The 112,819-nt window shown below is 63.3% G+C and carries 116 protein-coding genes and 1 tRNA gene (1 of these 117 cut by a window edge); 43 read left to right on the top strand and 74 right to left on the bottom strand.

What is annotated here, in order from left to right; genetic code table 11:
* Positions 1–1,599: glycoside hydrolase family 3 N-terminal domain-containing protein (locus AC5RV1_RS04650; RefSeq protein WP_493993725.1), on the bottom strand; the 1,599-nt coding region annotated here is incomplete at its 3' end.
* Positions 1,600–1,703: 104 nt separating this feature from the next.
* Here AC5RV1_RS04650 and AC5RV1_RS04655 point away from each other — a divergent pair.
* A complete protein-coding gene (locus tag AC5RV1_RS04655; RefSeq protein ID WP_493993726.1) occupies positions 1,704–2,855 on the top strand; it encodes a glutamate--cysteine ligase in 1,152 nt (383 codons plus the stop codon).
* A 77-nt stretch (positions 2,856–2,932) separates the two neighbouring features.
* Here the strand turns inward: AC5RV1_RS04655 and tsaD are convergent, their stop codons facing one another.
* From tsaD to AC5RV1_RS04685, 6 genes are read right to left on the bottom strand one after another with little or no spacing between them, the layout of a single operon-like run.
* On the bottom strand, positions 2,933–4,021 hold the full coding sequence (gene tsaD / locus AC5RV1_RS04660; RefSeq protein ID WP_493993727.1) for a tRNA (adenosine(37)-N6)-threonylcarbamoyltransferase complex transferase subunit TsaD: 1,089 nt from the start codon (positions 4,019–4,021) through the stop codon (positions 2,933–2,935).
* A complete protein-coding gene (rimI, locus tag AC5RV1_RS04665) occupies positions 4,018–4,497 on the bottom strand; it encodes a ribosomal protein S18-alanine N-acetyltransferase (protein ID WP_493947187.1) in 480 nt (159 codons plus the stop codon). Before rimI ends, tsaD begins: the two co-directional genes overlap by 4 nt.
* A 44-nt stretch (positions 4,498–4,541) precedes the next feature.
* On the bottom strand, positions 4,542–5,213 hold the full coding sequence (tsaB, locus tag AC5RV1_RS04670) for a tRNA (adenosine(37)-N6)-threonylcarbamoyltransferase complex dimerization subunit type 1 TsaB (RefSeq protein ID WP_493946748.1): 672 nt from the start codon (positions 5,211–5,213) through the stop codon (positions 4,542–4,544).
* The gene (gene tsaE, locus AC5RV1_RS04675) at positions 5,213–5,845 is read right to left on the bottom strand and encodes a tRNA (adenosine(37)-N6)-threonylcarbamoyltransferase complex ATPase subunit type 1 TsaE (protein ID WP_493993728.1); all 633 of its coding nucleotides are present in this window, start codon (positions 5,843–5,845) and stop codon (positions 5,213–5,215) included. Before tsaE ends, tsaB begins: the two co-directional genes overlap by 1 nt.
* A complete protein-coding gene (gene alr, locus AC5RV1_RS04680; RefSeq protein ID WP_493993729.1) occupies positions 5,842–7,065 on the bottom strand; it encodes an alanine racemase in 1,224 nt (407 codons plus the stop codon). Before alr ends, tsaE begins: the two co-directional genes overlap by 4 nt.
* 37 nt (positions 7,066–7,102) lie before the next feature.
* On the bottom strand, positions 7,103–8,194 hold the full coding sequence (locus AC5RV1_RS04685) for a carbohydrate kinase family protein (protein WP_493993730.1): 1,092 nt from the start codon (positions 8,192–8,194) through the stop codon (positions 7,103–7,105).
* Between the two features lie 82 nt (positions 8,195–8,276).
* Between AC5RV1_RS04685 and AC5RV1_RS04690 the strand changes: the two genes are divergently transcribed.
* From AC5RV1_RS04690 to AC5RV1_RS04705, 4 genes are all read left to right on the top strand, one after another.
* A complete protein-coding gene (locus AC5RV1_RS04690) occupies positions 8,277–9,686 on the top strand; it encodes a family 4 glycosyl hydrolase (RefSeq protein ID WP_493993731.1) in 1,410 nt (469 codons plus the stop codon).
* A gap of 76 nt (positions 9,687–9,762) precedes the next feature.
* A complete protein-coding gene (gene mshA / locus AC5RV1_RS04695; protein WP_493947188.1) occupies positions 9,763–11,025 on the top strand; it encodes a D-inositol-3-phosphate glycosyltransferase in 1,263 nt (420 codons plus the stop codon).
* A gap of 47 nt (positions 11,026–11,072) precedes the next feature.
* Positions 11,073–12,749 (top strand): formate--tetrahydrofolate ligase, encoded by a 1,677-nt coding sequence (locus AC5RV1_RS04700; protein WP_493993732.1) that lies wholly within the window; start codon positions 11,073–11,075, stop codon positions 12,747–12,749.
* A gap of 524 nt (positions 12,750–13,273) precedes the next feature.
* Positions 13,274–13,891 (top strand): endonuclease domain-containing protein, encoded by a 618-nt coding sequence (locus AC5RV1_RS04705; protein ID WP_493993733.1) that lies wholly within the window; start codon positions 13,274–13,276, stop codon positions 13,889–13,891.
* 132 nt (positions 13,892–14,023) lie between these two features.
* Here AC5RV1_RS04705 and AC5RV1_RS04710 read toward each other — a convergent pair whose 3' ends face one another.
* The 8 genes from AC5RV1_RS04710 to glmS all read right to left on the bottom strand — a co-directional run bounded on the left by AC5RV1_RS04710 (position 14,024) and on the right by glmS (position 26,893).
* A complete protein-coding gene (locus AC5RV1_RS04710) occupies positions 14,024–15,109 on the bottom strand; it encodes an inositol-3-phosphate synthase (protein WP_493993734.1) in 1,086 nt (361 codons plus the stop codon).
* A 163-nt stretch (positions 15,110–15,272) separates the two neighbouring features.
* Positions 15,273–16,313: an L-glyceraldehyde 3-phosphate reductase gene (gene mgrA, locus AC5RV1_RS04715; protein WP_493993735.1), complete on the bottom strand. Its 1,041-nt coding sequence runs from the start codon at positions 16,311–16,313 to the stop codon at positions 15,273–15,275.
* Positions 16,314–16,413: 100 nt separating this feature from the next.
* Positions 16,414–18,183 (bottom strand): malto-oligosyltrehalose trehalohydrolase, encoded by a 1,770-nt coding sequence (treZ, locus tag AC5RV1_RS04720; protein ID WP_493993736.1) that lies wholly within the window; start codon positions 18,181–18,183, stop codon positions 16,414–16,416.
* Entirely contained in the window at positions 18,180–20,507 is a 2,328-nt protein-coding gene (treY, locus tag AC5RV1_RS04725; RefSeq protein WP_493993737.1) for a malto-oligosyltrehalose synthase, read from the bottom strand. The genes treZ and treY overlap by 4 nt, the downstream gene beginning before the upstream one ends.
* Positions 20,504–22,759: a glycogen debranching protein GlgX gene (glgX, locus tag AC5RV1_RS04730; protein ID WP_493946758.1), complete on the bottom strand. Its 2,256-nt coding sequence runs from the start codon at positions 22,757–22,759 to the stop codon at positions 20,504–20,506. Before glgX ends, treY begins: the two co-directional genes overlap by 4 nt.
* Positions 22,760–22,825: 66 nt before the next feature.
* Positions 22,826–24,421: an NAD(P)H-hydrate epimerase gene (locus tag AC5RV1_RS04735; RefSeq protein ID WP_493993738.1), complete on the bottom strand. Its 1,596-nt coding sequence runs from the start codon at positions 24,419–24,421 to the stop codon at positions 22,826–22,828.
* Positions 24,422–24,453: 32 nt separating this feature from the next.
* Entirely contained in the window at positions 24,454–24,801 is a 348-nt protein-coding gene (locus tag AC5RV1_RS04740; protein WP_013601780.1) for a holo-ACP synthase, read from the bottom strand.
* A 205-nt stretch (positions 24,802–25,006) separates the two neighbouring features.
* Positions 25,007–26,893 (bottom strand): glutamine--fructose-6-phosphate transaminase (isomerizing), encoded by a 1,887-nt coding sequence (gene glmS, locus AC5RV1_RS04745; protein ID WP_493993739.1) that lies wholly within the window; start codon positions 26,891–26,893, stop codon positions 25,007–25,009.
* 134 nt (positions 26,894–27,027) lie between these two features.
* Here glmS and coaA point away from each other — a divergent pair, with 134 nt between their 5' ends.
* The 3 genes from coaA to mscL are packed head-to-tail and all read left to right on the top strand — an operon-like array spanning position 27,028 to position 29,311.
* Complete coding sequence (gene coaA / locus AC5RV1_RS04750; protein ID WP_493993740.1) at positions 27,028–27,993, top strand: type I pantothenate kinase; 966 nt, start codon at positions 27,028–27,030, stop codon at positions 27,991–27,993.
* 5 nt (positions 27,994–27,998) lie between these two features.
* A complete protein-coding gene (locus AC5RV1_RS04755) occupies positions 27,999–28,883 on the top strand; it encodes a M15 family metallopeptidase (protein ID WP_493993741.1) in 885 nt (294 codons plus the stop codon).
* Between the two features lie 23 nt (positions 28,884–28,906).
* Positions 28,907–29,311 carry a large conductance mechanosensitive channel protein MscL gene (gene mscL / locus AC5RV1_RS04760; protein ID WP_493993742.1) on the top strand — a complete coding sequence of 135 codons (405 nt, stop codon included), beginning with the start codon at positions 28,907–28,909 and terminating at the stop codon, positions 29,309–29,311.
* Positions 29,312–29,374: 63 nt separating this feature from the next.
* Here mscL and glmM read toward each other — a convergent pair whose 3' ends face one another.
* Complete coding sequence (glmM, locus tag AC5RV1_RS04765; RefSeq protein ID WP_493993743.1) at positions 29,375–30,736, bottom strand: phosphoglucosamine mutase; 1,362 nt, start codon at positions 30,734–30,736, stop codon at positions 29,375–29,377.
* A 183-nt stretch (positions 30,737–30,919) separates the two neighbouring features.
* Between glmM and AC5RV1_RS04770 the strand changes: the two genes are divergently transcribed.
* From AC5RV1_RS04770 to AC5RV1_RS04780, 3 genes are all read left to right on the top strand, one after another.
* A complete protein-coding gene (locus AC5RV1_RS04770) occupies positions 30,920–32,158 on the top strand; it encodes a bifunctional glycosyltransferase family 2/GtrA family protein (RefSeq protein ID WP_493993744.1) in 1,239 nt (412 codons plus the stop codon).
* A gap of 80 nt (positions 32,159–32,238) precedes the next feature.
* The gene (locus AC5RV1_RS04775; RefSeq protein ID WP_493993745.1) at positions 32,239–34,044 is read left to right on the top strand and encodes an ArnT family glycosyltransferase; all 1,806 of its coding nucleotides are present in this window, start codon (positions 32,239–32,241) and stop codon (positions 34,042–34,044) included.
* Positions 34,007–35,962, top strand: a complete 1,956-nt coding sequence (locus AC5RV1_RS04780) for an ArnT family glycosyltransferase (protein ID WP_493993746.1) — start codon at positions 34,007–34,009, stop codon at positions 35,960–35,962. The genes AC5RV1_RS04775 and AC5RV1_RS04780 overlap by 38 nt, the downstream gene beginning before the upstream one ends.
* A 63-nt stretch (positions 35,963–36,025) precedes the next feature.
* On the opposite strand, the gene rpsI is transcribed toward AC5RV1_RS04780, so the two are convergent.
* Together rpsI and rplM are read right to left on the bottom strand one after the other, a co-directional pair.
* Entirely contained in the window at positions 36,026–36,532 is a 507-nt protein-coding gene (gene rpsI, locus AC5RV1_RS04785; protein WP_050684362.1) for a 30S ribosomal protein S9, read from the bottom strand.
* A 38-nt stretch (positions 36,533–36,570) separates the two neighbouring features.
* The gene (rplM, locus tag AC5RV1_RS04790) at positions 36,571–37,014 is read right to left on the bottom strand and encodes a 50S ribosomal protein L13 (RefSeq protein WP_015937805.1); all 444 of its coding nucleotides are present in this window, start codon (positions 37,012–37,014) and stop codon (positions 36,571–36,573) included.
* Positions 37,015–37,308: 294 nt separating this feature from the next.
* On the opposite strand from rplM, the gene AC5RV1_RS04795 reads away from it, so the two are divergent.
* The 20 genes from AC5RV1_RS04795 (at position 37,309) to AC5RV1_RS04890 (ending at position 53,497) form a co-directional block, all read left to right on the top strand.
* Entirely contained in the window at positions 37,309–37,974 is a 666-nt protein-coding gene (locus AC5RV1_RS04795) for a prepilin peptidase (RefSeq protein ID WP_493993747.1), read from the top strand.
* Positions 37,975–38,249: 275 nt separating this feature from the next.
* Positions 38,250–38,450 carry a Flp family type IVb pilin gene (locus AC5RV1_RS04800; RefSeq protein ID WP_493993748.1) on the top strand — a complete coding sequence of 67 codons (201 nt, stop codon included), beginning with the start codon at positions 38,250–38,252 and terminating at the stop codon, positions 38,448–38,450.
* A gap of 29 nt (positions 38,451–38,479) precedes the next feature.
* A complete protein-coding gene (locus AC5RV1_RS04805) occupies positions 38,480–38,680 on the top strand; it encodes a Flp family type IVb pilin (RefSeq protein ID WP_493993749.1) in 201 nt (66 codons plus the stop codon).
* 85 nt (positions 38,681–38,765) lie between these two features.
* Positions 38,766–39,164: a TadE/TadG family type IV pilus assembly protein gene (locus AC5RV1_RS04810; protein WP_493993750.1), complete on the top strand. Its 399-nt coding sequence runs from the start codon at positions 38,766–38,768 to the stop codon at positions 39,162–39,164.
* Positions 39,152–40,156: a TadE/TadG family type IV pilus assembly protein gene (locus AC5RV1_RS04815; protein WP_493993751.1), complete on the top strand. Its 1,005-nt coding sequence runs from the start codon at positions 39,152–39,154 to the stop codon at positions 40,154–40,156. The genes AC5RV1_RS04810 and AC5RV1_RS04815 overlap by 13 nt, the downstream gene beginning before the upstream one ends.
* 20 nt (positions 40,157–40,176) lie before the next feature.
* Entirely contained in the window at positions 40,177–40,941 is a 765-nt protein-coding gene (gene cpaB, locus AC5RV1_RS04820) for a Flp pilus assembly protein CpaB (RefSeq protein WP_493993752.1), read from the top strand.
* Entirely contained in the window at positions 40,938–42,137 is a 1,200-nt protein-coding gene (locus AC5RV1_RS04825; RefSeq protein WP_493993753.1) for a CpaE/TadZ family protein, read from the top strand. Before cpaB (AC5RV1_RS04820) ends, AC5RV1_RS04825 begins: the two co-directional genes overlap by 4 nt.
* Positions 42,134–43,594, top strand: a complete 1,461-nt coding sequence (locus tag AC5RV1_RS04830; RefSeq protein WP_493993754.1) for a TadA family conjugal transfer-associated ATPase — start codon at positions 42,134–42,136, stop codon at positions 43,592–43,594. Before AC5RV1_RS04825 ends, AC5RV1_RS04830 begins: the two co-directional genes overlap by 4 nt.
* Entirely contained in the window at positions 43,594–44,547 is a 954-nt protein-coding gene (locus AC5RV1_RS04835; RefSeq protein WP_493993755.1) for a type II secretion system F family protein, read from the top strand. The genes AC5RV1_RS04830 and AC5RV1_RS04835 overlap by 1 nt, the downstream gene beginning before the upstream one ends.
* Positions 44,548–44,557: 10 nt before the next feature.
* Entirely contained in the window at positions 44,558–45,430 is an 873-nt protein-coding gene (locus AC5RV1_RS04840) for a type II secretion system F family protein (protein ID WP_493993756.1), read from the top strand.
* An 8-nt stretch (positions 45,431–45,438) separates the two neighbouring features.
* Positions 45,439–45,651: a Flp family type IVb pilin gene (locus AC5RV1_RS04845; protein WP_493993757.1), complete on the top strand. Its 213-nt coding sequence runs from the start codon at positions 45,439–45,441 to the stop codon at positions 45,649–45,651.
* A gap of 264 nt (positions 45,652–45,915) precedes the next feature.
* On the top strand, positions 45,916–46,125 hold the full coding sequence (locus AC5RV1_RS04850) for a Flp family type IVb pilin (RefSeq protein ID WP_493993758.1): 210 nt from the start codon (positions 45,916–45,918) through the stop codon (positions 46,123–46,125).
* A 91-nt stretch (positions 46,126–46,216) separates the two neighbouring features.
* Complete coding sequence (locus tag AC5RV1_RS04855; RefSeq protein ID WP_493993759.1) at positions 46,217–46,591, top strand: TadE/TadG family type IV pilus assembly protein; 375 nt, start codon at positions 46,217–46,219, stop codon at positions 46,589–46,591.
* Positions 46,579–47,619 (top strand): pilus assembly protein TadG-related protein, encoded by a 1,041-nt coding sequence (locus tag AC5RV1_RS04860; RefSeq protein ID WP_493993760.1) that lies wholly within the window; start codon positions 46,579–46,581, stop codon positions 47,617–47,619. Before AC5RV1_RS04855 ends, AC5RV1_RS04860 begins: the two co-directional genes overlap by 13 nt.
* Positions 47,620–47,658: 39 nt before the next feature.
* The gene (cpaB, locus tag AC5RV1_RS04865; RefSeq protein WP_493993761.1) at positions 47,659–48,408 is read left to right on the top strand and encodes a Flp pilus assembly protein CpaB; all 750 of its coding nucleotides are present in this window, start codon (positions 47,659–47,661) and stop codon (positions 48,406–48,408) included.
* Complete coding sequence (locus AC5RV1_RS04870; protein WP_493993762.1) at positions 48,405–49,601, top strand: CpaE/TadZ family protein; 1,197 nt, start codon at positions 48,405–48,407, stop codon at positions 49,599–49,601. Before cpaB (AC5RV1_RS04865) ends, AC5RV1_RS04870 begins: the two co-directional genes overlap by 4 nt.
* The gene (locus tag AC5RV1_RS04875; protein WP_493993763.1) at positions 49,601–51,103 is read left to right on the top strand and encodes a TadA family conjugal transfer-associated ATPase; all 1,503 of its coding nucleotides are present in this window, start codon (positions 49,601–49,603) and stop codon (positions 51,101–51,103) included. Before AC5RV1_RS04870 ends, AC5RV1_RS04875 begins: the two co-directional genes overlap by 1 nt.
* An 11-nt stretch (positions 51,104–51,114) precedes the next feature.
* A complete protein-coding gene (locus AC5RV1_RS04880) occupies positions 51,115–52,047 on the top strand; it encodes a type II secretion system F family protein (protein ID WP_493993764.1) in 933 nt (310 codons plus the stop codon).
* 7 nt (positions 52,048–52,054) lie between these two features.
* Positions 52,055–52,939: a type II secretion system F family protein gene (locus AC5RV1_RS04885; protein ID WP_493993765.1), complete on the top strand. Its 885-nt coding sequence runs from the start codon at positions 52,055–52,057 to the stop codon at positions 52,937–52,939.
* A gap of 93 nt (positions 52,940–53,032) precedes the next feature.
* Positions 53,033–53,497 carry an Hpt domain-containing protein gene (locus AC5RV1_RS04890; protein ID WP_493993766.1) on the top strand — a complete coding sequence of 155 codons (465 nt, stop codon included), beginning with the start codon at positions 53,033–53,035 and terminating at the stop codon, positions 53,495–53,497.
* 32 nt (positions 53,498–53,529) lie between these two features.
* On the opposite strand, the gene AC5RV1_RS04895 is transcribed toward AC5RV1_RS04890, so the two are convergent.
* Positions 53,530–54,324: a response regulator transcription factor gene (locus AC5RV1_RS04895; RefSeq protein ID WP_493993767.1), complete on the bottom strand. Its 795-nt coding sequence runs from the start codon at positions 54,322–54,324 to the stop codon at positions 53,530–53,532.
* 264 nt (positions 54,325–54,588) lie between these two features.
* Between AC5RV1_RS04895 and AC5RV1_RS04900 the strand changes: the two genes are divergently transcribed.
* The gene (locus AC5RV1_RS04900; protein WP_493993768.1) at positions 54,589–56,256 is read left to right on the top strand and encodes an ATP-binding protein; all 1,668 of its coding nucleotides are present in this window, start codon (positions 54,589–54,591) and stop codon (positions 56,254–56,256) included.
* Between the two features lie 12 nt (positions 56,257–56,268).
* Here AC5RV1_RS04900 and AC5RV1_RS04905 read toward each other — a convergent pair whose 3' ends face one another.
* The 31 genes from AC5RV1_RS04905 to rpsJ all read right to left on the bottom strand — a co-directional run bounded on the left by AC5RV1_RS04905 (position 56,269) and on the right by rpsJ (position 74,947).
* Positions 56,269–57,159, bottom strand: a complete 891-nt coding sequence (locus tag AC5RV1_RS04905) for a tRNA pseudouridine synthase A (protein WP_493993769.1) — start codon at positions 57,157–57,159, stop codon at positions 56,269–56,271.
* Positions 57,160–57,191: 32 nt separating this feature from the next.
* Positions 57,192–57,788 (bottom strand): 50S ribosomal protein L17, encoded by a 597-nt coding sequence (gene rplQ, locus AC5RV1_RS04910; protein ID WP_493993770.1) that lies wholly within the window; start codon positions 57,786–57,788, stop codon positions 57,192–57,194.
* A gap of 72 nt (positions 57,789–57,860) precedes the next feature.
* The gene (locus AC5RV1_RS04915; protein WP_013601812.1) at positions 57,861–58,871 is read right to left on the bottom strand and encodes a DNA-directed RNA polymerase subunit alpha; all 1,011 of its coding nucleotides are present in this window, start codon (positions 58,869–58,871) and stop codon (positions 57,861–57,863) included.
* A 131-nt stretch (positions 58,872–59,002) separates the two neighbouring features.
* Entirely contained in the window at positions 59,003–59,404 is a 402-nt protein-coding gene (rpsK, locus tag AC5RV1_RS04920) for a 30S ribosomal protein S11 (RefSeq protein WP_018769149.1), read from the bottom strand.
* Between the two features lie 54 nt (positions 59,405–59,458).
* On the bottom strand, positions 59,459–59,833 hold the full coding sequence (rpsM, locus tag AC5RV1_RS04925) for a 30S ribosomal protein S13 (RefSeq protein ID WP_003803743.1): 375 nt from the start codon (positions 59,831–59,833) through the stop codon (positions 59,459–59,461).
* Positions 59,834–60,015: 182 nt separating this feature from the next.
* A complete protein-coding gene (gene rpmJ / locus AC5RV1_RS04930; RefSeq protein ID WP_009358722.1) occupies positions 60,016–60,129 on the bottom strand; it encodes a 50S ribosomal protein L36 in 114 nt (37 codons plus the stop codon).
* Positions 60,130–60,199: 70 nt separating this feature from the next.
* The gene (gene infA / locus AC5RV1_RS04935; RefSeq protein WP_009358723.1) at positions 60,200–60,421 is read right to left on the bottom strand and encodes a translation initiation factor IF-1; all 222 of its coding nucleotides are present in this window, start codon (positions 60,419–60,421) and stop codon (positions 60,200–60,202) included.
* 172 nt (positions 60,422–60,593) lie between these two features.
* Entirely contained in the window at positions 60,594–61,529 is a 936-nt protein-coding gene (locus AC5RV1_RS04940) for a P1 family peptidase (RefSeq protein WP_493993771.1), read from the bottom strand.
* 102 nt (positions 61,530–61,631) lie between these two features.
* Positions 61,632–62,459: a type I methionyl aminopeptidase gene (gene map, locus AC5RV1_RS04945; RefSeq protein WP_493993772.1), complete on the bottom strand. Its 828-nt coding sequence runs from the start codon at positions 62,457–62,459 to the stop codon at positions 61,632–61,634.
* A 70-nt stretch (positions 62,460–62,529) separates the two neighbouring features.
* Positions 62,530–63,099: an adenylate kinase gene (locus tag AC5RV1_RS04950; protein WP_205484239.1), complete on the bottom strand. Its 570-nt coding sequence runs from the start codon at positions 63,097–63,099 to the stop codon at positions 62,530–62,532.
* Positions 63,100–63,104: 5 nt separating this feature from the next.
* The gene (secY, locus tag AC5RV1_RS04955) at positions 63,105–64,415 is read right to left on the bottom strand and encodes a preprotein translocase subunit SecY (protein ID WP_163161911.1); all 1,311 of its coding nucleotides are present in this window, start codon (positions 64,413–64,415) and stop codon (positions 63,105–63,107) included.
* 216 nt (positions 64,416–64,631) lie between these two features.
* Complete coding sequence (gene rplO / locus AC5RV1_RS04960) at positions 64,632–65,123, bottom strand: 50S ribosomal protein L15 (protein ID WP_493993773.1); 492 nt, start codon at positions 65,121–65,123, stop codon at positions 64,632–64,634.
* On the bottom strand, positions 65,124–65,330 hold the full coding sequence (rpmD, locus tag AC5RV1_RS04965; RefSeq protein ID WP_163161907.1) for a 50S ribosomal protein L30: 207 nt from the start codon (positions 65,328–65,330) through the stop codon (positions 65,124–65,126).
* 2 nt (positions 65,331–65,332) lie between these two features.
* Positions 65,333–66,055, bottom strand: a complete 723-nt coding sequence (gene rpsE, locus AC5RV1_RS04970; RefSeq protein ID WP_163161905.1) for a 30S ribosomal protein S5 — start codon at positions 66,053–66,055, stop codon at positions 65,333–65,335.
* A complete protein-coding gene (gene rplR, locus AC5RV1_RS04975; RefSeq protein ID WP_163161903.1) occupies positions 66,052–66,435 on the bottom strand; it encodes a 50S ribosomal protein L18 in 384 nt (127 codons plus the stop codon). Before rplR ends, rpsE begins: the two co-directional genes overlap by 4 nt.
* A 2-nt stretch (positions 66,436–66,437) precedes the next feature.
* Positions 66,438–66,974, bottom strand: a complete 537-nt coding sequence (gene rplF / locus AC5RV1_RS04980; protein WP_050054319.1) for a 50S ribosomal protein L6 — start codon at positions 66,972–66,974, stop codon at positions 66,438–66,440.
* A gap of 18 nt (positions 66,975–66,992) precedes the next feature.
* Positions 66,993–67,391, bottom strand: coding sequence for a 30S ribosomal protein S8 (gene rpsH, locus AC5RV1_RS04985; protein ID WP_050054318.1), 399 nt, complete (start codon positions 67,389–67,391; stop codon positions 66,993–66,995).
* A gap of 94 nt (positions 67,392–67,485) precedes the next feature.
* Positions 67,486–68,067, bottom strand: coding sequence for a 50S ribosomal protein L5 (rplE, locus tag AC5RV1_RS04990; RefSeq protein ID WP_066277862.1), 582 nt, complete (start codon positions 68,065–68,067; stop codon positions 67,486–67,488).
* The gene (gene rplX, locus AC5RV1_RS04995) at positions 68,067–68,426 is read right to left on the bottom strand and encodes a 50S ribosomal protein L24 (protein WP_056626626.1); all 360 of its coding nucleotides are present in this window, start codon (positions 68,424–68,426) and stop codon (positions 68,067–68,069) included. The genes rplE and rplX overlap by 1 nt, the downstream gene beginning before the upstream one ends.
* A gap of 3 nt (positions 68,427–68,429) precedes the next feature.
* Positions 68,430–68,798, bottom strand: coding sequence for a 50S ribosomal protein L14 (rplN, locus tag AC5RV1_RS05000; RefSeq protein ID WP_009358299.1), 369 nt, complete (start codon positions 68,796–68,798; stop codon positions 68,430–68,432).
* Between the two features lie 790 nt (positions 68,799–69,588).
* Positions 69,589–69,894, bottom strand: a complete 306-nt coding sequence (rpsQ, locus tag AC5RV1_RS05005) for a 30S ribosomal protein S17 (protein WP_104042537.1) — start codon at positions 69,892–69,894, stop codon at positions 69,589–69,591.
* A complete protein-coding gene (rpmC, locus tag AC5RV1_RS05010; RefSeq protein WP_163161897.1) occupies positions 69,891–70,220 on the bottom strand; it encodes a 50S ribosomal protein L29 in 330 nt (109 codons plus the stop codon). Before rpmC ends, rpsQ begins: the two co-directional genes overlap by 4 nt.
* A 2-nt stretch (positions 70,221–70,222) precedes the next feature.
* On the bottom strand, positions 70,223–70,639 hold the full coding sequence (gene rplP / locus AC5RV1_RS05015; protein ID WP_013601829.1) for a 50S ribosomal protein L16: 417 nt from the start codon (positions 70,637–70,639) through the stop codon (positions 70,223–70,225).
* Positions 70,640–71,473: a 30S ribosomal protein S3 gene (rpsC, locus tag AC5RV1_RS05020; RefSeq protein WP_493946794.1), complete on the bottom strand. Its 834-nt coding sequence runs from the start codon at positions 71,471–71,473 to the stop codon at positions 70,640–70,642.
* The gene (rplV, locus tag AC5RV1_RS05025; RefSeq protein WP_009358304.1) at positions 71,474–71,839 is read right to left on the bottom strand and encodes a 50S ribosomal protein L22; all 366 of its coding nucleotides are present in this window, start codon (positions 71,837–71,839) and stop codon (positions 71,474–71,476) included. It abuts the gene before it with no gap.
* 38 nt (positions 71,840–71,877) lie between these two features.
* Positions 71,878–72,159: a 30S ribosomal protein S19 gene (gene rpsS, locus AC5RV1_RS05030; protein WP_018773666.1), complete on the bottom strand. Its 282-nt coding sequence runs from the start codon at positions 72,157–72,159 to the stop codon at positions 71,878–71,880.
* Positions 72,160–72,171: 12 nt separating this feature from the next.
* The gene (gene rplB, locus AC5RV1_RS05035; RefSeq protein WP_043454598.1) at positions 72,172–73,011 is read right to left on the bottom strand and encodes a 50S ribosomal protein L2; all 840 of its coding nucleotides are present in this window, start codon (positions 73,009–73,011) and stop codon (positions 72,172–72,174) included.
* Between the two features lie 29 nt (positions 73,012–73,040).
* Positions 73,041–73,346 carry a 50S ribosomal protein L23 gene (gene rplW / locus AC5RV1_RS05040; RefSeq protein ID WP_011692807.1) on the bottom strand — a complete coding sequence of 102 codons (306 nt, stop codon included), beginning with the start codon at positions 73,344–73,346 and terminating at the stop codon, positions 73,041–73,043.
* Positions 73,343–73,966: a 50S ribosomal protein L4 gene (gene rplD, locus AC5RV1_RS05045; protein WP_493946795.1), complete on the bottom strand. Its 624-nt coding sequence runs from the start codon at positions 73,964–73,966 to the stop codon at positions 73,343–73,345. Before rplD ends, rplW begins: the two co-directional genes overlap by 4 nt.
* Before the next feature lie 4 nt (positions 73,967–73,970).
* Positions 73,971–74,621 (bottom strand): 50S ribosomal protein L3, encoded by a 651-nt coding sequence (gene rplC / locus AC5RV1_RS05050; RefSeq protein ID WP_493993774.1) that lies wholly within the window; start codon positions 74,619–74,621, stop codon positions 73,971–73,973.
* A 17-nt stretch (positions 74,622–74,638) separates the two neighbouring features.
* Positions 74,639–74,947, bottom strand: coding sequence for a 30S ribosomal protein S10 (gene rpsJ / locus AC5RV1_RS05055; RefSeq protein ID WP_003803825.1), 309 nt, complete (start codon positions 74,945–74,947; stop codon positions 74,639–74,641).
* Between the two features lie 401 nt (positions 74,948–75,348).
* On the opposite strand from rpsJ, the gene AC5RV1_RS05060 reads away from it, so the two are divergent.
* Positions 75,349–76,785 carry a GH1 family beta-glucosidase gene (locus tag AC5RV1_RS05060; RefSeq protein WP_493946796.1) on the top strand — a complete coding sequence of 479 codons (1,437 nt, stop codon included), beginning with the start codon at positions 75,349–75,351 and terminating at the stop codon, positions 76,783–76,785.
* A gap of 10 nt (positions 76,786–76,795) precedes the next feature.
* Here the strand turns inward: AC5RV1_RS05060 and AC5RV1_RS05065 are convergent, their stop codons facing one another.
* The 8 genes from AC5RV1_RS05065 to AC5RV1_RS05100 all read right to left on the bottom strand — a co-directional run bounded on the left by AC5RV1_RS05065 (position 76,796) and on the right by AC5RV1_RS05100 (position 90,251).
* Complete coding sequence (locus AC5RV1_RS05065) at positions 76,796–77,020, bottom strand: hypothetical protein (RefSeq protein ID WP_163161109.1); 225 nt, start codon at positions 77,018–77,020, stop codon at positions 76,796–76,798.
* Positions 77,021–77,023: 3 nt separating this feature from the next.
* Positions 77,024–78,214, bottom strand: coding sequence for an elongation factor Tu (tuf, locus tag AC5RV1_RS05070; protein WP_163161890.1), 1,191 nt, complete (start codon positions 78,212–78,214; stop codon positions 77,024–77,026).
* A 264-nt stretch (positions 78,215–78,478) separates the two neighbouring features.
* Complete coding sequence (gene fusA / locus AC5RV1_RS05075) at positions 78,479–80,593, bottom strand: elongation factor G (RefSeq protein WP_493946797.1); 2,115 nt, start codon at positions 80,591–80,593, stop codon at positions 78,479–78,481.
* 69 nt (positions 80,594–80,662) lie between these two features.
* On the bottom strand, positions 80,663–81,133 hold the full coding sequence (gene rpsG, locus AC5RV1_RS05080; RefSeq protein ID WP_124091059.1) for a 30S ribosomal protein S7: 471 nt from the start codon (positions 81,131–81,133) through the stop codon (positions 80,663–80,665).
* Between the two features lies 1 nt (position 81,134).
* Positions 81,135–81,509 carry a 30S ribosomal protein S12 gene (gene rpsL, locus AC5RV1_RS05085; RefSeq protein WP_018773658.1) on the bottom strand — a complete coding sequence of 125 codons (375 nt, stop codon included), beginning with the start codon at positions 81,507–81,509 and terminating at the stop codon, positions 81,135–81,137.
* A 411-nt stretch (positions 81,510–81,920) separates the two neighbouring features.
* Positions 81,921–85,820 (bottom strand): DNA-directed RNA polymerase subunit beta', encoded by a 3,900-nt coding sequence (locus AC5RV1_RS05090; protein WP_163161886.1) that lies wholly within the window; start codon positions 85,818–85,820, stop codon positions 81,921–81,923.
* Positions 85,821–85,925: 105 nt separating this feature from the next.
* Positions 85,926–89,435 carry a DNA-directed RNA polymerase subunit beta gene (gene rpoB, locus AC5RV1_RS05095; protein WP_091415051.1) on the bottom strand — a complete coding sequence of 1,170 codons (3,510 nt, stop codon included), beginning with the start codon at positions 89,433–89,435 and terminating at the stop codon, positions 85,926–85,928.
* 303 nt (positions 89,436–89,738) lie between these two features.
* The gene (locus AC5RV1_RS05100; protein ID WP_493993775.1) at positions 89,739–90,251 is read right to left on the bottom strand and encodes a hypothetical protein; all 513 of its coding nucleotides are present in this window, start codon (positions 90,249–90,251) and stop codon (positions 89,739–89,741) included.
* Between the two features lie 246 nt (positions 90,252–90,497).
* Between AC5RV1_RS05100 and AC5RV1_RS05105 the strand changes: the two genes are divergently transcribed.
* Both AC5RV1_RS05105 and AC5RV1_RS05110 read left to right on the top strand, forming a co-directional pair.
* Positions 90,498–91,697: an acetyl-CoA C-acetyltransferase gene (locus AC5RV1_RS05105; RefSeq protein ID WP_493993776.1), complete on the top strand. Its 1,200-nt coding sequence runs from the start codon at positions 90,498–90,500 to the stop codon at positions 91,695–91,697.
* Positions 91,697–92,194: an aminoacyl-tRNA deacylase gene (locus AC5RV1_RS05110; RefSeq protein ID WP_493946800.1), complete on the top strand. Its 498-nt coding sequence runs from the start codon at positions 91,697–91,699 to the stop codon at positions 92,192–92,194. The genes AC5RV1_RS05105 and AC5RV1_RS05110 overlap by 1 nt, the downstream gene beginning before the upstream one ends.
* A gap of 72 nt (positions 92,195–92,266) precedes the next feature.
* Here AC5RV1_RS05110 and rplL read toward each other — a convergent pair whose 3' ends face one another.
* From rplL to AC5RV1_RS05155, 9 genes are all read right to left on the bottom strand, one after another.
* Positions 92,267–92,641: a 50S ribosomal protein L7/L12 gene (gene rplL, locus AC5RV1_RS05115; protein WP_066277893.1), complete on the bottom strand. Its 375-nt coding sequence runs from the start codon at positions 92,639–92,641 to the stop codon at positions 92,267–92,269.
* A gap of 77 nt (positions 92,642–92,718) precedes the next feature.
* Entirely contained in the window at positions 92,719–93,303 is a 585-nt protein-coding gene (rplJ, locus tag AC5RV1_RS05120; protein WP_493946801.1) for a 50S ribosomal protein L10, read from the bottom strand.
* Positions 93,304–93,600: 297 nt separating this feature from the next.
* A complete protein-coding gene (locus AC5RV1_RS05125; RefSeq protein WP_493946802.1) occupies positions 93,601–94,719 on the bottom strand; it encodes a GNAT family N-acetyltransferase in 1,119 nt (372 codons plus the stop codon).
* 7 nt (positions 94,720–94,726) lie between these two features.
* A complete protein-coding gene (locus AC5RV1_RS05130) occupies positions 94,727–95,860 on the bottom strand; it encodes a GNAT family N-acetyltransferase (protein ID WP_493993777.1) in 1,134 nt (377 codons plus the stop codon).
* Positions 95,861–95,991: 131 nt separating this feature from the next.
* The gene (rplA, locus tag AC5RV1_RS05135; protein WP_102975123.1) at positions 95,992–96,699 is read right to left on the bottom strand and encodes a 50S ribosomal protein L1; all 708 of its coding nucleotides are present in this window, start codon (positions 96,697–96,699) and stop codon (positions 95,992–95,994) included.
* A 198-nt stretch (positions 96,700–96,897) separates the two neighbouring features.
* Positions 96,898–97,329, bottom strand: a complete 432-nt coding sequence (rplK, locus tag AC5RV1_RS05140) for a 50S ribosomal protein L11 (protein ID WP_003803853.1) — start codon at positions 97,327–97,329, stop codon at positions 96,898–96,900.
* Positions 97,330–97,458: 129 nt separating this feature from the next.
* Positions 97,459–98,262 carry a transcription termination/antitermination protein NusG gene (gene nusG, locus AC5RV1_RS05145; RefSeq protein WP_461172077.1) on the bottom strand — a complete coding sequence of 268 codons (804 nt, stop codon included), beginning with the start codon at positions 98,260–98,262 and terminating at the stop codon, positions 97,459–97,461.
* A 114-nt stretch (positions 98,263–98,376) separates the two neighbouring features.
* A complete protein-coding gene (secE, locus tag AC5RV1_RS05150; RefSeq protein ID WP_493946804.1) occupies positions 98,377–98,661 on the bottom strand; it encodes a preprotein translocase subunit SecE in 285 nt (94 codons plus the stop codon).
* An 82-nt stretch (positions 98,662–98,743) separates the two neighbouring features.
* Positions 98,744–98,816 (bottom strand) — tRNA-Trp (locus tag AC5RV1_RS05155).
* A gap of 278 nt (positions 98,817–99,094) precedes the next feature.
* Between AC5RV1_RS05155 and AC5RV1_RS05160 the strand changes: the two genes are divergently transcribed.
* The gene (locus tag AC5RV1_RS05160) at positions 99,095–100,312 is read left to right on the top strand and encodes a pyridoxal phosphate-dependent aminotransferase (RefSeq protein WP_493993778.1); all 1,218 of its coding nucleotides are present in this window, start codon (positions 99,095–99,097) and stop codon (positions 100,310–100,312) included.
* A gap of 172 nt (positions 100,313–100,484) precedes the next feature.
* On the opposite strand, the gene AC5RV1_RS05165 is transcribed toward AC5RV1_RS05160, so the two are convergent.
* Both AC5RV1_RS05165 and AC5RV1_RS05170 read right to left on the bottom strand, forming a co-directional pair.
* Positions 100,485–101,174: a LuxR C-terminal-related transcriptional regulator gene (locus AC5RV1_RS05165; protein ID WP_493946806.1), complete on the bottom strand. Its 690-nt coding sequence runs from the start codon at positions 101,172–101,174 to the stop codon at positions 100,485–100,487.
* Positions 101,171–102,589, bottom strand: a complete 1,419-nt coding sequence (locus tag AC5RV1_RS05170) for an ATP-binding protein (RefSeq protein ID WP_493993779.1) — start codon at positions 102,587–102,589, stop codon at positions 101,171–101,173. Before AC5RV1_RS05170 ends, AC5RV1_RS05165 begins: the two co-directional genes overlap by 4 nt.
* A 124-nt stretch (positions 102,590–102,713) precedes the next feature.
* On the opposite strand from AC5RV1_RS05170, the gene AC5RV1_RS05175 reads away from it, so the two are divergent.
* The 5 genes from AC5RV1_RS05175 to AC5RV1_RS05195 all read left to right on the top strand — a co-directional run bounded on the left by AC5RV1_RS05175 (position 102,714) and on the right by AC5RV1_RS05195 (position 106,887).
* Positions 102,714–104,312 (top strand): PspC domain-containing protein, encoded by a 1,599-nt coding sequence (locus AC5RV1_RS05175; protein ID WP_493993780.1) that lies wholly within the window; start codon positions 102,714–102,716, stop codon positions 104,310–104,312.
* A gap of 1 nt (position 104,313) precedes the next feature.
* Positions 104,314–104,598 carry a hypothetical protein gene (locus AC5RV1_RS05180; protein WP_493993781.1) on the top strand — a complete coding sequence of 95 codons (285 nt, stop codon included), beginning with the start codon at positions 104,314–104,316 and terminating at the stop codon, positions 104,596–104,598.
* A gap of 3 nt (positions 104,599–104,601) precedes the next feature.
* Positions 104,602–104,859 carry a PspC domain-containing protein gene (locus AC5RV1_RS05185; RefSeq protein ID WP_163161859.1) on the top strand — a complete coding sequence of 86 codons (258 nt, stop codon included), beginning with the start codon at positions 104,602–104,604 and terminating at the stop codon, positions 104,857–104,859.
* A gap of 186 nt (positions 104,860–105,045) precedes the next feature.
* Positions 105,046–106,071 carry an ATP-dependent 6-phosphofructokinase gene (locus AC5RV1_RS05190; protein WP_493946811.1) on the top strand — a complete coding sequence of 342 codons (1,026 nt, stop codon included), beginning with the start codon at positions 105,046–105,048 and terminating at the stop codon, positions 106,069–106,071.
* A gap of 99 nt (positions 106,072–106,170) precedes the next feature.
* Positions 106,171–106,887: a GNAT family N-acetyltransferase gene (locus AC5RV1_RS05195; RefSeq protein WP_493946812.1), complete on the top strand. Its 717-nt coding sequence runs from the start codon at positions 106,171–106,173 to the stop codon at positions 106,885–106,887.
* Between the two features lie 74 nt (positions 106,888–106,961).
* Here AC5RV1_RS05195 and AC5RV1_RS05200 read toward each other — a convergent pair whose 3' ends face one another.
* From AC5RV1_RS05200 to AC5RV1_RS05220, 5 genes are all read right to left on the bottom strand, one after another.
* Complete coding sequence (locus tag AC5RV1_RS05200; protein ID WP_493946813.1) at positions 106,962–107,396, bottom strand: ankyrin repeat domain-containing protein; 435 nt, start codon at positions 107,394–107,396, stop codon at positions 106,962–106,964.
* On the bottom strand, positions 107,396–108,478 hold the full coding sequence (gene ygfZ, locus AC5RV1_RS05205; protein ID WP_493993782.1) for a CAF17-like 4Fe-4S cluster assembly/insertion protein YgfZ: 1,083 nt from the start codon (positions 108,476–108,478) through the stop codon (positions 107,396–107,398). The genes AC5RV1_RS05200 and ygfZ overlap by 1 nt, the downstream gene beginning before the upstream one ends.
* A gap of 22 nt (positions 108,479–108,500) precedes the next feature.
* Positions 108,501–109,241, bottom strand: coding sequence for a flavodoxin family protein (locus AC5RV1_RS05210; RefSeq protein ID WP_493946815.1), 741 nt, complete (start codon positions 109,239–109,241; stop codon positions 108,501–108,503).
* A gap of 39 nt (positions 109,242–109,280) precedes the next feature.
* Positions 109,281–109,889 carry a nitrobindin family protein gene (locus AC5RV1_RS05215; RefSeq protein WP_493946816.1) on the bottom strand — a complete coding sequence of 203 codons (609 nt, stop codon included), beginning with the start codon at positions 109,887–109,889 and terminating at the stop codon, positions 109,281–109,283.
* Positions 109,890–110,058: 169 nt separating this feature from the next.
* Complete coding sequence (locus AC5RV1_RS05220; protein WP_493946817.1) at positions 110,059–110,826, bottom strand: permease; 768 nt, start codon at positions 110,824–110,826, stop codon at positions 110,059–110,061.
* 335 nt (positions 110,827–111,161) lie between these two features.
* On the opposite strand from AC5RV1_RS05220, the gene AC5RV1_RS05225 reads away from it, so the two are divergent.
* Positions 111,162–111,860 (top strand): winged helix-turn-helix transcriptional regulator, encoded by a 699-nt coding sequence (locus tag AC5RV1_RS05225; RefSeq protein WP_163161846.1) that lies wholly within the window; start codon positions 111,162–111,164, stop codon positions 111,858–111,860.
* Positions 111,861–111,909: 49 nt separating this feature from the next.
* On the top strand, positions 111,910–112,819 hold the 5' portion of the coding sequence (mshD, locus tag AC5RV1_RS05230) for a mycothiol synthase (protein WP_493946818.1). It continues 59 nt past the right edge of the window; only the first 910 of its 969 coding nucleotides appear in the window; the start codon lies at positions 111,910–111,912; its stop codon lies beyond the right edge, outside the window.

The following is a 112,819-nucleotide window of genomic DNA, read 5'->3' on the forward strand; positions in this document are numbered from 1 at the left end:
CTTCACCGGCGCCGCGGAGTGCTGCAGCGGCCAGGGCGCGTCGAGGGCGACGGCGATGTCGCCGCCTGCGGGCCGTCCCCCGAACGGGATGAGGCTGACCAGGGGTCCGGAGCCGACGGCGAGCCCGTTTCGCGCTGCAGCATCTGCGAAACGTGCCCGGTCCGCCGGGCTGCCGCCTGTGACCCGGACGGCACCGGATGCAAGGGGTCCACCGCAGTGCCCGGAGAGCACGGTGACGGCGGCGGCGGATACCTTGGCGGCGAGCGCGGCCCCGCTGCCGGCCGGGGCGCCGGTTGGGGTGCCGGTGCCCGCTGCTGCCCGCGCTTGCCAGGTCATCATGGTCGCCACCCGCAGTGCCGCTTCGTCCAGGCGGGCGGGTGGCAGGCTGCCGGTGGTGACAGCATTAACAATCGCGGCATGGGCCTGCCCAACGTCGGCCGGCATCAGCAGCAGGTCGGCACCCGCGGCAAGGGCCATCACGGCGGCGGACCCGGCCGGGTACTGCTTGTGCACGGCTCCCATGTTCAGGGCGTCTGTCACCGCCACCCCCTTGAAGCCGAGTCCCCGCAACGCGGAGTACGTGGGTTGGGAGAGCGACGCCGGCACTCCGGGTGCCAGGGCGGGCACGGCGATGTGGCCGGTCATCACCATCGGCGCTCCAGCGGCGATGGCGGCCTGGAACGGTTTCCAGTCCCGGGCGGCCAGTTCCGCCACGGTGGCCGGCTGCGTGGGAAGGTTCAGGTGCGAATCAGTGGTCACGGACCCATGCCCGGGGAAGTGCTTGACGGCGGGAAGGACGCCTGCCGCCAGCATTCCCTGTGTGAATGCCACTCCAAGGCTGGACGCCGCATCGGGGTTTCCGGACATGGACCGGGCACCGATGGTGGGGTCCGCCGGCCCGATGGTCACATCGGTGTCCGGGGCAAAATCGGTGTTGAAACCAAGCGGCACCAACTCTGCGGCCAACCCCTGGCCGGCCTCCTTGGCAAGGGGTACGCTGCCTGCGGCGCCGTAGCTCATCGGCGACGGCCACTCCGTCAGCGGCGCATTCAGGCGCGCCACTATCCCGCCCTCCTGGTCCACGCCGATCATCCCGGGCCAGGGCCTGCCGTCCGCCGTTGCCGCCTGTGCGAGCCGCTTGTTGATGGCGGCCATGGCCGGCAGGTCCACTTTGCCCTGCGGGTCCAGCGGCACGTTGTCGCCCATGATGATGGCCCCGGCGAGGTGCAGGCGTTCGATGACGGCGGCATGGGCGCCTGCATCAGTCCCGGTGAAGAACGGAAGGAGGACCTGCCCGGCCTTCTGTTCCGGCGACATTGCCGCGACGGCAGCGGCTGCGGCGTCCTGGTCCCGCTGCTGGGGGCCCCACCCCAGCGGCCGGGACCCGGGATCGGCAGTTACGGAAGGTGAGGGGGAGGCGGTGGCGGGTGCCGGCGTCGTACTTGGTGATACGGAAGGTGCGGCGGACGTGGAGGGTGACTGCGACCGGACAGGCGCCGGGGCGGCGGTACAGGATGCCAAGGCTACCGCCGCGGATGCTGCGGCCAGGACGGGGAAGGATTTGTGAAAACTGTCACGCAGGTGTTGGAACGGGGCCATCAATACGATGCTACCCCTGCACTAGACTTGAAACACCCGTCCGCCTGCCAGCAGCAGCCTGTGAGCGGCGTGCGCCAGCAGTAAACCGGACAGTGAGGATACGTGTGAAGATTGACTTCGCTTCTTCGAGGCAATCAACCCTCGGTGTTGAATGGGAGCTCGCGCTGGTGGACGGCCGGACCGGCGAGCTCGCCTCCGTTGCCAACGAGGTACTGCGCGGCGTGGCCTCCCGCCACCCGGAACTCAATGAAGATGACGAGCACCCGCACATCAAGCAGGAACTGCTGCTGAATACCGTGGAGCTGGTCACCGGCATCTGCGAGACTGCCGCGGAGGCGAAAGAGGACCTCACCCGGTCCCTCGCTGCCGTCCGGGAAATCACCGATCCGATGGGTGTGGAGCTGTTCTGCGCCGGAAGCCACCCGTTCAGTCCGCCGCAGCTGCAGCCGGTGACAGACAAGGCCCGCTACGCAAAACTTATTGACCGCACCCAGTGGTGGGGCCGCCAGATGGTCATCTACGGCGTGCATGTCCACGTGGGGCTGGACCGCCGCGAGAAGGCGCTTCCCGTGCTGGACGGGCTGGTCAACTACTTCCCGCACTTCCAGGCGCTCTCGGCATCGAGCCCTTTCTGGGGTGGCGAGGACACCGGCTACGCATCTCAGCGGGCCCTGATGTTCCAGCAGCTGCCCACGGCCGGCCTCCCCTTCCAGTTCAGCTCCTGGGAGGAATACGAGTCCTATGTGCAGGACATGTTCACCACCGGCGTGATCGACACCCTCTCGGAAATCCGGTGGGACATCCGGCCCGTGCCGAACCTTGGCACCATCGAAATGCGCATCTGTGACGGCCTGGCCACGCTGGAGGAAGTCGGTGCCATCGCTGCCCTCACCCAGTGCCTGGTGGACGAGTTCTCCACCACCTTGGACAACGGCGGAGCCATCCCCACCATGCCGCCGTGGCACGTCCAGGAGAACAAGTGGCGGGCCGCACGGTACGGCATGGACGCCATCATCATCCTGGACGCCGCAGGCAAGGAGCAGCTGGTCACCGACCACCTGCTGGAGACCCTCAACCGGCTGGAGCCCGTCGCCGCCAAGCTGGGCTGCCCGGACGAGCTGGCCGACGTCGAAAAGATCATCCGCCGGGGTGCCGGCTACCAGCGCCAGCGCCGGGTAGCCGAGGAGCACGGCGGCGACCTCCAGGCCGTGGTCCTGGACCTGGTCAAGCAGATGCGGAACGGTCCCACCGCCTGATCTCCATTGCGTTGACCTATCAGTTTTGGTCCCCAAACGCGTGTTTTAAGAACCAAAACTGATAGGTCAAGTGAAGTTCAGGCGGGGAGCGACACCGCTGTGACCGGCAGGGAGGAATCCGGGGCGAAGCGGATTCCGCTCGGCCCAACCCCCGCCATCACCAATTGCGCTCCCAGCGCCGCGACCATGGCGCCGTTGTCGGTGCAGAGGTCCAGGGGCGGAACGTGGAGCCTGATTCCGGCGGAAGCGCAGCGCTGGCCCGTCAGCTCGCGCAGGCGTGAGTTTGCCGCCACCCCGCCGCCGAGCAGCACGTCCTTGATGCCGTGCTCCCGGCAGGCCAGCACGGCCTTGGAGGAGATGATGTCCACCACGGCTTCCTGGAACGCGGCCGCGATATCGGCCACCGGAACCTCCTGCCCGCGTGCCTCGAACTGTTCAACGCACCGGGCCACGGCGGTCTTGAGCCCGCTGAAGGACCAGTCGTAGCGGTGCGGGCCCGGTTCCTCGGATGTTCCCATGTACTTGGGCTGGCTGAGGCCGCGGGGGAAGCGGATGGACTTGGCGTTGCCGGTGCGGGCCACCTTGTCGATGGCCGGTCCGCCTGGGTAACCCAGCCCGAGGATTCGGGCCACCTTGTCGTAGGCTTCACCGGCGGCGTCGTCGATGGTGGAACCGAGGAGGACTACGTCGTCGGTGATGCTGTTGATTTTCAGGATCTCGGTGTGCCCGCCGGACACCAGCAGGGCGCCGAGGTTTTCGGGCAGCTGCGGCGCCTGCCCTTCCTTCCCGTCCAGCAGCCCCACGCCCACGTGCGCGACGAGGTGGTTGATGGCATACAACGGTTTGCCGGTGGCCACGGCCAGAGCCTTCGCGGCGCAGACCCCCACCATGAGGGCGCCGGCCAGGCCGGGGCCGGAGGTGACGGCGATCGCGTCCACGTCGTCCAGGGCCACGCCGGCATCGGACAGCGCCTGCTCGAGGGTGGGCACAAAGGCGTCAAGGTGCGCGCGTGAAGCGATCTCCGGGATGACCCCGCCGAACCGGACATGTTCATCCATCGACGAGGACACCGTGTTGGTCAGGAGGGCGGTCCCCCGGACTATGCCAACCCCGGTCTCGTCACAGGACGATTCGATGCCCAGCACTAGTGGCTGCGAGCGGTTCATGGCTGGCCTGCTTCCGTTGACGTGGCGTCTCCCGTTCCTTCGCCGGCTTCACCGTTGAGCTGGAGCCGCATGATGAGGGCGTCCACGCCGTCGCGGTAGTAGCGGGGCCGGACATGGATCTGTTCAAAGCCGAAGCGCCGGTAGAGCTGCTGGGCACGGGGATTGTCGGCACGGACCTCCAGCAGGAGATCCGCCGCGTGCCTGCGGCGCGCCTCCTCAATGAGCCGGGTCAGCAGCGTAGTGCCAATGCCGCGGCCCTCGTATTCAGGCACGACGGCGATGGTCTGCACGTCGGCGATGGGTTCAATGCACATCAACCCGGCGTAGCCCACGATGCCGGTGCTGCTCTCCGCCACCAGATATTGGCGGGTCTCCGGCTGGGACAGCTCGTCATAGAACATCTGCAGGGGCCACGCATCCACCGGGAAAAGCCGTTGTTCCAGGACGCTGACGGCGATCACGTCCTCGGCGGTCATTCCACGTACGGAGACGCCATGGCTGCTGATGTCCGGGGCGGTGCTCACAGTGCCCTCTTCCTGGGTCCGGGGACCTGTGCATCGGATTCGCGGAGATACAAGGGGGTGGAGTCGAGGAGCTCGTCACCGGCCGCGAGCCGGGCCAGCGCGAACTGGCCCAGGTACAGGGCATCCGGCTGTTCCGCTGCGAACTCCGGGTCCGCCTTCAGGGTGTCTGCGTAAAGCCCGGCGCCAGCGCCGTAGGCGGGCAGGTCCGGAAGGTCCGCGGCGAAGCCAACATGCGGACCGTCCTCCAGCACGGGAAGCCGGCCTTCGGGAAGGCGGTAGCGCGCCCAGTAGACCTCTTTGCGCCGCGCGTCCGTTACCACCAGGAATTCGGGGGCGGCGGCGGTGGATTCGGCGACTTCCAAAGCAACGGCGTCCAGGCTCATCAGCCCGTGGAGGGGCTTGCCCCAGACGAAGGACAGGGTGCGTGCGGTGGCGATTCCCGACCGCAGCCCGGTGAACGGGCCAGGGCCCACGCCTACCACCAGGGCATCAATATCGCTGCCGCTGACACCGGCATCGGCCAGGAGCTGTTCGATCCCCGGGGCGAGCACCTCGGCGTGGCTGCGGGTGTCCTCGGTGGAGAAGCTGGCCACCACGCCCTCCAGTGCGTCGTCTGAAACCAGTGCCGCGCTGGCCACGGCAGAGGTGTCGATGGCGAGGATTAGCATCACGCTTTCCCTTCAAAGGTTGCGACGGGTTCGGGAACAGCCGGCCAGCGGGGACCGTAACCGCGCATCACAATGGTCCGGGGCTCGTCCGTGTCCTCGTCCCCGAAATCCAGCATGCCGCCGTCGGTGGCGCCGGGAGCATCGGCTGTGGCACCAAGGCCGCCAGTGCCCAACCCCATGGCACGGTGCAGGTCGATCTCCAACCGGCTCTCGCTCAGGTGCTCCACCCGGTCATGGCCCCACTCCACCACGGTCACGGAGGAGTCGAGGGTGTTCTCGAGGTCGATGTCGTCTATCTCTGCTGCCGACCCCAGGCGGTACGCATCCACGTGCACCAGGTCCGGGCCGCCGGGACGCGGTCCGTCGGGCAGGTTGGGGTGGATGCGGACCAGGACGAACGTGGGGGAAATGATCCCGGCGCGGACGCCCAGCCCCTCCCCCAAACCTTGGGTGAAGGTGGTTTTCCCGGCACCCAGCTCGCCGGAGAGCACCAGCAGGTCCCCGGCTTCGAGGACCGACGCAAGGCGTGCGGCAAGCGCATGGGTCTGGTCCGCCGTCGTCGCGGTTAACGCCTTTTCCCAGTTGGGACGAACCCTGCCGGTGTCCCCTAACTCCGCGGAGGGCGCGTTCATGCGGCACCCTCTGCTCTGTGAACGACGGCGGCCGGAGCCTGTTCGTTGATAAAGCGGCGGGGCACGCGTGGGCTGATCCTGGTGACGATCTCGTAATTGATGGTGCCGGCCGCGCGTGCCCAGTCGTCGGCAGTGGGCCCGCCGTCGGTGCCGTCGCCGAACAGCTCGGCTTCGGCACCCAGCAGGCCGGCGCCGGCAGGGCCGGTGTCGCCGAGGTCGATGACCATCTGGTCCATGGCGATCCTCCCCACCACTGGGTAGGTTTTACCGGCCACCCGGACGGGACCGCCCGTAGCGACGCGGGGCACTCCGTCGGCGTAGCCCACCGGGATCAGGCCCAGGGTGCTGGGGCCGCTGGTGTGGTAGCGGAGACCGTAGGAGACGCCTTGCCCGTCCGGCACTTCCTTGCACTGGGAAACGAGGGTCCGCAGCGTCATGGCCGGGCGTAGTCCCAGCTCGGCCGACGTCTGCCCGTCAAAGGGCGACAGTCCGTAAATCCCCAGGCCCACGCGGACAAGGTCGAAGTGGGTGTCGGGCCGGGACAGGGTGGCCGGCGTATTCGCGAGGTGCCGGACCTCCGGGTCCACGCCGGCGTCCTCGGCAACGGCGAGCACTTCGCGGAACGCCGCGAGCTGCTGGTCGGTCTCGGGCCGCTCCGGTTCGTCAGCGACGGCAAGGTGCGAGAAGATGCCCACCACGCGCAGCAGGCCCTGGTCCTGGTATTCCATGGCTTCGCCCACCAGGTTGTCCCAGGTATCAAGCGTGGCACCGTTGCGTCCCAGCCCGGTGTCCACCTTCAGATGGACGCGGGCGGGGCGTTCCTGCTCCCGGGCAGCAGCAACAATGCGCTCAAGCTCCCAGCCGGAGCAGCCAATGTCGACGCCGGCAGCCACCGCCGCGCCAAAGTTGCTTTCCGTGGTGTGCAGCCAGGCGAGCATTGGAGCATCAATCCCGGCGGCACGCAGGGCCAGGGCCTCGGAGATGTGGGCAACCCCGAGCCACGATGCGCCTGCTTCAAGGGCAGCCCTGGCCACCGGAACCGCGCCGTGGCCGTAGGCGTCGGCCTTAACAACGGCCATGACTTTTGCCGGGGAAGCTGCTGCCGCCAGCCGGCGGACGTTGTGCCGGATGGCATCAAGGTCAATCACGGCGGACCGTTCGTGGCGGGGGTCCTGCACGGGGGCAGCGTCGAAATCACCGGTTGTAGCGGGGTAAGTCACCTTAGTGATTCTAGTGCTGGCGCTTCGGGCCGAATAATCACGCGTCAGAGAGGTGTGCGATGGTGGCCGCTGCGCGGCGCTGGGCGGCCAGCGGAACGTCCTGGACGATGTCCGCCAGGAACGAGAAGCGCCGCAGCCACTGGCTGGTCTGCCTTTCGGGCCTGGCGTTGGCACGTTTCCACCAGTCGGCGATGTCCCCCCAGCCCGGGGCGGCAAGGGAACCTCCCACTTCCTGCACCGCGAGCGAGGCACAGAGGTTGGCGAAACGCAGCCTGTTCCCCAGCGGCCAGCCGGCCAGGCTCCCCACGATGAATGCGGCGTCGAAACAGTCTCCTGCGCCCGTTGGATCGAAAGCCTTGACGGGCAATGAGGGCACCCACTCCTCCTCGCCCGTTTCCGAGTCGACCGCCATGGCGCCCTGTGGCCCGAGGGTCACCACCGCAACCGGCACCCGGTCTGCCAGCGCGTAGAGGGCAGTCCAGGGATCGTCCTTGCCCGTGAATGCCATGGCCTCGCGCTGGTTGGGCAGGAACGCGTGGAAGTACTGCAGGTTGTCCAGCCGGACCGGCGCCCAGACGCCGCTGGGATCCCAGCCAACGTCCCCGAACAGCTTCACGCCCGCCTTGTGCGCCGCCATGGCCCAGGGCTCCACTTCCAGGCCCACTTCAGCGATGCCGGCGAGCGCGGGAGGCGGGTCCCCGATGAGCTCCGACGCCGTCACCGGTGCAGCATGGCCGTGGGTCACCAGGGACCGGTCCTTGTCCACGCACAGGGAGACCGTCACCGGCGAATGCCAGCCCGGAATCTTCCGCGACAGGCTGAGGTCCACGTGCTCCTGGCCGGACAGGATCTTCCAGTTGAAATCCCCGTAGCCGTCATCGCCGAAGGCCGCCGCCAGGCCGGTGCGCAGGCCCAGCCGTGCCGCGGCGATTGCCTGGTTTGCCACCCCGCCCGGGCAGCTGCCCATGCCGTCGCTCCAGATTTCAGTACCCGGTTCCGGCCCGTGCGGCAGGCCGGTGAAAATGATGTCCTGGAACACCGTTCCGGCCAGCAGCACGTCGAATCCGAGGTCCGACGGCGCGCGGACGGCAGCCAGGGGGTCAAACGGGCGTGCGGGAATCGCCTCCATGTGCCGCACACTACGCCCTGCCACAGACATACGGTAGGGGCGGCCGTAGGTGCTGCGGACACCCACGCCTAGACTGCTGATTATGCGGCTTCTGATCGTCGGTGGTGGGGGTTTCCGGGTTCCGTTGATCTACCGGGCGCTGGCCTCGGGGCCCTTCACCGGTGTGGCCACCGAACTGGTGCTGTTCGACGTCGACCTTTCCCGCCTTGCCGCCATGGCAGCGGTCCTGCGCAGCATGCCGTCAGGGCAGGGCCCCCGCCTGCCGGTCCATCCCACCACCAACCTCCCGGAGGCCCTGGCGGGAACGGAGATGGTGTTTGCCGCCATCCGCCCCGGCGGCACCGCTGGACGGGTGGCTGACGAAAAAGTGGCGCAGGACCTGGGCCTGCTCGGCCAGGAGACAACGGGGGCCGGCGGCATCTCCTACGCCCTCCGGACCATCCCGCACATGCTGGGGCTGGCGCGCCTCATGAAGGAACACTGCCCCGACGCGTGGCTGATCAACTTCACCAATCCGGCCGGCATGGTCACCGAGGCGCTCCTGCCGGTGCTCGGCAGGCGCGTCATCGGGATCTGCGACTCCGCGGGCGGCCTGGTGCACCGCGCGGCGCGCGCCGCCGGCGTCACGCTGCCGGAAGGAACGCTCGACGGCGTGGGCTACTACGGTCTGAACCACCTGGGCTGGCTGTACCGGCTGGAGTCCGGCGGACGGGACGTCCTTCCTGCACTGCTGTCCGATCCCGCTGCCCTTCAGTCCTTCGAAGAGGGCCGGCTGTTTCCCCAGCCCTTCCTTGCCCGCCTCGGCGCCCTTCCCAACGAGTACCTGTATTACTACTACCAGCAGGACGCTGCCCGGGAAGCGATGCGTGCCATGCCTGAAACCCGGGGGGAATCCATCCACAGCCAGCAGCAGGAGCTGTACCCGAGGCTCGCCGCGGCCGGCGGTAAGGCTTTCACCCTGTGGGAGGCTGCGCGCAGGTCCCGCGAGGAGGGCTACCTGGCCGAGGCCCGCGGGAAGGGTGAGCGCCGCAACGAGGACGACCTCGCCGGCGGCGGCTATGAGCGGGTGGCGCTGGGGGCCATGCGCGCTGTATCGGGTTCCGGGGATGCGCAGCTGATCCTGAACACATCCAACACTTTGCCTGCGGACAGCGCCGAGCCGGCCCCCGCTCAGCCGGCCGCCCCCAAAGCTGCCATTCCCGGGCTGCCGGCCGACGCCGTCGTCGAGATTCCCTGCACGGTAACAGCCGACGGCGCGCTGCCGCTTGCCCAGCAGGCCCCCCCGCCGGAACAACTCCAGCTGCTCCGCCAAGTGAAAAACGTGGAGCGGCTGGCCGTGCGGGCTGCCACGGAGGGCGACCGCGACGCCGCGCTGCAGGCCTTCGCGCAGCATCCCCTGGTGGGGTCGGAAGAACTCGGTGCTGAGCTGCTCGCCGGCTACGAGCAGGCGTTTCCAGCCCTGGGGAAGATGTGGCGGGGCGGTACGCGTTGACACAGGAGTAGTGTTTTATCGAATGCCAGCACTCACCCGGCGCGTCAACCTGCGCCGGGAGCCGGAAGGAGGTCCCGTGGCACCGGTCCGCAGGGTGGCTTTACTGTCACTCCACACCTCCCCCATGGAGCAGCCGGGTTCCGGTGATGCCGGCGGCATGAACGTGTATATCCGGGAACTGGCCTCCGCCCTGGCGGAGGCCGGCGTGGAAGTGGAGATCTTCACGCGTGCCACCTCCGCCGGCCAGCCCGCCGTCGAGCACCCCGATCCCGGCGTATGCGTCCACAACGTCCTTGCCGGCCCCACCAGGAAGATCCCCAAGGAGGAGCTTCCCGGCCTTCTCCACAGCATGGTGGAAGAGATCGAGCAGATCCGGCAGCGCCAGCCGCACGGCCGCTACGACGTCATCCATTCGCACTATTGGGTCTCCGGGATCGCGGGCCTGGAGCTTTCCGGGCTTTGGGGCGTGCCGTTGGTGCACACCATGCACACCATGGCCAAGGTCAAGAACCTGCTGCTTGAATCCGGCGAACAGCCTGAACCGCGGCGGCGCGAGCTGGGTGAGCACCGCATCGTGGACGGCGCAGCCCGGCTGATTGCCAACACCAGCGCGGAGGCGGCCGAGCTGGTGTCGCACTACGGGGCGTCGTACGACCGGATAGATATTGCCCCGCCCGGAGTCGACCTCAGTACTTTCACTCCTGCCTTCCGGGCCAGGTCGCGGACTGAGCGGGGCATCGCTCCCGAGACTTTCCACCTGGTTTTCGCGGGCCGGATCCAGCGGCTGAAGGGACCACAGATCCTGGTGAAGGCCGCAGCCCTGCTTCGGCACCGGCGTCCCGACATCAACCTGCGGCTCACCATCCTCGGTTCGTTGAGCGGGAACAAGGAATTCAACCTCCGGCGGCTGGTTGCGGAGGCGGAGATGGACGACGTCGTCACGCAGCTTCCGCCGGTCAAGGCACCTGAGCTGGCGGCCTGGTTTCGTGCGGCCGATGTGGTGGTGATGCCCTCCTACAGCGAGTCCTTCGGGCTGGTGGCGCTTGAAGCCCAGGCCTGCGGCACCCCTGTGGTGGCAACGCGGGTCGGTGGCCTGTCGCGGGCCATTTTCGACGGCAGGACAGGACTCTTGGTGGACGGCCACCACGCCTCGGACTGGGCGGATGCGCTGGAGGCGCTGTACGACGACCCTACTACCCGCGAAGACATGGGGCGGGCAGCCGCCATCCGCGCCCAGAACTCGGGATGGCAGCGCACGGCGGCCATCACGCTCGAGAGCTACCACGCCGCCGTCGACCACCATGCAAAGCAACCCCTGACGACGGTTCCCGCCCCCTGACACCCCATCCGCTCCAGCTGCCCTATCCGCTCCAGCAAAGGACAAAGATGTCTGCTACCCCGAGTGACCTCGAGATCGCCCGTGCGGCACGGATCCTGCCCATCGAGGAGATCGCGGCGGCCGCGGGAATCAACACGGAGGCGGTGGAACTGTACGGGCGGTACAAGGCGAAAATCGACCCCGCGCGGCTGGACGCGCCGCCACCCCAAGGCAAGGTGGTGCTGGTCTCAGCCATGTCCCCCACCCCGGCTGGTGAGGGAAAGTCCACCACGACGGTAGGGCTTGCCGATTCCCTGGCACGGGCGGGGCACCGGGTGATGATCGCCCTTCGGGAGCCCTCCCTTGGGCCGGTCCTGGGCATGAAGGGCGGGGCCACCGGCGGCGGGTACTCGCAGGTGCTGCCGATGGACGAGATCAACCTGCACTTCACCGGGGATTTCCACGCCGTGACATCGGCGAACAACGCCCTGATGGCACTGGTGGACAACCACATCTACCAGGGCAACGAACTCAACATCGACCCCCGGCGCCTGACCTTCAAACGGGTTCTGGACGTGAACGACCGGGCACTGCGCGAGGTGGTCATCGGACTGGGCGGGCCTACGCAGGGAGTCCCCCGGCAGGACGGGTTCGACATCACGGTCGCGTCTGAGATCATGGCAGTTTTCTGTTTGGCCACTGATTTGGCGGACCTCCGCGGACGCCTGGGCCGGATCACCTTCGGCTATACCTTTGACCGTTCGCCGGTGACCGTGGCCCACCTCGGCGTTCAGGGTGCGCTGACGCTGCTGCTGAAGGAAGCCATCAAGCCGAACCTGGTGCAGACCATCGCCGGCACCCCTGCCCTGGTCCACGGCGGTCCCTTCGCCAACATCGCGCACGGCTGCAATTCACTGATTGCCACCCAGACGGCCCGGCGGCTGGCGGACATTGTGGTCACCGAGGCAGGCTTCGGCGCCGATCTGGGGGCCGAGAAATTCATGGACATCAAGGCACGCATCGGCAGCCTGGCGCCCTCCGCCGTTGTGGTCGTGGCAACGGTGCGCGCGTTGAAGATGCAGGGCGGGGTGGCCAAGGACCAGCTGACAACCCCTAATGTGGCCGCCTTGGAGGCGGGGGTGCCCAACTTGCGCCGGCACATCCGGAACGTGGAGAAGTTCGGGGTGCCACCGGTGGTGGCCATCAACAGGTTTGGCTCCGACTCTGCCGAGGAACTCGATTGGCTGCTGGCGTGGTGCTCTGCGGAGGGAGTTCCGGCCGCGGTCGCCGATGTGTGGGGGCGCGGCGGCGGTGGCGACGGCGGGGACGAACTTGCCGCCCTGGTGGCGAAGGCACTGGCCGGACCGAACGACTTCCGGCACCTCTACCCGCTGGAGCTCCCCGTGGAGGACAAGATCCGGACCATCGCGCAGGAAATTTATGGTGCGGACGGGGTGGATTTTTCCGTGCCGGCCCTGAAACGGCTGGCCGACATCGAGCGGAACGGCTGGGGCGGCCTCCCTGTATGCATGGCCAAGACGCAGTACTCGTTCACTGACGACGCCTCCCGTCTCGGGGCGCCGAAGGGGTTCATTATCCACGTGCGCGACCTCCTGCCCAAGACCGGGGCGGGCTTTATCGTGGCGCTCACCGGAGCGGTGATGACCATGCCCGGATTGCCCGCCGCCCCGGCCGCGATGCGCATGGACGTGGATGACGCCGGCAACCCAGTGGGTCTCGCCTAATCAAACGCCCCACCACCTCCCGCACCCAATTCCACAACGCCCCATCACCTCCCGCGGCCATTTCCCAAACGCCCCATCACCTCCCGCACCTAATTTCACAAGGCCCCATCACCTCCCGCACGGCGCAGACTGACTGTGGAAAACTTCTGCAGGGGCATGGTCTTTTGGGTCACAATGCCAACATGCCCAAGCCCCTTGATCTGCCCCAGCCATTGGCCAGTGCCCCTTTCACCTTCACCTCGGCACTGGCCTTGGGCGTACCGGCCAGCAGGCTTCGCGGTCGTGACGTGGTCCATGTGAGCAGGGGGTTGTACCGCCCCTCGGATTGGAGCTTTGAGCTGGAAGCAGCGGCACGTGCGCTCTCCCAGGCATCACCAGGTGCCTGGATTTCCCACGTCACTGCCGCGCGTCTGCATTGTCTGCTGTTGCCGCCCTGGCTATCGGACTCAACGGAACTACATCTCAGCAAGCCCAAGCAGTTGCCGCAAGTGCGCCGGAGAGGCGTAACCGCACATAACGTCATAGTGAGGGAAGACGAGACTGAGTCGGTGGACGGCATCCGGATCAGCACGCGTTCGCGATCGTGGCTCGACCTGACCCGACGGCTATCGCTGGTTGAGTTGGTCTGCCTTGGAGATCAGCTCATTCGTATCCCTCGACCGGAGTTTGAGGGCAGATCGGAGCCCTTCGACACCTTGGACGGGCTCCGCACCCTGGTTGGGCGACACCCCAACCTTCAGGGCATTGTCCGTGCGCGGCAGGCACTTGAACTGATGCGGGTTGGGGCTGATTCCGCACCTGAAACCATGCTGCGGCTAGCCATGGCAGACGGCAACTTACCGGAACCGGACCTCCAGATTGTGCTTCGGCCGGACGACGCAGCCTCCCCTACTGCCGACCTTGGTTACCGGCACCGGCGTATCGCAATCCAGTACGACGGCGGGCATCACCTTCTTGATGCCCAGCAATTTAGCGACCGACGGCGGGACAAGGCCTTCGAATCGGCCGGTTGGACAGTTCTGGTAGTCACAAAGGACGACGCCGCAGACGGTTTCGATCGAGCCATAATGTCGATAAAGCGGCACCTTCGTACGGCACTGATGGATCATCCCTACGCGGCCGGTTTTGTCGGTACTGGGTGAAGTAAGCCGGCAGAGTCTGCGGGAGGTGATGGGGCGTCGCGGAAAAACCTGCGGGAAGTGATGGAGCGTCTTAACGGCAAGCGCTCCCCCACCCGAAGGTGAGGGAGCGCATAAGAAGCCGAAGAGCGGTGTTTAGCGCTCGAGGTCTCCGCGGATGAAGGCTTCCACCTTTTCGCGGGCGAGGTCGTCGTTGAACTGCTCCGGCGGGGACTTCATGAAGTAGCTCGATGCAGAGAGCAGCGGGCCGCCGATGCCGCGGTCCAGGCCGATCTTGGCGGCGCGGATGGCGTCGATGATCACGCCGGCCGAGTTGGGTGAATCCCAGACTTCCAGCTTGTACTCGAGCGAAACGGGGGCGTCGCCAAAGTTGCGGCCTTCGAGGCGGACGAAGGCCCACTTGCGGTCATCGAGCCACTGGACGTAGTCGGACGGGCCAATGTGGACGTCTTTGGCGGCCAGCTCAGCTTCGACGTTGGACGTGACGGCCTGGGTCTTGGAGATCTTCTTGGACTCCAGGCGGTCGCGCTCCAGCATGTTCTTGAAGTCCATGTTGCCGCCGACGTTCAGCTGGTACGTGCGGTCCAGGGTGACGCCGCGGTCCTCGAAGAGCTTGGCCATAACGCGGTGCGTGATGGTGGCACCGATCTGGCTCTTGATGTCGTCGCCCACGATCGGCACGCCGGCGGCGGCGAACTTGTCAGCCCACGCCTTGGTACCTGCGATGAATACCGGCAGGGCGTTGACGAAGGCAACCCCGGCGTCGATGGCGCACTGGGCATAGAACTCGGCAGCTTCCTGCGAACCAACCGGGAGGTAGCACACCATGACATCAACCTTGGCGTCCTTGAGTGCCTGGACAACGTCTACAGGCTCTTCGTTGGACTGCTCGATGGTCTCGAGGTAGTACTTGCCGAGCCCGTCGAGGGTGTGGCCGCGCTGGACGGTTACGCCGGTGGGCGGTACGTCGGCGATCTTGATGGTGTTGTTTTCGCTGGCCAGGATCGCATCGGCAAGGTCAACGCCAACCTTCTTGCCATCTACGTCGAACGCGGCGACGAACTCAACGTCACCTACGTGGTACTGGCCGAACTCGACGTGCATCAGGCCCGGGATCGTGGCCTTGGGGTCTGCGTCCTTGTAGTAGTGGACGCCCTGGACCAGCGAAGCGGCACAGTTTCCTACGCCGACAATTGCAACACGAATCGGATGTGAAGACACGGAACTCCTTTGAGGACAAACGTCAGCCGGCCGGGATCCGCTGCGACTAAAGTACGACGGCGGCCGGCAGGCTCGGCGCCGCGCGGCGCCTTCTCATAGTACCCAACAGAGCGGGACAAGGGCTTGTTCCCCTGTCCCACTCCCTGGGATGACGGCAAAGAAACTAGGCGGGCTGCTTCCAGAGGTTGATGTCCGATTCCACGGCGAATTCGTCGATGGCGTTCAGCTCATCCTCGGTGAACTCGAGGTTGTTGATGGCGGACAATGTGTCCTCCAACTGGCGGACGCTCGAGGCCCCGATCAGTGCGGATGTGACAGGCGAACCCTTCGGCTGGTCCCGCAGGATCCAGGCGACGGCCATTTGCGCCAAGGACTGCCCGCGGCCCTCGGCGATGCCGTGGAGTCCACGGATCCGGTGCAGCTTTTCGTCCGTGATGGCGTCCTCGGACAGGAACCGGGCCTTGGCTGCACGCGAATCAGCAGGAACACCGTTGAGGTAGCGGTCGGTGAGCATGCCCTGGGCCAGCGGCGAGAAGGCGATGGAACCTGCCCCCACCTGGTCGAGTGCCTCATAGAGATTCGGCGAACCGTTTTCGGTCCACCGGTTGAGCATGGAGTAGCTGGGCTGGTGGATGAGCAGCGGCGTCCCGAGGTCCTTCAGGATACGGGCCGCTTCCAGGGTCTGCTCCGGCGTGTAGGAAGAGATGCCGGCATAGAGCGCCTTGCCCGAACGCACTGCGTAGTCCAGGGCCCCCATGGTTTCTTCCAGCGGGGTCTCGGGGTCCGGCCGGTGGCTGTAGAAGATATCCACGTAGTCCAGTCCCATCCGCTGCAGCGACTGGTCCAGGCTGGAGATCAGGTACTTGCGGGAGCCCCATTCACCATAGGGGCCGGGCCACATGTAGTAGCCGGCCTTCGTGGAAATGACGAGTTCGTCCCGGTAGGGCTTGAAGTCGTCCTTGAGGTGACGGCCGAAGTTGGTTTCGGCGGAGCCGTCCGGCGGGCCGTAGTTGTTGGCGAGGTCGAAGTGGTTGACGCCCAGGTCGAAGGCACGGCGAAGGATGGCGCGCTGTTCGTCAAAACGCTTGTCGTCGCCGAAGTTGTGCCACAGGCCGAGCGAGATCGCCGGAAGTTTTAGGCCGCTGCGACCAACGCGGCGGTAGGGCATGGTGTCGTAGCGGTTTTCCGCCGCGGAATAAGTCATACGTTCCATCCTGCCAGTTGTGACCGGCACTACAGATGATGGCCGTAAAGTTACGCCGCAGGCTGACACAGCCCGCGGCGTAACTCTCCAGCCGACATAGTCAGGATTTCAGGATTGCGGCACTCCAGGGCGCCAGGGCTAGGGCTTCGCCGTCAAGGCCGGTTCCCTCATCCGTCGCCAGCAGGACCGACCCCGAAACGTCCTCCAACCGGACCTTGGCATCCGAGAGGTTCAGCAGCACCTCAACGCTGCCGCGGCGAAAACGCAGCCAGCCCGCGTCGTCGTCGAACGTCACGTCCGTCTCCCCGAAGCCAAGCCCGGCGAGCTCGGTGTGTTCCCGGCGCAGCGCCGTCAGGGAGCGGTAGAGCTCCAGAAGCCGGGCGTGGTCGCCGCCGGCGGCTTCGTCCCAGTTCAGCTTGGACCGGCGGAAGGTCTCCGGATCCTGGGGATCGGGCACGACGGCGGGGTCCCACCCCATGCGCTCAAACTCCTTGATCCGGCCCTCGGCAGTGGCCTTGCCCAGCTCCGGTTCCGGATGCGAGGTGAAGAACTGCCATGGGGTGCTCGCTGCAAACTCCTCCCCCATAAACAGCATGGGCGTAAACGGCGACGTCAGGGTCAGCACGGCTGCCACCGCCAGCTGCCCGTAGGACAACGACTGCGAAAGCCTGTCCCCCGTGGCCCGGTTGCCGATTTGGTCGTGGTTCTGGTTGCACACCACCAGGGCGGCCGGGTGGGCCAGGGCGGCATTAATGGGCCGGCCATGGTGGCGTCCGCGGAAGCTGGAGTAGCTGCCGTCGTGCAGGAAGCCGTCCTTGAGGACCTTTGCCAACACGGCCAGGGACTGGAAGTCCTCGTAGTACCCGGTGGTCTCGCCGCTGACGCTCACGTGGACGGCGTGGTGGAAGTCATCGCTCCACTGCCCGGCGAGCCCGTAGCCATTGGCGTCCCGGGGGTACAGCAGGCGCGGGTTGTTGAGGTCCGACTCGGCAATGAGCGTTTTGGGCAGCCCGGTCTCAGCCGAGACGGCATCGCCCAAGGCACCGAACTCCTCCAGGATGTGCACGGCACGCTCATCGCGCAGCGCGTGCACGGCGTCCAGCCGCAACCCGTCCACGTGATAATCCCGGAGCCAGAGCGCGGCGTTGTCCAGGATGTACTCCCGCACCACATCCGAACCGGGGCCGTCCAGGTTGACCGAGTCGCCCCAGGTGTTGGCGTCCCCCTGCTTCAGGTACGGACCGAACTTGGGCAGGTAGTTGCCGCTCGGGCCGAGGTGGTTGTACACCACGTCCTGGATGACGCCCAGGCCCGCGGCGTGGGCTGCGTCCACAAAGCGCTGGTAGGCCGCCGGCCCGCCGTAACCCTCGTGGACCGCGTACCACTGAACGCCGTCGTAGCCCCAGTTGTGGGTGCCGTTGAAGCCGTTAACCGGCAGCAGTTCCACGAAGTCGACGCCGAGGTCCGCCAGGTAGCCCAGCTTTCCGGCTGCGGCGTCCAAGGTGCCCTCCAGGGTGAAGGTGCCGACGTGGAGTTCGTAGATAACCGAACCCTGAAGCTCCTTGCCCTTCCAGGCACTGTCCTGCCAGGCATACGCGGCGGGGTCGAACGTCCGGGAAAGCTGGTGAACACCCTCGGGCAGGCGCCGCGACCGCGGATCGGGCAGCGGGTGGCCGTCCCCGTCCAGCAGGTAGCCGTAGTCCACATCGCCGTCCCCTGGAGCATCGGGGGCAGTCCACCAGCCCTCCGAGCCCGGCGCCGTTTCCTTTTTCAGCATGGGATACTGCCGGCCGTTGGCCACCAGGATCACCGAACTGGCATCGGGAGCCCAGACATCGAAGCGCTCGGGCCCACCATTAACGAGGGTCATGCCTTTTCTCCATCCACCGGTACGAGCAAAGCCACCGGGTAGGTACCCAGGACGTCAGCCAGTGAAACGGCGCCCGGCCCGTACCCGGCACCGGTGAGTTCGTCCCGCACAGGGACAGGGAGTTCGACGGCGGTGTCCCGCCATCCGCCGTCGGCCGCCAGTCCCGCCGGAAGCCGGGTGGCCAGTGTCATGGCTCCGGGAGTCCCGTCCGCCCCGCGCTGGAACGCGAGCAGGTGTTCTACCGCGGCGCCGGAGGCGGCAACCGGAGTGTAGCCCTGGAACAGTTCCGGCCGGTCGCGGCGGAGCCGAAGCGCCCGGGAGGTGACCAGGAGCTTGCTGCTTTCTGTGCCCGCAGCAGGCAACTGACCGGCGTCGAGCTTTGCCAACTCCTGCTGGCGGAGCTCAAAGTCCACCGGCCGCCGGTTGTCGGGATCCGTCAAGGACCTTTCCCAGAACTCGCTGCCCTGGTAGACGTCCGGGACGCCGGGCATGGTCAGCTGGACCAGCTTGGCGGACACGGAGTTAGACGCGGCGTAGGCGTCAATTTGTGCCACGAAGTCCTCCACCACCTTGGTGACGCGCTGGTCGTCGAACGCAGCGTCCACTGCCGCCTTGACGGAGGACTCGAACTCTTCGTCCGGGTCCGTCCACGTGGTGGAGTTGCCGGCCTCGCGGGCTGCCTTTTCCGCGTAGCCCTGGAGCCGCTCCCTGCTCGCCGGCCAGGCGCCGATGATGGCCTGCCAGAGCAGGTTCTCGTAGGGCCCGTCCGGAATCGGGGCAAGCTCGCGAAGAGTGTTCAGCGTAGCCGTCCACTCCTGCGGCAGTTCGGCAATGACCGAGATTCGGGCCCGGGCATCCTCGCTGCGCTTGGTGTCGTGCGTGGACATGGTGGTCATCGACAGCGGAAGTTCCTCCTGCCGCCGACGCATCCGGTGGTGGAACTCCTCCGGAGAGACGGCGAACTCCGTCGGTTCGGCTCCCACCTCCGTCAGCGTGCCAAGCCGGGTGTAGCGGTAGAACGCCGTGTCCTCCACACCCTTGGCCATCACCATGCCGGAGGTCTGCTGGAAGCGCACCGCGATCGGGTTTGCAGGGTCGAGGAGCAGCGGCAGCAGCGTGCCGACGGCAACCTCCAGCTCGGGCCGGTGCGCCGCCGCAGATTCACAGGCTTCCTTGAGGATGCCGGCGCCCGTGGGCAGGTACGTCCGGTACACCGGGAATGCTGCGATGATTTCCGCGATGGCATCAGCGGCCTGTTCCACGGAAAGCCCGTAGGAATCCGGAACCAGGCGCGCCAGGCGCAGCACCTCGGAGCGCAGGATGCCGTCCGCGATCATCCGCTTGGTGCCACGGATCATCCCGGCGTAGTCAGCGGGAACCGCAGAGCCCCGCAGCTTGGCGTCCAGGTCATCAAGGGCCTGCTCGCCTGCGGGATCAACAAAGACCCGATCCACGTCAGCCAGTGCGTCATAGCCGGTAGTGCCCTCGGTGGCGAAGTCCTGGGGCAGGGCTTCGCCCGGCTCCAGGATCTTTTCCACCAGGACGTAGGCTCCGCCGCTGAGGTCCTTCAGCCAGCGCAGGTAGCCGGCAGGATCCGCCAGGCCGTCCGGGTGGTCAACCCGGAGCCCGTCCACGAGTCCCTCACGGAACCAGCGGCCAACTTCGGCATGGGCTTCCTCGAAGACGTGCGGGGTCTCCACCCGGATCCCGGCCAGCGTGGTAACGGCGAAGAAGCGCCGGTAGTTCAGCTCAGCGTCGGCGCGGCGCCAGTCGATCAGCTCGTAGTGCTGGCGGCTGTGGACCTCCTGGGGGGTGTCGCCGTCGGAATACGTTCCTTCGGCGATCGGGAACCGGTGGTCGTAGTAGCGGAGTTCGCCGTCCTTGACCTCCAGCTTGTCCAGGTCCTCACCGGAGCCGAGCATGGGCAGCCGGATTTTTCCGCCGGCCAGTTCCCATTCGACGTCAAAGGCTTCGGCGTAGGGCGAGCCCTGCCCTTCCTTCAGCAGGGACCACCACCACGGGTTCTGGGCCGGCGTGGCAACGCCCACGTGGTTGGGCACGATGTCCACGAGGACACCCATGCCGTGCTCGCGGGCTGCCTTGGACAGGGCCAGCAGGCCTTCCGGGCCACCCCGGTCCGGATCCACGGCGGAGGGGTCGGTCACGTCATAGCCGTGATCCGAGCCCTGCTCCGCCGTCAGGATGGGGGAAAGGTAGATCCAGTCGACGCCCAGGTCCTTCAGGTACGGGACCTTGTCCGCGGCGTCAAACAGCGTGAAGCTGCGCCGGATCTGCAAACGGTAGGTGGATGCCGGGACCCTCACTTCTCGGTCGCCTTCCGCTCCCCAATCTTCGTGGTTTTCCCTGGCTCAGCCACCATGGGGGTGCTGAGGGATTCGGTCTCGCTGGTGGAGGTCTGCGTGAGCGCAGCGAGGGAAGCAGCGACCGAGTGGTCGGGCTCAACTTCCTCGACGGTGTGGGCGCGCAGGACCACCAGGGACTTGGCCTCGACGGGCAGCGCTTCCCCTGCAGAGACGGGCTCTGTGTCTGCGTTCTGCCCGGCGGTGTCGATGATGACGTCCCAGGCGGGTGCGAACTCATCCGAGGGCAGGGTGAACTTCACGGTGTCGTCATGGGCGTTGAAGTACAGCAGGAAATTGACGTCGGTGATCCTGCGGCCGCGGGTGTCCTTGCCCTGGATGCCGTCGCCGTTCAGGAAGACGCCCACGGACCGGCCAAAGCCGCTGTCCCAGGCTTCCGGCTTCATGATCTCGCCGTCCGGGTCAAGCCATACGATGTCCGGCAGGCGTTCGCCTTCGCCCCGCAGAACGGGCCGTCCATCGAAGAACCGGCTGCGGCGGAAGGTGGGGTGCTTGGCGCGGAGTGCGTTAACCGCTGCCGTGAACTCGATCAGCGGCTGGTCAATGCTTTCCCAGTCGATCCAAGTCAGTTCGGAGTCCTGGCAGTACCCGTTGTTGTTGCCCTGCTGGGTGCGTCCCATCTCGTCGCCGTGCAGGAGCATGGGCACGCCCTGGGAGAGGAGCAGGGAGGCGATGAAGTTCCGCTGCTGGCGGGCCCGCAACGAAAGGACCTCGGGATCGTCGGTGGGGCCCTCGACGCCGCAGTTCCAGGACCGGTTGTGGGATTCGCCGTCGTTGTTGCCCTCGCCGTTGGCCTCGTTGTGCTTCTCGTTGTAGGACACCAGGTCCGCGAGGGTGAAGCCGTCGTGCGCAGTGACGAAGTTGATGGACGCCACGGGACGGCGGCCGGAGTGCTCGTACAGGTCCGCGGAACCCGTAATGCGGGAGGCGAATTCGCCGAGGGTGGCGGGTTCGCCGCGCCAGAAGTCGCGGACGGTGTCACGGTACTTGCCGTTCCACTCCGTCCACTGCGGCGGGAAGTTGCCCACCTGGTAGCCGCCGGGGCCGACGTCCCAAGGCTCGGCGATGAGCTTGACCTGAGAGACAACCGGGTCCTGCTGAATGAGTTCGAAGAAGGTGGACAGCTTGTCCACGTCGTAGAACTCACGGGCAAGGGTTGAGGCGAGGTCGAAGCGGAAGCCGTCCACGTGCATCTCGGTGACCCAGTAGCGCAGGGAGTCCATCAGCAGCTGCAGGGAGTGGGGCTGGCGGACGTTCAGGGAGTTTCCGGTGCCGGTGTAGTCCATGTAGTGCTTCTCGTCGCCCTCCATCAACCGGTAATAGGCGGCGTTGTCGATGCCCTTGAAGGACAGTGTGGGGCCCAGGTGGTTGCCTTCAGCGGTGTGGTTGTACACCACGTCCAGGATGACCTCGATGCCGGCTTTGTGCAGTGAACGGACCATCGCCTTGAAGTCCTGGACCTGCTGGCCGGTGTCACCCGTGGAGCTGTAGGTGTTTTGCGGCGCGAAGAAGCCAATGGTGTTGTAACCCCAGTAGTTGTTCAGGCCCTTGTCCTCCAGGGTGCCGTCGTTAACGAACTGGTGCACGGGCATCAGCTCGATGGCGGTAACGCCCAGCTTCTGCAGGTGTGAGATCACGGCTGGGTGCGCCACGCCGGCGTACGTCCCGCGCTGCTCCTCGGGAATCTCCGGGTGCAGTTGGGTGAGGCCCTTGACGTGGGCTTCGTAGATGACCGACTGGTGGTAGGGAATCCGCAGGTTCTGGTCGCCGTCCCAGTCGAAGAACGGGTTGATGACCACGCCCATCATCATGTGGCTGGCGGAATCCTCGTTGTTGATGGAGTCCGGATCGCCCAGGTTGTACGTAAACAGCGATGGGTCCCAGTCCACTTGGCCGTGGACGGCCTTGGCATAAGGATCCAGCAGGAGCTTGTTGGGGTTAAAACGGTTGCCGGAAGCAGGATCGTAAGGGCCGTGGACACGGTAGCCGTACTTCTGGCCGGGCTGGACCTGCGGGATGTAGCAGTGCCAGACGTAGCCGTCCACCTCGTCAAGCTGGTAGCGGGTCTCCACGCCGTCGTCGTCAAAGAGGCAGAGTTCAACTTTTTCGGCGCGTTCGCTGAACAGGGCAAAGTTGGTGCCGGTTCCGTTGAACGTGGCGCCAAGGGGATAAGCCGATCCAGGCCAGACTTCCATAATGCTCCTCTTTGTGATTCGGCAGCCGAAGGGCATGAGCCCCCTACTGCCGGTGCGAACTAATGCCTACCGTAACGGCTGGGTGTGACTATTACGTTTCCGGACCCCAGAGTTACTAAGCGTGCTTACTTTACCCCAAACATGCGGTAAGGCGTCGGCGATTCCGCCCGCAGCGATCGGCCCGCCGAAGCAGGCGTCCGACGCCGCCCTCCCGGCGCGGCCATGCAGCGCGGCTCCCAGCGCGGCCATGACAGCCCACCGTACCTCCTCTTTTACGCCTAACTTCTGGAAGAGCCCGACGTCGGGACCCGCCTGGGCGAGCAGCGCACCGATGACGCCCGCCAGCACGTCGCCGCTGCCGGCAGTGGCGAGCCAGGGCGTTCCGTCCGCCTGGCTGTAGACGTCCCCGGAGGGTGCGGCCACCAGAGTGGTGGCGCCTTTGAGCAGGACGGTGGCTCCGGTCAGCTTTGCAGCTTGGCAGACGGCGCCGAGGGTTCCGGCTTCCACTGCAGCGCGGTCCACCTCAACTCCCAATCGCTTCAGCAGCGCGGCGAGCTCGCCAGCGTGAGGGGTCAGCACCACATTCGGGGCGAGCGCATCGGGAAGGGCGGGAAGCGCACCGGCATCCGCCACCACAGGCAATCCGGACTCCACGGCGTCACGGGCGCGCTGCAGCTGTTCGTGGTCTTCGGGTCCCATACCGGAGCCCACCAGCCACGCCTGGACCCTGTTTTCAGCCACGGTGCCGGTACTGCACACCACTTCCGGGCAGGACTGCCGGATCAGGTCCGCGACCGCGGGCGGCCCGAGATAGCGCACCATACCGACTCCCGCAGCAAGTGCACCGCGGCATGCCAGGACGGCTGCGCCGGGATAATGTGCGGATCCCGCAACCACTCCCAGGACTCCGCGGGAGTACTTGTGGGCACGGCGGGCAGGATTGGGAAGGAAGCCTGCGATGTCTGCATCCTCGAGCCGCCGCAGGATGCTGCGTTCAAAATTGTCCTCGATGCCAATAGGCACCACTTCTACCCTGCCGGCATAATCTGCGCCGGGATCCGCCAGCAGGCCCGCCTTCGCCGCCCCGAAAGTCACCGTCACATCCGCAGGCAGGACCGGTCCGGACACCTCCCCGGTATCAGCGTCCACACCGCTGGGCAGGTCGCACGCCACCACTAAACCGGGGGCGATGTGTCCATCCCGGGCATCGGCGATGGCCTGGACCAGGTTTGCCGCACTCCCCCACAGCCCGCCTTTCGCACCGGTACCCAACACGGCATCGATCACGACACCGGTGCGCGCCGTCTCTGCGGCAACTTCGCCAAGTGCTGCGTCCGTGAGGTGGCGCACCCGTCCGCCGGCACCTTCAAAAGCAGCCAGGGCCTGGGGATGTGCCGAATCTGCGGTGAGCACCGCCGTCGTACGCATGCCCCTGGCGGTGAGGAAGGCCGCGGCGTAGAGCCCGTCCCCACCGTTGTTGCCCTTGCCGGTGAGCACCACAAGGCTGGAGCCGTAGATCCGGCGGCCGCGGGACTGGTGTTCCCTGACGATGGTGTTGGCCAGCCCATGGGCTGCGCGCTGCATGAGGACGTTTCCCAGGCCGGCAGCCAGAAGGGGCTCCTCGGCGTCCCGGACTTGGGTTCCGGTGTAGGCGCTGATCACGTTTGTCGGTGGCGCGGCGGGCCGGTTCCGGTTCAGCCTTCGGCCAGGACCGTAGCCGTGGCAATGCCGCCGTCGTGGCTGATCGAGAGATGCCAGCGCTTGACGCCCTTGGCCTCGGCGACCGCCAGCACCGTGCCCTTGACCTGGACGGTGGGTCCGTTGTGATCCAGGCCGATCCAGCAGTCCTGCCAGTTCATGCCAGCGGGCGCACCGAGGACCTTGGCCACAGCTTCCTTCGCGGCGAACCTCGCGGCCAGCGAGCGGGTGTTCAGCTCCCGCTCCGCAGGGACGAACAGCCTGTCCCGGAGGCCGGGGGTGCGCTCAAGCTGGCGGCCGAACCGCTCGATGTCTACAACGTCTACGCCTATGCCAACAATCATGCGGCCATTCTACGGTGACACTCCTGGGCTCCCGCGCCGCAGCGCGCTCGACAGGAATGCGTGGTTATTGGGCTCTCAGCTTAATGGCTGCCCTGTAATTCCGGGGGCTCCTGCCGCTGAGGCCAGCAAAAGTCGCGCGAACTGGTCCAAAAAAGCTGAAGCCCCGGGCTCTCTGCCCGGGGCTTCAGCTGTAGATCAGAACCTGCTACTCGACCGTGACGCTCTTGGCGAGGTTGCGGGGCTGGTCCACGTCGTAGCCCTTGGCTGCGGCGAGTTCCGCGGCGAAGATCTGCAGCGGGACGGTGGTCAGCAACGGCATCAGCAGAGTTGGGGTTTCGGGGACGTAGAAGACGTGCTCGGCGTAGGCCTTGACCGCTTCGTCGCCTTCCTCGGCGATGACCAGGGTGCGGGCGCCGCGGGCGCGGACTTCCTGGATGTTGGACACGACCTTGGCGTGCAGCGAGTCGCGGCCGCGCGGGGACGGGACCACCACGAACACCGGCTGGCCTTCATCGATCAGGGCGATGGGGCCGTGCTTGAGCTCGCCGGCGGCGAAGCCCTCGGCGTGGATGTACGCGATTTCCTTCAGCTTCAGCGCGCCCTCGAGGGCCACCGGGTAACCTACGTGGCGGCCCAGGAACAGCACCGACTTCTCGTCAGCCATGGACCGGGCGAGCTCGCGCAACGGCCCTGCGTTGTCCAGGATCTTCTGGATCTTCGCGGGGATTTTGTTCAGGTCCGCGAGGACGTCCTTGATCTGGCCGGAGAAGATGTTCCCGCGCAGCTGTGCCAGATACAGGCCCAGCAGGTACGCGGCGGTGATCTGCGCCAGGAACGCCTTGGTGGAGGCCACAGCAATTTCCGGGCCCGCGTGTGTGTACAGCACGGCGTCGGATTCACGCGGGATGGTGGAGCCATTGGTGTTGCAGATCGAGATGGTCTTCGCGCCCTGCTCGCGGGCGTACCGGACGGCCATCAGAGTGTCCATGGTCTCGCCTGACTGGCTGATCGAGACCACCAGGGTGTTCTCGTCCAGGATCGGATCGCGGTAGCGGAACTCATGCGCGAGCTCCACCTCGGTGGGGATCCGGCACCAGTTCTCGATCGCGTACTTCGCCACGGTGCCGGCGTATGCGGCGGTACCGCAGGCCAGCACGATGATCTTATTGACCTGCTTCAGCCGTTCAACATCGATCCGCAGCTCATCAAGGGTCAGCTTGCCGTTGATGTCCGACCGGCCCAGCAGGGTCTGCGCCACGGCGTCGGGCTGGTCATGGATTTCCTTCTCCATGAACGAGCTGAAACCGCCCTTTTCCGCCGAGGCGGGGTCCCAGTCCACGTGGTATTCCTTGCCCTCGGCCGGGTTGCCGTAAAAGTCCGTGATCTCCACCGTGTCCGCGGTGATCGTCACGATCTGGTCCTGGCCCAGCTCCACGGCGCGGCGGGTGTAGTCGATGAACCCGGACACGTCCGAACCCAGGAAGTTTTCGCCCTCGCCCAGGCCCACCACCAGGGGCGAGTTGCGGCGGGCGGCGACGACGACGTCGGGCTGGTCAGCGTGGACCGCCAGCAAGGTGAAAGCGCCCTCCAGGCGCTGGCAGGCCAGCTCCATCGCGCGGGTCAGGCCGCCGTCGGAGGTGTCCCCGCCCAGCTTGTTCCGGAAGATATCCCCCAGCAGCGCCGCGGCCACCTCGGTGTCCGTCTCGGACAGGAACGTTACGCCCTTATCCAGCAGCTCAAGCTTCAGCTCGGCGAAGTTTTCGATGATGCCGTTGTGGATCACGGCGAGTTTGCCGTCATCTGCCAGGTGCGGGTGCGCGTTCCGGTCCGTCGGACCACCATGGGTCGCCCAGCGCGTGTGGCCGATCCCGGTGACGGTTTCCGGCAGCGGACGGGCCTCCAGCTCGGCGATCAGGTTGCTCAGCTTCCCCGACTTCTTACGGGACTCAATCAAACCCTGGGACACCACAGCGACCCCTGCGGAGTCATAGCCCCGGTACTCCAGGCGCCGCAGTCCCTCCAGGACAACATCCAGCGCACTGTGATTCCCGCCGTTACCAGAACGGCCCACATATCCTACGATTCCACACATAGGCTCAAGACTATCGGCAGGGGTGCCTCGGACTTAAACCAAGCGCTGCCGGGAGCCGCCTCTGTTGCATGCTCGCGGGTGTGAGTGCGCGCCCGCATTTCGCTCTCGGCCGGGCTGGGGGCAGAATCTCTAAAGTGACTGTGCAACGCAATGACGCGAACGGCGAAGGCGTCTCCCCGTTCGTTGAGCTGGACCGGCAGACCTGGTCCCGGCTCGCCGATGAGATGGAACAACCTCTTAATCAGGAGGATATCGACCGTCTCCGCGGCCTTGGCGACCCCCTGGACATCAAGGAGGTCCGGGAGGTTTACCTTCCGCTCTCCCGGCTCCTGCACCTGTATGTTGAGGCCGCCGGCCAGCTTCACGCGGCCACCACCACCTTCCTGGGCGAGCAAACCCAGCGCACTCCGTTTGTCATCGGCGTGGCGGGCTCGGTCGCCGTCGGCAAGTCCACCATCGCCCGCGTTCTCCGCGAAATGCTGCGCCGCTGGCCTGGCACCCCCAATGTGGAACTCATCACCACTGACGGTTTCCTGTACCCCCTGGCTGAACTGAAGCGCCGGCAACTGCTGGAGCGGAAGGGCTTTCCGGAGTCCTACGACCGCCGGGCGCTGCTGCGCTTTGTGAGCGAAATCAAGAGCGGCGCTGAGGAAGTTCGAGCTCCCTGGTATTCCCACGTCACCTACGACATCGTTCCGGGCAAGGAAGTGGTGGTCCGCCGCCCCGACGTGCTGATCGTGGAAGGGCTTAACGTCCTGGCACCGGCACGGCCGCGGCATGACGGCCGGCAGGGGCTGGCCCTGAGCGATTTCTTCGACTTCTCCATCTACGTGGATGCAAAGACTTCCTATATTGAGGAATGGTACGTGGACAGGTTCCGCAAGCTCCGCACCACGGCGTTCGCGCAGCCGGAGTCCTACTTCCACCGCTACGCAGCCCTCTCCGACGAGGAGGCGGAGAGCACTGCCCGGGATATCTGGAAGCGGATCAATGAGCCCAACCTGGAGGAAAACGTCCTCCCCACACGCGGCCGCGCCCAGCTGGTGCTGACCAAAGAAGCGGACCATTCGATCCGCCGCATGCTCCTTCGGAAGGTTTAGCACAGGTGTGCTACCAGTGCACTCCGTCTGAAGCTTCCGGGCAGACGGCGACCAGCCGGCGCACCTTCGCCCGCTTCCTAGCGGCCGGGGCAGGACTCACTGTCCTGGCTGCCTGCACGCCGGAGGCACCCGGGGCGGCGGCGCCGTCGTCCGGCACGCCTTCTGCTTCACCTTCGCTGTCTCCGTCGTCCTCCGCATCCCCCATTCCGACGCCGGAACCCACGACGGCGGCTCCCCCGCCTCCGGAACCGTCCCCGACGCCGTCGCCCTCCTCGGCTTTGCCGCGGCAGTTCTCCCTCACCGACCCTGCCAGCCCCTGGCTGGTGGTCAACAAGCACCGGCCGCTGATCCCGGCAGATTATGTCCCGGCTGACCTGGTACGGCCGGCCGTGGGCATGACCGTCTCCGGCGAGGCGGCCCTGCTGAACAGTACGACGGCGGCCGCGGCCGAGGCGATGTTCGCGGCGGCCGCGGGGGACGGGGTGGCCATGGTGCTGGCAAGCGGGTACCGCTCCTACGGCACACAGGTGGCCACCTACAACGGCTATGTTGCCTCGCGCGGCCAGGCCGACGCCGACACGGCAAGCGCCCGGCCCGGATACTCGGAGCACCAGACCGGCTGGGCCTTTGACATCGCCGACGGCGGGGGTGTGTGCGGTTTCCAACCGTGCTTCGCGGACCAGCCTGCGGCCATATGGGCGAAGGCGAACGGACACCGGTTCGGGTTCGTGGTGCGCTACCCGTGGATGTTCCACCCGATCACGGGGTACTACTACGAGCCGTGGCACCTGCGCTACATTGGCGTGGACGCCGCGACCGACATGGCTGCGCGTGGTATTTTCACGCTGGAGGAGTACTTCGGCGTGGGGGCGGCGCCGGGGTATCCCTAATGCGATGCGCTAGCTTGGTTCCTATGCTGACTGGATTCAAGAATTTCATTATGAAGGGCAATGTTGTTGACCTTGCCGTCGCCGTCGTTATTGGAACCGCCTTTGGCGCGGTAGTGACGGCCCTTGTGAATAAGGTACTCATGCCTTTCATTGCCGGGCTGACAGGTTCGCCGAACTTCGACAGCTTCGCAAAAGTGAACTTCAACGGCAACTTCATCGAGTTTGGCGTGCTGCTGACTGCCATCGTGAATTTCCTGCTGGTTTCCGCGGCGATTTACTTCGTTGTGGTGATGCCGATGAACCTCATGATCGAGCGCCGCAACCGCAGGCTGGGAATCGGCCAGGACGTGAAAAAGGAGTCTGCAGAGGATCCGCAGATCGCGCTGCTGACCGAGATCCGGGACGCGCTGACAAGCCGCACCCCCTGACGCGTTGAATAACGCCAGCGGCCCGTCTCCTTATGGAGGCGGGCCGCTTTGCTGTTAAGGGACCTATTCGGAGATGAGTTCCAAAGCGAGCTCTGCCCGGACCACCTGGGCAAGGTGTTCGGCAATGGACTGGGCGGTCTCTTCGTCGGCAGCCTCAACCATCACGCGCACCACAGGCTCAGTACCGGAGGGGCGGAGCAGGACGCGGCCGGTATCGCCCAGCGCGGCTTCCGCGGACGCCACAGCCTGAGCGAGGACCTCGTTCCTCTTCACTCCGGCGCGCTCCACACCCTTGACGTTGATGAGGACCTGGGGAAGCTTGGTCATCACCGTGGCGAGTTCCTTGAGCGGCTTTCCGGTCAGGGCAATCTGGGCTGCGAGCTGCAGTCCGGTGAGCACGCCGTCCCCGGTAGTGGCGTGGTCGGCGAAAATTACGTGGCCGGACTGTTCTCCGCCCAGGTTGAAGCCGCCGTCGCGCATTTCCTCGAGGACGTAGCGGTCCCCCACTGCGGTTTCGCGGATGCTGATGCCCGCTTCGCGGAGCGCGATCTTCAATCCGAGGTTGCTCATAACAGTTGCCACCAGGACATCGTCCCTGAGCTTGCCTGACGCCTTCAGCGCCACGGCGAGGATGGCCATGATCTGGTCGCCATCCACTTCGTTGCCCTCGTGGTCCACGGCGAGGCAGCGATCTGCGTCGCCGTCGTGGGCGATTCCCAGGTTGGCGCCGTACTTGACGACGGCCTCCTTCAGGGGACCCAGGTGGGTGGAGCCGACGCCGTCGTTGATGTTGTGGCCGTCCGGGTCAGCACCGATCACAATGACGTTCGCGCCGGCGTCCTTGAAGACCTGGGGCGAGCAACCGCTGGCAGCACCGTGGGCGCAGTCCAGAACCACCGTGAGTCCGTCCAGCCGGTGCGGCAGGGTCTGGAGGAGGTGGACGATGTAGCGGTCCTCCGCGTCCGAGAAGCGCTGGATTCGTCCCACATCGGCGCCGACCGGGCGCACTGCCTCCTTGGACATCTGCGCCTCGATGGCGTCCTCCACCTCGTCCGGGAGCTTCTGGCCGCCGCGGGCGAAGAACTTGATGCCGTTGTCGGGCGCAGGGTTGTGGGAGGCTGAGATCATGACGCCGAAGTCAGCGTCCAGGTCCGCCACGAGATAGGCCGCCGCCGGAGTGGGGAGGACGCCGGCGTCGTAAACGTCAATGCCGGAGCTCGAGAGTCCGGCCTCCACCGCCGCGGCAATGAATTCACCGCTTGCCCGCGGATCGCGGGCTACGACGGCGCGCGGCCGGGACCCGTTGGATTTGCGGTCATGGCCGAGTACGACGGCGGCCGCCTGGGCCAGCTGCATAGCGAGCTCCGCAGTCAACAGACCGTTCGCCAGCCCCCGGACACCATCAGTTCCAAATAATCTAGACACCGGTCAAGTCTAGAGGATGGGGCGGGCGACACCTGCGTAGGTGGCTTATCCTCACCGCTTCTACTTGCTGAGTACCTGCCTTTGAGCAGGGGCAATTACTGGGACTACTTGGTTCTTTTCGCCGTTACCTGTCTTTGCTGAAAAGCCTCGTCATCCGCATTTTGCCGCCCGTACGATCCATGCATGACACCTAGCTATGGGGGCTTGGCGCTCGAAATTGTTGTACCGGTCTACAACGAAGAAGCGGTACTCGAAACCAGCATCATAAGGCTCGCCGAATATCTGACGCACGAAATGCCGTCGACGTGGAAAATCACCATCGCCGATAATGCAAGCACCGATCGGACTCCGGTGATTGCCGCTCGCCTTAGCGAGCACATGCCGAACGTTGAATATCGCCGTCTTGAGGTTAAGGGCCGCGGACTCGCGCTAAGAGATGCTTGGGGCGCTTCAGATGCGAAAGTCCTCGCCTATCTGGACGTCGATCTTTCCACCGATCTTGCAGCGTTACCACCGCTGGTTGCGCCCTTACTTTCGGGACACTCCGACATTTCCATAGGCACGCGACTGGGCCAAAGCTCGCGCGTGAGTAGAGGTCCGAAGCGGGAATTCATATCCAGGTCTTATAACTTCCTGCTCCGGCGGACCATGCAAGTGCGCTTTTCGGATGCTCAGTGCGGGTTTAAGGCAATTCGGGCCGATGTTGCCAAACGGCTTCTCCCCCATGTGGAGGATAATGGCTGGTTTTTCGACACCGAACTGCTGATCATTGCCGAGCGTTCCGGACTCCGTATTCACGAAATCCCGGTCGACTGGGTGGATGATCCTGACAGCCGGGTGGACATCAAACAGACTGCTATCGACGACCTTCGCGGTATGGCTCGCGTTGCTGGTTCTTTGGTCAAGGGCGTGATTCCCGTTCAGGCGATTTACGCCGAACTGGGACGTCGCCCCATTGTGCCCGTGGACCGACCCAGCTTCTTTGGCCAGGTGCTGCGCTTTGGCGTTGTTGGCGTAGTTTCGACGCTGGCTTTCGCACTTCTATATCTCGTTTTCCAAGCTCGGTTCGGCTCTCAAGAGGCAAACTTCTTAGCCCTGCTGCTAACTGCTGTTGGCAACACGGCTGCGAACCGGCGATTCACGTTCGGCATCAGCGGCACCGAGAAGCTGTTCACGCACCAGTTCCAAGGCTTGATCGTCTTTCTCCTGGCCTGGAGCATGACCTCCTCTTCGTTGTTGCTGCTGCACAGCTTGCAGCCCGAGGCGGCACCTAGGACAGAACTTTTGGTTCTGACCGCTGCGAACGTTCTCGCCACGCTGATGCGGTTTGTCCTGCTGCGGCTCTGGGTCTTCCGGGTGCGGCGGAACCGCGAAATGTCTGCAGTGTTGGCTCTGCGTCCCGCAGGGGAGCCGGTGCGGTGAGCGTGGCCGAGGCGAGCCGGGCAGCGGCTCCTGTAAAAGACGGTGCTCTTCGCAATGCCGTGACGTGGGAAAGGACCGGCTTGGCCGTCCTACTAACCGCTACCACTGCATCGTTCCTTTGGGGGCTGGACCGCAACGGCTGGGCCAATCCCTACTACTCAGCGGCCGCGCAAGCCGGATCCCAAGACTGGAAGTCATTTTTCTTTGGATCCTTCGAATGGGGCAACCTTATTACTATCGACAAGACGCCTCTGAGCACTTGGGTATCGTCTTTATCTGTTCGGCTCTTTGGCCTTAACAGCTGGTCGCTTCTTATACCACAAGCAGCCATGGGGATCGCAACAACATACCTCGTCTATCGGCTACTCTTGCGTGCTTTTGGAGCCGCTCCTGCCTTACTAGGTGGTTCTATCTACGCTGCCACCCCGGTCGTTTTCTTGATGTCGAGGTTCAACAACCCGGACCCGTTGATGGGTCTCTTGATGGTCGCCGCGGTCTACCTCACCGTAGAAGCATCAAGAAACGGACGTTTACGTGCATTTGCACTTGCTGGCATATTGCTTGGACTAGCCTTTATGGCCAAACAGGCGCAGGCACTAATAGTTGTGCCTGCCCTGTCTCTTGCCGTGATTACGCTAGGTACAGGCAACATGGGAGCCCGAGTTAAACGCCTCTCAACTGCCGCTGTATCGCTTATCGCTACCGGCTCCGCCTGGCTACTAGCAGTAGAAATCACGCCTGCTTCCGAACGGCCGTACATAGGTGGATCTTGGACCAACAGCGCTCTCGAGCTAACCTTCGACTACAACGGACTCGGCCGTTTCATTCAAGTACCCATCACCGTCACCGGCGACAGGCCTCAATCCAGCAACGACGAATTGGCGCCGTATAATGGCGGGCTATCACGAATGTTCGATGGTAACTTCGCCCCTGAAATAGCCTGGCTTCTTTTCCCGTCCATAGGACTAGTCATTGTGCTTATGGCACTAAACCGCACCCTGTCGCTCAACCAGCACCAAAAGATCATTACGGCTATCGCTGTTGTGTGGTTTGCAACGGCACTCCTAATCCTTTGCTTCATGGGAACGGCGATTCATACTTATTACACCTATTCGCTTGCAACTCCCATCGCTCTTGTACTTCCGATTGGTCTCTATGTCATGTGGCAACGGCGGAACAGGCCGATTCTCAGGCTGACGGGAGCAGTCTTGATCGGTGCCACCGCATACATGACGATTAGGATATTCAACTACAGCGATGAATGGCCCTTATGGTTCCGCGTGATAGTGACTGTCAGTGGAACCGCCGCGGTAGCCGGCTGGATGTGGAGCAAATCATCGGTTGCGAAGCGCGCCACGCTTGCAATTGTGGCTTGCACTCTTTTGATTGGTCCGGTGGGCGCTAACAGTTACACCTTGTCGATCCCACAGAAAGGCACAAACCCGCAGTCTGGTCCCATCGCCAATGATCCCAGAGCAATATCACGAAATTTAGAGCGTGTTAGGACCGGGAATCCAGCCTGGGCACTCCAAACGGCGTACGGCGCAGCACCTGCGGAAGCCTACTTGGATCTAATGCGCGAAACGGCAGGCTCCCAAGATTGGGCCGCAGCGACCTACCCCGCGCAGAACGCAGCTCTATACCAACTGGAATCTGGGCGCCCGGTAATTCCGCTAGGTGGCTGGCTCGGGACCGACCCCGCACCGACGCTGGGCAAATTCAAAGAACTAGTACGCGAGCACAGGATTGGCTACTTCATCTGGCAGCAGGATCTGCTGGACCGAGGGGAACTTAGTCAGGAAACAATCGACATATCGGGTTGGGTCGCGGAAAACTTCGAGGAGCGGAATGTTGACGGTGTCAGATTCTACGATCTACGGGGATAGCCCGGTCAAGGCTGCCTTCTTCCAGCTGGTCAAGTCGACCAACGAGACTGCAAGGTTCAGGGTCCGTTTTCTGTGGCGGGGCAGCGCAGCTGACCCGCCATGGGAGAGGCCAGCACTGCTGTTCCTCTTGCTTGCTAACACAGTTCTCTATAGCTGGAACCTAAGTGCAAACGGTTGGGCGAATTACTTCTACTCGGCAGCTGTCCAGTCTGGAACTATGGATGCCCAGGCATTCTTTTTCGGTTCCTCAGACTGGGGTAACTCGATTACGGTTGATAAACCCCCATTGAGTCTGTGGCTGATGGGGGTTTCAGTCAGGCTATTTGGTTTTAGTCCAGCAGGGATGCTCCTCCCGCAGGTCGCATTGGGCGTGGGCACGACGCTGCTGATCTATCTCATCCTCAAACACTGCGTTTCGGGTATTGCTGCGCTGCTGGCTTCCATGGTCTTTTTCACTACCCCCATAGTCACTTTGATGTCGCGTTACAATAACCCCGATCCACTCATGCTGTTCTTGATGACGGGGGCGGCATGGTTCGTGGTAAAAAGCATCTGCACCGGCCGCGGCCGGTGGTTCATTGTTGCGGGCGGTTTTCTCGGGCTAGCGTTCATGACGAAACAACTTCAAGGGTTGCTCTGTGTACCGGCTTGCGGTATGGCCTATCTGTTTCTAGGCCCGACAAGCTGGGCGTTGAGACTTCGAACAACAATCGCAGCAATTGGAGCACTAGTCGTTTCTGGTGGGTTGTGGATGACTATCGTTGATTCAATTCCCGCAGAAAGTAGACCATATGTCGGAGGGTCGCCCTCTGACAGCGTATGGGAGTTAACAGTCGGCTACAACGGCATTGGCCGGATTCTGGGCGGCGCGGAAGTGCCGAAAACGATGGCTGTTCCGAGCCATTACACCACGGCGGACAGCGATGCCGGGCTCCTGAGGTTGCTCAACGCCAATTACAATCAGGAAGCATCTTGGCTGCTCTTCGGAACTCTATTGGCAGCAGTCGTCCTCGTCACTCGCTGGAAAAAACTGCCGAAGACGGCCGGGTTCCGTACGCTGGTGGTTATCTCAGTGGGATGGTTGGTGACGGCATACGTACTGTTGAGCTTCATGGGCGATCAAATCCATACGTACTACACTGCGGCGCTGGCGCCACCTCTCGCTTTGACTGTAGGAATGTTTACCGATGAGCTCATTCGAAACTCCACAGAGAAAATGGTTCGTCTAGTCGGATCCGTAGTGGCGTTGAGCATGTTGATTACGTCTTGGCTCATCTTAGGGGGCCTTACTGAGTGGCCCATTTGGCTGCCAGGGGTGATCCTGGTTTTAGGCATCCTTGGCCTATCGGCCTTAGCGATCAAGCCCCCCACGATCAAAGTTGAACTGGTCGCTGCCTGCCTACTCCTCGTGTCAGTCTTGTGCGGACCGGTGATGACTTCGGTCCATAACGTGACCGTAGCGTTCAGCGGTTCCAATCCGTGGTCGGGAGTCCCTTCCAAAAACCCTGCTGCCATCAGCCACATGCTGGAAGCAATGCAAACCAACGAACTCACGTGGGGACACGACATCGCGTTCGGAAGAGACCCTGATTGGCAAGTAATCGACGCCCTAAAAGAAACCACTTGTACATGGGCAGCGGCCAGCTATGCCAGCCAGACAGCGGCGCGTCTTCAACTTGAATCGAATCGCCCTGTCATGCCATTAGGCGGCTTTGCAGGCCTAGACCCGTCACCCACAGTGGAGGAATTTGCGGCCAGAGTTTCAGAAGGAGAGATATGCTACTTCATTCAACAAGAAGCCTTCGTTGCAGTTCAAGAAACGAACTCAGAAAGTGCGGCAATATCGAGGTGGGTCCACAACAATTTCTCTTCGGAAAGGCTCGGTAGCACGACCGTCTATTTATTAAAGAGGGAATAAAAGTTCAGCAGTCGCAAAAAGCCCGTCCCGCCAATGGCGGGACGGGCTTCTGTGTAAGCGGATTTAGCGCTTGGAGTACTGCTGAGCCTTACGGGCCTTCTTGAGGCCAGCCTTCTTACGCTCGATGACGCGGGCGTCACGTGAGAGGTAGCCGGCCTTCTTCAGGGTGGCGCGGTTGTTCTCGACGTCGATCTCGTTCAGCGAACGGGCGATGCCGAGGCGCAAGGCACCGGCCTGGCCGGAAATGCCACCGCCGTGGATACGGGCGATAACGTCGTAGGCACCTTCGAGATCCAGGATCTTGAAGGGCTCGTTGACGTCCTGCTGGTGCAGCTTGTTCGGGAAGTAGTTGTCCAGCGCGCGGCCGTTGATGGTCCACTTGCCGGAGCCGGGAACAACGCGAACGCGTGCAACGGCTTCCTTGCGGCGACCAACAGCTGCGCCGGCAACGGTCAGTGCCGGGCGCTCCTTCTTCGGCGCAGCGGCGTCAGCAGCTGAGCTTTCAGAGGTGTAGCTGGTCAGGGTTTCCTCAGCCTCAACGGCTTCGGTGGTCTCTTCGTTCTGAGCCACGATTCTCCTTGTATAGATAAGTTGTTTGGTGGCCAGGACTACTGGGCGACCTGGGTGATTTCGAAAGTCTTGGGCTGCTGGGCGGCGTGCGGGTGCTCAGCACCGCGGTACACCTTCAGCTTGCCCAGCTGCTGGGCAGCGAGGGAGTTCTTGGGGAGCATGCCCTTGATGGCCTTCTCAACGGCGCGGACCGGGTTGGATTCCAGCAGTTCCGCGTAGTTGACGGAGGTCAGGCCGCCCGGGTAGCCGGAGTGGCGGTAAGCGCGCTTCTGCTCCAGCTTGGCGCCGGTGAGGGCAACCTTTTCAGCGTTGATGATGATGACGAAGTCGCCCATGTCCATGTGGGATGCAAAGGTGGCCTTGTGCTTGCCGCGCAGCAGGATTGCGGTCTGGCTCGCGAGACGACCAAGGACAACGTCTGTGGCGTCAATGACGTGCCACTGGCGGTTGATATCGCCGGGCTTCGGGGTGTACGTACGCACGGTGTTTGCCTCGTTCTTATTCTGGCGTTCTGGTTTAGGTGTCACTAGCTCGTGCACCTACTATCTATGCGCTACCGGAACAGAGGTGAGGGCTCTATGTAACCAGTCATCCTGTGGTTCCGAATGTGCACGTTGAGGAGTCATCCTGCAACCGGATTCTCAGCGGGCACGCACCATCGGAATAGGACACGCACAACGACTACCAAGATTAGCGTGTTAAGGGGTTCAGGGTCAAAATGGGGTAACCGGAGGCCGTTTCAGCACCTGCCGGCCTGACGGACGCAGGGGGTCGCAGTGTTTGCAACAAGTAATGGGGGTTCTGCCGACTGGCTCCTGGTCGTTGGCGCCGCCATCTTGGGCTTGGTCCTCTCCCCTGTCGCAGAAGTACTCATCGCCAAGCATCTTCCCCGATTGGGCGCCCTTCCCAACCGTCACGCCCGGATCACGACGGCGACACTTACCGGCCTCGCGTGCGCGGCCTTTAGTTTGCGGTTTGGAATGGGTCTCGCCCTGCCGGCTTTTATATTCCTGGCAGCGCTTGGCGTACAGCTTGCCCGCATCGACGTCGCACTGCATTTGCTGCCCAACCCGCTCGTATTAATGCTACTCGCGGGCGGTTTCTTTCTTTTCTTGATGCCGGGCCTATTAAATAAGCAGGCTGATGACCTCCTGCGTTCGGTACTAGGGTCCGTCATTATGTTTGTTGGCTACCTCGTTTTGGGGCTAATTTCCCCCGGCGCCATCGGGATGGGCGACGTGAAGCTTGCGGCACCCGTCGGCCTTTACCTTGGGTACCTAGGCTGGAGTCAACTGCTCTATGGCGGACTCCTGGGCTTTATCCTAAACGGCCTCGTCACGATACTGGTCCTGGGCAGAAAAGGCCGGAACAAAGCCACAGAGGTGGCCCACGGCCCCTCGATGCTCGGCGCCACGGCGGCTGCCGCCCTCTTCCTCACCTAGCTCCCTGAGCGATCTTTCGGGCTCTGGCTCGGTCAAGCGCGCCTCAGGTCCAAGTAGTAGGCCCGTGTACTTGCTTTCCTTTCTAAGTACTGCCCCCGCCTTTCAAGTACGTACTTTTGGCATCCTTGGAAAAAGTCGAGTACTACTACGCATTGTTGCCCTTGCCGCCGAATGACAATCTCTTCTTAGCGAAGTCCAGCCGCTAAGGATTTATGGGGGCAGCTGGAAATTCGTTGAAATCAACTCACCATTTCACCGAATTAAAGGAAACTACAATGACTTCTCTTATGGTCTCGATGATGGCTTTTGTTGCTGGCATCAAGGATCGGTTCGAATCCGAAAAGGGCGCAACGGCCACCGAGTACTCACTGCTCGTCGGCCTTATCGCCCTCGTCATCGTCGCTGGCGTGACGCTGTTTGGCACTAACCTTCAGACCTTCTTCAGCAGCCTGGCCATGAGGGTCGGCGGCTGGTGACAGCACGTATCAACCAAAAGGACCACGCCATGTCTCGAATCAATGATTCCCTTCACGAACTCGTCATCGCTTTGCGGGCCATCTTTTCCCACGAAAAGGGCGCTACGGCGACAGAGTACTCGCTCCTTGTGGGTTTGATCGCCTTGGTGATCGTTGCCGGAGTAACCCTTTTCGGAACCAACCTCCAAACCTTCTTCAGCAGCCTCGCAACAACTGTGGGCGGCTGGTAGGTCAATAGGAAACGGTGTGCCGTGCTCACAAAAGGCGCGGCACACCGCACTTAAAGCCCACGCTGCAACCGTCGAGGGGGACCCGTTGAAACGCAGCCATAAAACTCGGAAACACGACGAGCAAGGCGCAGTGGCCGTCGAGTTCGCCCTCGTCGCCCCGATCTTGGTCGCGATGATTATCGCCATCGTCGAATTTTCTAACGCTTACAACGTTCAGGTGTCCGTTACTCAGGCTTCACGTGAAGCGGCCAGGACTATGGCAATCACAAAGGACGCGGCGAAGGCAACTGCTGCCGGTAAGGCAGGTGCGCCCTCAATCAATGCTTCGCTCTTGACGTTCGACTACTCAGCAGCGACGTGCCCCGCTGCAACCCCAACCGCGAACGCTGTCGTAACCGTCAAGTACAGCGGCTCATCACTGACCGGATTTTTTGGGTCCACTCTCACAGTCTCAGGCAAAGGGGCCATGCAATGCGGCGGTTAATCACCAGGGTTAGGCGTGCACGATCAGGTGAACGCGGAGCGGCCGGGGTAACGGTTGCTGTCATGATGCTTGTTCTCATCGGTGCCGGCGCAATGGCAGTTGACGTCGGGCAGATATACGCCGAACGCGCCCAGCTGCAAAATGGCGCCGACGCAGGCGCCCTGGCTGTGGCGCTAAGTTGCAAACAGGGGACCTGCAATTCAGCCTTGGCGAATGGCCTGGCCAACTCCAATTCGAACGACGCCGCCAGCACCGCGGCCGTCGATCTCACTGTGCCCGGACTAGTCACTGTCACCACATCGACGAAGAATGGCTCATCGAGTTTTCTGACGAACTTTTTCGCTTCGGCGATCAATGCCGGCCCAGTCACGGTTGGCGCTCAGGCGACGGCCGGGGCGGGAGTGCCAGGAAGCGGATCGGGCTTCCCCTTGGCTTTGTCGGACAACTGCTTCAATCTAGCCTCCGGTAGCCAGACTGCCGAAGTACAAAAGATGTCCTACAAGCCTGGGGGTACATGCACAGGTCCGTCCGGAACGCAGATTCCCGGTGGATGGGGCTGGCTCGACGAAAGTTCACCGTGCAACGCCATTACTCATGTTGGCACCAATGACATGGGCTCAGACCCTGGCAACAATCCTCCTAGCGGCTGCGCAACCATTCTTGATAACTGGAAGACCACGCTGCTGGCCGGTGGAGAAGTCAAAGTCCCATTTCCAGTCTTCGATGTCGCCACCGGCAACGGCCAAAACGGCTCCTTCCACATCATCGGCTACGCCTCTTTCAAGATCTGGGGTTGGAAGTTTGGCAACAACGGAGTCTACGAGTTCCGTAACACTGCCAGCGACCCGGGGATGAACAGCTCCCTGGCCTGCAGCGGCGGCAATGACCGCTGCATCATTGGTCAATTCGTCAAGTTCACTGCTATTGGGTCCGGAAGCATTGTCCCCGGCGGTGTGGACCTGGGCACTTCGGAAATTCGACTCATCAAATAGTTCCACCAAAGGGGAAAGTAATGAAAGCACGCCTACTGGGAGGCATTGCCGCATTGGTTGTCGCAATCATAGGCACGGTCCTTCTTTTCAATTACGTGCAAGGCGCGGACCGCCGCGCTTTGGCGAACACGGAAACTCAGGACGTCCTGGTTGTTAAACAGGAGGTGCCGGCCGGAACGCCGGCCAGTCAGCTCTCTCAATACGTCATCACGAAACCCGTCCCGCGCACTGCCGTCGCAGCTGACGGGGTCCAGGACCTGGGGGCGCTCGGTTCAATGGTCACCTCAGTGGCCCTCGTTCCTGGCGAGCAACTGCTAAACAGCCGACTGGTCGATGCGAACGCATATCTCGGTCCGGCGCGGGTCGCGGTGCCTGCCGGACTGCAGGAGATCACCCTCCGGCTCGGAATCGAACGAGTGGTAGGCGGCAAAATCCAGGCCGGCGACACGGTAGGGGTCTTTATCTCCATGGCTGACGCCGGCGGTGCAAGCGGGACGCAGTTAATTTTCCACAAGGTATTGGTCACGGCGGTGCAGTTCAGTTCGGGGGCGGCCGCTCAAACTCAGGCCCAGGCCACCCAAGCCAGCTCCACGGGGTCTTTGAACGCCGACAAGGACGCACAGACCTCCAGCGATTCCTATCTGGTCACTTTCGCGCGGAACGCCGTGGACACCGAGAAGCTGGTGTATGCGGCCGAGTTCGGAAAGATCTACCTGTCCAAAGAGCCAGCTGATGCCACAGAGGGCACCAACGGCGTTGTCAATCAGACAAAGGTATTCAAATGAGCCGCTTCATTTTGATTTCCCCGTCCGTGGACTACGAGCGAAAGGTTCGGGCATCAGTGGCTCCGCTGAGCGGATCACTGCAGTTCTTCCAGGCCGCATACCTGCCCGAGTCCCCGGATGACATCCTTCGGCAGCAGGCTGGCGAACCGCCAGAAGTACTGATCCTTGGGCCGGGTTTGCCCCGGGACGAGGCCCTCAAGTTCGCGGCCGTGATGGATCTCCAGTACCCGGAAATCAGCATCGTGCTGGCGGCGGACGACGACGGAGAACTTGCCTTGAACGCGATGCGGTCGGGCATCAGAGACCTCATTCCACCTTCCGCTGACACGGATCAGGTCCGCGCTTTAGTAGAGCGTGCGAGTCTGGCAGCCGCGGGACGACGGCGCGGACTCAGTCCCAACACCGCGGAGCGGCCAACTACCGAAGGCGGACGGGTGGTGGCGGTAATGTCGCCGAAGGGCGGCGTTGGCAAGACCACGATCGCGAGTAACCTGGCCATCGGGCTGGGGCAGATAGCTCCGATGAGCGTAGTGGTGGTGGACCTCGATCTTCAGTTCGGCGACATTGCCAGTGGCCTGCTGTTAGACCCTGATTTCACTATCACCGACGCCGTGGTGGGAGCAGCGAGCCAGGACGCCATGGTCCTCAAGACGTATCTGTCTCTTCATCCCGGAAACATCTACGTCTTGTGCGCCCCTCGCAACCCCATCGAGATGGACAGGATCACGGGAGATCACGTAAGCCACCTGCTGCGTCAACTGCGGGCTGAATTCCAGTATGTAGTGGTGGATACAGCCCCAGGACTTGGTGAGCACGTCCTGGCAACCCTCGAGCAGGCCACGGATGCAGTTTGGGTTTGTGGCATGGACATCCCCAGCATCCGCGGTCTGAGGACGGGATTCCAGATTCTCTCGGAACTTGATCTCCTCCCTGACAACAGGCATGTTGTCCTCAACATGGCCGACCGCAAAACTGGCCTCACCGTCCAGGACGTGGAAGCCACAATCGGCGCTCCCGTTGATATCGTGCTCCCCCGTTCGCGGACAGTTCCCTTTTCAACAAACAAGGGTGTTCCTCTCCTGCAGGACGGAAGCAGGGACCCTGCAGCCAAGGGCCTCAGACATCTGGTTGAGCGCTTCAAACCAAACTGGGAAGCCCCCCGTAAGAAGCTCCACCGAAGGGCGGTAGTGCAGTGACACTCTCAAATCGATTTGCCAAGCTGCGCTCCGACGGAACGAGCGCCGATGTAGTCGCGCCAGTATCCTCGGTTCCGCAGGTCCCCGCAGCTACCCTCAGCGCTTTGCAGCAAGCACAAGCGGCTGAACAGTCTCAGGCTTCCACCCACGTGGAGCTCACCGAGGGTAGTGCAAGCGAAGCGCTGGCTGGGCTTAAGGAGCGGGCGAGCCAGGCTTTGTATGAGCGGCTAGGTTCCCGGATTACTGACTCCTCCTTGGAAGAAACTGAGCTCCATCAGTTCGTCAAGGATGAGCTGAGGGCCGTCGTCGATGAAGAACAGGTTCCGTTGTCGCAGGGGGAACGCCAGCGACTGACCCGCGAGATCATTGACGACGTCCTCGGCCACGGCCCCATGCAGCGCTACCTGGACGACTCAAGCGTCACCGAAATTATGGTGAACCGAGCGGACCAGATTTACGTGGAACGCCAAGGCCAGCTGTTCCTCACAGATACCAAGTTCACAAGCGAAGATGCCTTGCGGCGAGTCATCGAGCGCATCGTGACACGAATTGGCCGTCGGATCGACGAATCTTCCCCTTTGGTCGACGCCAGGCTCCCCGACGGTTCACGTGTCAACGCAATCATCCCGCCGTTGGCGGTAAACGGGGCTTCCCTGACGATTAGAAAGTTCTCACGAGAAGCGCTCACGGTTGAGAAACTTATTGGTTTCGGAAGCCTTTCCCCCGAGATGGCCGAGCTCCTCAGAGCATGTGTGCTGGCCAAGATGAATATCATCGTTTCCGGCGGTACCGGCACTGGCAAAACCACGATGTTGAACGTTCTGTCTTCCTTCATCCCGGCTTCGGACCGGATCGTGACTATTGAGGACGCAGTCGAGCTGCAGCTTCAACAGGATCACGTTGTCAGGCTCGAAAGCCGGCCGGCCAACATCGAAGGAAAAGGCGAAGTTTCAATTCGCGACCTGGTCCGCAACTCGTTGCGTATGAGGCCTGACCGGATCGTCGTGGGAGAAGTCCGTGGAGGTGAGTCGCTGGACATGCTTCAAGCAATGAACACCGGCCATGACGGCTCGATTTCAACTGTTCACGCGAACTCTCCACGAGATGCCGTGGCCCGGTTGGAAACCCTCGTGCTGATGGCCGGCATGGATCTTCCGTTGCGGGCAATTCGCGAGCAAATTGCTTCGGCGGTGAACCTCATCGTTCACATCTCCAGGCTCCGGGACGGATCCCGACGGGTGACTCATGTGACCGAAGTCCAGGGCATGGAAGGAGACATCGTGACCCTTCAGGACGCCTTCGTCTTCGACTACTCAGCAGGCATTGACGCCAATGGTCGCTTCTTGGGGAAGCCAATTCCGACAGGGGTCCGGCCACGCTTTACAGACCGGTTCGAGGAACTGGGCATCAAGATTTCTCCAGCTGTGTTCGGTGCCCAGGCAGTCAGGAGCCGGTGATGGCGGTACCGGAGGACTCAGTCGCACCTATGGTTCTGGGAGTGCTGTTGATTTTTGCAGCCGTCATCCTACTGTTCACAGTGGTCCTTAAGTCCAAGCACGTAATTCCGATGGAAAGACGCCGTCCGGACGTCGCGGCCGCTGCTTCCAGGCTCACCCTTCTCACCGATACCGCCGTCGGCGCGATCAACAAGAGACTGAAAGGGAAGAACGACTTCCTGGTCAGTCGGGAACGGCTCGAGCGCGCCGGGCTGAAGGCCCAGCCGGCGGATTTCCTCTTGATGATGGGGGCAGGCGCAGTGGCCGGCGCCGTTCTTGCCTTCTTGTTGGGCGGCCTTTTCTTCGCACTGCTGGCACTCGCGGTCGTCCCCGCGGCCATGCTCGCCTATCTCTCTGTGTTGACGTCGAGACGCAAAGGCAAGTTCGACGAACAGTTGCCCGATACGCTGCAGATGTTAACCGGCAGTATGCGTGCCGGCCACAGCCTCCTCCGCGCCATCGATGCGTCAGCACGCGAGTCCGATGCGCCAATGTCTGAAGAGCTAAGCCGAATTGTCAACGAGACCAGGATCGGCCGGGACCTCGGCGAATCGATGATGGATGTCTCCGCACGGACCGGCAGCGAAGACTTCGCTTGGATCTCACAAGCGATCGAAATTCACCGCGAGGTTGGTGGAGATCTGGCGGAGGTATTGGATCATGTTGGCGAAACTATCCGCGACCGAAACCAGATCCGCCGGCAGGTAAAAGCCCTGAGTGCCGAAGGAAAAATGTCCGCAGGCGTCCTCATGGGGCTTCCTGTAGTCCTCTTCTTCGCATTGATTTTTATCAACCCCCAGTACTCGAAGACCTTCACGAGCACGGTGCCCGGCTATCTAATGCTGGCAGTTGCGGCCGTCATGCTGACGGCCGGCGGTTTCTGGCTCAGCCGCTTGATCAAACCCAGGTACTAGGAGCAATGACATGTCACCAATAGCACTGGGCTCGATGCTGGCAATCGTTCTCCCAATTTCGTATCTGGTTTGGTCGGTGTTCGCCACCGACAGGGTTGCCATCCGCAACATTCAAGCAAACCTTGGACAGAGGGCCAGGAACGCGTCCCAGCAGAGCCTCTCCGTAGATGCGAGCGCCGTTGCCCGCAAGATCACGCCAGTTGGTTACGTGGCGTGGTTGGACAAGCAGCTTGCCGGTGTGGGGCGGCCCAAGGAGTGGCCGCTGGAACGCCTCTTGGTGGTCAAGCCCATGCTGGCGCTGGCAGGAGCGGCTTTCGGTTTGTTCTTCTTCCTTGCGTCCCCGGCGCCCGCTCGCTTTGCCCTTTTGCTCGCCGCAGTAGGGTTCGGCTACTTCGCGCCGGATCTGTTGGTGCGAACCAATGCCGAGAAACGGAGGGCGAAAATCAGGCAGGAACTGCCCAACACCCTGGATCAGATGCTGATCTCCGTGCAGGCCGGCTTGGGTTTCGAAGCTGCGATGGCCCGAACGGCCGAGAATGGAAGCGGGCCGCTCGCTGACGAAATGACCCGGACTTTGCAGGATATGCAAGTAGGACGTTCCCGCAAGGAGGCCTACCTGTCGCTGTCTGAACGTGTTGATGTCCCCGATCTCCGATCCTTTATCCGGGCCATCGTTCAGGCGGACGCGTACGGCATTGCCATCGCAAAGGTTCTGAAAATTCAAGCCCATGAAATGCGCCTAAAGCGCCGTCAGCGGGCAGAGGAGCATGCGATGAAAATTCCGGTGAAGATCCTGTTTCCGCTCATCTTCTTCATCTTCCCGACCCTCTTCATCATCCTGTTGGGGCCGGCAGTCATGAACATCGCCGCAGCCTTTTCTTAGGAGGCCTGATGAACCGCCTGACATGGCTTCTGAACGGCTTATCCCACGTACTCACGACTTTCCGTGATCAGGAACGCGGCGCCACCGCCACGGAGTACAGCATTATCCTCGGCTTCATTGCGATTGTGATTGTTGTTGGGGTGGGTCTCTTCGGTTCGCTACTGAACTCCTCATTTGGCTTTCTCACTACTGGCATCAGAACGGCTTTGGGTATCCCCTAGCAGTCTCTTGCCCCCTCGCGCCCGCTCGGCGCTCCATAGACCGGACCCCCTCGGCACCCAGAACCGAGGGGGTCCGTTTGTGTGCCCACCGACTGCGAAATCCCAGCATCAGCGCAGGAAGTACCTAGCAAAAACGCAGGAAAAGTGCGGGAGTGAAAGCCTTTACGCAGGATGTTCCAAGATCCAGATTCCGGGCCAATCAGCTTGCTAACTTCGTATCAGTGCTGGTGCAGGGCCAGCCATCCGTCTCGCTCAGGAGTCAAAATGCTTTCTCTTTACACCAACCTCATGATCCGTCTCCGCAACGAAGAAAAGGGCGCTACCGCCGTTGAGTACGGCATCATGGTCGGCCTCATCGCCGTTGTCATTATCGTTGCTGTCAGCACCTTGGGCGGCACTCTGGATGGCTTCTTCGACACGGTCAACAACACCCTTAAGCCTGCTGCTCCTGCTGCTCCGGCTGCCGGCTCCTAACACAAGTCCGATACCGGACCCTATATCGGAAGCCGCAGAGCTTCGCCCGGCCAGGCCTAGAACACGAGTCACTCAAGAGGAGGTGCAGCAGGTGTCAGACGATTCGGAGCGCGGCGCAGCCGCCGTCGAATTCGCGATCCTGTTGCCCCTCCTCTTGATGCTTGTCCTGGGAACCATCGAATTCGGCCGGGCCTACAACGCCCAGATCACCCTCACCAACGCGGCACGCGACGGAGTCCGGGTTATGGCAATCGCCAACGACCCAGCCGGCGCCAAGACCGCCGCGAAGAACGCGGCCGCATCAGTCAGTACCACTATTCCCACCTCAGACATCACGCTGAGCACCAACGCGTGCAGCGCCGGCGCCCAGGTCACTCTCACCATCAAGTACAACCTGTCCACTATCACCGGCATCGCCGGCCCCTTCCCAATGTCAGGCAAGGGAGTCATGCTGTGCGGCGGCTAGGCAAGGAAAGAACAACGAACGAACGTGGCGCCATCAGCGTCATCGTCGCCATCCTTCTGGTCACCCTCCTCGGCTTCGTGGCGATCGCCGTCGACGTCGGCCTCATCTACTCAGAACGCGCGCAGCTGCAAAACGGTGCAGATGCCTCCGCCATAGCACTCGCTCAGAAGTGCGCCAAAGACACTACCGACCCGCTGTGTTCGACATCGTCAAGCCTCGCCACCAACCTTGCCAACCAGAACGCCCTGGATGGCATGAGCAAGGTTTACGGAATCGCATTGGATAAAACGTCCCGAAAAGTCAGTGTCACCACGTCTGCCAAGGAAACCGGCGGCACAGACAACTCCGTTTCCCTCTTTTTCGCAGATGTCCTGGGCATTCCGACCAAAGAAGTCGGAGCGCGGGCATCTGCCGAATGGGGAAGCCCGAAGGCCGGCCGCACCGCCTTCCCTCTGGCCTTCTCCATCTGCCAGGTCAAAGGCCATGTGGACGGCTCGCTTCAGCTGCTCCAGGACCATGGAAACAACGCCAACCCGGACTGCAACTATGGGCCTTCTGGAGCGGCAGTCGCCGGAGGCTTCGGCTGGCTTGCACCGGACGCGGGAAAATGCGGCGGCACGATCGATCTCGCATTGAGCGAGGGCGGCAGTGACACCGGCAACAACGCGCCGGGACATTGTTCCGCCGAGCTCACCAAGTGGGCCAGCGAAATCACGGCAGGCCGCAAGATTACTGTCCTCCTGCCGGTCTTCAACAAAGTCTCCGGCACGGGTTCCGGCGCCATCTACAGCCTCATTTCGTTCGCTGCGTTCGACGTGACGGGCTGGAAGTTCAGCGGCAACAGCGGCCTTCCCTACGAGTTCCGCAGCGAAAAGTCGACGACGACGGGCGTCACCACGGATACGGAGTGCAAAGGAAACTGCCGCGGAATCATCGGCAGCTTCATCAAATACGTTTCCCTCGCGGACGGCTACACCCTCGGCCCCGTAACTGAGTACGGCGCCACCATTGCCCGTCCGATCCTCTAATAACCAGAACCATCACTACCCCGTACCCAGGAGTTGAAAGTGAAGTCTCGCCTGCTCGCCGGAACGGCTGCGGTCGCTTTGGCGATTGTGGGAGCCCTCCTCATCGTCTTCTACGCCCAGGGCGCAGACCAGCGGGCGCTGCAGACACTTCAAACAGTTGATGTCCTGGTTGTCAAAGACGCCATTCCGGCCGGTACTCCCGTTGACACCATGACTGCTTCGCTCGTGGTCGAGAAGGTCCCCGCCGCGGGCGTTTCTGACACCGCGCTCAGCACCCTGGACAACAAGGCCGGCACGGTCAGCGCCGTAGACCTCGTTCCCGGCGAGCAGCTGCTGGCCGAGCGTCTCGTGGCTCCGGAAACGGTGCAAGACGAGAGCGCAGCGAAGGTCCCCGCCGGTTTCCAAGAAGTCTCGTTCCAGCTGGAGCCGCAGCGCGTGGCAGGCGGCCGTATCAACCCGGGGGACCATGTGGGCATCGCCCTGAGTTTCAAGGAGGGCGCACATAAGGCAGATCCTGCTACTCCCACCACGCAGCTCACCCTCCGCAAAGTACTCGTAACCGTAGTACAAGGTGCGGCGAGCACCGAGGAGCCCGCCGAGGGCGAAGCCGCAGCCCAGGACACCGCCCTCCCCCAAGGCGCCTTCATAATTACAGTCGCGGTCAACGACATCGACGCAAACAAGATCATCTTTGCGTCCGAGTTCGGCAGCCTCTGGCTCACCAAAGAGCCCCTCGACGCCCAGGACAACGGACCGAAAATTGAGCGCAAGGAAGTGGTGTACAAGTGAGCCGCTTCGTCCTCCTCTCCCCCAACGGTGACTTCGACCAGAAGCTGCGCGCCGCCGTCGCCAACGGACTCCGCGGCTCCGTGCAAACCATCGCTTCGGACATCCTCCCGGCAGGCCCGGCCGAGCTTTTCAGCCTCCTGAACCAAGAGCAGCCCGAAGTCCTGATCATCGGACCGGACGTCCCGTACGAGGAAGCACTGCGGTTCGCCAAGGTCTTCGACGTCCAGCTCCCCGGCCTCAGCCTGGTCTTGGTCAGCGACGTTGACCCGTCCTTCCTGCTGCACGCCATGCGGGCCGGCATCCGGGACATCCTCAGCCCCCAGGCGGATGCTGCGGAAATCCGCGTGCTGCTGGAACGCGCCTGCCAGTCCTTTGCCACCCGGCACCGCAACCACGAGGCACCATCGGCGGAGAATGGCGGCAAGGGCCTGGTCATTGGCGTCTTCTCCCCCAAGGGCGGCGTAGGCAAAACCACTTTGGCAACCAACATCGCCATCGGCCTCGGCCAGATAGCCCCTATGAGCGTTGTCATCGTGGACCTGGACCTGCAGTTCGGCGATGTAGCGTCTGGCCTCTACCTCAACCCCGAACACACCGTCACGGACGCGGTCTCACCGGCAGCAGCCCAGGACTCCCTGGTCCTCAAGGCCTTCCTCACTGTGCACCCGGCAGGTATCTACGCCCTGTGCGCTCCGCCCAACCCGGTGGACGCGGACCACATCACGCCGGAACAGATCACCCGGCTGCTCCAGCAGCTGGCCCAGGAGTTCCAGTACGTGGTCCTGGACACTGCTCCCGGCATGCCCGAAATCGGCCTCGCCGCCATGGAGCAATGCACCGACGTCGTGTGGGTCAGCGCCATGGACATCCCCAGCCTCCGCGGCCTGCGCTCGGGACTGGAAGTGCTCCGGCAGCTGGAAATCATGCCCGAATCACGGCACGTTGTCCTGAACATGGCAGACGCCAAAGCCGGGCTCAACGTCCAAGACGTCGAATCCACCATCGGCGCGCCCGTGGACGTCAGCGTCCCCCGGTCCCGCGCGGTGGCGCTCTCCACCAACCGCGGGATCCCCGTGCTCCAGGAATCCAAGAAGGACCCCGCCGTCAAGAGCCTTCGCCAGCTGGTGGAGCGGTTCAATCCGGCGTGGCGCGCCCAGGCCCAGCGCAAACTTCACCGAAGGGTGGTCATCTGATGAAGCTCTCCGAACGGATCAGCGCGGTCCAGGACCGCAACCAGGCATCGGGCAGCAACGTCGCCGTGCTTGAACCGCCCCGGCCCGCCGCTTCCCCCGCTCCGGGGAGGGAGAGCGTGCCCCGGCGCCTTCCTGCCCAGCAGCCTCCTGCAACTCCAGTGTCCGACGCCGGCACCCCCGCAGTGCCCAAGGCACAGCCCGTGGATGTCTTCGCAGCCATGAAGCACCGGGCGGCCACCGCCCTTTTCGAGCGGATGGGCGCGCGCTTCAACGACGCTGCCGTCACCGAGCAGGAGCTCAGGGCCACCGCTAAAGAGGAACTGACCCGCATTATTGACGCCGAACAGGTCCCGCTTACCGCCGAGGAACGCACCCGGCTGGTCCGCGATGTGGCCGACGACGTGCTGGGCTACGGTCCGCTCCAGCGGCTGTTGGACGATCCGGCGGTCACGGAAATCATGGTCAACCGAATGGACCAGATCTATGTGGAACGCAAAGGCAAACTGACGCTCACCGAGTCCCGGTTCAGCTCCGAAGAGCACCTGCGCAAGGTCATCGAGCGTATCGTCTCGAAGGTTGGCCGCCGCATCGACGAATCCTCCCCGCTGGTGGACGCCCGCCTCGAGGACGGCTCCCGTGTGAACGCCGTCATCCCCCCGCTGGCCGTGGGCGGATCCTCGCTCACCATCCGTAAATTCAGCAAGGTCCCGCTGACGGTCCGCAACCTGATCGACTTCGGGACGCTGACCCCGGAGATGGCCGAACTGCTTAATGCCTGCGTCAAGGCCAAGCTCAACATCATCGTTTCCGGCGGCACGGGCACGGGCAAAACCACACTGCTCAACGTGCTGTCCTCGTTCCTTCCGGCTGACGAGCGAATCGTCACCATCGAGGACGCGGTGGAACTGCAGATCCAGCAGCAACACGTGGTCCGGCTCGAAAGCAGGCCCCCCAACACCGAGGGCAAGGGCGAAGTGACCATCCGCGAACTGCTCCGTAACTCCCTCCGCATGCGGCCTGACCGGATCGTGGTGGGCGAGGTCCGCGGCGGGGAATCGCTGGACATGCTGCAGGCCATGAACACGGGGCACGACGGGTCCCTTTCCACCGTGCACTCCAACTCACCGCGCGATGCCGTAGCGAGGCTCGAAACCCTGGTGCTGATGGCCGGGATGGATCTGCCGCTACGGGCCATCCGTGAGCAGATCGCCTCCGCCGTCAACCTCATCGTCCAGATCTCCAGGTTGCGCGACGGCTCGCGCCGCATCACCCACGTCACCGAAGTCCAAGGCATGGAAGGAGACATTGTGACCCTTCAGGACGCGTTCGTCTTCGATTACTCCGCCGGTGTTGATGCCCACGGGCGCTTCCTGGGCAAGCCGGTAGCCACCGGAATCAGGCCGCGGTTCATTGACCGTTTCGAAGACCTGGGCATCCATGTCTCCCCCAGTGTCTTTGCCGGTTCCCAAGTCCCTCCCGGCCACGCCGCCCCCGGAAGATAGGGCACACAGCCATGATTCTTGCTGTTGGAGCCGTCATCCTGCTCGTGGCCGTTTGCCTGCTCGGTGTCGCCGTGATCCTGCCGGGCGCCCCCTCGGTGCCGCTGGACCGCCGTCGTCCGTTTGATCCTGAGCCGCCATCCTCCTTGACGCGCTTCGCACTCTCCGCCGTCCGCTCTTTCGAACGGCTCCTGCACGGACGCAACGTCTCTCTGTTCTCCCGCGCGGAACTCGAAAACGCCGGGCTCCGTCTGAGCCAGGCAGAATTCTTCCTGCTTGTGGGCATTGGTGCCTGCGTCGGAATGCTGGTAGGCACTGTCACCGTGGGTCCGCTGGTGGGTATTCTCCTTGCACTGCTGGCGCCGTTCGTAGGGAAAGTGGTTCTGGGATTCCTCGCGGGGAAACGGCGGGCTGCTTTCGACAGCCAACTCGGTGACACCCTCCAGCTTCTCTCCGGCGGCCTGCGTGCCGGCCACAGCATCCTTCGCGCCATCGACGCCGCAGCCAGCGAGTCGCAAAAGCCGACGTCGGAAGAGATGCGGCGGGTCATCACCGAAACGAGCCTGGGCCGGGACCTCCTGGCAGCACTCAACGACACCGCCGACCGGATGAAGAATGAGGATTTTGTCTGGATCTCCCAAGCGATCCAGATCAACCGCGAAGTGGGCGGTAACCTGGCGGACGTCCTGGACCAGGTGAACGAAACCATCCGCGAGCGCAGCGAGATCAAGGGCCATATCAAGGCACTGGCGGCGGAAGGCAAATTTTCTGCCTACATTCTCATTGCCATGCCGTTCGGCATCGTGGCCATGCTGCTGTCCGTGAGCCCGAACTACATGAACTCGATGTTCACCCACCCCCTGGGCTGGGTGATGATCGGAGCTTCATTTGTGCTCATGACCATCGGCGCACTGTGGATGCGCAAGATCATCGACCTGAAGTTCTGAGGACACCATGAAATTGATAGTCCTCCTCTCCATCCTGCTGGTTTGTGTTCCCGTAGCCGGTCTGGCCTGGGCCGTCCTCACCGTGGACAAACAGGGCCGCGTGGCCGTCAACGATCTGCTGTCCCGTGGCGCCGCCCTGGTGGACGTTGAGCGCACCGGCAAGCCCAGCCTGCTTGAGACCATTGGCAGACGCCTCACTCCCCCGGCCTACGTCGCCTTCCTGGACCGGCTGTTGGCCCTCGCGGGCCGGCCGGCATCCATGCCGCTAGGCAAGGTTCTAGGGTCAAAACTTGCTCTCGGGCTCACGGGAGCCGGGCTGGGCTTTTACCTCACCGCCATTGGAAGCACTCCCCTGATGAAACTGGCAGGGCTTTTCGTCCTGGTCCTCGGCTACTTCATTCCGGACCTGCTGCTCTACAGCAAGGGCCAGGAACGCCAAAAGGTCATGCAGCTGGAACTCGCTAATACGCTGGACCAGATGCTGATCTCCGTGGAGGCCGGCCTCGGCTTCGAAGGAGCGATGGCACGCGCCGGGGAAAACGGCAAGGGGCCGCTAGCCGAGGAACTGGTGCGCACCCTGCAGGACATGCAGGTTGGCCGCAGCCGCAGGGAGTCCTACCTTGCGCTGGCGGAAAGGACCAACATCCCCGAGCTGCGCAGCTTTGTGCAGGCAGTGGTGCAGGCAGACACGTACGGCATCGCCATCAGCCGGGTGCTCCGCGTCCAGGCCAAGGTGATGCGTGTAAAGCGCCGCCAGAGGGCCGAAGAAAAGGCCATGAAGCTTCCCGTGATGATCCTCTTTCCGCTGCTGTTCTTCATCTTCCCGGTCCTGTTCATCGCCATTCTCGGACCCGCCGTCATCAACACGATCGTGACTTTCAGCAGCCAATAGGGCGGAAGTGTATGGCCGCAAAAATGACTCAAGGTTTACACAGGATCACCCAAAATAGGCCAACCAACTCAACCCAGGAAGTAGCCTTGAAGAATGCAAAGTCCCGATCCCGGCTCCAGCGACAGGAGCGCACCTGCGAATCCGCCGCAGCCCGGGATCACAGCGGTTACCGGTTCCGGGCATTCACAGGAAGCGGCCGGGCTCTTGCCGCTTGTTGACGCGGCCGTGCTGGAGGAGCTGGAAGACGAACTTGCCGGCTCCGGCCTCGCCCAGCGCTTCGCCCGCGATTATGCCGCCATGTGGGACCAGCGCTGCACGCGGCTGGCGGCAGCGGTGGACAGCCAGGACAGCGAATCGGCTCTCGATGCCGTCATCAGCCTGAAGATCAGCTCCGCCATGGTGGGCGGGGTGCGCCTGGCGAAACTGGCTGAGCTGCTGGAAGTACTGATCCGGCGGGGCGACTTCGGCCAGGGCCAAGCTTTGATGAAACGGGTTGCCCAGGACGGCGGCCAGACGGTATCCGAACTCCAGGCCACGTACATCCTCAAAAACGGCTAGCCTGACCCGACGCCGGCCTTTTGCTGAACGGCTTAGACAGTGTCCGGCCTGCTGGGCGCCAACCTGTACCCGACTCCCCGCACCGTCTGCAGCCAGCGCGGCGACACCGAATCTTCCTTCAGCTTCCGCCGCAGGTTGCCGATGTGGACCTCAACGGCCCGCTCGTCCGCCTCGCTGATATAAGTGTCCTCACCGTAGAAGTCGCCTCGCACAGCCCGGACAAGGTCAGCCCGGGTGCAGACCGCCCCGCCGCCGCGCAGGAGGACGTGGAGCAGATCAAACTCGCTTCGCGTGAGTCCGAGCGGCTCTCCGTTGATTTCCACCGTGCGTGTCCGGTGGTTCAGTGCCAGGCCGTTGTGGTGCAGGACCGCGGAATCCTCCAGCCGGGCGGCCGCAACAGGCGCAGCGGGCGCTGCTCCCCAGACGGATGACGCCGGTTTCTGCGTGTTGATCTCGTGCCGGGGCCTGCGCATCATCGCCGCCACCCGTGCCCTCAACTCGCGGGGCCGGAAAGGCTTGGCAATGTAGTCGTCAGCACCGGCGTTAAGGGCGGACAGCAGGTCCGGCTCCTCGGTCCTGCCGGTCAGCATCACCACGTAGGCGTTGCTGAAATTGCGGATCCGCCGCAGCACTTCGAACCCGTCGATGTCCGGCAGTCCGATGTCCAGCGTCACCACGTTCGCCTGTTTGGCGCGGACCACTTCCACTCCGGCCCGCCCGTCAACCGCTGTATGCACCTCGAAGCCGGCCTGGCTCAACACTCCTTCGAGGAGGTTGCGCACGTCGGCGTCGTCTTCGATTACTACAGCCACACCAAGATCGTCCATTGATATCCCTGCGCCAGGCGGTTATGGCCCCCCATCAGCCCAGCGCTAATGCCATACCCGCTCCAACCCTTTATACGCTACAAGTAAGCCGTGCTGATCACATCTGTTTCAACATTGCATTTGAAAAGTCAATTATTATGACAAGTATGTGGATTACGAGCCGGAGAGGATGTGCCACCTTGCTCAACGGGAATTCTGTTGCCCCAGCGGTGAATATCCAAGTGACAATCCACCGTAGCCTGAGCGGCGGCCGTAGCCGGGGTCATGGCTGAGGGGCTTTTTCCACGCGGACCTGCCCGCTTCTTCCAGCGCCTCGGGCCGCGGTCGCAGGTTGCCCTGTGCCAACTGCCCCTGACTTTGATCGTGGCGGCCCTTGCCATTGCCACCCCGTTCGCGTGGCCCACGCTGCTGCACAGTCCGCTCTTCCTGGGCGGGATCCTCCTTTCCGGCATCCTCTTCCTCGGCTGCCTTCTGGTCCCTTGGGAGCGGCTGGCGCACCGCCCCTACCTGCTGATCCCCATCCTCGACTTCGTCGCTATCGGGCTTCTCCGGAATGGCGCCGCGCCCCTCCTCCCGGGACTTGCCGTCCTGGCGGTGTTCCCGGTGATCTGGCTTTCCGCCTCGGGCATGCTCGCCAGGAGCAGCCTCGTCCTCAGTTTTTTCGGCCCCATGCTCATCATGGTTCCCTCACTGGCCGGGCGGTTTCCCAACCTGACGCCCTCGGACATCACCACCACGCTGCTCTTCCCCCTCATGATGCTTTCCGTTTCCCTCTCCATCAGGTTCGCGAGCATGCACGTCCGGCTGCAGCAACGCGAACTGGCCCAGAAGGACAAGGAACTTCGGAAGCTGCTCCGTGAGAGCCGGGAGCGTGAAAAGCTGCTTCAGACGGTCCTTGACGCCACCGACGTCGGGATTGCCGCCGTCGACCGTTCCGGCCACTTCCTCGTTTCAAACGACCGGCAGCGGAACTTCCGCCGGGCAACCGGTGCCGACGACGCCATGCCCGGCCAGGGCCACCAGCTGATCTTCGGCCAGGACAGGCGGACCCTGCTGCCGCCGGAGAAGCGTCCGATCAGCCGCGCCATCGCCGGGGAGTCATTCGCCGACTACTTGGTGTGGGCCGGAGAGGGAACGGAGCAACGCGCAGTCTCGACGGCGGCCCGGCCCCTCGTCGGCGAGGACGGCCAATTCACCGGAGCTGTGGTGGTCTACAGCGACGTTACCGGCTGGGTGGAAGCCCTGGCAGCCAACCAGGAACTGGTTTCCAACGTGACCCACGAGTTCAAGACACCCCTGAACTCCATCATCGGCAACGTGGACCTGGTACTCGACGACGTCGCCGCCCTGCCACCCCAGGTGGCCCAGCGCCTATTGGTGGTTCAGCGGAATGCTGAGCGGTTGCTGGCGCTCGTGGCGGACCTGTCCGCTTCGGCGTCGGCCGCACTTAACGTCCACCCCAAACGCACGGACCTCGCCAGCCTCGTGGAAACCAGCATCGGTTCGGCCCAGGCGCAGGCGGAGCATGCGAACATCCGGCTCACGGCAGACGTTCCCTCGCCCTTGTGGGCCTACGCGGACCCGCTCAGGATCGGGCAGGCACTGGACAACCTGGTGTCCAACGCCATCAAGTACTCGCCCGACGGCGGGAGGGTGAGCATCAGCGCCCGCAGCACCGACGACTGGGTGCAGCTCAGTGTCAGCGACACCGGAATGGGGATCAGCAGCGAGGACACCACCAGGGTCTTCAAGCGCTTCTTCCGAACGGAGTCCGCCAAGGGCGCCGCCATCGCCGGCGCCGGCCTCGGCCTGTCCATCACCAAGATGATTGTGGAGCGCCACGGCGGGCACATCACGTGTGTCAGCGGGCAAGGCCAGGGAAGCACTTTCACGCTGACCCTGCCGGCGGAGGGCCCGCCGCCGTCGTTCTAGGGGACGGGGGGATTACTCCCGCAGCGCCCGGGTGAGCTCGGCGCGGGCCAGCAGCTCGTCGTCGGACGGGTACGCCACTTCCTCCAGCACCAGCGGGTGCGGGGCGGCCAGCACGGACTTGGCATCCCGCTTCCTGGCGAGCAGCCGTTCGTGGAGCCAGCCCGGTTCCTCCACGCCCTCTCCCACATACAGGGCCGAACCGATCAGGGCGCGGACCATGTTGTGGCAGAAGGCGTCGGCCTGGACGGTGGCCACGATGACGCCGTCCTCCGACCGGGCGAACTCAAAGCGCTGGAGCTCGCGGATGGTGGTGGCACCCTCACGGGGCTTGCAGAACGACAGGAAATTCTGGAGCCCCAGGAGCTTGGCAGCGCCCTCGTTCAGCAGCGAAACGTCCAGCGGATTCTTGTGCCACAGGGTGGAGTACCGGCCCAGCGGGTCCCACAGGGCGGGGCCGTCGGCGATGCGGTAGCTGTAGCGCCGCCAGAGGGCGGAGAAACGGGCGTCGAAGCCGGGGGGCGCCAGCGAGATCCGATGCACCTCCACAGCGCCGGTAAGGTCGCCGAGCACCCGGCTCAGGGCGCCGCGGATCCTGCGGAGCATGGCGATGGCGGGATCCAGTTCGTGCCCGCGCGGCAGGCCCTGCCACTCGGCTTCCGTGAGGTCCAGGTGGACCACCTGGCCGCGGGCATGCACGCCGGCGTCGGTGCGCCCGGCAACAGTCACGCGGACGGCACGCCGGAGGAGCATGTGCAGGGCCTCCTCGAGGACGCCCTGGACCGTCCGGAGGCCCGGCTGCAGCGCCCACCCGCTGAAGGGCCCGCCGTCGTACGACACGTCAAGCCGGACACGCAAAAACCCGCCGCCCCCCATTACGGGGGCCGCGGGTTTTTGGTCGTTCATAGAACTAAGTCTATGCGAAGAAGATCAGCGAATTACTTCGCGTCCTTCTCCTCGGCAGCGGGAGCTTCAGGAGCTTCCTCAGCGGCCGGAGCCTCTTCGGTTGCTGCCTCTTCAGTTGCAGCGTCCTCGGCAGGAGCCTCGGCCGGAGCCTCAGCAGCTTCGGTCTCGGCAACCTCAGCCTCGCGAGCTTCCTCGGCAGCCGGAGCAGCCTTGTCTGCATCGCGCTTGGCAGCGGCGGTAGCCTCAGCGACTACAGCCTGCTTGGCGGAAACCGGCTCGAGAACCAGTTCGATGACAGCCATCGGAGCGTTGTCGCCCTTGCGGTTGCCGATCTTGGTGATGCGGGTGTAGCCGCCGTCGCGGTTCTCCACAGCCTGGGCGATGTCGGTGAACAGCTCGTGGACGACGCCCTTGTTGCTGATCAGGCCGAGCACGCGGCGGCGCGAAGCGAGGTCGCCACGCTTGGCGAAGGTCACCAGGCGCTCTGCGTACGGCTTCAGGCGCTTGGCCTTGGTGACCGTGGTGGTGATCCGCTTGTGCTCGAACAGGGATGCTGCCAGGTTCGCGAGCATGAGGCGCTCGTGAGCCGGGCCGCCTCCGAGGCGCGGACCCTTAGTGGGGGTAGGCATAATTGTTTCTCCTCAAATGGAAGCCGTGGGCCGGGCACACCATGGTGCCCTGCCCGCCGGCCAAGGTCTGGTTTAGAGTTCGTCGTCGCCGAAGGCGGCGTCGTCCTCTTCGATTGCTGCGGCGCGTGCTGCGAGGTCAAAACCGGGAGGCGAGTCCTTGAGGGACAGGCCCAGTTCAACCAGCTTTGCCTTGACCTCGTCAATGGACTTGGCACCGAAGTTACGGATGTCCATCAGGTCAGCCTCGGAGCGGGCAACGAGTTCACCCACGGTGTGGATGCCCTCACGCTTGAGGCAGTTGTAGGAACGGACGGTGAGGTCCAGATCCTCGATCGGCAGGGCCATGTCGGCTGCCAGGGCAGCGTCGGTGGGCGACGGGCCGATCTCAATACCTTCAGCTGCGGTGTTCAGCTCACGTGCCAGACCGAAGAGCTCCACCAGGGTGGTGCCTGCGGAAGCGACGGCATCGCGCGGGGCGATGGCCTGCTTGGTCTCGACGTCGACAATCAGCTTGTCGAAGTCGGTGCGCTGCTCAACACGGGTTGCTTCCACGCGGAAAGTAACCTTCAGCACCGGCGAGTAGATGGAATCGACCGGGATACGGCCAATTTCTGCGTCGCCGGACTTGTTCTGAGCTGCCGAAACGTAGCCGCGGCCGCGCTCGATGGTCAGTTCGAGTTCGAACTTGCCCTTCGAGTTCAGCGTGGCAATGTGCAGATCCGGGTTGTGGAATTCGACGCCGGCCGGCGGAGCGATGTCCGCGGCGGTGACGACTCCGGGGCCCTGCTTGCGCAGGTAAGCGACAACCGGCTCATCGTGCTCGGAGGAAACCGAGAGGCTCTTGATGTTCAGGATGATCTCAGTGACATCTTCCTTGACACCCGGAACCGTGGTGAACTCGTGCAGCACGCCATCGATCCGGATGCTGGTTACAGCAGCACCGGGGATGGAGGAGAGCAGGGTACGGCGGAGGGAGTTTCCGAGGGTGTAGCCGAAGCCCGGTTCCAGCGGTTCAATGATGAAACGCGAACGGTTTTCTGAAACTACCTCTTCGGAGAGGGTGGGGCGCTGTGCAATGAGCACTTAGGTTTCCTTTCGGCGAGCATCCGCTATATGACGCAACACAGGTGGTGGAAATTCGGTCTGAAGACTTAACGCGCTGGGCTTGCCCGGACCATCGACGGTCCGGGCAAGCTCATGCGGCGTGGAAAGCCTTAGACGCGGCGGCGCTTCGGCGGGCGGCAGCCGTTGTGCGCAGCGGGGGTGACGTCCTGGATGGAGCCAACCTCGAGGCCTGCGGCCTGCAGCGAACGGATCGCGGTCTCGCGTCCGGATCCCGGTCCCTTGACGAAAACGTCAACCTTGCGCATGCCGTGCTCCTGGGCGCGCTTGGCAGCGGCTTCGGCAGCCATCTGGGCAGCGAACGGAGTGGACTTACGCGAGCCCTTGAAGCCAACCTCACCTGAGGAAGCCCAAGAGATAACAGCGCCGTTCGGATCCGTGATGGAAACGATGGTGTTGTTAAAAGTGCTCTTGATGTGCGCCTGGCCAAGCGCGATATTCTTCTTGTCCTTCTTACGCGGCTTGCGAACCGCGCCACGAGTCTTCGGGGGCATTATTTCTCCTACAGAAAGTTATCGGGGGAAAGTCCGTTAATCCCGGCGGGGATTTTAACGGGCCTTCTTCTTGCCGGCGACGGTGCGCTTCGGGCCCTTGCGGGTACGGGCGTTGGTCTTCGTACGCTGTCCGCGTACGGGCAGGCCCTTGCGGTGGCGCAGGCCTTCGTAGCTGCCGATTTCAACCTTGCGGCGGATATCTGCTGCTACTTCGCGGCGAAGGTCACCCTCAACCTTGTAGTTGCCTTCAATGTAGTCACGCAGCTCAACCAGCTGTGCATCAGTCAGGTCCTTGACGCGAACGTCAGCGCTGATGCCAGTGGCAGCCAGGGTTTCGTGTGCACGGGTCTTGCCCACGCCGTAGATGTAAGTAAGCGCAATTTCCAGCCGCTTTTCGCGGGGAATGTCTACGCCAGCGAGACGAGCCATAGTGGCAGTACTCCTTGATAAACCGGAGGTCGTAGGCAGTACACCCGCACGTTCTGTGCGGCCCCAGCCTCCGACCGGGGGTTAGCTGTCCGGACTCTTTCGAGCTCAATGTTCCAGATCAGCTTGTGCTGCCTTTATTTACTTGCGTGGGTTAGCAACCCAGGATTTCCCGAGAAGGGAAATTAGCCCTGGCGCTGCTTGTGGCGCGGGTTCTCGCAGATCACCATGACCCGGCCATTACGGCGGATCACTTTGCACTTTTCGCAGATCTGCTTGACGCTCGGCTTGACCTTCATGGCATTCCTTTGCGTGTGGCAGTTGGTCAACTGGAGCGGACATCAGTTCGCACTGAAGCCGCCCAGCAATTTACTTGTAGCGGTAGACGATACGACCACGGGTGAGGTCGTACGGGCTCAGCTCCACCACTACGCGGTCCTCAGGGAGAATCCTGATGTAGTGCTGACGCATCTTTCCAGAGATGTGTGCCAGTACGATGTGCTTGTTGGTGAGCTCAACGCGAAACATCGCGTTAGGCAGCGCCTCAGTCACAACGCCTTCGATCTCAATGACCCCGTCCTTCTTGGCCATACCCTCCGCTAACTGTTGTTGCCGCAGTCCTGCCGGATTGCACCGGGCATGACCACGAACGTTTTTGTTGGATCGATTGTCAGTTCCAGGCCCCAAAAGGGCGTGGCAGTCCAGACAACCAACAAACAACACTACTCCGTATCGCTGTAAAAGTTAAATCGGCAATACTAACCTACCGGGCGCCGTACGCACCATAATCACCGGCCGGAGTGCTCACGGCTTCCGCGCTGGCCACGCCGTCGAGGATGGCCAAACGGACGACGTCGGCTGCCGCGCTCTGCAGCGCGATGAGACTGACCTGCCGGGCAGCTTCGTCCGTGCGGTCGAGCGCCACAGCTTGGGTGGACAAGCAGAAAACCGCGTCCCCGTCGCCAAGAGTGTGCGAAGGATTCAGTGCCCGGGCGATCCCGGCATGGGAGGCTGAAGCAGTCCGCTTGCATTCGGCCACGTCCAGGACTCCGTTCGTTGCCACAACAACCAGCGTGGTGTTCGTCGTGGTGGCCGCTTTCACCGGCGCTGGTACTTCAGGTTTGTTCTGGTCAAATGGCAGTCCCAGCGCGTTCACAACAGCAATTGCCCCCACAACAATGCCGTTTTCGAGTGCGATTGATGCCGTACCTACTCCGCCTTTATAGGTTCGGGCCAGCAACGCTCCTGTGCCGGCACCCACATTGCCGCGTCCGACGTCGTGCCCGTCCTTTTCCCCAGCGGCGGCGGCGGTTGCGGCGTAACCCATCTCCGGCGTCGGACGGGCTGAGAAGTCACCGCCGCGGCCCAGGTCGAAGATCGCGGCTGCCGGGACCATGGGCACTACTCCCCCGGGCACCGCAAAGCCCCGGTTGTTTTCCTCGCACCAGCGCTGGGCGCCTGACGCGGACACCAGGCCGTACGCGCTGCCGCCGGTAAGCACCACGGCGTCCACCGCACTGACCAGGGTGGTGGGATCGAGTGCATCCGTTTCGTGGGTGGCCGGTCCGCCGCCCTGGACGTCGACTGATCCAACCGTGCCCGGCGGGGGCAGGACCACCGTCACGCCACTTAGCCAGCCGGCGTCGGTCTTCTGTACGTGGCCAACCCTGATCCCGGGCACGTCGGTGATTGCTCCCATGGCACCCATTGTTCCCCCTCCCCCAACTAAGTAGCGCCAAGTGTCGTTTTGAAGGGTCAAAAGGACACTTGGCGCTACTGGGTTGGGCTGGGCGAGCGGAAACTACGGGATGGGGACGGGGGTGACGCCGAGGGGCAGCAGGTGCTCTGCGCCGCCGTCGGGCGCTGACAGCACCCAGATGCCCTTGTCATGGACGGCTACGGAGTGCTCCCACTGGCAGGAGCGCTGGCCGTCCGTGGTGACAACGGTCCAGTCGTCCTCAAGAACGGCGGTGTCGATGCTGCCGCGCACCAGCATGGGCTCGATCGCCAGGCAAAGGCCGGGACGGATCTTGGGGCCGCGGTGGCTGGTGCGGTAGTTGAGCACGTCCGGGGCCATGTGCATTTCAGAGCCGATGCCATGCCCCACATAGTCCTCAAGGATGCCCAGCGGCTTGCCCGGCACGGAGGATACGTAATCGTCGATTGCGGCGCCGATGTCACCCACGTGCTTGCCCATGGCCAGTGCGGCGATGCCCCGCCACATGGCTGCGCGGGTGACGTCGGAGAGGCGCTGGTCCTCGGGGTCCGCGGTGCCCACAATAACGGTGCGCGCCGAGTCCGAATGCCAGCCGTTCACGATCGCGCCGCCGTCGATCGAGATGATGTCGCCGTCGCGGAGCACACGGCTGCCGGGGATGCCGTGCACCACCTCCTCATTGACGGAGGTGCAGATGGTCGCCGGAAAGCCGTGGTAGCCGAGGAAGTTGGACTTCGCGCCGGCTTCGTTCAGCACAGCAGCGAACACGTCGTCCAGGTGCTTGGTGGTAACTCCGGGCACGGCTGCTGCAACCGCTGCATCCAGGGCACGGCTCAGGACCAGGCCTGCTTCGTGCATGATGCGCATCTGGGCGTTGGTCTTGTATTCGATACGGGGCTGGCCAAAGGCCATGGTGTTTCCTTTCAAATGGCTGAGGCTCCTCCCGTTTACCGGGAGGAGCCTCGGAAATGCTTTGCCTGGATCAGGCAGCCTGCGCGGCCTTGATGGCCTGCATGACGCGGTCCGTGACCTCGTCGATGGGGCCGATCCCGTCCACCTGGGTAAGGATGCCGCGCTCGGCATACTTGGCCACCACGGCTTCGGTCTGCTCGTGGTACAGGTCCAGGCGGTGGCGGATGACGGCTTCGTTGTCGTCGCTCCGGCCCGTTTCCTTGGCCCGGCCCAGGAGGCGGTGTACGAGTTCCTCGTCGTCGGCGGTCAGCTGCAGGACGACGTCGAGCTTCTCTTCGCCCTTGGCGAGGATCTCATCGAGGTAGTCCACCTGCGCCGTGGTGCGCGGGTAGCCGTCCAGGAGGAAGCCGTTTTCGACGTCGGACTCGCTGAGGCGGTCGCGCACCATCTTGTTGGTCACGCTGTCCGGAACGAAGTCGCCGGCGTCCATGTACTTCTTGGCTTCAATGCCAAGCGGCGTTTCGCCCTTTACGTTTGCACGGAAGATGTCGCCGGTGGAGATCGCCACAACGCCGAGGCGCTCCGAGATCCGCTCTGCCTGCGTTCCTTTTCCGGAACCGGGAGGTCCAATAATCAGCATTCTCGTCATCGCAAAAGCCCTTCGTAGTGACGTTGTTGTAGCTGCGCATCAATCTGCTTGACGGTCTCCAGGCCAACGCCCACCATGATCAGGATCGAGGTGCCACCGAACGGGAAGTTCTGGTTCGCGTTGATCAGTACCAGTGCCACCAGCGGAATCAGCGCCACGAAGCCCAGGTACAGGGCGCCTGGCAGGGTGATCCGGGACAGCACGTACTGCAGGTAGTCAGCGGTCGGTTTGCCCGCGCGGATACCTGGAATGAAGCCGCCGTACTTCTTCATGTTGTCCGAGACCTCTTCAGGGTTGAAGGTGATCGCGACGTAGAAGTAGGTGAAGAAAACGATCATGGCGAAGTAAAGCACCATGTAGATCGGCTGGTCACCGCGGACCAGGTTGTTGTTGATCCATTCCACCCATGGCTGGATCTGCTCGCCCTGCCGGGGCTGGTTGAACTGGGAGATCAGGCCCGGCAGGTACAGCATGGAAGAAGCGAAGATCACGGGGATAACACCGGCCATGTTGACCTTGATGGGGATGTACGTGCTGGTACCTCCCACGGTGCGGCGGCCGATCATGCGCTTGGCGTACTGCACCGGCACGCGGCGCTGCGACTGCTCAACGAAGACCACCAGGGCCACGGTCAACAGGCCGATGGCGAGGACCATAAAGAACGTTCCGGGACCCTGCGAGCTCCAGATGGCGCCGAGGGAGGTGGGGAACGTGGCCGCGATGGACGTGAAGATGAGCAGGGACATACCGTTGCCCACGCCCTTCTCGGTGACGAGCTCACCCATCCACATGATCAGGCCGGTGCCGGCCGTAAGGGTGATGATGATCAGGATGGTGGTGATCACGCTGGTGTCCGGGATGATCGGCAGGTTGCAGCCGGGAAGAAGCTGCCCGGACCGCGCCAGGGAGACCAGGGTGGTGGCGTTCAGCAGGCCCAGCGCGATGGTGAGGTACCGCGTGTACTGGGTCAGCTTGGACTGCCCGGACGCGCCCTCTTCGTAGAGCTGCTGGAACCGGGGAATAACCACCCGGAGCAGCTGGACGATGATGCTTGCCGTGATGTACGGCATGATGCCGAGGGCAAAGATGGACACCTGGAGCAACGCGCCGCCGCTGAACAGGTTAACGAGCTGGTACAGGCCGCCTGCGGTCTGACCGTTCTGCAAGCATTGCTGGACATTCTGGTAGTCCACACCTGGCGAGGGAATGAAAGCACCCAAGCGGAAGATGGTGATGATTCCCAGCGTGAACAACAACTTGCGTCGCAGATCAGGCGTGCGAAAGGCCCGGCCAAATGCGCTAAGCAAGCGTCCTCCTGGTGGTGTTAATAAGAGTTGTGATGGGGATCTATAAATCCCAACAACCGAGTCTAACGGTTGGATGCGCCATGCGAACAATCCGGGAAAGCGCGCATGCGGCGGGTGGCGGGAAAAATACGCCCGGTGGATGTGAAAAACTCCCGGTCTCCAGGGCCTTGGCCCCGGAGACCGGGAGTTCAACAACGGGCTTGGCGCCCACCGGCTCTAGAGAGCGGTGGTGCTTCCGCCTGCTGCAGCAATCTTTTCAGCGGCGCTGGCCGAGAATGCGTGGGCGGTGACGTCAACCTTGACGGTGATGTCGCCGGTGCCCAGCACCTTGACGGGCTGGTTCTTGCGAACGGCACCCTTTTCGACCAGGTTCTCCACGGTGACTGCGCCACCTTCCGGGAACAGCTCGTTGAGCTTGTCCAGGTTTACAACCTGGAACTCAACCCGGAACGGGTTCTTGAAGCCGCGCAGCTTCGGCAGGCGCATGTGCAGCGGCAGCTGGCCGCCGGCAAAGCCAGCCTTGACCTGGTAGCGGGCTGCAGTACCCTTGGTGCCACGACCGGCGGTCTTACCCTTGGAGCCTTCACCACGACCAACGCGGGTCTTGGCGGTCTTGGCACCCGGGGCGGGACGCAGGTGGTGAACCTTCAGGGCGTTCTGCTTCTCAGCAGTGGCGCTCTGTGCCTTGTCAGCAGTGTTCTCTGCCATTTACTTCGCCTCCTCTACCTGTACCAGGTGCGGAACCGTGTTGAGCATTCCCACGGTGACGGCATCGGCGGTGCGGACAACGGTGTGTCCGATCCGCTTCAGGCCGAGGGACCGCAGGGTGTCGCGCTGGTTCTGCTTGCCGCCAATGGCGGACTTGATCTGAGTGATCTCCAACTGGACGTCGGAGGGAATCAGGTTCTTAGCCATAACTAGACACCCGCCTTCGAATTCAGGAGAGCCTTCACCAGTGCCGGCGGAGCGATCTCGTCGAGGGGCAGGCCGCGGCGTGCTGCCACTGCTGCCGGCTCTTCGAGGCGCTTCAGGGCATCAACGGTCGCGTGAACGATGTTGATGGCGTTGGAGGAACCGAGCGACTTGGAGAGGATGTCGTGGATGCCCACGCACTCCAGTACTGCACGGACCGGGCCACCGGCGATAACACCGGTACCGGCGGAAGCCGGACGCAGCATTACGACGCCTGCAGCGGCCTCACCCTGGACGCGGTGCGGGATGGTGCTGCCAACGCGGGGAACGCGGAAGAAGGACTTCTTGGCCTCTTCAACGCCCTTCGCGATTGCGGCAGGAACTTCCTTAGCCTTGCCGTAGCCAACGCCGACCATGCCGTTGCCGTCACCGACGACGACCAGGGCGGTGAAGCTGAAGCGACGACCACCCTTGACCACCTTGGAGACGCGGTTGATGGTGACAACGCGCTCTACGAACTGGCTCTTCTCGGCTTCACGGCCGCCGTCGCGGCCGCCACGGCCACCACGGTCGCCGCGGCCCTGGCCACGGTCGCCACGCTCACCGCGACGAGCGCCACCACGGCGGTCATCGGCAGCTGCGGGCGCAGTGGTCTCAGCGGCAGCTACGGCTTCGGTAGCCTTCTGATCTGCAGACACAGTGTCCTTTTCCTTGTTTGCTTCCGTCACAGTGACAGCCCACCTTCACGTGCACCGTCAGCGACGGCGGCAATCCGGCCGTGGTACTTGTTACCACCGCGGTCGAAGACAACAGCTTCGATACCGGCAGCCTTGGCACGCTCTGCGACGAGTTCGCCAACGCGCTTGGCCTTGGCAGTCTTGTCGCCGTCGAATGCACGAAGGTCGGCTTCCAGAGTGGAGGCGCTCGCTACGGTCAGGCCCTTGGTGTCATCGACAACCTGGACGAATACGTGGCGTGCGGAACGGTTGACGACCAGACGAGGACGTACAGCCGTACCGGAGATGCGCTTACGGATACGAAGCTGGCGGCGGCTGCGCTGGGCAGACTTGCTCTTGTTCGTACGCTTCTTGTTAATTGAGATGGCCATGGTTACTTACCAGCCTTTCCGACCTTGCGGCGGATGACTTCGCCGGCGTAACGGATGCCCTTGCCCTTGTAGGGGTCCGGCTTCCGCAGCTTGCGAATGTTGGCAGCAACCTCGCCGACCTGCTGCTTGTTGATACCTGAAACAGAGAGCTTGGTCGGGGTCTCAACTGCAAAGGTGATGCCCTCCGGTGCGGAGACATTGACCGGGTGGCTGAAGCCGAGAGCGAACTCAAGGTCAGATCCCTTGGCCTGAACGCGGTAACCGGTACCGACGATTTCAAGCTTCTTCTCGTAGCCCTTGGTAACGCCCTCGATCATGTTGGAGATCAGGGTGCGGGTCAGGCCGTGGAGTGAACGGGAGGCGCGCTCGTCGTTCGGGCGGGCGACAGTCAGGGTGTCTGCATCCAGGGTGACCTCGATCGGGCTGGCCACAGTGTGGTTCAGCTCGCCCTTGGAACCCTTGACGCTGACGACAGAGCCGTCAACCTTGACCTCAACGCCGGCAGGAACGGTGATGGGGAGACGTCCAATACGTGACATTATTCTCTTCCTTTCCCGTTACCAGACGTAAGCGAGGACTTCGCCGCCCACGCCCTTCTTGCCGGCCTGCTTGTCAGTCAGGAGGCCGGAAGAGGTGGACAGGATTGCGACACCCAGGCCACCCAGCACGTGCGGCAGGTTGGTGGACTTTGCGTAAACGCGCAGTCCCGGCTTGGAAATACGACGAACACCAGCGATTGAACGCTCGCGGTTCGGTCCGAACTTGAGCTCGATGGTCAGCTTCTTGCCAACCTCAGCGTCTTCTTCCTTCCAGCCGGCGATGAAGCCTTCGGCCTTGAGGATGTCAGCAACGCGTGCCTTGAGCTTGCTGTACGGCATGGACACGGAATCGTGGTATGCCGAGTTTGCATTGCGCAGACGCGTAAGCATGTCTGCGACAGGATCTGTCATTGTCATTGTGGGCTCTTGCCCTTCCTCATAACGGTTTCCGCGGTGCTGCTTTCCTGAACGGATTCAGAAGCCGGACCGCCGGACCTTTTACGTAGTTAGATTAGTCTTCGGCCTTGAACGGGAAACCAAGCGCCTTAAGCAGCGCGCGGCCTTCGTCATCGGTCTTGGCAGTGGTGACAACCGTGATGTCCATACCGCGGACGCGGTCGATCTTGTCCTGGTCGATCTCGTGGAACATAACCTGCTCGGTCAGACCGAAGGTGTAGTTGCCGTTACCGTCGAACTGCTTGCCGGAGAGACCACGGAAGTCCCTGATACGGGGCAGTGCGAGGGTGACCAGACGGTCCAGGAATTCCCACATGCGGTCGCCACGCAGGGTAGCGTGTGCACCGATGGGCATGCCTTCGCGCAGCTTGAACTGAGCGATCGACTTACGGGCCTTGGTTACCTGCGGCTTCTGGCCGGTGATCTGGGTGAGGTCGCGGACAGCGCCGTCGATCAGCTTGGAGTCCTTGGCGGCATCTCCAACACCCATGTTCACAACGACCTTCACGAGGCGCGGAACCTGGTTGACGTTTTCGTACTTGAATTCCTCAATGAGCGTGCTCTTGATGGATTCGGCGTACTTGGTCTTCAGACGAGGAACGATCTTCGTTGCCGGAGTCTCGAGAGTCTCAGTCATTAGATGTCCTTCCCTGAGCTCTTGGCCACGCGCACGCGCACTTCACGCTTCACGCCATTGCGCTCAACGGTCTCGGTGCGGAAACCGACGCGGGTGGGCTTCTTGGTGGACGGGTCAACCAGAGCCACGTTGGAGATGTGGATCGAAGCTTCAACAACTTCGATGCCACCGGTCTTGGTGCCGCGCTGCGACTGACCGACCTTGGTGTGCTTGGTTACGCGGTTGATGCCTTCGACCAGCACGCGGTTGGTCTCGGGGAACACGCGCAGGACCTTGCCCTGCTTGCCGCGGTCGCCGCCGCGCTCAGCCTTGGCGCCAGTGATGACCTGAACCAGGTCACCCTTCTTGATCTTAGCCATGGACTAGAGCACCTCCGGAGCCAGAGAAACGATCTTCATGAACTTCTTGTCACGCAGTTCACGACCAACCGGTCCGAAGATACGGGTACCGCGGGGGTCACCGTCGCCCTTCAGGATCACAGCTGCGTTCTCGTCAAACTTGATGTAGGAACCATCCGCACGGCGGCGTTCCTTCTTGGTACGGACGATGACTGCCTTAACAACATCGCCCTTCTTTACGTTGCCGCCGGGAATTGCATCCTTGACGGTGGCGACAATGACGTCACCGATGCCTGCGTAGCGACGGCCGGATCCACCGAGAACGCGAATGGTAAGGATTTCCTTAGCACCCGTGTTGTCGGCGACCTTGAGTCGCGACTCCTGCTGAATCACTATTTACTCCTTGCGTCGCGCCGGTTCTCAGACCGAAAATCTTCCTACGGAATGAGCCTTGCGGAACGGTTGATCGGGGTGTCTCTTGACCTGCCTGGATTTTGCCAGACCAGGCCTAAACGCCCGTGCCAGAAGCAGTTGCTCCCATCCGGTCCAGGAGATCCTGGGCGCAAGGGGGCACTATGCCGTGGCACGCTTGTTTACGAGGTTGATGTCGGCGCACTAAAGGCGCCATACAAACTCAATATCCTAGCACGTTTTCCGCCCATCCCCATATCACCGCCGGCGCTCCCTCGCAAGACGGACGACGGCGTCACACCCGGCAGCCTGTTGTCCCGCCTGACATGCCACTCACGCAGGAAGCCGCCGCACCGCCGTCGTACGCTCCACCACCTCCTGCACCTTTTCAAGCAACGCCCCACCACTTCCCGCAGGCTGCCTGGGACGCTCTCTCACTTGATGTGCCCTTTCGGTTGACGCTCTCTCACTTGATGTGCCCTTTCGGTTGACGCTCTCTCACTTTCCTGAGAGGAGTGAGAGAGCGTCCGTTAAAAACAGGCTTTAAGTGAGAGAGCGTCCGTTAAAAACAGGCTTTAAGTGAGAGAGCGTCGAGGGGGACGACGGCGTCACGCACCGCAGCCTATTGGCCCACCCTGCCACTCCCCCAGACCCGCAACCGCCGTCGTCCCGTCCCTGAAAGCATGCCCAGCGTGACGGGGCGCAGCTGTTGAACGCGGAAGCCCCCGCTCCCAAAGGGAGCAGGGGCTTCCGGATACCGAAGCAGCAGGTGCTACTTGGCCTTCTCGAGGATCTCCACGAGCCGCCAGTTCTTCGTGGCGGACAGCGGACGGGTCTCGGCGATGACAACGAGGTCGCCGATGCCGGCGGTGTTCTCTTCGTCGTGGGCCTTGACCTTGGAGGTACGGCGGATGACCTTGCCGTACAGGGCGTGCTTCACGCGGTCTTCAACCTGGACAACGATGGTCTTTTCCATCTTGTCAGAGACCACGTAGCCGCGACGCGTCTTGCGGTAACCGCGCTGCTCAGCCGTGGCTGCGGTAGCAGTTTCGGTCACGTTCTCGTCCTTTTCACTCACTTGGCATCCTCCTCGGTCTCAACCGTTTCAGCCTTGTCGGCCTTCTTGGTTGCTGCCTTCTTGGACTTCTTTTCTTCCTTGGCTTCCACAACCGGTGCGGCAACCTCGGCACGAATGCCCAGCTCGCGCTCACGGAGAACGGTGTAGATGCGGGCGATGTCCTTCTTTACCGCGCGCAGACGACCGTGGTTCTCCAGCTGTCCGGTGGCGGACTGGAAACGCAGGTTGAACAGCTCTTCCTTGGCCTTGCGGAGTTCTTCAACGAGACGCTCGTTGTCGAAACCGTCCAGCTGTGCGGGAGCCAGATCCTTGGATCCTACTGCCATTTCTATTCACCACCTTCGCGACGCAGAATGCGTGCCTTCAACGGGAGCTTGTGGATTGCCAGGCGCAGGGCCTCGCGTGCTACCGATTCTTCGACGCCGGAGATCTCAAAGAGAACCCGACCCGGCTTGACGTTTGCGACCCACCATTCCGGTGAACCCTTACCGGAACCCATGCGGGTTTCGGCAGGCTTCTTGGTGAGGGGACGGTCCGGGTAGATGTTGATCCAGACCTTACCGCCACGCTTGATGTGGCGGGTCATGGCGATACGGGCGGATTCGATCTGACGGTTGGTGACGTACGCCGGGCTCAGGGCCTGGATGCCGTACTCACCGAAGGAGACCTTGGTGCCGCCCGTAGCAGCGCCGGAACGACCCGGGTGGTGCTGCTTACGGTGCTTGACTCGACGTGGGATAAGCATTTAAGCCTGTCCTCCTTCTGCTGCCGGAGCAGCAGCTTCAGCTGCCGGAGCCTCGGCAGCAGGAGCTGCGTCAGCGGCCGGACGGTCGTTGCGACGGCGGCGGTCACCACGGTCAGCGCCACCCGGGCGGCCGGGACGGTCGCTCGGACCGCGGCCACGGGACGGAGCGGAAGCGGCCTGCTGGGCCAGTTCCTTGGCGGTGATGTCACCCTTGTAGATCCAAACCTTCACACCGATGCGGCCGAAGGTGGTCTTGGCTTCGTAGAAGCCGTAGTCGATGTTCGCGCGGAGGGTGTGCAGGGGCACACGGCCTTCGCGGTAGAACTCCGAGCGGGACATTTCAGCGCCACCCAGTCGACCCGAGCAGGCGATACGGATGCCCTTGGCACCTGCACGCTGTGCGGACTGCATGGCCTTCTTCATCGCGCGGCGGAAAGCCACACGTGAAGTCAGCTGCTCAGCAACGCCCTGGGCAACAAGCTGTGCTTCCATCTCGGGGTTCTTGACCTCGAGGATGTTCAGCTGGACCTGCTTGCCGGTGAGCTTTTCGAGCTCGCCGCGGATGCGGTCTGCTTCTGCTCCACGGCGGCCGATGACGATGCCCGGGCGGGCCGTGTGGATGTCCACGCGGACACGGTCACGGGTGCGCTCGATCTCAACCTTGGCGATGCCGGCGCGCTCCATGCCCGTGGACATGAGCTGGCGGATGCGGATGTCTTCGCGAACGAAGTCCTTGTACCGCTGGCCGGCCTTGGTGCTGTCAGCGAACCAGTGCGATACGTGATCGGTGGTGATGCCGAGTCGGAACCCGTGCGGGTTTACTTTCTGTCCCACTTAGCGAGCCTCCTCTTTCTCCGGGGTAGCGACTACCACGGTGATGTGGCTGGTGCGCTTCTTGATCTGAAATGCGCGACCCTGGGCACGCGGCTGGAACCGCTTCATGGTCGGGCCTTCATCAACAAACGCTTCGCTGATGATGAGGTCGCCTTCGTCAAACGCCACGCCGTCGCGGTCCGCGAGGACCCGGGCGTTGGAGATTGCCGACTGAACTACCTTGAATACCGGCTCTGAAGCTGCCTGTGGGGCAAACTTCAGAATTGCCAGAGCCTCATTCGCTTGCAAACCACGAACAAGGTTGACGACGCGCCGGGCCTTCATAGGCGTTACGCGGATGTGGCGCGCAATTGCCTTGGCTTCCATTGCTTTCCTTCTCTCGTCTTTGACGTAAGTGCAGGCGCCTAGCGGCGCTTGCCCTTACGGTCGTCCTTGACATGGCCGCGGAATGTCCGCGTGGGAGCGAATTCGCCGAGCTTGTGCCCGACCATCGACTCAGTGACAAACACCGGAATGTGCTTGCGTCCGTCGTGTACGGCGATCGTGTGCCCGAGCATGTCGGGGACGATCATCGAACGGCGTGACCAGGTCTTGATGACGTTCTTGGTGCCCTTTTCGTTTTCCCTGGCTACCTTCACAAAGAGGTGCTGGTCAACGAAAGGACCTTTTTTCAGGCTGCGTGGCATGTGTCCAGGCTCCTATCGCTTGTTCTTGCCAGTACGACGGCGACGAACAATAAGCTTGTCGCTCTCTTTGTTGGGGCGGCGGGTGCGGCCTTCCCGCTTACCGTTCGGGTTGACGGGGTTACGTCCACCGGACGTCTTACCCTCGCCACCACCGTGCGGGTGGTCAACCGGGTTCATGGCGACACCACGGACGGTCGGGCGGACGCCCTTCCAGCGCATACGGCCGGCCTTGCCCCAGTTGATGTTCGACTGCTCGGCGTTGCCCACCTCGCCGACGGTTGCGCGGCAGCGCACGTCAACGTTGCGGATTTCACCGGAAGGCAGACGCAGCTGGGCGAAGCGGCCTTCCTTGGCGACGAGCTGGATGGATGCACCAGCGGACCGGCCCATCTTGGCGCCGCCGCCCGGGCGCAGTTCAACTGCGTGGATAACGGTACCCACGGGGATGTTGCGCAGGGGCAGGTTGTTGCCAGGCTTGATGTCAGCGTTGGCACCTGCCTCTACGAAGTCACCCTGGGACAGCTTGTTCGGGGCGATGATGTAACGCTTGGTGCCATCAACGTAGTGCAGGAGGGCGATGCGAGCCGTACGGTTCGGATCGTACTCAATTTCAGCAACGCGGGCGTCAACGCCGTCCTTGTCGTGGCGACGGAAGTCGATCAGACGGTACTGGCGCTTGTGTCCGCCACCCTTGTGACGGGTGGTGATCTTACCGGTATTGTTACGGCCGCCCTTTTTGGGCAGCGGACGTACCAACGACTTTTCCGGCGTCGACCGCGTGATTTCGATGAAGTCCGCTACGCTCGAGCCACGACGGCCCGGGGTAGTCGGCTTGTATTTACGGATTCCCATAATTTATTTCCTCGTTAAAGTGGTCTCCGCTACGCGAGCGGACCGCCGAAGATGTCGATAGTGCCTTCTTTGAGGGTCACAATTGCACGCTTGGTGTTCTTGCGGGTACCCCATCCGAATTTGGTGCGCTTGCGCTTACCGGCACGGTTGATGGTGTTGATCGATTCGACCTTGACGGAGAAGATCTTCTCCACGGCCAGCTTGATCTCGGTCTTGTTCGACCGGGGGTCCACCAGGAAGGTGTACTTGCCCTCGTCGATCAGGCCGTAGCTCTTTTCCGACACGACGGGCGCAAGCACGACGTCGCGGGGATCCTTGATGGTGGCTGCACTCACTTGGCATCCTCCTCATTCTTTGCCACTGCCTTGCCGGCAACGAATGCTTCGTAGGCAGCCTTGGTGAAGACAACGTCATCAGACACGAGAACGTCGTAGGTGTTCAGCTGGTCTGCGTACAGAACGTGAACACCGTCGAGGTTGCGCACGGACAGTGCAGCAACATCGTTGGCGCGCTCGATGACAACCAGCAGGTTCTTGCGGTCGGAAACGCCGCGCAGCGTTGCAAGTGCAGCCTTGGACGACGGCTTGGAGCCCTCAACCAGTTCGGCAACAACGTGGATGCGTCCGTTGCGCGCCCGGTCAGACAGTGCGCCACGCAGTGCAGCAGCAATCATCTTCTTGGGGGTGCGCTGGCTGTAGTCACGCGGAGTGGGACCGTGGACAACGCCACCGCCGGTCATGTGAGGAGCACGGATGGAACCCTGACGGGCGCGGCCGGTGCCCTTCTGCTTGAACGGCTTGCGTCCTGCACCGGAAACTTCAGCGCGGGTCTTGGTCTTGTGGGTACCCTGGCGAGCAGCAGCGAGCTGGGCAACGACAACCTGGTGCAGCAGCGGCACGTTGGTCTGAACGTCGAAGATCTCTGCAGGCAGGTCAACCTGGACAGTGTTAGCCATTGAACTAGGCTCCCTTCACGGCGGTGCGTACGAGTACGACCTGGCCGCGGGCACCGGGAACGGCGCCCTTGATAAGGAGCAGCGACTTCTCGACGTCAACCGCGTGAACCGTGAGGTTCAGCGTGGTGTGACGAACGGCGCCCATGCGGCCGGCCATTTTCATGCCCTTGAAGACGCGGCTCGGGGTGGATGCGCCACCGATTGAACCGGGCTTACGGTGGTTCTTGTGGGCACCGTGGGAAGCTCCAACGCCGTGGAAGCCGTGACGCTTCATAACACCGGCGAAGCCCTTACCCTTGGTGGTGCCGATGACGTCGATCTTCTGGCCGGCTTCGAAGACCTCTACGGAGAGCTCCTGGCCCAGCTCGTACTCAGCAGCATCTGCGGTACGGAGTTCGACGACGTGGCGGCGAGGCGTGACGCCTGCCTTCTCAAAGTGACCAGCCAGCGGCTTGGTAACCTTGCGGGGATCGATCTGGCCGTAGCCGATCTGTACGGCTACGTAGCCATCAGCTTGTGCGTTGCGCAGCTGGGTGATGACGTTCGAATCTGCCTGGACCACAGTGACGGGGATGAGCTTGTTGTTCTCGTCCCAGACCTGGGTCATGCCGAGCTTCGTGCCCAGCAGGCCCTTTACGTTACGGGTTGCGGTCATAGTCTCTCAGCACCTCCCTACAGCTTGATTTCGATGTTCACGTCTGCCGGCAGGTCGAGACGCATAAGCGAGTCAACAGCCTTCGGCGTGGGATCGATGATGTCGATAAGACGCTTGTGCGTGCGCATTTCGAAGTGCTCGCGGCTGTCCTTGTACTTGTGCGGAGAGCGGATGACGCAGTACACGTTCTTCTCCGTCGGCAGCGGCACGGGGCCGACTACCGTTGCGCCTGCGCGCGTGACCGTCTCAACGATCTTCCGTGCTGAAACGTCAATGACCTCGTGGTCGTATGACTTCAGCCGGATGCGGATTTTTTGTCCCGCCATGTCGCCTGACTCTCTTTCAGTCTGTGCTTCCCCTGGTTGGGGCTGCCCTGTTCACTTACTCGTTGTATGGCTGCCGAAGCAATTGAGGTCGTAACCACCATCCGCCGCACAAACTGAATCCGGATGAATCCGGGTTCCTCACCTTGCCGGCGTAACCGACCCCCGCGGTCGGGCGTGTCGCGCTTGGCACGCATACAAATCCGCAATTCCATGGGGAGGGGGTTATGTTTGGTCTTCCACTTGGACCCTGGCACCCGGCATTATCCGGATCGGGACACGAAGAAGCGCTTGAACAACTCATCTAGTATGCCGGAATTTGGCGCCAGAAGCGAATTGGCCCATACCGGGGGCCAGTCCGAGGGATCATTGCCTTCGGCAACACCGGAATGGATGATAGGGGCATGACGCTGGAAAGCACCGAATCCGTGACCGAACTGGCCAGCCGCATGCCGCCGTCGTTCACCCTGGGCGTCGCAGCCGCAGCCTTTCAAATCGAAGGAGCCCTGACCCAGGGCGGCCGGGGCCCGTCCGGGTGGGACGCCTTCGCCGAGAAGCCCGGCAGCATTATGGACGGGCACTCCCCCGCGGTGGCTTGCGACCACTATAACCGCCTGCCGGAGGACATCGCCCTCCTGCAGGAGCTTGGTGTGGACTCCTACCGCTTCTCGTTGTCCTGGCCAAGAATCCAGCCCGAAGGCCAGGGACGACTCAACGCGGAGGGACTGGACTTCTACGACCGGCTGATCGACCAGTTGCTGGCAGCCGGCGTCTCCCCCATGGCCACCCTTTATCACTGGGATACTCCCCTGCCGCTGGAACACCGGGGTGGTTGGATGAACCGTGAAACAGCGGAACGGTTTGGCGAGTATGCCGCCGCCGCCGGCGAACGCTTCGGGGACCGCGTCGCGCAGTGGGTGACACTCAACGAACCGTTGTCGGTGACCCTGAACGGCTACGCCCTGGGCGTCCACGCCCCCGGCCGCACCCTGATGTTCGATGCCCTCCCGGCGATCCACCACCAACTCCTGGCCCACGGTCTCGGCGCACAGGCCCTGCGTGCGGCAGGGGTAAAGGGAGACGTAGGCGTAACCAATCTGCACTCCCCTGTCCGGCCGGCCAGCGGAAAGGTCGGAGACAAGCTGGTGGCGAAGCTGTACGACCTCCTGATGAACAGGATCTACGCCGACCCAGTGCTGCTGGGCCGCTACCCGCACCTGCCCCTGTACGCTAGGCCATGGCTGCGGTCCATCGGCCAGATTTCCGAGGCCGACCTGCAGACCATCCACCAGCCACTGGACTTTTACGGCCTCAACTACTACTTCCCGGTGAAGGTTGCCCTGGGCCGCGGGGTTACGCCTATTCCTGCCAATACGCACAAGGCGGTAGCCAGGCTTCCTTTCCATGAGGTGGGCTACCCGGAGTACAGCAGCACCGGATTCGGCTGGCCTGTAGCTCCTGAGCACCTGGGCATCCTGCTCAAAGAACTCCAGGACCGGTATGGGACTGCACTCCCCCCGGTTTACATCACCGAAGGCGGCGCCAGTTACCCGGAGCCCGACCAAGTGTCCGGGCCCGTCCAGGATGAGGACCGTATGAACTACATCGCCTCGCACCTGCGTGCAGCACTGGACGCCACCTCGCCCGGCGGGATGGCTTCGGCCGTGGACCTGCGCGGCTATTACGTGTGGACCCTAATGGACAATTTCGAATGGGCGGCCGGTTACTCCCAGCGCTTCGGCCTGGTCCACGTGGATTTCGAAACGCTGGAGCGTACGCCTAAGCAGTCCTTCTACTGGTACCAGTCGCTCAGCAAGGCACGCCGGGCCGCGGCAGGCTAGCCCTGCGCCGCTACTGGTTTTTGTTCGCCCGGTTGATCCGCTTGGCGCGATCGATTTCGTGGCGGAAGTGCTTCTTGGCCCAGAAGACACCGGCGACCACGGCGACAACGATGATCAGAAAAATAAGCCATCCCATGATGAACTCCTTTCGGTCCAGCAACAGTATCAGGCAGGAGTTAACCAAAAAGAACAGCCCCGCTGCAGTAGCAGCGGGGCTGTTCTTCAGTTCAAACAAGAATTACTTGTTGATCTTGGTAACGCGTCCTGAACCAACGGTGCGGCCGCCTTCGCGGATTGCGAAGCCGAGGCCCTCTTCCATAGCGATGGGCTGGATGAGCGCAACGGTCATCTCAGTGTTGTCGCCAGGCATAACCATTTCCGTGCCCTCGGGCAGGGTGATAACGCCGGTTACGTCCGTGGTACGGAAGTAGAACTGCGGGCGGTAGTTGGAGTAGAACGGGTTGTGACGTCCGCCTTCGTCCTTGGAGAGGATGTAGACGTTAGCCTCGAAGTCGGTGTGCGGGGTGATGGAACCCGGCTTGACGACAACCTGGCCACGCTCTACGTCATCGCGCTTCAGACCGCGGAGCAGGAGGCCACAGTTCTCGCCGGCCCATGCTTCGTCGAGCTGCTTGTGGAACATCTCGATACCGGTAACCGTGGTCTTCTGGACCGGGCGGATGCCGACGATCTCGACCTCGGAGTTGATGGCGAGGGTTCCACGCTCGGCGCGGCCCGTAACAACGGTGCCACGGCCGGTGATGGTGAAGACGTCCTCGATGGGCATCAGGAACGGCTTGTCACGGTCACGTACGGGGTCCGGAACAGACTCGTCAACAGCAGCCATCAGGTCCTCGACGGACTTGACCCACTCCGGGTCGCCTTCCAGTGCCTTGAGGCCGGAAACGCGGACAACCGGTGCTTCGTCGCCATCGAAGCCCTGCGAGCTGAGGAGCTCACGAACTTCCATTTCAACGAGGTCCAGCAGTTCCTCATCGTCAACCATGTCGGACTTGTTCAGCGCGACCAGCAGGTAGGGAACACCAACCTGGCGGGCGAGCAGAACGTGCTCGCGGGTCTGTGCCATCGGGCCGTCAGTGGCGGCAACCACGAGGATTGCACCGTCCATCTGTGCAGCACCGGTGATCATGTTCTTGATGTAGTCAGCGTGACCGGGGGCGTCTACGTGTGCGTAGTGGCGCTTTTCGGTCTGGTACTCAACGTGGGAGATGTTGATGGTAATGCCGCGCTGACGCTCTTCGGGAGCAGAGTCAATCGACGCGAAGTCACGCTTCTCGTTGAGAGTCGGGTACTTGTCGTACAGCACCTTGGAAATGGCGGCCGTCAACGTCGTCTTACCGTGGTCAACGTGACCAATGGTGCCGATGTTAACGTGCGGCTTAGTCCGCTCGAACTTTGCCTTTGCCACAGGTTCCTCCTAGAACGTTTTCAAATGACATACCCTTCAGCCGCGCTTGTCGCGGCAGAAACTCAGGTAAGTCTACTTGGGGGGCTTTGGATTGGTGAAATTGCAGATTCAGGAACTAATACTAGTCCCTCGAGCCTGTTCGTGCAGATGGCCGGAACCCGGCTTGACCGGACTGCATCCGACCGAAAACCGGCCACCTGCACCAGGCGGGCCTCCGTCAACCGGAAGCACACCCGAGTTAGTTCGCTTCGAAAGTCCGAAAGACTATTCGCCGCGGGTCTTCTGGATGATCTCGTCGGCAACTGCCTTCGGGACCTCGGCGTAGCTGTTGAACGTCATGGAGTACACAGCGCGGCCCTGGGTCTTCGAGCGCAGGTCACCGATGTAGCCGAACATGCCGGACAGCGGAACGTGCGCACGAATGACCTTGACGCCCTGTGCATCTTCCATGGACTGCATCTGGCCGCGGCGGGAGTTGAGGTCACCGATGACTTCACCCATGTATTCCTCAGGGGTGCGGACCTCGACATCCATCAGCGGTTCGAGCAGGACAGGGTTCGCCTTACGTGCAGCTTCCTTGAAAGCCATACGGCCGGCGATCTTGAACGCCATTTCAGACGAGTCAACATCGTGGTACGCGCCATCAATCAGCGTCGCCTTAATGCCGACAACCGGGTAACCTGCCAGGACGCCGTCGTTCAGCGCATCCTGGATACCAGCGTCAACGGACGGAATGTACTCGCGGGGAACGCGGCCACCGGTGACCTTGTTCTCGAACTCGTACAGCTCGCCCTCGGCGGTGTCCAGCGGCTCGATCGCGATCTGAATCTTTGCGAACTGACCCGAACCACCGGTCTGCTTCTTGTGCGTGTAGTCGTGGCGTTCGACGGCGCGCTTGATGGTTTCGCGGTAGGCAACCTGGGGCTTACCAACGTTGGCCTCGACCTTGAATTCGCGGCGCATGCGGTCCACCAGGATGTCCAGGTGAAGCTCGCCCATGCCGGCGATGATGGTCTGGCCGGTGTCTTCGTTGAGGGACACCTGGAAGGTGGGATCCTCAGCGGAGAGCTTCTGGATGGCCGTGGAGAGTTTCTCCTGGTCACCCTTGGTGTTCGGCTCGATGGCAACCGAGATCACGGGCTCCGGGAAGCTCATGGACTCGAGGACGATCTGGTTGGCGGAGTCGCACAGGGTGTCACCCGTGGTGGTGTCCTTCAGACCGATGGCTGCGTAGATGTGGCCTGCGGTAGCGCCGTCAACGGGCATTTCCTTGTTGGCGTGCATCTGGAACAGCTTGCCGATGCGCTCCTTCTTGCCCTTGGTGGAGTTGACCACCTGGGCGCCTGCTTCAACATGACCGGAGTACACGCGGATGAAGGTGAGCTGGCCGAAGAACGGGTGCGCTGCGATCTTGAAGGCAAGAGCCGAGAACGGCTCTTCCGAAGACGGCTTGCGGGTCAGTTCCTTCTCTTCGTCGCGAGGATCGTGACCGATCATCGGCGGGACGTCGAGCGGGTTCGGCAGGTAGTCGACGACAGCATCGAGCATGGGCTGTACGCCACGGTTCTTGAACGCGGAGCCGCAGAAGATCGGGTACAGCTCGGAGTTGATCGTCATCTTGCGGATGCCGGCCTTGAGCTCGTCGATCGAGATCTCTTCGCCCTCAAGGTACTTCTCCATGAGTTCCTCGGAGGACTCTGCAACAGCCTCAACGAGGTGTGCGCGGTACTCCTCGGCCTTTTCCTGGAGGTCAGCCGGGATCTCGCGGACCTCGTACTTCGCACCCATGGTGACGTCACCCTTGGCATCGCCGGGCCACACCAGTGCGCGCATGTAGAGGAGGTCCACGACGCCGATGAAGTCGTTCTCGGCACCGATCGGCAGCTGCATAACGAGCGGCTTTGCGCCCAGGCGGCTGATGATGGTGTCTACCGTGAAGTAGAAGTCAGCGCCCAGCTTGTCCATCTTGTTGACGAAGCAGATACGAGGGACGTTGTACTTATCAGCCTGGCGCCAGACAGTCTCAGACTGCGGCTCAACGCCTTCCTTGCCATCGAAGACGGCGACGGCGCCGTCGAGGACGCGCAGGGAGCGCTCAACCTCAACGGTGAAGTCAACGTGGCCGGGGGTGTCGATGATGTTGATCTGGTTGTTCTCCCAGAAGCAGGTCACGGCGGCAGACGTGATGGTGATGCCGCGTTCCTTTTCCTGTTCCATCCAGTCAGTGGTCGAAGCGCCGTCGTGCGTTTCGCCGATCTTGTGGTTCACACCCGTGTAGAACAGGATGCGCTCGGTTGTGGTGGTCTTGCCGGCATCAATGTGGGCCATGATGCCGATGTTGCGGACCTTACTAAGGTCGGTAAGCACGTCCTGTGCCACGGGGTCTCCTTTTGGGATGGACTACACGTTCGCCGCCGGCTCTGTTGAGCCGGCGGCGTCCGGGGAGTATTACCAGCGGTAGTGTGCGAAGGCCTTGTTGGACTCGGCCATCTTGTGGGTGTCTTCGCGACGCTTCACAGCGGCGCCGAGACCGTTGGACGCATCCAGAATCTCGTTGCGGAGGCGCTCGGTCATGGTCTTCTCGCGGCGGGCCTTCGAGTAGCCCACGAGCCAGCGGAGGGCAAGCGCAGTGGCTCGACCCGGCTTGACCTCAACCGGAACCTGGTAAGTGGCACCACCAACACGGCGCGACTTCACTTCAAGGCTCGGCTTGATGTTGTCCATGGCCTTCTTCAAGGCTGCAACGGGATCGCCACCGGACTTTTCCTGCGCACCGGCAAGGGCACCGTAAACGATGCGCTCTGCGGTGGACTTCTTGCCGTCGACGAGCACCTTGTTAATCAGCTGGGTGACCAGCGGGGAGCCGTAAACGGGATCAATGACTAGCGGCCGCTTCGGGGCCGGACCCTTGCGAGGCATATTACTTCTTCTCCATCTTTGCGCCGTAGCGGCTGCGGGCCTGCTTACGGTTCTTGACACCCTGGGTATCGAGGGCGCCACGGACGATCTTGTAGCGGACACCGGGGAGGTCCTTCACACGACCACCGCGGACGAGCACAATGGAGTGCTCCTGCAGGTTGTGGCCAACACCGGGAATGTAGGCGGTTACTTCGATACCACCGTTGAGGCGCACACGTGCCACCTTACGCAGAGCCGAGTTCGGCTTCTTCGGGGTGGTGGTGTAGACGCGGGTGCAGACACCGCGGCGCATGGGGCTGCCGTTAAGGGCGGGGGCCTTGGTCTTTTTGACCTTCGGCGTGCGGCCCTTGCGGACCAGCTGGTTGATCGTAGGCACTCTCGTGTTCTCCGTTTTATCCGGAGTGGCCGCTTCCGGCCACTCTCCTTTGCGTTGCCCCGCCGCCTGGGCCTTGAAGAAGATCTCCAAGGCCCAGGCGGCGAAGGCGAAGCCTTAATAGTCGGATCGCATACGCAGGGAATGACCTGACTCGCGTCTTCAATGGTCCCTAGGCATGCAAAAATGTGGCATACGTTGCACAAGAACCCTGCAAACCGGAAACGTCGCTCTGGTTCAGCCTTTCAGCTGGAACCGGCGCACTCATCCACTGCCACAATAACAATTGGTAACAAGTCTAGCACGGACGGCCTCCACCCCTTAATCGGGCGGCACTCCCCCAAGTGGGTAAGGGGAAGGCCCCGCCCCCACAAATGTGGGGGCGGGGCCCTTCAGCCAATCAGCGGAACTTCCTTAGCGGAAGTCGTTGCCCAGGTCGTAGTCATCCAGCGGGATGGCGTGGAACTCAGGAGCTCCGTCGCCGCCCAGGGTGTCGTACGAGAAGTCACTGAATGCGCTGGGGCCGGTGAACAGGTTGGCCTTTGCTTCTTCAGTGGGCTCGACGGTGACCTCGGTGTAGCGCGGGAGGCCCGTGCCGGCCGGGATCAGCTTACCGATGATGACGTTCTCCTTGAGGCCGAGCAGCGGGTCGCTCTTGCCTTCCATGGCCGCCTGCGTCAGGACGCGGGTGGTCTCCTGGAAGGAAGCTGCGGACAGCCAAGACTCGGTGGCCAGCGACGCCTTGGTGATGCCCATGAGCTCAGGACGTCCGGAAGCCGGAGTCTTGCCCTCGGAGACAACACGGCGGTTGGCGTCCTCGAAGCGGCTGCGCTCGGCGAGCTCGCCGGGCAGCAGGTCCGATTCGCCGGACTCGATGACCGTAACGCGGCGCAGCATCTGGCGGACGATAACCTCGACGTGCTTGTCGTGGATACCGATGCCCTGGCTGCGGTACACGCCCTGGACTTCGTCCACCAGGAACTTCTGTGCCGCACGCGGACCCATGATGCGCAGGACCTGCTTGGGGTCCACCGGTCCGTTGATCAGCTTCTGGCCGACGGTGACGTGGTCGCCATCCTCGATCAGCAGGCGTGAACGGCGCAGGACCGGGTAGGCGATCTCTTCAGTTCCGTCATCAGGAGTGATGACCAGGCGCATCTGGCGCTCGGACTCTTCGATGGTGATGCGGCCGGCTGCTTCTGCAATCGGTGCAACACCCTTCGGAGTACGGGCTTCGAAGAGCTCCTGGATACGGGGCAGACCCTGGGTGATGTCGTCGCCGCCGCTGGCGGAGACTGCACCACCGGTGTGGAACGTACGCATGGTCAGCTGGGTACCGGGCTCACCGATGGACTGTGCGGCGATGATGCCCACGGCCTCGCCGATGTCCACGGTCTTGCCAGTGGCCAGCGAACGGCCGTAGCACAGGGCGCAGGTGCCGACGCTGGACTCACAGGTGAGTACGGAGCGGACCTTGACCTCGGTGATGCCTGCCGCGAACAGCTCGGCGATCACTACGTCGCCGCAGTCGGTGCCGGCGGCTGCGAGGACGTTGCCCTCGGAGTCCACGACGTCGACGGCGAGCGTACGTGCGTACGCGCTGTTCTCGACGTTCTCGTCCAGCACCAGCTCACCGTTGGAATCGGCGACGGCGATGGGCGTGACCAGGCCGCGCTCGGTGCCGCAGTCCTCTTCACGGACGATGACGTCCTGGGACACGTCCACCAGACGACGGGTCAAGTAACCCGAGTTGGCGGTACGCAGAGCGGTGTCAGCAAGACCCTTACGCGCGCCGTGCGTGGCGATGAAGTATTCCAGAACCGACAGGCCCTCACGGTAGGAGGACTTGATGGGACGGGGAATAATTTCACCCTTCGGGTTGGCCACGAGGCCACGGATACCCGCGATCTGGCGGACCTGCATCCAGTTACCACGTGCACCGGAGGACACCATGCGGTTGATGGTGTTCATCGGCGACAGGCTGTCGCGCATCGCCTGGGCGATCTCGTTGGTTGCCTTGTTCCAGATCTCGATCAGTTCCTGGCGGCGCTCGTCGTCGTCGATCAGGCCCTTGTCGTACTGGCCCTGGATCTTCGCAGCCCGCTCCTCGTAACCGGCGAGGATGGCCGGCTTTGCGGCCGGAACCTCGATGTCCGAGATGGCGACGGTGACGCCTGAGCGGGTGGCCCAGTAGAAACCGGCATCCTTCAGGTTGTCCAGCGTTGCCGCGGTGACGACCTTCGGGTAGCGCTCCGCGAGGTCGTTGACGATGCGGGACAGCTCGCCCTTGTCGGCAACAGCCTCAACCCACGGGTAGTCCTCGGGCAGCGTCTCGTTGAAGAGAACCTGGCCCAGGGAGGTCTGGACGAGCGCGGGCTGACCCGGCTCCCAGCCTTCCGGAGCTTCCCAGCCGGCGTAGGGCACGAAGCCTTCGAGGCGGATCTTGACCTGCGAGTTCAGGTGCAGCTCGCGGGCATCGAACGCCATGATGGCTTCCGCAACCGAACCGAAGACACGGCCTTCGCCAGCTGAGCCAACACGCTTGGTGGTCAGGTGGTAGAGGCCGATGATCATATCCTGCGAAGGCAGGGTGACCGGGCGTCCGTCAGAGGGCTTCAGGATGTTGTTCGAGGACAGCATCAGGATGCGGGCCTCAGCCTGCGCTTCGGGGCTCAGCGGCAGGTGGACTGCCATCTGGTCGCCGTCGAAGTCGGCGTTGAAGGCGCCACAAACCAGCGGGTGGAGCTGGATTGCCTTACCTTCAACAAGCTGCGGCTCGAACGCCTGGATGCCGAGGCGGTGCAGGGTAGGTGCACGGTTGAGCAGCACCGGGTGTTCGGTGATGATCTCTTCGAGCACGTCCCAGACCTGCGGACGGTACCGCTCCACCATGCGCTTGGCCGACTTGATGTTCTGGGCGTGGTTGAGGTCAACCAGGCGCTTCATCACGAACGGCTTGAAGAGCTCCAGCGCCATCTGCTTGGGCAGGCCGCACTGGTGCAGCTTCAGCTGCGGGCCGACGACGATGACCGAACGGCCGGAGTAGTCGACGCGCTTGCCGAGGAGGTTCTGGCGGAAACGGCCCTGCTTGCCCTTGAGCATGTCGCTCAGGGACTTCAGCGGACGGTTGCCCGGTCCGGTGACCGGACGGCCGCGGCGGCCGTTGTCGAAGAGGCTGTCAACAGCTTCCTGAAGCATGCGCTTCTCGTTGTTGACGATGATCTCCGGAGCACCCAGGTCAAGCAGGCGCTTGAGGCGGTTGTTGCGGTTGATCACACGGCGGTACAGGTCGTTGAGGTCGGAGGTCGCGAAGCGGCCACCGTCCAGCTGGACCATGGGGCGCAGTTCCGGCGGGATCACCGGGACGGCGTCGAGGACCATGCCAAGCGGGCTGTTGTTGGTGGTCAGGAACGCGTTGACCACCTTCAGGCGCTTGAGGGCGCGGGTCTTGCGCTGGCCCTTGCCGTTGGCGATGATGTCGCGGAGCAGGTCCGACTCGGCCTGCATGTCGAAGCTCTCAAGACGCTTCTTGATGGCTTCGGCACCCATGGAGCCTTCGAAGTACATGCCGTAGCGGTCGCGCAGCTCGCGGTACAGGCCTTCGTCACCTTCGAGGTCGGCGACCTTGAGGTTCTTGAAACGATCCCAGACCTGCTCGAGGCGCTCGATGTCGGCGTCGGCACGCTTGCGCACGTTCGCCATCTGGCGGTCGGCGGAGTCGCGGGCCTTCTTCTTGTCGGCAGCCTTCGCGCCTTCACCCTCAAGGCGGGCAATTTCGCCTTCGAGGTCGCGGGCGATCGCCGCGATGTCGGAGTCGCGGTTGTCGATGAGCTGCTTCTTCTCGATGTCGTGCTCAACCTGCAGGTTGGGCAGTTCCTCGTGGCGGGCAGCTTCGTCGACGCTGGTGATCATGTAGGCAGCGAAGTAGATGACCTTTTCAAGGTCCTTCGGTGCCAGGTCAAGGAGGTAGCCCAGGCGGGACGGAACACCCTTGAAGTACCAGATGTGCGTGACGGGTGCGGCCAGCTCGATGTGGCCCATGCGTTCGCGGCGGACCTTTGCGCGGGTGACTTCAACGCCACAACGCTCACAGATGATGCCCTTGAAGCGCACGCGCTTGTACTTGCCGCAGTAGCATTCCCAGTCCCGGGACGGGCCGAAGATCTTCTCGCAGAAGAGTCCGTCCTTCTCGGGCTTAAGGGTGCGGTAGTTGATGGTTTCCGGCTTCTTAACCTCGCCGTAAGACCAGCCGCGGATGTCTTCCGCGGTGGCGAGGCCGATCTGCATGAGGCCGAAGGAGGATTCGCTGGACATATGGTCCCTGTTCTCTCTTGTTCTCTAAATTCTGAAGTCTTGGGTGCGGAATGAGGGAGGTGAGGTCCGACGGCGGGTGGTCACCCGCCGTCGGACGCCCGCCTGCTAGACCTCTTCTACCGAACTGGGCTCTGCACGAGACAGATCGATGCCCAGTTCTTCCGCAGCGGTGAAGACTGCGTCATCAGAGTCACGCATTTCAATTGTGGTTCCGTCCGTGGAGAGGACTTCCACGTTCAGGCACAGCGACTGCATTTCCTTGATCAAGACCTTGAAGGACTCGGGAACGCCCGGCTCGGGGATGTTCTCGCCCTTGACGATGGCTTCGTAGACCTTCACACGACCGTGGATGTCATCAGACTTGATCGTGAGGAGTTCCTGGAGCGTGTAGGCGGCGCCGTAAGCTTCGAGCGCCCACACTTCCATTTCACCGAAGCGCTGGCCACCGAACTGTGCCTTACCACCCAGCGGCTGCTGCGTGATCATGGAGTACGGGCCGGTGGAGCGCGCGTGGATCTTGTCGTCCACCAGGTGGTGGAGCTTCAGGATGTACATGTAGCCGACCGAGATCGGATCCGGGAACGGCTCGCCGGAGCGGCCGTCGAACAGACGGGTCTTGCCGGAGGAATTGATCAGGCGTTCGCCGTCGCGCGTCACGTTGGTGGAGTCCAGCAGGCCCGTGATTTCCTCTTCGCGGGCGCCGTCGAACACCGGCGTTGCAACAGTGGTCTGGCCACTCTCGCGCGGCAGGTTCGGCAGCTGCTTCACCCACTCGGGCTCGCCTTCGATCTTCCAGCCGGTCTTGGCAACCCAGCCGAGGTGCGTTTCAAGCACCTGGCCCACGTTCATTCGGCCCGGGACACCCAGCGGGTTCAGGACGATATCAACGGGGGTGCCGTCGGCAAGGAACGGCATGTCCTCGATCGGGAGGATCTTGGAGATAACACCCTTGTTGCCGTGGCGGCCGGCGAGCTTGTCGCCATCGGTGATCTTACGCTTGGCAGCCACGTAGACGCGGACCAGCTGGTTCACGCCCGGGGGCAGTTCGTCGTCGTTGTCGCGGTCGAAGACGCGCACGCCGATGACGGTGCCGGACTCGCCGTGGGGCACCTTCAGGGAGGTGTCGCGGACTTCGCGGGACTTCTCACCGAAGATGGCGCGCAGCAGGCGCTCTTCGGGGGTCAGTTCGGTTTCACCCTTCGGGGTGACCTTTCCAACCAGGATGTCCCCTGCTTCAACCTCAGCACCGATGTGGATGATGCCGCGCTCGTCCAGGCCTGCCAGGACTTCCTCGGACACGTTGGGGATGTCGCGGGTGATTTCCTCGGCACCAAGCTTGGTGTCGCGGGCATCGATCTCGTGCTCCTCGATGTGGATGGAGGAAAGAACGTCCTCGGCAACGATGCGCTGCGAGAGGATGATGGCGTCCTCGAAGTTGTGGCCTTCCCATGACATGAATGCCACGAGCAGGTTCTTACCGAGGGCGAGCTCGCCCTGGTCCGTTGCCGGGCCGTCGGCGATGATGCCGCCAACTTCCAGGCGCTGGCCTTCGTTCACCAGGACACGGTGGTTGTAGCAGTTGCCCTGGTTGGAGCGGGCGAACTTGTTGATGCGGTAGTTGGTCTCCGTGCCGTCGTCGTTGAGCATGATGACGAGCTCGGCGGAAACCTCGGTGACCACACCGGCCTTCTTCGCGATGACAACGTCACCGGCGTCAACGGCTGCGGCGCGCTCCATGCCGGTGCCCACGAACGGAGCCTCGGAACGGACCAGCGGCACGGCCTGGCGCTGCATGTTGGCACCCATGAGTGCGCGGTTGGCGTCGTCATGCTCGAGGAACGGGATCAGGGCGGTAGCCACGGACACCATCTGGCGCGGGGAAACGTCCATGAACTCGACGTCCTCGGCGGGAACGAGCACAGGCTCGCCTCCACCACCACGGGCACGGACCAGGACGGTGTCTTCGGCGAACTTCTTGTTCTCGTCCAGCGGCGCGTTGGCCTGGGCGATGAGCACCTCAGCCTCGTCGTCGGCCGTCAGGTACTGGACGTCGTCGGACACAACGCCGTTCTTGACCAGACGGTACGGGGTCTCGATGAAGCCGAACGGGTTGATGCGTCCGTAGGATGCCAGCGAGCCGATCAGACCAATGTTCGGGCCTTCAGGGGTTTCGATGGGGCACATACGTCCGTAGTGGGACGGGTGCACGTCACGGACTTCCATGCCGGCGCGGTCACGGGACAGACCACCGGGGCCAAGGGCCGACAGGCGGCGCTTGTGGGTCAGGCCCGAGAGCGGGTTGTTCTGGTCCATGAACTGCGACAGCTGGGAGGTTCCAAAGAACTCCTTGATGGCTGCAACCACGGGGCGGATGTTGATCAGGGTCTGGGGCGTGATGGCCTCGACGTCCTGGGTGGTCATACGCTCGCGGACAACGCGCTCCATACGGGACAGGCCGGTGCGGACCTGGTTCTCGATAAGCTCGCCGACGGCGCGGATGCGGCGGTTGCCGAAGTGGTCGATGTCGTCGATTTCGACGCGCAGGTCCACTTCCTGGCCATCGCGGGTTCCCTTGATGGTCTTCTCGCCGGCGTGCAGCGCGACGAGGAACTTGATCATGGCCACGATGTCTTCAACGTGCAGGACCGATGCTTCCTTGTCGCCAAGGGAGCGGTCGATGCCAAGCTTGCGATTGATCTTGTAGCGGCCAACCTTGGCCAGATCGTAGCGCTTGGAGTTGAAGTACAGGTTGTCCAGCAGCGACTGGGCAGCCTCGACGGTGGGGGGCTCGCCCGGGCGCAGCTTCCGGTAGATGTCCAGCAACGCGTCTTCGCGGGTTTCGGTGGCGTCCTTCTCCAGGGTTGCCCGCATGGAGTCGTACTGGCCGAACTCTTCGAGGATCTGGCCTTCGGTCCAGCCGAGGGCCTTCAGCAGGACGGTGACCGACTGCTTGCGCTTGCGGTCGAGGCGAACGCCGACCTGGTCGCGCTTGTCGATTTCGAGCTCGAACCAGGCGCCGCGGGACGGGATGATCTTCGCAGTGAAGATGTCCTTGTCACTGGTCTTGTCGGCGGCACGCTCGAAGTAGGCGCCCGGGGAACGGACCAGCTGGGAGACGACAACACGCTCGGTGCCGTTGACCACGAAGGTACCCTTCTCGGTCATCAGCGGGAAGTCGCCCATGAACACGGTCTGCTGCTTGATCTCGCCCGTGTTGTTGTTCATGAACTCGGCCTTGACGTACAGCGGAGCCGAGTACGTTGCGTCCCGGTCCTTGCACTCGGCCATGGTGTACTTCGGGTCAGCGAACTCGGGATCGGAGAAGCTCAGGGACATAGTGCCCTGGAAGTCCTCAATCGGGGAGATCTCTTCGAAGATGTCCGAAAGACCGGACGTGGTGGCGACGCTAAGATCGTTTTCTTCGACAGCTTTCGCTACGCGTGCCTGCCAGCGTTCGTTTCCGACCAGCCAGTCGAAGCTGTCCGTCTGGAGGGCAAGCAGATTCGGAACGTCAAGAGGTTCGTGAATCTTTGCGAATGAGAGCCGGCGAGTGGCACCATCAGTGCTGTCGGCGGTGTTAGCGGTTTCGTTATTAGAGGTGCTCGAGGCGACCAAGAGGGATCCTTCCACAGACCTTCAGGCGTTTTCAGATCTCCCCCGCTGTGCACCCTGCGGAATGCTCCGCAGTGCTACCATCCGGTTCCGCTATATGACCCGGGGCCGGTGCTGACCATGCTGTGACGTTGTTGACGGCACGTTGATTGCCAGCTGCCAGGCGAAAGCCCACCGCTATATGAAGGCTGAAGGTAAACAGGGAAGACGCAAATATCTACGATACGGCAAAATAACCTACATGTCTACCCCACATCCGGCCCGATTGCAAGCACCGGTTTTCCGGGCTGTGTGCGGCATGCGGGACTAAAGCCGCAGGGTGACGCCTTCGGCCGTGCACGTCCCGGCGTTGGCAAACACCGCGTCCCTGACTGCGTCCCGGGATTCCTGCGCTGGCACGCCGCCGGCTTCTGCTGCGGCTGAATGGTCGATGGCGAGCAGGCTCAGTGACGCGAAGAGCCCTTGGAGGTCCCCGGCCGTTGCGTCCTTGGCGTCGTCGGCCCGCAGGTAGATGTCCTCAAAGCCGTCCGGGTCATCGGCCGGGACGGCCTTGTACTCCGCGACCAGTTTGTTGAAGAGTTCACAGGTCCCTTTTGCTCCCACTGCTGCGGCTCCCCCTGGCGTGGCTCCCCCTGGAGCTGACGACGGCGGCGCGTCCGTGACGCTTCCAGCGGAGCCGGTGGGGCGGGGCGGGCTTTCCCGGCCTGGCTCAGGCGCGGCCGGCGCCGTTGAGGCGGCGTTGGGATCCGGGGTGGAAACGGAACAGGCCGTAAGTGACGCAAAGCCGATGGCCGCTGCCATCATCAGGATTTTTTTCACGGTGCTGCTCCAAGCGTCCCCGGGGCACGGACCTGCTGTCCCCCTGCAAAAGTGTCCGGCGTCCACCCTACGCAGGCAGCCGCCGTCGCGCACGTTCCGGGGATGGGGACTCCTCCCCCGCCGCGCCGTCGCGGGAGCCGGGGCACTGCCGGAATGCACATAGCGGCCGGGGCGTTTGAATATATGGGTGACCAGCGTCACGATAGCCTTGGTGGCCTACAACGAATCAGATCGGAAGAGATAAACATGGGCAACTTCGCGGACAACACTGACGTTGTCATCCTCGCAGCAGTTCGTACTCCACAGGGCCGTATCAACGGCCAGCTGGCGAGCTTTACCGCCGTCGATCTCGGGGCCCACGCCATCAAGGCGGCCCTGGAAGCGAGCGGGGTGGACGCCGGCCAGGTGGAGGCCGTCATCATGGGACAGGTGCTCCAAGCCGGTGCCGGCCAGAATCCCGCACGGCAGAGCTCCATCGGCGCCGGCATCGGCTGGAACGTTCCTGCTGTCACCGTGAACAAGGTCTGCCTCTCGGGGCTGACCGCGGTGATCGACGCTGCCCGGATGATCCGCGGCGGTGAGGCGGCCGTGGTGGTGGCAGGCGGGCAGGAGTCCATGACCCGGGCACCTCACGTGCTGCCCGGCTCACGGCAGGGGTGGACCTACGGCTCCATCCAGGCACTGGACGTGGCTGCGCACGATGGACTTACGGATGCCTTTGACGGCCAGTCGATGGGGCTGTCCACCGAAACCCGTAACCTTACGCTGGGCATCGACAGGACATCACAGGACAACGTGGCCGCCCAGTCGCACCAGCGCGCCGCACTGGCCGCCAAGAACGGCACCTTCGACGACGAGATCGTTCCCCTCAGCGTCAAGCAACGCAAGGGCGATCCCCTGGTGGTCTCCACCGATGAAGGTGTGCGCCCAAACGCCTCCGTCGAGTCCTTGGCCGGGCTGCGGGCAGCCTTCGTCACCGACGGCACCATCACCGCCGGCAACTCCTCTCCCCTGTCTGATGGAGCCGCGGCCCTGGTCCTCTCCTCCCGCGCCTTTGCCGAGGAGAACGGGCTGGAATACCTTGCGGTTGTCGGCAAGCCCGGGCAGGTTGCCGGGCCGGACAACTCCCTGCATTCCCAGCCGTCCAACGCCATTAAGAACGCCCTGGGCCGTGCGGGCTGGACCACCGCCGATTTGGACTTTATCGAGATCAACGAAGCGTTCGGTTCCGTGGCGGTCCAGTCGCTGCAGGATCTCGATTACCCCCTTGAAAAGTGCAACATCCATGGCGGTGCCATCGCACTGGGCCACCCCATCGGGGCATCCGGTGCCCGGCTCGCTGTACATGCCGCCCATGAGCTTAGGCGACGCGGAACAGGCAAAGCCGCGGTGTCCCTGTGCGGGGGTGGCGGACAGGGCGAAGCCCTCCTGCTGTACCGCGACTGATGGCGGACATGCCTGCGAACGGAACGGACGGCGTCGGACGCGAACGGTTCCTGGCGGATGCAGCCGCCAGGGGCCTGCAGGTCGAGGTAGTGGAAAGGCCGGCCGCCAAAAGCCTCGAGGAAGCGGCCGGCATCCTGGGCATTACGCCCGCCGACATCGTGAAGTCGTTGGTGGTCAAGCACAAGGACGGGTCGTTCCTCTTTGCGCTGATTCCCGGCGACCGCCAGATCTCCTGGCCCAAGCTCCGGAACCTCGTGGGCGTCAACAAGCTTTACCTGCCGCCAGCGGACGTGGCGCTGGACGCAACCGGCTACGAACGCGGCACCATCACCCCGCTGGGCAGCACCAACAGCTGGCCTGTGTATGCCGACGCCACCATCACGGGCCGGAGGATCTCTATGGGTGCAGGTGCCCACGGCTACAGCGCCTTCGTGGACGCCGACGCCCTCACGGGAGCGTTGCGCGCCGTCGTCGCGGACATCAGCGACCCTGCTTGACGCCAGCTGAACTGAATACGCAAAAAGCCCCGCCCACAAACGTGGACGGGGCTTTTTGAGGAAGAGGCGTTGTTACTTGAGGGTAACGGTGGCGCCTGCAGCCTCGAGCTGCTCCTTGGCCTTCTCGGCAGCTTCCTTGGTTGCACCTTCGAGGACAGCCTTGGGAGCGCTGTCAACCAGGTCCTTGGCTTCCTTGAGGCCCAGGGAAGTGATGGCGCGAACTTCCTTGATCACTGCGATCTTCTTGTCGCCGGCAGCTTCGAGGACGACGTCGAAGTCAGTCTTCTCTTCAACCTCTTCAGCAGCAGCACCGGCGGGGCCGGCAACAGCTACAGCAGCAGCGGTAACTTCGAAGGTCTCTTCGAAGAGCTTGACGAACTCGGAGAGCTCGATGATGGTCAGTTCCTTGAAAGCTTCAATGAGCTCTTCGTTGGTGAGCTTCGCCATGGTAGGCGTCCTTCCTGTTGTGGTGTTCAGCGGCACGCGGCCGTGCTTCACACCGGAGTCTTGTGGGGTAAAGAGAATTAGTTCTCTTCGGCTGCGGGAGCCTCAGCTGCGGGAGCTTCTGCTTCGGCAGCGGGAGCTTCTTCAGCGGCAGGCGCCTCGGCAGCTGCCGGTGCACCGTTCTCTTCTTCAAGCTTGAGGCGCAGTGCGTCAATGATGCGTGCAGCTGCTGCGGCAGGGGCCTTGAGGACGCCTGCAACCTTGGCGAGCTGCAGCTCGCGGGACTCGAGCGCTGCCAGTTCGGCAACCTCGCTGGCGTTCAGTGCCTTGCCCTCGAAGTAACCGGTCTTGATGACCAGCTGCTTGTTGGTCTTGGCAAAATCCGTCAGGCTCTTGGCAGCGGCAACTGCGTCACCCTTGATGAACGCGATTGCAGTGGGGCCGGAAAGCTGGTCGTTGAATGCTTCAACACCGGCTTCCTTGGCTGCAATGGCGGTCAGGGTGTTCTTGACGACCGCGAACTTGGTGTCCTGGCCGAGAGAAACACGCAGCTGCTTGAGCTGTGCAACGGTGAGCCCACGGTATTCGGTCAGGACAGCGGCGTTCGATTCCTTGAAATCGTTAGTGATCTCAGCTACTGCTGAAACCTTGGTAGGCGTTGCCATAACCCTCCTTCCGGGGATAGTGCCGGTATGCGACGGTCCCCGCTCAAGTGAGCTAAAACTAAAAACGCCCCGCGCAGATGCACGGGGCTTGGCTCAACACAGATGTTTCCATGGAGCTTTGCTTCGTTCACCTGCGCCGGCCGCCCTACGTTGAGGGTCCTTCGTCCAGAAAGCCACTGCTTCTCCCGCACACAACTGCAGAGTTGAGCCATGTTCGAGAGAGTGGATTTCCAACAACCGACGGTCTTTGGTTCTTCAAGTCTACGGGGAGAGCCCCCGGTCCTCCAAATCCGGCCGCTAGCTGGTGCTGGTGTGCACGTGCGGAAGCTCCTTTTGCCAAATCCCGGTGACCCCGGCGGTCTGGAAACCCAGCTGCTGGTTGACGGTCAGGAGGTACCGGTTTTCCGGCGCGTTCCAGGTATAGATGACCCGCGCATCGGGAAACTGCTCGGTGAGCCTTTCCATGTTGGCCACCTTAATCAGCAGGCCCAGCTTGTTCCCCCTGTGCTCCTGCAGCACCAGGGTGTCGTCCTGGAAGACGACGTCGGCCCGGTGTGCCAGTACCGTGATGGTGGTCAGTCCCACGAGCGTTCCCGAGGCCAGGTGTTCGACGGCGGTGACCACGGTCCGTCTGCCCTGCGCGATGGCAACCTCTTCGGCTTCCCGGAGGATGGCGCCGTCGAGCACCATGTCCTGCTCAACCGGCGGGTCCAGGGCGGGATCGACGTCGGCCCCTGACTGGTTCTCCAGGGCCGCGACGGCCTCCAGCCACTGGTCCGGGCAGCGGTCCGTCCAGTGGTGCAGCCGGTATCGGCCGTTGTTGGCCTCGTCTGCCTCCGCCTGCAGGTCGGCCACCAGCTTTGTGTCCAGCGGCAGCGTGCAGGAGCTGAACTGCTCAATATGCTGAAGCGTATATCCGGTCCGCTGGGCGAACTCCACTTCGCGGCTCTCCAGCGGTACGAAGCCCTGGCCCGAGCCCGGAACCAACTGGGCGCGCTCGAATTCATGGAGCGAGGCGCCGGGGTGGTTCGTGTCCACCAGGATCATGGTGCGCCCCTCGCCGCGGGCCAGCTGTTCGGCGGCCTGGAGGAGCCGGCGGCCCACTCCCTGGCGCTGGAACTCGGGAAGGATGTCGAGGGTGAATTCGGCCAGGTCCAGGTTGTCAGTCAAGGGCAGGGCGATATCGACGGTCCCCACGATCTCCCCGTCCACCTTGGCTACGAGAATCAGCTGGCGCTCGTACGGGTCCTGGAACTCGAGCAGCTTCTCCAACGGACCATAGGCGAGGTCATCGCTGCCCCAGGTCTGCATCCTGACTTTCCGCCCCACCTCGACGGCGGCAAGGAAGTCCGCCGCGTCCGGCGCCTCCAGTGAGTCGGGAATCCAAAGCTGCTCGATCTTCACGTCTTTTGCCATAGGCGAATCATCCCAGCCGTTTCTGCCACTCGCCTTCATAACCTGCGGGCTTGAATCCAAGTGCGATATTTATGGCCAGCATATGTTGGTTTTCGTTGGCATTCCATGTCAGCACCGACCGCGCCGCCGGCCACCGGTTCTGGGCCCGCCGCAAGTTTGCCACTTTGGTCAGCATGCCCAGGCGGTGGCCGCGGTGTTCGGAGGTGACCAGGGTGTCCTGCTGCACGATGGAGTCCGGCACACCCGGGCGCCAGTTCAGGACGGTGTAGGCCGCCAGTTGCCCCGTCTCCCGCTGCCGGGCCGCCGTCACCGCTGATTGGACTCCACTGCGGATCAGCGTGTTCTCCTCCTCCCGGACCCTGGCCACATCCCAGTCCTCACGTTCCCAATCCAGCCCGGCGATGGGTACGTCCGTACTCATCGTCGCTTTGAGCTCGGCATACGCCTGCAGCAGGTCTTCCGGGCAGCTGTCATTCCAGCCGATGACGGAGTATTCCGCGGCCTGGGCGGAGGCATCGGCCTCCAACCGGTCCAGCAGTTCCGGCGGCACAGGCAGGGCCAGGCGACTTGACCGTTCCACCTGCTCGAGCTCATAGCCGGCAGCAACGGCAAAAGCCACCGCGGGCTCGTCAAGCGGCAGTCCACCGGCGCCGGATTTCGCGGGCAGGGCTGCACCATTCGCAGCCTTCAAAGGCACCTCGTGATAGGCGTCAAGAGAGGTCCTGCCGCGATCCCGGGCGACGGCCTCGGCATGCTTGAGCAGGGCTCGGCCCAGTCCCCGACGCCGGTGGACAGGAGCAACCAGGACATCGACTCCAGCGGTGTGCGTGTTCTCGCGCAGCGGGAGGGTGACCGAGCAGATACCCACAGTTTCCGCGCCGACCCTGGCCAGGTACAGGTGCCGTTCCTCATACTCGTTGCCCTGCCAGAACTCGGCAGCTTCCTGCAGCGTGGGGCAGCGGTCCAGGTTGCCCCACGCAGCGAGTTCATGGGCCACCCTCAAGGCGTGGCATTCCTCAAACTCGGCGGTAAGCTGGCGGGCCCCCGCAGCTGTTTCGCCGCCGGGCTGCAGGATGTCCACTTCGGATATTGCCAGCACAACAGAGTCTTCCGGGGATGGATCCACATCCGGTTCGGCCATTTCTACAGCTTAGGCAAGAGTCTGCCGCTTCGGGCATGGTTTCCGGACTTAAACAAAAACCGCCCGGCACGGGTGCCGGGCGGTTTTAGTTTGCATCGGAAGGATCCGCTGCGGTTGCTTCACACGAGGATTTAGGCCTCGGTCAGAACCTTGGTGACGTTCGGGTCCACGGAGATGCCGGGGCCGAAGGTGGTGGCAACGGTGGCTTTCTGGATGTAGCGGCCCTTGGAAGCGGACGGCTTCAGGCGAAGCACCTCTTCCAGTGCTGCTGCGTAGTTCTCAGCCAACTTGAGGGCGTCGAAGGACACCTTGCCGATGATGAAGTGCAGGTTGGAGTGCTTGTCGACGCGGAAGTCGATCTTTCCACCCTTGATGTCGTTGACGGCCTTGGTGACGTCGGGGGTCACGGTGCCCGTCTTCGGGTTCGGCATCAGGTTACGCGGGCCCAGGACCTTACCGAGGCGGCCAACCTTGCCCATGAGGTCAGGGGTGGCAACGGCGGCGTCGAAGTCGGTCCAGCCGGCTGCGATCTTTTCGATCAGGTCATCGGAACCAACGAAGTCGGCGCCGGCAGCGATTGCTGCCTCAGCCTTGTCACCCGTAGCGAAAACCAGGACGCGGGCAGTCTTACCGGTGCCGTGGGGCAGGTTGACGGTGCCGCGGACCATCTGGTCAGCCTTGCGGGGGTCGACGCCGAGGCGGAATGCAACCTCAACGGTGGCGTCGAACTTGGACGGGTTGGTGTCCTTGGCCAGCGTTACTGCCTCGAACGGCGCGTAGAACTTCTCCGCGTCGATCTTGGCGGCTGCTGCCTCATATGCTTTGCTGCGCTTTGCCATGCTGCTTATTTCTCCTTGTGCAGTTGTGGTCTGCGGACCGCGCTGGGCCCTGCCACAGTTGGTGAGCGGGCTCGTTATCCGTGCCCGGTTCCCAACATTGTCGGTTTGTGCCGCTTATACGGCAGTGGTGCCGGTTGCCCGGCGGTGCCGCCCGTCGTCGTGATCAGTTTCCCGAACCCGACATGTGGCAGCGGGGGATTAACCCTCGACGGTGATGCCCATGGAGCGGGCGGTGCCGGCGATGATCTTCGCTGCGCCTTCGAGGCTGGTGGCGTTGAGGTCTTCCATCTTGGTGGAAGCAATCTCGTTGACCTGTGCCTGGGTCAGCTTGGCAACCTTGACGGTGTGCGGGGTTGCTGAACCCTTGGCGACGCCTGCAGCCTTTTTGATGAGCTCTGCAGCCGGCGGGGTCTTGGTGATGAACGTGAAGGAACGGTCCTCGTAGACCGTGATTTCCACGGGGATGACGTTTCCGCGCTGGGCTTCCGTCGCAGCGTTGTACGCCTTGCAGAATTCCATGATGTTGACACCGTGCTGGCCAAGCGCAGGACCGATCGGCGGAGCCGGGTTAGCGGCACCTGCCTGGATCTGCAGCTTGATGAGGCCGGTGACCTTCTTCTTGGGAGCCAATGTAGGGTCCTTCTCTCAATAACGTCCTGGGACACAGGAGCGTGCCTCAGGTTTTTGGCCGCCATGGCAAGGCGGCCGGCCGTTCCGGTGCTGCTAAAGCAGGCAGCGCCGGGACGAATTCTTAGGTGGTCAGATCTTGGTGACCTGGTTGAACGCCAGGGTGACCGGCGTTTCGCGCTCGAAGATGGAAACCAGCACCACGAGGGTCTGGGATTCGACCTTGATCTCGGAGATCGTTGCGGGGAGGGTCTCGAACGGACCTTCCTTGACGATGACGGATTCGCCGACCTCGAAGTCGACATCCACGGGAGCCTGGTTCTGCTTGTTGACCGGCTTGCCCTTCTCGGCCTGCTCTTCCTCGAAAACAGGAGCGAGCATGGAGAAAACCTCGTCCAGGCGCAGCGGCACGGGGTTATGGGCGTTGCCCACGAAGCCGGTGACGCCGGGGGTGTGGCGGACGGCGCCCCAGGAGGCATCCGTCAGGTCCATGCGGACCAGTACGTAGCCGGGGATGCGGACGCGGTTGATGACCTTGCGCTGAGCGTTCTTGATCTCAACGACTTCTTCCATGGGCACCTGGATCTCGAAGATGTAATCTTCCATATCCAGGGTCTGGATGCGGGTTTCCAGGTTGGCCTTCACGCGGTTTTCGTAACCGGCGTAGGAGTGGATGACGTACCAGTCACCTTCCTGGCGGCGCAGCTTGGCCTTGAATTCCTCGGCGGGGTCAACATCGGCCTTCGCCGCGGCGGCTGCGAGGGCGTCAGCTGACTCTTCCTCGGAGCCGGCGTCGTCCGCCTCAGCGTCTTCAGACTCGGCGTCGCTGGCTTCGGGCGCGGAGGACTCAACCTCAGACTCGTCACCGGCTTCTGCCGTGATGTCCGCGGACTCTTCCAGCTCAGTCTCGGTTACCTCGAGCTCCTGCTCAGACACTTGGTCTCCTGCTTCCTCATTGCCTAACATGCCTATTTAAATGGCTCAATTCCGCACACCGGTGTTTCCCTCCGGTTTCCCGGACGGATCACACGGCCTGCGGACGGTTCAGCCTTAGCTGTCCCCGGGGACGCTACCGCCGAAGATCCAGCTGACAGCGCTTCCAAAACCGAGGTCCAGCAGGCTGACGATGATCATCATGATGCCGACGAACACCAGCACCACGAGCGTGTAGTTGATCAGTTCCTTGCGGGTTGGTGCAACAACTTTCTTCAGCTCGCCGATGATCTGGCGGATGAAAAGCGCAATGCGGGCGAAGAAGTTTGCCTTGGCGTCCTTCTTAGCTGGGCGGCCCTTGGAGCTGCTGGCAGCTGTTTCGGTCACCTGGTCCTCGCTCATCTTTGCAATGTTGGATTACCCGGCCCTGATCAGAACCATGGTTGCTGCGCTTGCCCCGGATTTTTGTCCGGGGCAGCTTGCGCAGGGCAGACAGGACTCGAACCTGCAACCTGCGGTTTTGGAGACCGCTGCGCTACCAATTGCGCCACTACCCTATGGAGTGAATTCCACGCTCCGACGACAAACCACCAGCTTGCACTGGGGCGCACGTCATCATCCGTGTTTTCAACACCGGTGAACCAGTCTACGCAACAACTTCGCGTTCGTCGAACCAGCCCGTTTCCGGCCCTTCCCGCGAGCCAGGATTGACCTTGACTGGCAGGCAGTCACAAATCAGAACCGGCAACCCGGAGGGTCCGGTGAACAGCATAGAGTAGATCACGTCGAAACCCACACTCCAGCCTCCGGGCTGCAAGCGAAGAACGGACCTGCCATGTCTGCCGCCCGCGTTTCCAAGCGCATTTCCGCTATTGCCGAATCCGCAACCCTTGCCGTTGATGCCAAGGCGAAGGCGCTGAAGGCAGCTGGCCGGCCGGTCATTGGTTTCGGCGCGGGTGAACCGGATTTCCCCACCCCGGACTACATCGTCCAGGCGGCCATTGAGGCGGCGAGCCAGCCCAAGTACCACCGCTACTCCCCCGCGGGCGGCTTGCCCGAGTTGAAGAAGGCCATCGCCGAGAAGACCCTGCGGGACTCCGGCTACGCGGTGGACGCTTCCCAGGTACTGGTGACCAACGGCGGCAAGCAGGCCGTCTACAACACCTTCGCCACGCTGGTTGATCCGGGTGACGAAGTCATTGTGCCCACCCCGTTCTGGACCACGTACCCGGAGGCCATCCGGCTCGCAGGCGGCGTGCCCGTGGAGGTGTTTGCCGGCCCGGAGCAGGACTACCTGGTGACGGTGGAGCAACTCGAAGCAGCGGTCACCGACAGGACGAAGATCCTGCTGTTCGTGTCGCCGTCGAACCCCACCGGTTCCGTCTACTCCCCTGAGCAGGTGGCGGAGATCGGCAAGTGGGCCGCGGCCAAGGGCCTGTGGGTTGTCACTGATGAGATTTACGAGCACCTGACGTACGACGGCGTTCCGTTCACCTCCATCGCCACCGCTGCCCCGGAGCTGGGCGACAAAGTGGTTATCCTCAACGGCGTGGCCAAGACCTACGCTATGACCGGCTGGCGCGTGGGCTGGATGATCGGCCCGGCCGACGTCATCAAGGCCGCCACCAACCTGCAGTCCCACGCGACCTCCAACGTCTCCAACATTCCCCAGGTCGCCGCCCTCGCCGCCGTGTCCGGACCGCTGACCGCCGTCGACGAGATGAAGGTCGCCTTTGACCGCCGCCGCAAGGCCATCGTCGCCGGCCTGAACGCCATCGACGGCGTGGAATGCCCGACGCCGAAGGGCGCGTTCTACGTGTACGCGGATGTCCGCGCGCTGCTGGGCAAGGAATTCCCGACCGGGTCGGGTACCGCCACGCCGCAGACCTCCGCCGAGCTCGCAGCCCTCATCCTGGATGAGGTTGAGGTGGCAGTGGTTCCGGGCGAAGCCTTCGGGCCTTCCGGCTACCTGCGCCTTTCCTACGCGCTTGGTGACGAGGACCTCGCCACCGGCGTGCAGCGCCTGCAGGACTTCCTAGGCAAGGCCCAGTAGGGACGCTCTCTCACTTAACGCTGGAAAAACCCAAACGCTCTATCACCTTCCGCAGGAAAAACCCAAACGCTCTATCACTCTCCTCAGGAGAGTGATAGAGCGTTCCGGCTTAAGCCGCATCAAGGGAGAGAGCGTTCCGGGTTAATGCCCATTAAGTGATAGAGCGTCCCGTTTAGAGAAGGCGGCGTTCGGCTGCCCACTTGGTGAGTTCGTGCCGGCTGGAGAGCTGCAGCTTGCGGAGCACGGCGGACACGTGAGTTTCCACAGTCTTGATGCTGATGAACAGCTCCTTGGCCACTTCCTTGTAGCTGTAGCCGCGGGCGATGAGGCGCATGACCTCAAGCTCCCGGGCGGAGAGCTTGTCCAGTTCGTCGTCGGCGATGTCTGCAGGGGCGGTGCCAAAAGCATCCAGGACGAAGCCAGCTAGCCGCGGCGAGAAGACGGCGTCCCCACCGGCAACCCGGTACACGGCGTCGGTGATTTCTGCCCCCGAGATGGTCTTGGTGACGTAGCCCCGTGCTCCGGCCCGGATCACCGCCACAACATCCTCCGCCGCGTCCGAGACGCTGAGGGCAAGGAACCTGGTGGTGGCCAGCAGGGCAGCGGAGCCGGCGATGACTTCACGACCCCCGCCCCCAAGGCCGCCAGGAAGGTGGACGTCCAGGAGCACCACGTCCGGTCGCTCCCGGGCGATCACGGCAATCGCCTGCTCTACCGTCGCCGCCTCGCCCACCACCTGGATACTGGGATCCAGGTCCGCCTTCAGGCCGGAGCGGAAGATCGCATGGTCATCCACAATCACCACCCGGGCGGACCTGACGGTTCGGACGGGGCCAGCACCGGCTCCCTGCGTTGCATTCATGGTTTGCCTTCCGTGCCGTCCTGCGGCGCGGCGGGGAAGACCAGCCGCACCTCCGTGCCTTCACTGGTACTGGTAATCGCCGCCGTGCCGCCGTGCCGGTTCATCCGGCCGATGATGGACTCCCGCACCCCGAGCCTGTCCTCCGGAACGTCCTGCAGCTCAAAGCCCGGGCCGCGGTCCTTGACGAAGACTTCCGCACGTCCGGCGGCTGCCTCCAAGTAGACCGAGACGGTCCCGCCGCCGTGACGGGAGGCGTTGAGCATGGCCTCTCGGCTCGCCTGGACCAGCGCTTCATGGCCTTCCGTGACGGCCGTGTCCCCCACGCTGACCACCTCGACGGCGTTGCCCAGCAGGTCTTCCACTTCGGCGGCTACCGCCTTGATCCGGTCCGACAACTGCCCGGCGTCCTTGCCGGGATCCTCAAACAGCCAGCCCCGCAGCTCCCGTTCCTGGGCACGGGCCAGCCGGACGACGTCGTGCTCATTGGCAGCCCTCCGCTGGATAAGGGCCAGCGTCTGCAGCACCGAGTCGTGAAGGTGGGCGGCGATCTCGGCACGTTCAGTTTCCCGGATGCGGCCGGCGCGCTCCGCTTCCAGGTCACGCCAGAACTTCAGCGCCCACGGGAGCAGGACCAGCACCACCCCGCCGAGGACAGCAACGGACGCCAGCAGCGCCAGCCACGTCTGCTCCCAGGAACCGGATCCGGACACCATCACCAGGACGCCCGCCACCACCAGCGCCAGGCCGGCCGCCAGCCGGGCCCAGCCGCCGGCCTGGTCCGCCTTGGTCTTGTCCACGAGCCCGGCACGCCGGGTTTCATCAAGCTGCATCCAGGCAATGGAAGCGCCGCCAAGGACTGCCGCCGCCGGAATAAGTGTGCCCAGGGGAACGTCCACGCCCAGGAGCTGGGCGACCAGGATGCCCGCCACCAGCAGCAGCCCCACGCCGAGCAGGATCTCCTTGCCGTAGCGCATGTCCCGGAACCTGAACCAGGGACGGGCAGCCTCGGAAGCCTGTCCTGCTGACTCCCCTGCTGCCGGGTAACCGCCGGAAGCGGGAGGGGCAGTGGCCGAGCCAGGGCCGCCGTCGGCCGCTCCGGGAAGGGCAACACCAGGGCCAGCCGGGGCAGGGGCCCGGGGAACGGCCCCATGAACAGGCTCGCGGCTCACGGCCGGGGCACTGGGCGACGGCGGCCGGCGCGCCTGCCGCCGGGCGCTTTCGTCCGCGGTGGGCACCATGATCCACAACCAGGCATAGAAGACGACGCCGGCCCCGCCGGCCAGTGAAGCCAGGGCCATCGCCACCCGTACGTTGCGGACCGGCCAGCCCAGGTGCGCGGCAAGGCCGGAGCACACGCCCGCGATAAAGCGGTCGCTGCGGCGGACCAGCGGGGGGCGGACGGGGACGGTTGTCATGGATCAATCCAAGCACGGATCAGGGTTCCCCGGACCGCAATCCGGCCGGAACCGGGGGCCACTCAGGGGCCGTTCAGGGTGTCCCCCAGTAGAGCCAAGGACCGGCAAGCGGAAGGATCGAGGTATGAACTCGCAAACCCCCACCCCCGACGACGGCCAGCCAACGGAGCCCCTCCCCAGGCGCGAAAACGAACACGCCACGGAGCCCGTGGTGCCGCCTGCCACCCCCTCAGCATCGGACCAGATCCCGGCCGAGGAATCCAAGCAGGACCCCACGCAGGATTACCCCGCGACACAGGATTACCCGGCGCAGGACAGCTCTGATGGGCCTTACGCCGAGCCGTCGGCCGGACCCTCCTCCAGCCACAGCAGCTCAACCCAGAACACCGGCAGCTACGCCTACGCGGGAATGCCCAGCCAGCAGACGGACTTCTTCGGTTGGGTCCGCAGCCACGGCATCACCCGCGGCCAGGACCGCTGGATCGGCGGCGTCTCAAGCGGCATCGCCCACCGCATGGGCATCGACCCGCTGATCGTGCGCGGCGTCTTCATCGTCCTCACCCTCTTCGCCGGCATCGGCGTTCTTGCCTACGGCCTGGCGTGGGCCTTCCTGCCCGAGCCCGATGGGAGGATCCACGTCCAGGAGGCCGGCGCCGGCCGGTGGACCAGCGGCATGACAGGTTCCCTGATCGCCGTTATCCTCGGCTTCAGCGGATTGGGCGGCGGCTTCTGGGGTTGGGGCGACCACGGCTTCGGCGCCTTCCTTTGGACCATCTTTTGGGTTGGCGGCGCCATCTACCTGATCTACTACCTGGCGCAGCGGAACAAGGCGGCCGTTGGAACACCGGCGGGCGCAGCGGCCGGCCCCACCTCCTACGCAGGCAGCGCTTACCCCGGCAGCACCGCATATTCCGCATCTACGTCCACCGGCACCACTCCCCCATACTCAGACGTTGCGGGCACCGGTCCTTTCACCGGCAGCCCGTACGGAGGCAGCCCGTACGGCGGCAGCGGGTCCGGCGGCGGATGGAACAACGGAGGCGCCGGTGGCACCCGGCAACCGCAGGGTCCCCCACCTGCTCCGAAGGTACGTCCCGCAGGTCCCGGTGCCCCCGCCGTCGCGATCGCAGCCGGCAGCGCCTTGATTGTCGGCGCAGGACTGAAAGCGCTGGACGTCACCAACGTCATCGACCTCGGTGATTCCACCAACGCCATCGCCTGGGCAAGCGCAGCGGCCGCCCTGGGCATCGGCATCCTCATCCTGGGCCTCCGCGGCCGGACCTCGGGCATCCTCTCGTTCTTCGCGGTGGCGGCCCTGATCATCGGCGGAATCTTCAACGTGGTGGGCAACAACGGCGACCGGGTCCGCTTCCAGCAGGTTGACTGGACGCCCATGAGCATCCAGCAGGCAAGCGACGGGCTCAACATCACGGCAGGACGCGGCACCGTCGATCTCACCGAACTGGCCGGAAGTGCCCCGCTCCAGTCAGAGGTGCTGGTCCCGCTGGACTTCACCGCCAGCAACGTCACGGTGGTCATTCCCGACACCGTGCCCGTGGACATCAGGGCCGATATGACCCTCGGCAACCTGACCGAAGGCGGGAGCCAGCGCGGCGGGACCACCACACGGGAAAGCAGCTACAACACCGACAAGCCCGGCAGCCACCTGGTGATCCAGATCGACGGCACCGTCAGCAATGTCATCATCAAGGAAGGTAACTGACATGAGCAGCCACACCCCGGCCCCGGACCCGTACGTTCCGGGAAGCACGACGGCGGCACGCACCGACTCTGCCCCTCCATCTGGGGCGCGGGTGGGAACGGTGGTCTGGGGACTGATCGTCCTGGCCCTCGCCGCCCTGATCATCATCGCGCAGCTGGGCATCGTCACCCTCAATGGGACCTACGTCCTGATCGGGCTCATGATCGGAGCCGGCGCCGCCCTGGTGATCGGTGGACTCCTCTCAGCCCGGAAACGTGACAACAGTCCTACAACAGGGAAGGCTTAAGCCATGGACAAGTTTTTCAGCATCGTCAGGGGCCTCGGCCTGAAACGCGGACCGCAGCGCTGGCTTGGAGGCGTTCTGGGAGGCATCGCCGCCAAGCTCAACGTGGACGTGGCGTACGTCCGCATCGCATTCCTCCTCTTTGCCCTGCTGCCCGGGCCGGCCCTGATCTTCTATCTCCTGGCCTGGGTGGTCCTGCCGGACCAGCGGAACGTCATCCCGCTCCAGACGTTCCTTGACCGCCGGTCCCTGAACCGTCCCTGAGAAACCGACTAAAAAGTGTCCCCGCTCCCCTTGCGAGCGGGGCACTTTTTCTTTTGCGCTGCCTGATCCCCGACCGGGCCCTTATGTAACCGGTTTGTGTCGTACCCCACACCCCCCACTAGACTCTATGTGAGCTCAGCGTGGCGCTCTGCCTGTACACCTTCTCTCCAGGATTTGAGCCGAGACATGAAAATTGGAATTCTCACCAGCGGTGGCGACTGCCCCGGACTGAACGCCGTGATCCGCGGAGCCGTCCTCAAAGGCATTGCCATCCATGGTCACGAATTCGTAGGTTTCCTTGACGGCTGGCGCGGCGTCGTCGAGGGCGACATCATCGACATCCCCCGCACCATGGTCCGCGGTATCGCCAAACAGGGCGGCACCATTCTGGGAACCTCACGCACCAACCCCTTCGAAAACGGCGGCGGCCCCGAGGTCATCAAAGCCCATATGGACCGCCTCGGCATTGACGCCATCATCGCCATCGGCGGTGAGGGGACCCTGGCCGCTGCCAAGCGCCTCACCGACGCAGGCCTGAAGATCGTAGGTGTTCCCAAGACGGTGGACAACGACCTCGACGCCACCGACTACACCTTCGGCTTCGACACCGCCGTCCAGATCGCCACCGAAGCCATCGACCGGCTCCGGACGACCGGCGAATCACACCACCGCTGCATGATCGCCGAAGTCATGGGCCGGCACGTTGGCTGGATCGCGCTGCACGCCGGCATGGCGGCCGGTGCGCACGCCATCCTTATCCCGGAGCAAAAGGTCAGCATCGACCAGATCACGGAATGGGTGAAGGACGCCCATGCCCGTGGCCGCGCGCCCCTGGTGGTGGTGGCCGAAGGATTCGTTCCCGAGCATATGGAAACCCCGCACTCCGAACGCGGCCTGGACACCTTTGGCAGGCCCCGCCTGGGCGGCATCGCGGACCAGCTCGCCCCGGAACTTGAAGCCCGCACCGGCATCGAAACCCGTGCCACCATCCTCGGCCACATCCAGCGCGGCGGCGTGCCGTCCGCCTTCGACCGCGTCCTGGCCACCCGGCTGGGCATGGCGGCCATCGACTCGGTGGTGGAAGGCTACTGGGGCACCATGGTGGCACTGAAGGGCACGGACATTGAGCACGTAGGTTTCCAGGAAGCCCTGGGCCAGCTCAAGACCGTTCCACAGAAGCGCTACGACGAAGCCGCCGTCCTGTTCGGCTGAGTTGTCCTGTTTAACTGCGGTGTCCTGTTCAGCTGCGTTGTCTCGTTCAGCAAAGGTGTCCTGCTCGGCGGGGCCACTTGCCCGCCCTAGGCTGGGAGTATGACACTTGACCCCGGTTCCGCCGCCATCATCCAGCTTGCCTGGGCCAGGCGCCTGGGACTCGACGACGACGCCTTCGGAACGGCCCTGGCCTCCGGGGAGCGGATCGTCCGGGCCGACGAATCGGCGCGGACCGTGGAGTTCGTGCGGCTCTTTGGCAGCTCGGCACTGGTGGGCCCGCAGTGGGTCATTGATGCCGCTGCCGGCATTCCCGATGAGGAGATGGCCCAGCACGTCACGCTCCTGACGCTGACCCGGTCGCACGGGGGCCACGGCCTGGGCGCCGCGGCGTTGTTCTTCGCCGACGACCTGCCCCTGAAGCAGCCCTCGGAAGAGATGACGGTCTCCCACGGCAACCCGGAGGCCATCGAACTGGAGGGCCGCTGCCCGCCGGACGACGTCAACGAGGTTGGCCTGTCAGACCTCGAAAACCGCTACACCATCGTCCACGAAGTTGACGGGCGCCGCGTCCCTCTGGCCTGCGGCGCATACTCGGAGTGGGTGGGCCTGCTGGCCCACCTGGGCGTCTTGGTGGACCCGGAATGGCGGCGCCGGGGCCTGGGCTCGCTCGCGGTGTCCATCGCAGCCCACGAGGCACTCGCAGCCGGCCTTACGCTGCAGTGGCGGACGGACGTCAGCAACACCGGGTCCCTGGCGCTGGCCCGGAAGCTAGGCCTGTCAGCCGGCGGAATCCAGACCAGCGTCCACCTTGGGTGACGGGACAAACACGCTGAAGCCCCAGCGCTAAACCGGCCGAGGCTTCATAAAGGTCGGCACTACGGCCGCGTCAACTAGCCCAGGAGATCCAGGATCTCCCTGCGCGCGAACATCTGGGCGGCAGCCCGGGCCGACGGCGAACCTGCATCCGGGTCCGCACCGGCATCCAGCAGGACCCGGGCAACGTCGGTGTAGCCCTTGAACGCCGCTCCGGCCAGCGGAGTCTGGCCGCGGTCGTTGGTGGCGTCGGCCTCAGCGCCGTGTTTCAGGATGAGCTGAACGGTCTCCGCGTGGCCATGGTAGGCAGCGAGCATCAGGAGGGAATCGCCGGCGGAATTCGTCAGGGTGGCGGGAGCGCCGGCGTCGAGATAAGCACGGAGCAGCGCCGTGTCCCCTTCCCTGGCGGCCTGGAAGAGCGTCTGCGCCAAAGCGAGCGCCTCGTCGTCGGGCCCTTCCTGGCCCGCCGGTGAGGCGGACGGTGCGGCGTTGGTTCCGGCGTTGTCAGTCATTAGCGTGGCCCCTTGAGGAATCCGGTCTGGCGCCCCACTACCTGGCCGGCGTCGGGGGCAACGATAAGTTCCTGGGCAGCAGGGTAAGGCTCCTCGCCGTCCAGGACCGTCAGTATTTCATCCGCGCCCACCGAACGCTTTATGACTGCCAGGGCAACCGGCCCCATCTCGTAATGCTGGGCCACCGAGGTAACCGTCCCCACCTTCCGCTCCCCCGCCAACACCGGACTTCCGGCCTGTGGCAGGGTGTGCTGCGATCCATCCAACTGGAGGAACACGAGCCGGCGCGGCGGATGTCCCAGGTTGTGCACGCGCGCGATGGTTTCCTGTCCCTTGTAGCAGCCTTTGGCCAGATGCACGGCCGTGCGGAGGAGATCCAGCTCATGCGGGATGGTCTTGTCATCCGTTTCAGCACCGATCCGCGGGCGCCAGGCCGCCAGCCGCAGCGCTTCCGCTGCGAGTACTCCGGCCAGCTGGCGGTCGGCTACCCGCTGTTCCAGGCCGGCGGCCGGTACCAGGTACTCAAACCATGGCCGCTCCAGCCCGGGATGGCTGGCTTCCGGAACGGTGGCATAGGAGTAGCCACCGGCTGCCACGTTGGGCCAGGGGTCCTGCCACACCAGCAGCTCCGACCATTCCTGAATTGCCTTGGTGCTGCCCACGACCGCCCAGTCGTCGGAAACATCAGCAATTTCCACCCGCAGCATGAATTTCATCCGGTTCAGGAATCCTGCCAGGGGGGCTGCTTCGGCGGCCTCAACGATCAGCCAGGTGGTAGCGCCGTCGTCAATCACCCGGGCGTCGAAATCGATCCTGCCCTGGATGCTCAGGAGGAGCAGTTCGCTGGATTCCCCGGGCTGGAGGCCGGCCACCTGCTGCGAGGACAGCGTGTTGAGCCAGCTCAGCCTGTCCGGCCCGCTGACGGTGACAATGCCGCGGTGGGAAAGGTCGACGACGGCGGTACCGGCAGCGAGTGCGCGCTGCTCACGCAGGGGCTCGCCGTAGTGGGAGGCGACGCCGGCGTCCGCGCCGGTTGCCTCAACGGCTCCAGGGCGCGACAACAGGGGGCTGGAAGTAGTCATATGTAGTAGAAGTCCTTGAAGGTCAGCGGTATTCCGGATTTTCAAAATCGAAACGCGTCCCTGCTGCCCATTCCTGCGGCAGGTTGCCATGGGCCGGCAGCCCGCCAGCGTCTTTGAGGATCCGGGCAAGGTGCAGGAGGTTCCAGGTCATGAAAGTGACGTTGCGGTTGGTGAAGTCTGTTTCGGGCCCGCCCGAACCCTCATCCAGGTAACTCGGTCCCGGCCCAACGGCTCCGATCCACCCTGCGTCCGCCTGGGGCGGAATGCTGAAACCGATGTGCTGAAGGCTGTAGAGCAGGTTCATGGAACAGTGTTTTATGCCGTCCTCGTTGCCCGTGATCAGGCAGCCGCCCACCTTGGGGTAAAAAACCCACTGGCCTTTGCTGTTGAGTTCGCCCGAGTGGGCGTAGAGGCGCTCGATCAACTTCTTTGTCTGGGAGGAGTTGTCTCCGAGCCAGATGGGTCCGGCCACCACCAGGATGTCCGCTTCCGCCACAGCCGGATACAGCTGGGGCCACTCATCCGTGGGCCAGCCGTACTGGGTCATGTCCGGGTAGACGCCGCTGGCAATATCGTGGTCCACTGTGCGGATCACACGGGTGCTGACGCCCTGCTTTTCCATGATGAGCCGGCTGATGTTGATCAGCCCGTCCGTATTACTGGTCTGGGGCGACCTCTTCAGGGTCCCGTTGAAAAAAACTGCTTTCAGGTCGCTGTAGTCCAGCGGACTGCCGGAAGACTGTACGTTCTGGGAATCTTTCACGTTCCACGACCCGCTTTCGTTCCCCCGGACCGGATAGGGTCAGGAGACTTTTTTGAGGAAGGCGGAGGCGTGCGCTTCCAGTCCCTTGCCCTCTTTGCCACCAACGGCGACATCCCACCGCCAGAGCAGGTTGCCGTCCACCAGGCCGAAGATGCGCGTGGCCGCGCTGTAGTCCTTGGAGTGGCTCCCGCGCATCACCATGTCGGTGGTCAGCTGGATCTGCGGTCCCTTGATCTGTCCGTAGTACAGCTCGGAGATACCTCCGGGATGCGAGATGGACACCGAGATATCGAAGCCGCCCTCGCTGTTGCGGAGGGCTTCCACCTCATCGGCACTCTTCAAAGCAGGAACGATGTCCGCGGGGATCAGGCCAGGGCCGCCGTCGGCATCCAGCTGTTTACGCTCCAGCGCCCAGAAGCCCGTCTCGACGGTCAGCGGCCGCAGGCGCGTGCCGTCGTCGTCCGTCAACCAACTCTCTGCACGGTATTGAAGATACGGCAGCCCGTTGTGGGTAAAGGACACACGCTGCAGGAAGTGCTCCGAGTCCTCGTCCCCTGTGCCCAGCCGCCCGCGGCCCTCCCACTCACCAATGAGCCAGGAAAGCGGGACGAGTTCTGGGGTCAAGTCAGTGGGAATCTCAATCGGCACAGCAATTACCTCGGAAAACGGCTAGCTCCGGAAAGGGTCTACTTCTGGCCTTTGAACAGGCGGTAAACCACAAAGCCGGCAAACCATGCCATGGAGAGGCTGGCGATGCCGAGCAGGACAAGGAAGAAGATTTCAAAAGCAAGTACGGACATGATGCCATCCTAACGCGTTAGTAGATGAGTAGTTTGTCTATGAAGTAAGCCAGGGAACCCACCGCCGAGACAGGCGCCAAGCCCATGCTAAAGGCAGCAGGAACGTTAATCGGAGCGCCGCGCAGCGTTACGAGCCGGCGGAAACTCACCAGGACCGCACCTACCACCACACCAAAAATGGCCGCCGGCAGGACAGCGATATCCGAGAGCACCAGCCCGGCGAGCGGACCGGCAAGTCCCGCGAGAACGATGCCCAGGGGCGCAATAATACTGTCCGGCCACCTGATCAATCCTGCCAGCAGGGCAACGGCCGCGCTGATCGCCGCCACGAGCAGCATCTCGCGCACCCCGTTGAACCGTGCGCCGGCGATCCAGCCCGCGCCGAGGCAGGCGAGCAGCACTCCTGCCGAGCAGCCGAGGGTTGACTCCAGCCGCTGCGCCTGCCCTGTTCCGCGGATGAGCTGCACCACAAAAACGGCCATCATGCCGAGTGCAATAAAGGGCGGCGTCCAATCGAGGTAGCCGGGAGCGGGGGCATACGCGGCAGCGAGCGCGGACCCGGCCCCGGCCAGGGCAATCACCGCCGCGAGCGTCTTTTTGGCAGGAATCCGGAGGAAGTGCGGCCAGCCGATGCCCACCGCAGCCGCGCTGGCCACGGCAACGGCGACGAGGGCCTCCCGGGATGTATAGACCCCCGCGATGATGGCAGCCAGCCCTACGATTCCCACCACGCCGATGGTCCACGAGCCCAGCGAGCGCGCGGGCGCCTGCAGTTCCGCCGTCATACGGATCCCGGCCCGGGCTTAGTCTGTGCACTCACGCGATGCATCCCATCCTGCATTGACCTTCGAAGGCGGTCCGCCCTCGGCGGCAGGGCATCCGGCCCTGCCACAATCCTGCCTTATGTGAACGGGTTATGTCGCAAAACGTACTCTCATCAGGGCCGAATCAATGGTGCCGGCAGGGCCTGCGGGTATACTCGGAGCTCAGCTAAGTTCCCTGCTGAAGTGGCCGGACCGCTGCCCTTGGCAGAGTCCCAAACCGTGGCAGGGAGCCAGTACAGGCCGGTGAAAATCCGGTTCAGTCGCCCAACGATGCGCGGACGGCCCTTGGAGGAACAATGTCGCACATCCTGTTACTGACGAACAGCACCGGTTCTTCGGTGGACATTTTGCCTGCCCTGGAGTTGCTAAACCACCGCGTTCATATCCTTCCCGCCGAGCCAACAGCGCTGCTGGAGACCGACCCCTGCGACATTGTGTTGCTGGATGCCCGCAAGGACCTGGTGGGGGCCCGTTCCCTCACCCAGCTGCTCAAAGCCACCGGACTCAGCGCCCCGCTGGTGCTGATCCTCACCGAAGGCGGCATGGCTGCTGTCTCCTCTGCCTGGGCCGTGGACGACATCGTGCTGGAATCAGCTGGCCCTGCCGAGGTGGAGGCCCGCATCCGGCTGTCGGTCGCCCGGGCTGTGCCCGAACAGGAGGACACGCCGTCCGAGATCCGTGCCGCCGGCGTCGTCATCGATGAGGCGAGCTACACCGCCCGCGTGAACGGGGCACCCCTGAACCTGACGTTCAAGGAATTTGAACTCCTGAAGTACCTGGCGCAGCACCCCGGCCGCGTATTCACCCGGCAGCAGCTGCTCACCGAAGTATGGGGCTACGACTACTACGGCGGCACCCGTACCGTGGATGTCCATGTCCGGCGCCTGCGCGCCAAGCTGGGCGCCGACCACGAAAACCTCATCAGCACTGTCCGCAACGTTGGCTACCGGCTCACCCTGGTGCGGCAGCAAGAAGACGAGCTGACGGAAGCCTGACCCCGGGCTTCGCGGTCCGGCGTCCGGCGAACCCGTATAGCCTTGCCTCATGACTCCAGCGCACCCTGAGAAGTGGCCCGTCCATGTTGTTCAAGGCGGTGTTGACCAGCAGCTCCTGAAGGACTGCATCGGTCTCCTGTCGGCGGCGGAAGAGTCGGACGGCAACCCATCCATCTCAGAGCAGACCCTCATCAGCATGCGCGCCGGCGACTCCGTGGAACACAAGCTGCTGACCTTGGCCCTCTATGCCCCGGACGAGGACTCTGATCCCTCCTCCGGCCAGGACCTTGCAGGCTTCGCTACGGTGGTCGAAGAGCCGGACGGCAACGGCGTGGTGGAAATCGCGGTACACCCCAGCTACCGCAACCAGGGCGTCGCCGACCGCCTCGTTGGTGCCCTTCAGGACCAGCGCGGGCTGCAGGGACTGAAGGCGTGGTCCCACGGCAACCATGAAGCGGCGGCCGACCTTGCCGCGCGCTACGGCTACGTCCCCGTGCGGGAGCTGTGGAAGATGCGGATGACGACGGCGGCTGCGGACCTTCCCGACGTCGCCCTTCCGGAAGGCGTTGTGATCCGGGCTTTTGTGCCCGGCCAGGATGAGGACGCCTGGCTGGCAGCCAACCGCGCCGCCTTTTCCCACCACCCGGAGCAGGGCAGCCTCACCCGCGCGGACCTTGATGCCCGGATGGCTGAGGATTGGTTTGATCCCGCGGGCTTCCTCCTTGCCGTGAACGGGAACGGCCGGTTGCTGGGGTACCACTGGACCAAGGTGCATCCGAGCCACGGCTCGCACCCCCCTATCGGTGAAATCTACGTGGTGGGGGTGACCCCGGAAGCCCAAGGTTCAGGCCTGGGCAAAGCCCTGACAGTGGCGGGCATCAAGTACCTGCAGGACTTGGGGCTGCACGCGGTGATGCTGTACGTGGACGCCGATAACGCCCCGGCAGTGTCCCTGTACC

Source organism: Arthrobacter sp. Hb9-2 (genome assembly GCF_059091165.1).

Excerpts from the sequence above, each read along its gene's own strand:
- tsaD (WP_493993727.1), bottom strand. The coding sequence starts at position 4,021 with ATGAACCGCTCGCAGCCACTAGTGCTGGGCATCGAATCGTCCTGTGAC.
- rimI (WP_493947187.1), bottom strand. The coding sequence starts at position 4,497 with ATGACCGCCGAGGACGTGATCGCCGTCAGCGTCCTGGAACAACGGCTT.
- tsaB (WP_493946748.1), bottom strand. The coding sequence starts at position 5,213 with ATGCTAATCCTCGCCATCGACACCTCTGCCGTGGCCAGCGCGGCACTG.
- tsaE (WP_493993728.1), bottom strand. The coding sequence starts at position 5,845 with ATGAACGCGCCCTCCGCGGAGTTAGGGGACACCGGCAGGGTTCGTCCC.
- AC5RV1_RS04685 (WP_493993730.1), bottom strand. The coding sequence starts at position 8,194 with ATGGAGGCGATTCCCGCACGCCCGTTTGACCCCCTGGCTGCCGTCCGC.
- AC5RV1_RS04690 (WP_493993731.1), top strand. The coding sequence starts at position 8,277 with ATGCGGCTTCTGATCGTCGGTGGTGGGGGTTTCCGGGTTCCGTTGATC.
- AC5RV1_RS04700 (WP_493993732.1), top strand. The coding sequence starts at position 11,073 with ATGTCTGCTACCCCGAGTGACCTCGAGATCGCCCGTGCGGCACGGATC.
- mgrA (WP_493993735.1), bottom strand. The coding sequence starts at position 16,313 with ATGACTTATTCCGCGGCGGAAAACCGCTACGACACCATGCCCTACCGC.
- treZ (WP_493993736.1), bottom strand. The coding sequence starts at position 18,183 with ATGACCCTCGTTAATGGTGGGCCCGAGCGCTTCGATGTCTGGGCTCCC.
- glgX (WP_493946758.1), bottom strand. The coding sequence starts at position 22,759 with ATGGAAGTCTGGCCTGGATCGGCTTATCCCCTTGGCGCCACGTTCAAC.
- AC5RV1_RS04740 (WP_013601780.1), bottom strand. The coding sequence starts at position 24,801 with ATGATTGTTGGCATAGGCGTAGACGTTGTAGACATCGAGCGGTTCGGC.
- glmS (WP_493993739.1), bottom strand. The coding sequence starts at position 26,893 with ATGTGTGGAATCGTAGGATATGTGGGCCGTTCTGGTAACGGCGGGAAT.
- mscL (WP_493993742.1), top strand. The coding sequence starts at position 28,907 with ATGCTGACTGGATTCAAGAATTTCATTATGAAGGGCAATGTTGTTGAC.
- AC5RV1_RS04770 (WP_493993744.1), top strand. The coding sequence starts at position 30,920 with ATGACACCTAGCTATGGGGGCTTGGCGCTCGAAATTGTTGTACCGGTC.
- AC5RV1_RS04780 (WP_493993746.1), top strand. The coding sequence starts at position 34,007 with ATGTTGACGGTGTCAGATTCTACGATCTACGGGGATAGCCCGGTCAAG.
- AC5RV1_RS04800 (WP_493993748.1), top strand. The coding sequence starts at position 38,250 with ATGACTTCTCTTATGGTCTCGATGATGGCTTTTGTTGCTGGCATCAAG.
- AC5RV1_RS04805 (WP_493993749.1), top strand. The coding sequence starts at position 38,480 with ATGTCTCGAATCAATGATTCCCTTCACGAACTCGTCATCGCTTTGCGG.
- AC5RV1_RS04815 (WP_493993751.1), top strand. The coding sequence starts at position 39,152 with ATGCGGCGGTTAATCACCAGGGTTAGGCGTGCACGATCAGGTGAACGC.
- cpaB (WP_493993752.1), top strand. The coding sequence starts at position 40,177 with ATGAAAGCACGCCTACTGGGAGGCATTGCCGCATTGGTTGTCGCAATC.
- AC5RV1_RS04825 (WP_493993753.1), top strand. The coding sequence starts at position 40,938 with ATGAGCCGCTTCATTTTGATTTCCCCGTCCGTGGACTACGAGCGAAAG.
- AC5RV1_RS04835 (WP_493993755.1), top strand. The coding sequence starts at position 43,594 with ATGGCGGTACCGGAGGACTCAGTCGCACCTATGGTTCTGGGAGTGCTG.
- AC5RV1_RS04840 (WP_493993756.1), top strand. The coding sequence starts at position 44,558 with ATGTCACCAATAGCACTGGGCTCGATGCTGGCAATCGTTCTCCCAATT.
- AC5RV1_RS04845 (WP_493993757.1), top strand. The coding sequence starts at position 45,439 with ATGAACCGCCTGACATGGCTTCTGAACGGCTTATCCCACGTACTCACG.
- AC5RV1_RS04850 (WP_493993758.1), top strand. The coding sequence starts at position 45,916 with ATGCTTTCTCTTTACACCAACCTCATGATCCGTCTCCGCAACGAAGAA.
- AC5RV1_RS04875 (WP_493993763.1), top strand. The coding sequence starts at position 49,601 with ATGAAGCTCTCCGAACGGATCAGCGCGGTCCAGGACCGCAACCAGGCA.
- AC5RV1_RS04880 (WP_493993764.1), top strand. The coding sequence starts at position 51,115 with ATGATTCTTGCTGTTGGAGCCGTCATCCTGCTCGTGGCCGTTTGCCTG.
- AC5RV1_RS04885 (WP_493993765.1), top strand. The coding sequence starts at position 52,055 with ATGAAATTGATAGTCCTCCTCTCCATCCTGCTGGTTTGTGTTCCCGTA.
- AC5RV1_RS04890 (WP_493993766.1), top strand. The coding sequence starts at position 53,033 with ATGCAAAGTCCCGATCCCGGCTCCAGCGACAGGAGCGCACCTGCGAAT.
- AC5RV1_RS04895 (WP_493993767.1), bottom strand. The coding sequence starts at position 54,324 with ATGGACGATCTTGGTGTGGCTGTAGTAATCGAAGACGACGCCGACGTG.
- AC5RV1_RS04900 (WP_493993768.1), top strand. The coding sequence starts at position 54,589 with ATGGCTGAGGGGCTTTTTCCACGCGGACCTGCCCGCTTCTTCCAGCGC.
- AC5RV1_RS04905 (WP_493993769.1), bottom strand. The coding sequence starts at position 57,159 with ATGAACGACCAAAAACCCGCGGCCCCCGTAATGGGGGGCGGCGGGTTT.
- rplQ (WP_493993770.1), bottom strand. The coding sequence starts at position 57,788 with ATGCCTACCCCCACTAAGGGTCCGCGCCTCGGAGGCGGCCCGGCTCAC.
- rpsK (WP_018769149.1), bottom strand. The coding sequence starts at position 59,404 with ATGCCCCCGAAGACTCGTGGCGCGGTTCGCAAGCCGCGTAAGAAGGAC.
- rpsM (WP_003803743.1), bottom strand. The coding sequence starts at position 59,833 with ATGGCTCGTCTCGCTGGCGTAGACATTCCCCGCGAAAAGCGGCTGGAA.
- rpmJ (WP_009358722.1), bottom strand. The coding sequence starts at position 60,129 with ATGAAGGTCAAGCCGAGCGTCAAGCAGATCTGCGAAAAGTGCAAAGTG.
- infA (WP_009358723.1), bottom strand. The coding sequence starts at position 60,421 with ATGGCCAAGAAGGACGGGGTCATTGAGATCGAAGGCGTTGTGACTGAG.
- AC5RV1_RS04940 (WP_493993771.1), bottom strand. The coding sequence starts at position 61,529 with ATGGGAGCAATCACCGACGTGCCCGGGATCAGGGTTGGCCACGTACAG.
- map (WP_493993772.1), bottom strand. The coding sequence starts at position 62,459 with ATGGCCTTTGGCCAGCCCCGTATCGAATACAAGACCAACGCCCAGATG.
- AC5RV1_RS04950 (WP_205484239.1), bottom strand. The coding sequence starts at position 63,099 with ATGCTGATTATTGGACCTCCCGGTTCCGGAAAAGGAACGCAGGCAGAG.
- rplO (WP_493993773.1), bottom strand. The coding sequence starts at position 65,123 with ATGGCAGAGAACACTGCTGACAAGGCACAGAGCGCCACTGCTGAGAAG.
- rpmD (WP_163161907.1), bottom strand. The coding sequence starts at position 65,330 with ATGGCTAAGAACCTGATTCCCTCCGACGTCCAGTTGGAGATCACTCAG.
- rplR (WP_163161903.1), bottom strand. The coding sequence starts at position 66,435 with ATGGCCATCTCAATTAACAAGAAGCGTACGAACAAGAGCAAGTCTGCC.
- rplF (WP_050054319.1), bottom strand. The coding sequence starts at position 66,974 with ATGTCACGTATTGGACGTCTCCCCATCACCGTTCCTGCCGGCGTTGAG.
- rpsH (WP_050054318.1), bottom strand. The coding sequence starts at position 67,391 with ATGACAATGACAGATCCTGTCGCAGACATGCTTACGCGTCTGCGCAAT.
- rplE (WP_066277862.1), bottom strand. The coding sequence starts at position 68,067 with ATGACTGAGACTCTCGAGACTCCGGCAACGAAGATCGTTCCTCGTCTG.
- rplX (WP_056626626.1), bottom strand. The coding sequence starts at position 68,426 with ATGGCTAAGATCAAGAAGGGTGACCTGGTTCAGGTCATCACTGGCGCC.
- rpmC (WP_163161897.1), bottom strand. The coding sequence starts at position 70,220 with ATGGCAGTAGGATCCAAGGATCTGGCTCCCGCACAGCTGGACGGTTTC.
- rplP (WP_013601829.1), bottom strand. The coding sequence starts at position 70,639 with ATGCTTATCCCACGTCGAGTCAAGCACCGTAAGCAGCACCACCCGGGT.
- rplV (WP_009358304.1), bottom strand. The coding sequence starts at position 71,839 with ATGGAAGCCAAGGCAATTGCGCGCCACATCCGCGTAACGCCTATGAAG.
- rpsS (WP_018773666.1), bottom strand. The coding sequence starts at position 72,159 with ATGCCACGCAGCCTGAAAAAAGGTCCTTTCGTTGACCAGCACCTCTTT.
- rplB (WP_043454598.1), bottom strand. The coding sequence starts at position 73,011 with ATGGGAATCCGTAAATACAAGCCGACTACCCCGGGCCGTCGTGGCTCG.
- rplD (WP_493946795.1), bottom strand. The coding sequence starts at position 73,966 with ATGGCTAACACTGTCCAGGTTGACCTGCCTGCAGAGATCTTCGACGTT.
- rplC (WP_493993774.1), bottom strand. The coding sequence starts at position 74,621 with ATGACCGCAACCCGTAACGTAAAGGGCCTGCTGGGCACGAAGCTCGGC.
- rpsJ (WP_003803825.1), bottom strand. The coding sequence starts at position 74,947 with ATGGCGGGACAAAAAATCCGCATCCGGCTGAAGTCATACGACCACGAG.
- AC5RV1_RS05060 (WP_493946796.1), top strand. The coding sequence starts at position 75,349 with ATGACGCTGGAAAGCACCGAATCCGTGACCGAACTGGCCAGCCGCATG.
- rpsG (WP_124091059.1), bottom strand. The coding sequence starts at position 81,133 with ATGCCTCGCAAGGGTCCGGCCCCGAAGCGGCCGCTAGTCATTGATCCC.
- AC5RV1_RS05090 (WP_163161886.1), bottom strand. The coding sequence starts at position 85,820 with ATGTCCAGCGAATCCTCCTTCGGCCTCATGCAGATCGGCCTCGCCACC.
- AC5RV1_RS05105 (WP_493993776.1), top strand. The coding sequence starts at position 90,498 with ATGGGCAACTTCGCGGACAACACTGACGTTGTCATCCTCGCAGCAGTT.
- AC5RV1_RS05110 (WP_493946800.1), top strand. The coding sequence starts at position 91,697 with ATGGCGGACATGCCTGCGAACGGAACGGACGGCGTCGGACGCGAACGG.
- rplL (WP_066277893.1), bottom strand. The coding sequence starts at position 92,641 with ATGGCGAAGCTCACCAACGAAGAGCTCATTGAAGCTTTCAAGGAACTG.
- rplJ (WP_493946801.1), bottom strand. The coding sequence starts at position 93,303 with ATGGCAACGCCTACCAAGGTTTCAGCAGTAGCTGAGATCACTAACGAT.
- AC5RV1_RS05125 (WP_493946802.1), bottom strand. The coding sequence starts at position 94,719 with ATGGCAAAAGACGTGAAGATCGAGCAGCTTTGGATTCCCGACTCACTG.
- AC5RV1_RS05130 (WP_493993777.1), bottom strand. The coding sequence starts at position 95,860 with ATGGCCGAACCGGATGTGGATCCATCCCCGGAAGACTCTGTTGTGCTG.
- rplA (WP_102975123.1), bottom strand. The coding sequence starts at position 96,699 with ATGGCAAAGCGCAGCAAAGCATATGAGGCAGCAGCCGCCAAGATCGAC.
- secE (WP_493946804.1), bottom strand. The coding sequence starts at position 98,661 with ATGAGCGAGGACCAGGTGACCGAAACAGCTGCCAGCAGCTCCAAGGGC.
- AC5RV1_RS05160 (WP_493993778.1), top strand. The coding sequence starts at position 99,095 with ATGTCTGCCGCCCGCGTTTCCAAGCGCATTTCCGCTATTGCCGAATCC.
- AC5RV1_RS05165 (WP_493946806.1), bottom strand. The coding sequence starts at position 101,174 with ATGAATGCAACGCAGGGAGCCGGTGCTGGCCCCGTCCGAACCGTCAGG.
- AC5RV1_RS05170 (WP_493993779.1), bottom strand. The coding sequence starts at position 102,589 with ATGACAACCGTCCCCGTCCGCCCCCCGCTGGTCCGCCGCAGCGACCGC.
- AC5RV1_RS05175 (WP_493993780.1), top strand. The coding sequence starts at position 102,714 with ATGAACTCGCAAACCCCCACCCCCGACGACGGCCAGCCAACGGAGCCC.
- AC5RV1_RS05180 (WP_493993781.1), top strand. The coding sequence starts at position 104,314 with ATGAGCAGCCACACCCCGGCCCCGGACCCGTACGTTCCGGGAAGCACG.
- AC5RV1_RS05185 (WP_163161859.1), top strand. The coding sequence starts at position 104,602 with ATGGACAAGTTTTTCAGCATCGTCAGGGGCCTCGGCCTGAAACGCGGA.
- AC5RV1_RS05190 (WP_493946811.1), top strand. The coding sequence starts at position 105,046 with ATGAAAATTGGAATTCTCACCAGCGGTGGCGACTGCCCCGGACTGAAC.
- AC5RV1_RS05195 (WP_493946812.1), top strand. The coding sequence starts at position 106,171 with ATGACACTTGACCCCGGTTCCGCCGCCATCATCCAGCTTGCCTGGGCC.
- AC5RV1_RS05200 (WP_493946813.1), bottom strand. The coding sequence starts at position 107,396 with ATGACTGACAACGCCGGAACCAACGCCGCACCGTCCGCCTCACCGGCG.
- ygfZ (WP_493993782.1), bottom strand. The coding sequence starts at position 108,478 with ATGACTACTTCCAGCCCCCTGTTGTCGCGCCCTGGAGCCGTTGAGGCA.
- AC5RV1_RS05220 (WP_493946817.1), bottom strand. The coding sequence starts at position 110,826 with ATGACGGCGGAACTGCAGGCGCCCGCGCGCTCGCTGGGCTCGTGGACC.
- AC5RV1_RS05225 (WP_163161846.1), top strand. The coding sequence starts at position 111,162 with ATGTCGCACATCCTGTTACTGACGAACAGCACCGGTTCTTCGGTGGAC.